The following is a 111,584-nucleotide window of genomic DNA, read 5'->3' as shown; positions in this document are numbered from 1 at the left end:
CTTCAGCGTGCGGACGTTGTGAGCCACGATTTCCGTTAGCGTTTCGTCTGTAATCAGTGTCCAATGATGGCCAACAGATTTGAAAAACTTTGGCAAAAAATCCCGATGAAGGTCCTCGTTGACCCACCTTTCAGCTTTGGTTTCAACGAAAGCTGCTCGACCATCCCGCATTCTGACGAGGAAGTCGGGTGTGTAAGGCTTGGGGCGATAGCGCTTTCCGACAAACTCATCGATAAGATTCTCTTTTTTCGCATAAGACCTTCCCGATAGAAGATCATATGTGCAAGGTTGGGGCCGGAAACTGGCTACACGCGGATCCAACGCCAGCGCAAAAGCAGTCGTGGCCTCCAATGTGCTCTCCAATTGGATGTATCCAGCACATTTCGGAGCACTGACGTAATTTGCTCTCTTTTTTTGCCCCGCTTTTCTTACGATGCGGGATGTTGGGTGTGATTTGGGGTCTTTTTTCATGAATAGATGCCTACAATATTGGCATCTCCAATATCAATACAATATTGGCGCGGCCAATAATGGATAAATTTATGGTGCAACAAGGCAACAGCCTCGAGAGCGTGGCAAAAAGAGAAAACTGGATAGAATTTGGAGGTGCTTTGTCCGACGCCATGGACAACCCGAGCGCTTATGGACTTCGAACATCCAACGAAGTCCTTAAAAACATTTCAGATTTAACCGGAAGAAGACCTCACAGCCTCAAGAACCCGCTCTATGTAAGCAGATGGTTAAAAGATAAACATCCTGAGGTTTACGAAGCCAAACCTGCCTGGCTGGGTATGACGCTGGTTATGTATTTGATGAAAATAGAAGAGTTGGATGCCGCAGAAGCAAAAAAGATAACGCCGAAAGTTTTTGAAGGTCAGATGAAGCAGATCGAGCTCAAGGCTATCTTCGACGACCTTAGAGAAAGAAAAAGCGATCCTTCCATAACGACCGGAAGTATAGAGCTTTCCGCGCCTCAAAGAGCACAACGATTTAACGACTTTGTTGACGACTACCTTAAGCGCTTTGGGGCTGAATTCTTTGAATCGGACAGCGTATCTGTCCAGCCCGGAAGAATTATCGATCCTATAAGCCCGGACCTTGTTGTGAACCTGAGTTCTGGAGAGCGTATTGCAGTAGAAGTAAAATCTTACCGAAACCGGGTAGACCGGCATCAGTTCATAACAACACTTGGGTATTTGGCATTAATTCAAAAACTTGTGCCCGAAATTCTCATGATTGTGCCCGAAGGAAGCGCATATGACTTGCGAAAGATGTCCGATCTGCGCGACAAACTCTCCTTAAAGGGTATTCGCTTTGCGACATTGCCCGAAAAGAGGGCGGAGCGCGTCGGCGATCTAGTGATTGAAGACTAACCGACGACGCAGAATACTTCGCCAGAGAGGACGGCTTTTGAGATTTTGGAAACATGAACACAATATTGCCAATTGGTGCAGCTAAATCGCTCTCAGTGGTGGTCAGCTGGCTCATCAATCCTTTCAAAAGAAATCCTGCACAAAAAAAGCGAGATGGCAGTCGCAACACAACTGTCGAGAACTGCAACGGGCAAGAATGTAAGGCAAGTACGTGAAACTGGAAGAAGTAAGACCAAACAGCAGAATCAGCGGAATTGAAGTCGGAAAGCCCGTCGAAGTAGTTTCTGTGGAATGGATCGGTGACCAAGCTATTAATGTCGTTTTCCGCTCAACGAGTGGCCAAGTTTCTGAAAGTACTTTCTTTCGGGATGATGAACACCGTTTGGAAGTTGTGGACCGAGGTCAGAATTGGTCGTTCGATGCCGACGGTGCCATGCTCCGTCTTGTTACAGAGGCAAATAGAATAAGACTGGCACACTTCTTCGATCCATACCTGGCCATTCACACAAGCCTCGTCGATCCGCTTCCACACCAGATTTCGGCGGTCTACGGAGAGATGCTACCCCGACAGCCGCTAAGGTTCCTGCTTGCGGACGATCCAGGTGCCGGCAAGACTATCATGGCTGGTCTTTTGGTTAAGGAACTGATTGCTCGTAGTGATTTGGAGCGTTGCCTTATCGTGGCTCCCGGCAGCCTCGTCGAGCAGTGGCAAGACGAGCTTGGTGACAAATTTGACCTCGAGTTTGATATTCTCACTCGGGACATGATTGAAAGTTCCCGTTCGGGCAATCCGTTCAACGATTGCAACAGGATGATTGCTCGTTTGGATGTTTTGGCTCGAAATGAAGATCTTCAGGAAAAGCTCCAATCATCAACGGAGTGGGATCTGATCATCGCGGACGAAGCCCACAGGATGTCTGCAACATTTTTCGGAAACGAAGCCAAATTCACAAAGCGCTACCAACTGGGCCAGAAGTTGGGTCAGGTTTGTCGGCATTTCCTTTTGATGTCCGCCACGCCGCACAACGGCAAGGAAAAAGATTTCCAGCTTTTCATGGCATTGTTAGACGGAGATCGGTTTGAAGGCCGATTTCGCGACGGCGTCCATGTAGCAGACGTTGAAGACATGATGCGGCGTCTAACAAAAGAGGAGTTGCTGCGCTTTGATGGTCGCCCGCTCTTCCCCGAAAGGCGCGCGTATACCGCCAAATACGACCTTTCACCTCAAGAAGCAGAACTTTACGCGGTCGTGACCGAATACGTCCGAAATGAAATGAACAGGGTCCAGCGTTTTGCCGAAGATGACGGGCGCAAGCGGAACAATGTTGGATTTGCTCTACAGATCCTTCAGCGACGTCTCGCCTCCAGCCCAGCTGCAATCTATCAATCCCTAAAGCGACGCAGAGAGCGGCTCGAAAGCGATTTGGCTGAGGCGAGACTAGTCGTCAGAGGCAAGTCGGCGTCATTTAATGTCCCAAACGTCAGTGACGAAATGCTCAGAAATCTCGAAGAATATGAACAGGAGGAGGTCGACGAACTTGAAGAGCTCATTTCTACGGGCGCGACAACGGCGGAGACAGTAGAGCAGCTTGAGTTGGAAGTCGAAACCTTAAAGAAATTGGAAAACATGGCCTTGGTTGTGCTCCGCTCTGGCCAAGACACAAAGTGGCAGCAGTTGGATCGCATACTCGATGACGATCTAATGGTGGATACCGATGGACATCGCCGAAAGCTGATCATCTTTACTGAACCCAAAGACACGCTCGAGTACCTGAGGCAGAAGGTGACCGCACGATTAGGTCGTCCGGAAGCAGTGGAGGTGATACACGGCGGCGTAACAAGAGAAGAGCGCCGCAAGGTTGTTGAGCGCTTCATGCAAGACCGAGATTTGTTAGTTCTGATCGCAAATGACGCCGCTGGAGAAGGCGTTAACCTTCAACGCGGGCACCTTATGGTGAACTACGATCTGCCTTGGAATCCGAACAAGATCGAACAGCGCTTTGGGCGGATTCATCGTATCGGACAAACAGAAGTTTGCCATCTTTGGAACCTAGTAGCCAATGACACACGTGAGGGCGAAGTCTATGCACGCCTACTCGAAAAGCTCGAAGCGGCTCGAGAAGCTCTGGGTGGGCGCGTGTATGACGTTCTGGGAGAGCTCTTTGAAGAGAGAGCCTTGAAGGATTTGCTATTCGAAGCGATTCAATATGGAGAGCAGGACGAAGTCAAAGCACGCCTATTTGAGGCTGTTGACGGAGCCGTTGATCAAAGCCATTTGCTGCATCTGCTTCAGCAGCGACAACTTACTAACGACACTATGCCGGAAGCTCGTGTCCAGGAGCTTCGCCTCCAGATGGAACTTGCAGAAGCGCAACGACTTCAACCACACCACGTTCAGAGCTTTTTTATTGAGTCCTTCCGTCAACTTGGGGGGCAAATAAAGAGCCGTGAAGAAGGTCGCTGGGAGATATCTCATGTTCCATTGGCGGTCAGAGAACGGGATCGCCAGATTGGAATTGGCGCGCCATTGCAAAAGAAGTACGAACGGATCTGCTTTGAGAAAGGCAAAATCAATCAGCAACCTGTTGCTGCTTTCGTGTATCCCGGGCATCCGTTGCTCGAGGCGGTGATCAGCCTTGTTCGTGAGCAGAACGAACATTTGATGAAACAAGGCGCCGTGCTCATCGATGATACGGACGATAGCACGGAGGTGTCGGCACTATTTCTGCTGGAACACAGCGTACAAGACGGTCGCACGACCAGCACGGGAAACCCGAACCTTCTGTCCCAACGGCTCCAGTTTGCTTCAATTGGCAAAGAAGGCGAGATCACAAACGCCGGGGTTGCTCCGCACCTGAATCTCCGAGCCGCTAAGCCAGAAGAAATCGAACTGGTAAAGGACTCACTGAGCGCTGACTGGCTGAGACATGATCTTGAAAAAAGGGTTGTTCAGTTCGCAACAATAGAAATGGCGCAAAACCACCTGGCTGAAGTGCGTGAGCGCCGGGTTCCCGAGATCGATAAAGTCGAACACGAAGTTAAAGCCCGGCTGAAAAAAGAGATCAACTACTGGGATTCGCGAGCTTTCGAACTTCAGGAAGAAGAAAAGGCCGGCAAAAAGACTCGTCTTAATTGGAAAAATGCTCAACGGCGAGCCGAGGACCTCGCGGAACGTCTCAATCGTCGTCTGCAAGTTATTGAGCAAGAGAGATTTGTCTCTTCTCAACCGCCAAGGGTCAGGGGTGGAATGATCATCGTACCCAGAGGCTTGTTGTCTGAACGAAGCCAAGGTGACGCGGCAACGGCAAAACCAACAGGCTTCTCTGAAGATCCTGTTGCCCGCCGACAAATCGAACTCAAAGCTATGGAAGCTGTGATGTCGGCGGAAATCGCTCTAGGCAATGAGCCGCAGGATGTGTCTGCCCAAAAGGTTGGCTACGATATTGCGTCCTACGATCCAAAAACTGATCACATGCGATTCATTGAAGTTAAGGGCCGCATAGACAGCGCGGACACAGTAATGATAACGCGACAGGAGCTTATAACTTCGCTAAACGAGCCAGACAAATTCATACTCGCACTTGTTCAAGTTGGGGATGGTTTCGTTCACGAACCACGATACGTACATGGCGCGCTTGATACACGTGAGCCGCCTTTTGAGCAAAATGCGATTCAATTCAATATCAAGCGGCTTCTTGAAAAGGCGGTAAAACCCGAGGCCGTATCATGAGGTATGCGGAGAAGAGCTTTGAGGTCCGTTTCTGCGCGGCTCTCACAGCTGCGGTTATGCCTTTGAACCGGAACCCGAAATGGTTCGGCCTCACTCAAGCGCAGGAACGCCAGGCAGGTATCGATACGATCCTCGGCATTGGTGGGACGCTTGTAATTTTTCAGTTCAAGGCCAAGCAAAGCAACAAGATCAAGATTGATCGAGAGCAATACCAAAAGCTGCGAAATGTGGAGAATACTTACCCCAATAGTACTTTCTATGTGTTCCCGGAAGCTGGCGACATCTTTGCAGCCGGAGCGGAAAACTGTTTGTTCGAACACGCCTTTTGTTGTCCGCCTTCTCGGTTTGATGCAGCGTTTCCGAATTCCGAAAATTCTGCTGCCTTCACTCTAGACGTAGGATCCAGTTACCTCGCCAAGAAAAGACCGGCGCAAACACTACACATAAAATCGGCCTGCGAGCGACTGGGATGTTTTTGCCCTTCTTCAGCGCATGACATCATGGCAGCCCACACTGGGCGAGGCGGATCGCTGATTCAATTTCTAACGCAAGGATGGCAGGATGGGACCGCCGATGTGGTGCCACCGCCTTTCACAGATAACAGTCCCGGTATACCGATAGGGCAAACACCGGACGAGCGGGCAGATTCGGGCAACCCAATCAGAAGTGCGGAAGCATTCGAACGGCTTTTGGGTGAAGATGCGTTTAAAGACTTGAACCGAGGTCTATACGGCCTGTTCTTCTCAAACTGACTTCGAGGACTTGAAATGAACTACAAAAAGAAACTTATCGAAGTCGCAATCCCGCTGGAAGCGATCAACGCGGCGTCAGCGCGGGAGAAGTCGATCCGGCACGGACACCCTTCGACGCTTCATCTGTGGTGGGCACGGCGGCCATTGGCAGCGTGTCGGGCGGTGCTGTTTGCACAACTAGTGGACGATCCTTCGAGCCATCCGGACAAGTTCCCCACTGAGGAGGCTGTGGAGGCGGAACGCAAGCGGCTGTTTCAAATCATTGAAGACTTGGTGAAGTGGGAGAACTCGACCAATGAGGAGGTGTTGGAACGCGCGCGGGTCGAGATCCGCGCCAGCTGCGGGGGCGAACTGCCTCCGGTCTATGACCCATTCTCGGGTGGCGGGTCTATACCGCTTGAGGCGCAGCGGCTAGGTATGCCCGCCTATGGCTCCGACCTGAACCCTGTGGCGGTGATGATCGGCAAGGCGATGATTGAGATTCCGCCAATGTTCAAGGACATGGAGCCCGTCCATCCAGGGGAACCCGAAGCAGGTCATGGTGGCTATCGCAATGCGCAAGGACTCGCTGAGGACATTTTGTTTTATGCTAAAGTGTTGCGAGAACGCGCATCGGAAAAGATCGGTCACCTCTACCCCAAGGTGGATTTAGAAGACCGTGATGGTGGTGGCGAAGAAACCGTTTTGGCATGGATCTGGGCTAGAACTGTTCCAAGCCCAAATCCTGCTTTAGGCGGCGTCCAAGTTCCTTTGGTGTCCAGCTATTGGCTTTGCAAGAAACCGAAAAAGAAGGTTTGGGTCGAACCTCATGTCGAAGGACCAACAGTTCGGTTTGAGGTAGTGACCGGAACTCCGAGGGATGAAGAGAAAATCGGAAAAGGAAACAAGGTTGGACGCGGAGCGAATTTCACTTGCCCTGTGACAGGTGACGCTATCACTGCTGATTATGTAAAAGCAGAAGGCATGGCGGGGCGCATGGGGTGGCAGCTTCTCGCAATCGTGGCGGAAGGAAAAGGCGGAAGGCGGTATGTTTCGCCAAACGAGAAGCATGAAACTGTTGCTTTCTCTGAAGAACCCGATTGGCGGCCCGAAGCACCAATGTCGCAACATCCGCAGTATATGAGTGTGACAAACTATGGTCCCACAAATTGGTCGGATTTGTTCACTGACAGACAAACCGTTGCGCTCAACACGTTCATAGACCTAATCCCCAGCGTAATCTCGGACATTGATGCAAGTGATGAATACAAGAAAGCTATTGCAACTTACTTGTCACTAGGAGTGGGACGTTTGGCAAATCGGCAGTCAACTAGCACGTTTTGGCACACGCAAGGAGAAAAAGTAGAACAAGTTTTTGCAATGCAGGCTCTTCCCATGCGCTGGGACACAGCCGAGGGCAATCCATTTTCGCAATCGTCCGGCAACTTCGTGGGTCAAGTAGAGTATTTGGCCAAGGCAGTTGCGAATTTGCCGGCAACGCAGAACGGTAGTCGTGAGCTCCAAAAAAACGCGCAAACTGTAGACTTTTCAGATTGTGTTGTGTCAACTGATCCACCCTATTACGACAATGTTCCATACGCTGATCTTTCAGATTTCTTTTATGTTTGGTTGAGAAAATCAATGAAAGCGCTCTATCCGGAAATTTTCGGTACGATGTTGGTCCCGAAGGCGGAGGAACTAGTGGCCGATCATCAGCGTCACAGCGGAAAAGAGCCAGCAGATCAGTTCTTTCTAAGAGGTATGACCGAGGTCATGCACAATATGGCTAGCCAAGGGCGGCAGGATATTCCAGCCACGATTTACTATGCGTTCCGACAGGGGGAAGTTGACGATGGAGGTATGGCCTCAAAAGGCTGGGCTACCTTCTTACAAGCGGTAATTAGCGCAGGATACCAAATTGGCGCAACCTGGCCTGTAAGAACCGAATTGGTTGGCAACCTCAAAAAAAATAGGAACGCTTTAGCGACGTCAGTCGTGCTTTCTTGTCGACCAAGGTCTGCAAATGCTCACACGGTTTCTCGATCCGAGTTCATCAGAATACTCAGAAAGGAACTTCAGGCCGCAATGTCAGACTTGCAAAGAGCGAATATTGCGCCCGTGGATGTTCCTCAATCTGCAATCGGTCCAGGGATTGGCGTCTTTAGCCGATATCGGAAAGTACTGGAAAGTGATGACTCCGCAATGTCTGTTTGGAGGGCTTTACAAGTCATCAATGAAACACTCGATGAACTCTTGTCGGAGCAGGAAGGCGACTTCGACCCAGACACTAGGTTCGCGATTACATGGTTCACTCAACATGGTTACAATACCGGTCCTTTTGGAGATGCCGATAACCTGGCTCGGGCGCGTGGAATTTCCGTCGATAACGTCAAGCACGCTGGAATTGTTGAAAGTTCCGCGGGCAATGTTCGAATACTGAAGCGGGAAGAGATAGAACCGGATTGGGATCCCGCCACTGACGATCATCCAACGATCTGGGAAGGCTGTCAGCACCTGATCCGGGTCATGGAAAGTGATGGTGAATACGCTGCTGCGGTTCTTCTGAAGAGGATTGGCAGCGACAAGGCCGAGGCGGTCAAAGATCTTGCCTATTACCTCTATGACGTCTGTTCGAACAAGCGACAAGATGCCAAGGAAGCCACCCATTACAATGCCTTGATTTCAGGCTGGACCGAGCTCACACGTCTGGCCGCCACGATCCACGATACCGATATGAATCGCCAATCGGCGATGGACCTCTGAGGACGAGCACATGGCAAAAAGCAATCGCCAGTATGTATTCGAAGGCATGGAGCACATGCAGAAAGGGCTTCAACCCTATGTCATGCGTTCTTTGGAAGCCGGAATGGGTAAGGGGTGGCCTCAGGAAGTGATCGCCAAGTTCCCGCACTGGCGGCCCCAGGGAAACGGAAAGTTCAGCCTCGACACCCAAAAGCTGCTCCAAATCATGGATCGTTGCTGGAACGAGGCGTTCCGTTCGACATTGGACAAGGGACACCGTTCGATTGTTATCGAACTGACCGATGTGCGAAACAAACTCGCGCATGATGAGAAATTCTCCTACGACGACACGGAACGTGCGCTGGACAATATGCGCAGGCTTCTAGAAGCCGTGAGCGCCGGTGAGTCTGCGTCTGAAATCAGCAAGATGCGCGACAGCATCCTGCGGACAAAATTTACAGAGATGGCGCGCTCCGAAGAGCGCAAACAGTCGAATGCGACAGCGATCTCAACCGAAACGGTCGCGGGCTTGCTACCCTGGCGCGAGGTCGTGGAGCCGCATCAGGATGTTGCGACCGGTGAGTTCCAACAGGCCGAGTTTGCGGCTGATCTGGCCAAAGTGCATAATGGCAGCGCTCCTCCTGAGTATCGCGACCCAAAGGAGTTCTTTGGGCGGACTTATCTAACGGACGGTTTGAGCACCTTGATCAAAGGAGCAGCCAAGCGTCTTTCCGGCAAAGGGGGCGATCCTGTCGTCGAGCTGCAAACCAACTTCGGCGGCGGCAAAACGCACTCAATGCTGGCTTTGTATCACATGGCCGGCGAAACACCCGCTCAGGACCTTCCTGGCTTGGATCAGCTTTTGTCCAAGGATGGTCTAAGCGTTCCAGAGAAAATCAGCAGGGCTGTTCTCGTCGGGACCTCACGTGGTCCACATGACGTCGTCAAACTCGATAATGGTCAAGAGATCCGTACGACCTGGGGAGAGCTGGCTTGGCAATTAGGCGGGAAGCATGCGTTCGACTTGGTTGCTGATCAAGACGCGAGCGGGATTGCTCCTGGTTCTGAGAAGCTGGAAGAAATTTTCAGGATGTGCGCGCCGAGCTTGATCCTTATTGATGAGTGGGTCGCCTATTTGCGACAAATCTACAAAATCGAGGGCCTTCCATCTGGCACTTTCGACGCAAACTTGTCATTCGTCCAAGCTCTGACAGAAGCAGTTAAAGCATCGCCAAACACACTTTTGGTTGCGTCGCTTCCGGCCTCGCAAATCGAAGTTGGCGGGGAAGGTGGTCAGGAAGCTCTGACCCGACTTAAGCAAACATTCAGTCGTGTCGAAAGCTCATGGCGCCCAGCTTCGCAAGAGGAGAGCTACGAGATCGTCCGCCGAAGACTATTCAAAGAAATACCAGGGGACAAATATCGGCACAGGGACAACACGCTGAAGCAGTTTGCCAAACTCTATCGGGAAAACCCGAATGAGTTCCCCCAAGGCTGTGCGGACGAAGACTACCGACGCAAGTTGGAGAAAGCGTACCCAATTCACCCCGATCTTTTTGATCACTTGTACACGGCATGGGGGACGCTTGAGAAGTTCCAAAGAACCCGCGGTGTACTTCGGTTGATGGCTCAAGTCATCCATGAGCTTTGGATGTCCGACGACAGATCGGTAATGATAATGTCGGGCAGCGTGGCCATTGGGTCTGCCCGAGTGGAGCCCGAACTGCTGCACTATCTTGATGTGTCGTGGCAGTCGATAATCGCTGGTGACATCGATGGTGTTAATTCAACGCCATACAAAATCGATCAAGCTGCTCCTAACTTAAACCGATATTCGGCTACACGCAGGGTGGCGCGTACGGTGTTCATGGGCACTGCACCACTCAGTGGGCAAGAAAATCAGGGAATAGACGACAAGCACATCAATCTGGGTGTTGTTCAGCCAGGAGAGAGGGTCGCAATTTTCGGTGATGCTCTCCGCCGTCTGACGAACCAAGCAAAGTTCATGCATAGTGATCTAGGCAGGCATTGGTATTCCATGTCCGCAAGTTTGAACAGGGTCGCTGCGGACAGAGCCGGGCAGTTCGAGGACGCCTTGATCGACGTCGAAATTGACAAAGCGCTGGCGTCATACATCAACGGTATCGCCGACAGAGGGCACTTTGACGCCGTACAAGTGGCACCAGATGGATCTGGTTCCGTACCGGACGAAGTAGGAGGTGTTCGCGCTGTCGTATTAGGCGTAAAACACCCGCACAATGGGCGAGATACTTCAGATGCTATGGTCGAAATCAAGGACGTGCTCCTTCAGAAGGGCACAACGCCTCGGGTTTATCGAAATACGCTCGTTTTCATTACAGCAGAATACCGTCAGCTGGAAAATTTGAAGGACGCGTTTCGTACATCACTTGCTTGGGACGGAATCGTTCGCGATGCAGAAACCGGCCGTCTAAACCTAAGAACTAGTGACATTGCTTTGGCCAAAGAAAAAGCAAGAGAAGCCAGCGATACGGCCAAAACCCGATTGAAGGACACTTGGTGCTATCTTGTCTACCCGTATCAAGAGTCTGCGCCAGCTGACGTTGAATTCGCTTCCACAAAAGTGGCAGCTCAGGATGGTGTGCTTTCTAGGGCCAGTAAAAAGCTGGTTAGTGACGAAGCGCTGCTGCCCGAGATTGGTCCAGAGCGGCTGAACAGAGAGCTGGAGAAGAGCATTTGGCATGAAAATGATCACCTAAAGCTTAAGGACCTTTGGGAATACTCAAACCGGTATATCTACTTGCCGCGTTTGAAAGGTCGAGAAACACTGACAAAAGCTGTGCAAGCGGCGATTGGAGCTATTGTTCCAGGTCCTTTCGCATACGCAGAAAGATTGGATGAATCGAGCGGAAGCTATGTTGGTCTTTCTATCGAGGGTGCGTCTTCAACGGTCGTTAGTATCGATCAGGATTCTGCCATAGTCAGGCCCAAGGTAGCGGAAGCAAATCGTCCGCAGCCACAACCTCTTGGCCCTGTTGTAACTGATCCAGAAACTGGAACCCAACCAGATGACCCAGTCCAGCCTAGGCCAATTTCCCCTATAGACCCAGTGAACGGTTCAAAGAGCGATCCAACGCGGTTCGTGGGAACGGTGATGCTATCTGCCGAACGGCCCGCCCGCGACATGCATCAAGTCGTAGAAGGGATTGTTGAACAGCTAACAACTCTCCAGGGGGCTGAGGTAACATTAAAACTAGAGATTGACGCTGAAGTTGAGACTGGGCTGGATCGCGCAAAGGTTCGAACGCTTTTAGAAAATGCGAATACGTTAGGTTTCATTGACAAAAAGATTGAATAACAAAAGAGAAGCCTAGCCGAAATATGTGCGGCTAGGCGCCAAACGCTTACCGATGGTTGCCTCATTGGGTCGCTAAAGCAATAGCGCGCCTTTGACACACTATCCTTAATCAACTTTAAATGGAAATCGCCCAGATATTTCTCAAAATGCAGGAAAGCATGCAGGCTTATGGGGAAATCCTGCAAACTTATGCGGCGCGTGTAGGTTTGTGCGCGTCCCTACACCTACAATCTCCTAAAAATCCAAATTCTCGACGCTCAATGCGTTTTGCTGAATGAACTCCCGTCGCGGCTCAACAACGTCGCCCATCAGCTTGGTGAACAGATCGTCGGCCTCGACCATGTCGTCCACCCGCACCTGCAGCAGGGTGCGCGCATCGGGGTCCAGCGTGGTTTCCCACAGCTGATCGGGATTCATCTCGCCCAGACCCTTGTAGCGCTGCAACGACAGACCCTTTTCGCCCTCGTCCAGAATGGCGCGCAGCAGGTCCAGCGGGCCGTGGATAACCTGAGATCGGTCGCGACGGATCAGTGTTGCGGGGGTGTTGTAGACCTCTTGCAGGCTTTGGGTGAAACTGCCGGTCTTGCGCGCTTCGCCCGAGCGCAGCATGGGGCCATCCAGCGTGCGCACCTCTTCGACGCCGCGCAGGATGCGGGCGAGACGGATGCCGTGATCCTGAGTGATCCGACCCTGCCAGCCGCGTTCGTATTCCAGCGCGATCAGGTCGAGACGGGTGGCGACCTTGTCGGCCACGCCTTGCAGGTCGGCATCGACCGCGCCGGGCACGAAAGCCCCGGCAACGGCGGCCTGTTCCAGAATGTGGCGTGGGTAATGCGTCGGGAAGGCGTCCAGCACGCGCTTTAGCTGACGCGCTTCGTCGACCACGCGGGTCAGGTCCTGCCCGATGATTTCCTCGCCCGAGCCCAGTTTCAGCACCGCGCCCTCGACGCCTTGGTTGATCAGATAATCATCCAGCGCGGCCTGATCCTTCAGGTAAACCTCTGATTTGCCACGGGAAACTTTATACAGCGGCGGTTGGGCGATATAGAGATAGCCGCCCTCGATCAGTTCCGGCATCTGCCGGTAGAAGAAGGTCAGCAGCAGGGTGCGAATGTGTGCGCCATCCACATCGGCGTCAGTCATGATGACGATCTTGTGGTAACGCAGTTTTTCGATGTTGAACTCATCGCGGCCAATGCCGGTGCCCAGCGCCATCACCAGATTGCCGATTTCCTGAGACGACAGCATCCGGTCGAACCGCGCCCGTTCCACGTTCAGAATCTTCCCGCGCAGGGGCAGAACCGCCTGAGTCAGTCGGTCGCGGCCGGTCTGGGCGGAACCACCGGCCGAGTCCCCCTCGACCAGAAAGACTTCGGTCTTGGATGGGTCCTTCTCGGAACAATCCTTCAGCTTGCCGGCCAGATAGTTCACATCCATAGCCGTCTTGCGGCGGGTCAGTTCACGGGCCTTGCGGGCAGCCTCACGAGCCAGCGCGGCCTCGATGATCTTGCCGACAATTGCCTTGGCCTCGTTCGGGTTTTCCTCGAACCACTCGGCCAGTTTTTCATTCATCAGCCCTTCGACCGCCGGGCGGACTTCGGAACTGACCAGCTTATCCTTGGTCTGTGATGAGAACTTGGGATCGGGCACCTTGACCGACAGCACGCAGGTCAGACCTTCGCGCGCGTCATCGCCGGTGAAGCTGACCTTTTCCTTCTTTGCAATGCCGCTGGATTGCGCATAGTTGTTGATCGTCCGGGTCAGCGCGCCGCGGAATCCGGCCACATGGGTGCCGCCATCGCGCTGCGGGATGTTGTTGGTGAAGGGCAGCACCGTCTCGTGATAGCTGTCATTCCACCACATGGCGATTTCCACGCCGATATCGTCGCGCTCGCCCTTGATATAGATGGGCTCGGGCATCGCCGGGGTTTTCGACCGGTCGAGGTATTTGACGAATTCCTTGACGCCGCCTTCGTAAAACAGCTCGGTCTCCAGCCGTTCCGCAGGGCGCTCGTCGATCAGGATGATGCGGACGCCCGAATTCAGGAAGGCCAGTTCGCGCAGTCGTTTTTCCAACGTTTCGAACGAGTATTCGAGGTTCGAAAACGTGTCGGTCGAGGCCAGAAACCGTACCTCGGTCCCGGTCCGGTCGCCGCATTCGCCTACGACTTTCAGATGTTCTGCCGTTTCACCGCCCTCAAAGCGCGCGACATGTTCCTTGCCCGCGCGCCAGATGCGCAGCTCCAGCCAATTCGACAGGGCGTTCACCACCGAAACGCCCACACCGTGCAGACCGCCCGATACCTTGTACGAGTTGCTGTCGAACTTCCCGCCCGCATGCAGCTGGGTCATGATGACCTCGGCCGCCGAAACGCCCTCTTCGGGGTGGATATCGACCGGAATTCCACGCCCGTTGTCACTGACCGAAACGCTGGAATCGGCGTGGATTTTCACCGTCACATGGTCGGCGTGACCGGCCAGAGCCTCGTCAATCCCGTTGTCGACAACTTCATACACCATATGGTGCAGGCCCGAGCCATCGTCGGTGTCCCCGATATACATGCCGGGGCGTTTGCGAACCGCCTCCAACCCTTTGAGAACTTTGATGGAATCTGCGCCGTATTCTTGTGGGGCCTGTGCGTCTTCGGACATTCAGTCAGTACCTATATTATTTTGGTAATTTATACGTTTTCTGGTGGGGAATGTCACGTGGTACCCCAATATTTTGTGGTTGTTTCGGAGGAAAATCCGCGCGTCACAAACGGTCGATATCCGCCGCGATATCCGCCGCAATCGCCTGCGCATCCACATCGCTGCGTTCCGCCGACAAGCGCAGGCCCAGCAGGTCCGACTGATACCGCGCAGCAAGGCGCTCCGGGTCGTGATCCGCACCAATTTCGCCTGCCTTCTGCGCCCTGCGGAACAGGTCTGCAAAACACGCTTTCATCTGCCCCAGAGAGGCACTGGCCTTTGCCGCCAGCGCATGATCTTTGGCCTGAAGTTCGGCATAGGTCTTGGCCAGCATGCAGGCCCGCGTTGGCGAGGTTGTATCCTCGATCACCCGGCGCGGCTGGATCTGCAGCGCGGCCTTCGGCCCCAACTCATCCGCCAGCGCCGTCAAGCGCGCCACCCCGTCCTGCGCATAGCGCTCAAGCGCCAGCGCATAGAGCGCATCTTTCGATCCAAACGCCGCATAGAAGCTGCCGGGCTTCAGCTTTAACTCCCTTTCCAGATCTTTCAGCGACGTCCCTGCCCAGCCATGACGCCAGAACAGATCTCGGGCCTGCGCGATCAGCGCGTCTCGGTCATAGGTAGGTTTGCGGGGCATTGTTGACACCAATTCTTGAACGCTCGCTCAAATATATACTTGAGTGATCACTCAAAAAACCCTAGATACGACCTGTTACCCAAAAAATCAGGAGTTCCGACATGGCCAACTTCCCCTCTCACGACCTGACCACCGCCCCCGAAGGCTCAAAACCGCTGCTGGAAAAGTCGCAGGCCGCCTTTGGCCGCCTGCCTGGCCTGCACAAGGTGATGGCAGAAAGCCCTCAGCATCTGGAAGGTTATCAGGTTCTGCACCACCTGTTTCTGCAGACCGATTTCGACAATGACGAAAAAACCGTTGTCTGGCAGACCATCAACGTGGAAAACGAATGCCACTATTGTGTGCCCGCCCATACCGGCATTGCCAAGATGATGAAGGTCTCGGACGACATCACCGAAGCGCTGCGCAACGAAACCCCGCTGCCGTCGGCAAAGCTTGAAGCATTGCGGACCTTCACCCTGCAGATGATGGAAACCCGCGGCAACGTCACCGACGAACAGATGCAGGCCTTCTTCGATGCCGGCTATTCGCACCGCGCGGTGCTGGATGTGGTCTTGGGCCTGGCACAGAAAACCATGTCGAACTACGTCAATCACATGGCCAAAACTCCGGTTGATGAGGTGATGCGCGGCTTCCTGTGGGAACGCAAAGTCGGCGAACCCGCCTAAGCGGTCACGACCGAGCCCGCGTCGCCTTCGGTGACAACCAGCGTCTGCGCCCGGTCACCCAGTTCCGCAAACAGCTCAGGCCCGGTGCCCGTCATCCAGGCCTGAGCGCTCAGCGCGCAGATCTCGTCAAACAACGCCGCGCGCCGCCCGGCATCCAGATGCGCGGCGACCTCATCCAGCAACACGATCGGAGGTGCCCCCACCATCCCGGCCAGCGCCCGCGCGTTGGACAGGATCAGCGAAACCAGCAGCGCCTTCTGCTCGCCGGTCGAACAATCCTTGGCAGGCACGCCCTTTGCGGCAAACACACCATACAAATCCGACCGATGCGGCCCGACCAAAGTGCGCCCCGCCGCCAGATCGCGAAACCGGCTTTCGTTCAGCGCCTCGCGCAAATCCTCCGGCGTCGCTGGCATCGCGCCTTCGGTCTGTATCAGTTCCAACTCCGCCGATGGAAACGCGGTCTCGGCCTGTTCCTGCGCCGCTCGCAGGTGATCCAGTGCGGCCAACCGCGCCGCGTGTATCCGGTGCCCTGTCTCGGCCATCTGCCCTTCCAGGGCGGCATACCAATGGGCATCCCGAATCTGTTCTTTCAGCAGCCGATTGCGTTCGCGCATGGCCTTTTCATAGGTCAGAGAGGCCTCGGCGTGCGAGGGATCGAAACTCAGCACGATCCGGTCCAGAAACCGCCGCCGCCCTTCCGCGCCTTCGATCCACAGCCGGTCCATCGATGGCATCAGCCAAACCACCCGCGCCAGCTTGCCCAGATCAATCTGGCTGGCGGCCTTGTCGTCAATGCGCACCTGACGCGCTGCGCCACCTTCGGACCAGGTCTCGATCTCGTATTGCTGCCCCTGCGCCTGCAACAGCCCGGACAGCTTCCATCCCAGCGCCTCGGGGCGTCGCGTCATCTCGGCCGCACTTGCCCGCCGCATCCCGCGCCCCGGCGAAAACAAAGACACCGCTTCCAGAATATTGGTCTTACCCGCCCCGTTCGGCCCATGAATCGCCACCGGCCGCCCATCTAAAGATAACCGCGCCAGCTTGTGAGACCGAAAATGCGAGACCGTAAGCTCGGTCAGGGCCAATCCCATGACCCCTCCCTTCATCTTTTCAAAAATACTCCCGCCGGAGGCATCGCGCGCCAGCGCGATCAGACGCGCATCGGCATGACAACGTAAACCGCGCTCTGGTCATTGCCCTCACGCATCAGCGTCGGATCACCGGCCGAGTTGAACATGAACACCGCGTTCTCACGATCTACCTGAGATGCAATCTCCAGCAGATATTTGGCGTTGAACCCGATCTCCAGCCGCTCATCGCCATAGGCTACGGCCAGCTCTTCCTCAGCCGCGCCGCTGTCCGGAGCATTCACCGACAGCACCAGCTTGTCGCCGTCCAGTTGCAGTTTCACCGCGCGCGAGCGTTCCGAAGAAACCGTCGCCACCCGATCCACCGCCTGCGCAAACTCGGCGGCGTCCACTTCCAGCTTGCGGGTGTTGCCCTGCGGAATGACTCGGGTGTAGTCGGGGAAGGTGCCGTCAATCACTTTCGAGGTCAGGGTGATATCGGGCGTGGCAAAACGTACCTTGGTTTCGCTGACCGATACAGCGATGTCCATCTCGTCGTCGTCCAGCAGCTTGCGCAGCTCACCTACGGTCTTGCGTGGCACGATGACGCCGGGCATATCCGCCGCACCCTCGGGGCAATCGGCGTCGATGCGCGCCAGACGGTGACCATCGGTGGCCACGCAGCGCAGCACCTTGCCGCCTTCGGGGCCGTCGGTGACATGCATATAGACGCCGTTCAGATAGTACCGCGTCTCTTCTGTCGAGATGGCGAATTTCGATTTGTCGAACAACCGCCGCAATAGCGCCGCCGAGGCGGTGAAGTTGGACGCGTATTCCGAGGACGCCATGACCGGGAAGTCTTCTTTTGGCAGCGTCGCCAGCGAGAAATTCGACCGCCCTGCCTCAACCGTCAGACGCCCTGCGGCGCTGTCTGCGGTCAGGGTCACCAGCGCCCCGTCGGGCAGTTTGCGCACGATCTCATGCAGCGTGGTGGCGGCCACCGTGGTTGCGCCGGCCTTTTCGACCTGCGCGGGGGCCTTATCGACCACTTCGATATCCAGATCGGTGGCGCGGAACTGAACCTGATCGCCTTCGGCCTCGATCAGTACATTGGCCAGGATCGGGATGGTATTGCGACGCTCCACCACGGATTGGGCCTGCGAAACGGCCTTGAGAAGGGTGCCGCGTTCGATGCTGATCTTCATACCCTCAATTCCTCTGACTTGCGTGCAACATGGGCGGGACTGGCACGTTAGCGTCTCAGCCCTGAGGCACAAGGATTTTTTATGGATTTCTGGGTCGGAATACCCACAGCGTCAAGGGGCGCGTGCCCGCAAGACGTCAGTTCGGGGCCGACCGTGGATTATGGCGCACAAGAAAACGCCCCGGGCGTGAGTATCCGGGGCGTTTTCTGGAAAGTGGCGCGGATCAGGCTTCGAGCGACCGGCGCAGCATCTCGACATCTTCGGCGATCTGCCCATCGGTTGTCTTCAGCTCTTCGATGCGTTTGACGCCATGCATGACCGTGGTGTGATCGCGCCCGCCAAAGCGGCGGCCGATTTCCGGCAGCGAGCGGCTGGTCAGTTGCTTGCACAGGTACATCGCCACCTGACGCGGGCGGGCATAGGACCGCAGGCGTTTGGGGCCGATGATGTCGGACATGCGGATGTTGTAATATTCGGACACCTTGCGCTGGATCTCTTCGACGGTGATCTTGCGCTCGGACGCGCGCAGCACGTCGGCCAGACAATCCTGCGTCAGCTCCATGTCGATTTCGCGCCCGACCAGCGACGCGAAGGCGAACAGCCGGGTCAGCGCCCCCTCAAGCACCCGCACATTGGTCGAGATACGATGGGCAAGGAATTCCAGCACCCCATCCGAGATGGTCAGATCGGGATAGGTGCTGCTGTATTGCTGCACCTTGTTCTGCAGGATGCCCAGACGCAATTCGTAATCGGTGGGATGCAGGTCGACGACCAGCCCGCATTGCAGGCGCGATTTCACGCGATCCTCAAGGTCCTTGATCTCACCCGGGGCACGGTCGGCCGAAATGATGATCTGCTTGTTCTGATCCACCAGCGCGTTGAACGTGTGAAAGAACTCTTCCTGCGTCGAATCCTTGCCGGCGATAAACTGCACGTCATCGACCATCAGCACATCGACCGAACGGAACAGATGTTTGAAATCCATCATCCGGCGTTCGCGCAGGGCCTGGACAAAGCGGTACATGAACTGTTCGGCAGACAGGTAGAGCACGTTCAGTTCGGGGTGTTTGGTCTTCAGCTCCCACGCGATGGCGTGCATCAGGTGGGTCTTACCCAGCCCAACGCCGCCATACAGAACCAGCGGGTTGAAGGTGACGGGGCCACCTTCGGACACCCGGCGCGCAGCGGCATGGGCCAGTTCGTTGGGTTTGCCGACAACGAAACTGTCAAAGGTAAAGCGCGCATCCAGCGGCGCGGCCTGCAGCGCCTCAAGCGCATCATTTGACGTATCGACCATGGCGGGGCGCGGGGCGGTCTCGGGCTGAGGCGCCTCGGTCTGCGCCGGGCGCGCCGGAGAATTGGCCGCAGTGCGGAAGGCCAGACGCTGCACGGACTCGCCCGCGGTGTTCAGCTCATACAGAATGAGGTCGGCGAAATTCTGGCTGACGTAATTGCCCATGAAATTGGTCGGTGCCGAAAAAACCGCCACACCGTCCTGCAGCTCTTCAAACTTCAGAGGCTCGATCCAGGTGGTGAAGTTGTTCTTACCAACAACCTTCATCAACTTGTTTCGCAGCTGTCCCCACTTCTCTTGTGTCATTCGGCGCCTCACGCATCCCATCTTTATTGGCCTTCCGGCCTTATTGATATGTCCCGGAAAACCGGTCTTATTGCGCTCACACACACGGGTACCCTGCACCAAACCGCATGGTTTGGCGGGTAAAGTTGAACATCAGCGTAAACCAATACGCATCATCCCCAAAAAGGGAGCACACCCTGTGCCCGGGATGTGCATGACATTCCAATTTTTCGACAGGGCTAGGATAGCCGGGAAACCCGATATCCAGAGCAGATCGTCCACCCGGCCGCAGCCGGTTTTCGAACATTCGTCCCGAAACCTTCCCGATGCCCGTCGGTCAGATCAATGGAACAGCCTGTCCCCCCAAGCGAGTGAATCGCTGATACAGTGGTAACAACAGGCGATAGGGGCGGGCAACGAAACTCTGATATTGACTCGCGGTTCACGCCGAAAGAATCTCTCGGTTTCGTGAAGGCGCGGCTTTCCGGCAACAATGAAAAAGGCGCCGCAATGAGCGGCGCCTTTTTTGCAGATCAACGCTTGACGCGTTTTCCCACAGAATCAGCCCAGCGCTTTGACGCGTGCCGACAGGCGCGACATCTTGCGCGATGCGGTGTTCTTGTGGAAGACGCCTTTGGTGACGCCACGCATCAGCTCGGGCTGAGCGGCGCGCAGGGCTGCGGTAGCCGCGTCCTTGTCACCGGATGCGATCGCTTCTTCAACTTTGCGCAGATAGGTGCGGATGCGCGAACGGCGTGCTTTGTTTACGGCGAAACGCTTTTCGTTCTGACGGGCGCGCTTCTTTGCCTGGGGCGAATTTGCCATGTGTCTCTGACCTTCGTGTTCGGTACGGTTATCTTTAGGTTGCGCGCCACGGAATTATCCGCACCGGATCAGAAATCACGAGTGTGAGTCGGGCCAGGCGGGCCGCACGCGCATGTATAGCGGCGCTTACTATCCAAGTTGTCGGGGTTTGCCAAGCCGATTCTTGCGCCACGCATGGCAGCCATGAAAAAGGCGGGCCGCGCCCGCCTGATCCCGAAACCGCAAAGGGATTTACTTATCGCGGAACTGGGCCGCGCGTTTTTCAAGGAAGGCGGCCATGCCCTCTTTCTGATCTTCTGTTGCAAACATCGAATGGAACACCCGGCGCTCAAACAGCATGCCTTCGCTCAACGGCATCTCATAGCTGCGGTTGACCGCTTCTTTGGCCGCCAGCGCGGTGATCTGAGATTTCTCGGCGATCTTCTGCGCCGCCCCGGTGGCCTCTTCGATCAGCTTCTTGGCCGGAACCACCCGGCTGACCAGCCCGGCCCGCTCGGCCTCTTCCGCGTCCATGAAGCGGCCTGTCAGGTTCATGTCCATCGACTTGGACTTGCCGACAAAGCGCGTCAGACGCTGGCTGCCACCAAGGCCTGCGATGACACCCAGATTGATCTCGGGCTGGCCGAATTTGGCTGTATCCGCCGCGATGATGAAATCGCACAGCATCGCCAGTTCACACCCGCCGCCCAGCGCGTAACCGGCAACGGCGGCGATAATCGGTTTGCGGATGGCCGAGACACGATCATTGGCGTCGGCAAACAGGTTGACGTTGAATACATCAACGAAGCTCATCTCGGACATTTCCTTGATGTCCGCTCCGGCGGCGAAGGCCTTCTCCGATCCGGTGATTACGATGCAGCGCACCTTGTCATTGCCATCCGCGTCTTCAAGCGCCTCGCACAGCTCGCTCAGCAGCTGGGTGTTCAGCGCGTTCATCGCGTCAGGGCGGTTGAGCTTGATAAGGGCGACGTGGTCTTCGATTTCGACGATGATCGTCTCAAAAGCCATGAGGTCTGAGCTTTCGGTTGTTCCGTTCAGGTACGATTCCTTACCACGCGATTTCGCTGGATCAAGTCATCTTTGGCATTGCGCGCAATAGAAGGATGAGCGACCGGACTGGGTGATTCTGCGAATTGGCGCACCGCATCCATCGGTGCGACAGGGTTCGTTTTCGCGCCCGTAGACATCAAAGCTGTGCTGAAAATATCCAAGTTCTCCATCGGCTTGGCGGAAATCGCGAAGCGATGATCCACCCGCTTCGATAGCGTCCCGCAGCACCTGACGGATGATCGGAACCAGCGCCGCAACCCGGGGTGCAGAAATCTGTCCGGCTTTGCGACGTGGCGACACTCGGCCGCGATAAAGCGCCTCACAAACATAGATATTGCCCAATCCGGCAACGATTCCCTGATCCAGAAGCGCCGATTTGACCGGGCTGTTCTTGCCCTTGAACGCGTCGATCAGGTGCTGTTCGTGGAAATCATTGCCCAAAGGTTCCGGCCCCAGCACCGACAGCAGCTTGTGCTGCTCTGCCGTCGCCGTGGACAGCAGATCCATCGCCCCGAACCGGCGCGGGTCGTTGAAGGTAATGCGCGCGCCATTGGCCATGTGAAACACCACATGATCATGTTTTTGCGCCATCGGATGTTCATGCGCATACTGCCCCAGCGGGTCACCCGACACCGTCATCCGCCCCGACATGCCCAGATGAATCAACAGCGTCTCACCGCTGCTGAGATCGGCGAGGATGTATTTCGACCGCCGACGCATCCGCTCCACCCGTTGGCCCGTCAGACGCTCGGCCATCCGGTCGGGGAAGGGCCAGCGCAGATCGGGGCGGTTCACATCGGCCTTTTCGATCACCACGCCCTCCATCGCAGGGCTCAGGCCGCGTCTTACTGTCTCGACCTCGGGCAATTCAGGCATTACATGGCTCCTATTCCAAAGGGCCGCATTGTGCCCGCCTCTTATCGCCCTATAACAGAGGCGAAATTCGACGAACGGCAAGGCAAATGTCCGACACCAACGACAAGACCACTCATTTCGGGTTCGAAACCGTGCGCGAGGCCGACAAGGCCGGGCGCGTGCAGGGCGTGTTCAACTCGGTCGCCTCGAAATACGATGTGATGAACGACGTGATGTCGATGGGCATCCACCGGGTCTGGAAAGACGCGATGATGGACTGGCTGGCCCCGCGCCCCGGTCAGCGGCTGCTGGATGTGGCGGGCGGCACCGGCGATATCTCGTTCCGCTTCCTGAAACGCGCAGGCCACGGCCATGCCACCGTTCTGGACCTGACCGAACCGATGCTGATCGAAGGCCGCCAGCGCGCCGAGGCCGATCAGATGTCCGACAGCCTGAACTGGGTGGTGGGCGACGCGATGTCCCTGCCCTTCGAGGACAACACCTTCGACGTCTACACCATCTCGTTCGGCATCCGGAACGTCACCCGTCCACAAGAGGCACTGAACGAGGCGTTCCGCGTACTGAAGCCCGGTGGTCGCCTGATGGTGCTGGAATTCAGCCAGTTGCCCAATGACGGGTTGCAAAAGCTCTATGATCTTTACAGTTTCAACGTCATCCCGCGCATGGGCAAGCTGATCGCCAATGATTACGACAGCTACCAGTATCTGGTCGAATCGATCCGCAAGTTCCCCGATCAGGAGACCTTCCTGGGCATGGTCCGTGCCGCCGGATTCGAAAACGCCAAATACCGCAACCTGAGCATGGGCATTGCCGCGCTGCATTCCGGCTGGAAGATCTAGATGCGCGGTCCCCATAACATCATCCGCCTGATCCGCACGGGCGCCACGCTGGAGCGTACGGGCGCCATGAATGTGGTGCTGGACGCGTTCGAAGCGCCGCGCGCCATTCGCATTCTGGCCCATACGCTGGGCAAGCCGTTCCAATGGCTGGGCTACAAGGGCGATCCCGACATGCCGCCTGCCACGCGGGCGCTGACCGCGCTGGGTCCGGCTTACATCAAGTTCGGTCAGGTGCTTTCGACCCGCCCTGACGTGGTCGGCAACGAACTGGCCGAGCAGCTGCGCGTGCTGCAGGACAAGCTGCCGCCATTCTCGAAGGCCGAAGCGATGGCCGAGGTGGAAAAGGAACTGGGCCAGCCCGTCGCCGAGATGTTCAGCGATTTCAGCGAGCCCATCGCCGCCGCATCCATCGCGCAGGTCCACAAGGCCAAACTGGTCAGCACCGGTGAAGATGTCGCCGTCAAGGTGCTGCGCCCCAACATCGAACGCGCCTTCCGCAAGGATGTGGATGCCTTCTATTTCGCCGCCCGCATCGTGCAGCTGTTCGCCCCCGGAGCGCGCCGCTTGCGCCCGATGGAGGTGATCGAGCATTTCGACGGCGTGGTGCGCGGTGAGCTTGACCTGCGTCTGGAAAGCGCCGCCGCCTCGGAATACGCCGCCAACACCAAGGACGACGCCGGATTCTGGCTGCCGCCCGTCGTGTGGTCTCTGTCCGCGCGCCGGGTGATGACGCTCAGCTGGGCGGATGGCATCCCGCTGGGCGACAATGACGCGCTGGACGCCGCCGGTCACAACCGCCGCGATCTGGCCGAGCGCGTCCTGCGTATGTTCCTGTTGCACGCCTTGCGCGACGGCTATTTCCACGCAGACATGCATCAGGGCAATCTGAAGGTCGCCGCCAACGGCGATATCATCGCCTATGATTACGGCATCATGGGCCATATCGACGAGTACACCCGCCGGGTATATGCCGAGATACTGTTCGGTTTCATCCGTCGCGACTACAAACGCGTGGCCGAGGTGCATTTCGAAGCGGGCTATGTTCCGGCCAATCAGGACGTCGACGAATTCGCCCGCGCCCTGCGCGCTGTGGGCGAACCGATTTTCGGCATGGACGCCACCCATATCTCGATGGGCCGGTTGCTGAGCTACCTGTTCGAGGTCACCGAACGGTTCGGCATGGAAACCCGGACCGAGCTGATCCTGCTGCAGCGCACCATGGTGGTGGTCGAAGGCGTCGCCCGCTCACTCGACGATCACATGAACATCTGGGAGGTCGCCCGCCCGGTGGTCGAGGACTACATCAAACAATCCATTGGTCCCCGCGCCGCCCTGCGCGATTTCGGCAAAACTGCCCTGGTGCTGGCCCGGTTCGGCCCCCGCCTGCCGGGACTGGTGGAAAATGCCCTGATTGCCCAGACCCAAAAAGACGACCCAAAGACCCCGGGCTTCATCGCAAATCTATTGCCGGCAGCGATCGGCGCGGCCGCAGGCATAGCCGCGACACTGGTGATCTTCGCGCTCAGCTAGACCAACCCGCCCGCTTCATCTGGCTAAAATATCCTCGGGGGGGAATCGCGCCAACGGCGCGATGGGGGGCAGACAGCCCCCCGCCCGACCTCCAATCAGAGCCGCTCGATGGCGATGGCAATCCCCTGACCGCCGCCGATGCACATGGTGATCAGACCTTTCGATCCGCCGACACGCTCCAACTCATACAGCGCCTTGAGTGTGATAATAGCCCCGGTGGCACCCACCGGATGGCCCAGCGCAATCGCGCCGCCATTCGGGTTCACCTTTGCAGCGTCCAGACCCAATTCCTGATTGACGGCCAAAGCCTGCGCTGCAAACGCCTCATTGCTTTCGATCACGTCGAAATCATCCGCCGACAGGCCGGTCTTCTTGAACAGGTTCTGCACCGCCGGGACAGGGCCGATGCCCATCACCTCGGGCCGCACTCCCGCATGGGCATAGCCGATCACGCGCGCCTTGGGTTTCAAACCCGCTTTCGCTGCCGCATCCGCCGTGGCCAGCACCATCGCCGCCGCGCCGTCATTGATGCCCGAGGCATTGCCCGCCGTCACCCGCCCATCCTTCTGGAACACCGGGCGCAATCCGGCCAATGCCTCGGCGGTTGTCGCCTTGGGGTGTTCATCGACCTTGAAGTCAACCATGTCGCGCTTGACCTTGACCTGCACCGGCGCGATTTGGCTGTCGAAATGCCCGGCCTCAATCGCCGCCGCCGCACGGGTCTGACTGGTCAGCGCAAATTCATCCATCTGTTCGCGGCTGATCTGATGTTCATCCGCCACATTCTCGGCGGTCACACCCATATGCCCGGTGCCGAACGGGCAGTTCAGCGCGCCCAGCATCATGTCCAGCGATTTGACATCCCCCATCTTCGCCCCCCAACGCGCCTGCGGCACGACATAGGGGCTGCGTGACATGCTCTCGGCGCCGCCCGCCAGCGCAAACTCGGCATCACCAAGCATCAGCGCTTGCACCGCCGACACAATCGCCTGCGCCCCCGACCCGCACAACCGGTTCACATTCATCGCCGGTGTCCCGTTCGGAATACCCGCCTGCATCGCGGCAACCCGCGACAAGTACATGTCGCGCGGTTCTGTGTTGATCACATGACCAAAGACAACATGTCCGATCTGCGCGCCCTCAACACCCGACCGCTCCAGCGCCGCTTCGGTTGCAACCGTCGCCAGATCAATCGGCGCGGTCGAGGCCAGAGCGCCGCCAAAGGTCCCGATGGCCGTGCGCGCACCGTCCAGAATTACAATGTCCGTCATGTTCTCTCCTCCAAATCCCGCGCGCATTATGCACTTGCAGCATGATCTTCATATTAGACTCACTGTCACGCCCGGAATTGACATTACGTTGCGCAACGCGCATGAGATTCCGTCATGACGGAAAATACAGACGATATCCTGACACGCCTGCCCGCCCGCCTGAAAGAGGCGCGCCGCGCCAAGGGTCTGTCGCTTGAGGCGGTCGCCAATCTCAGCGGCGTGTCCCGGTCCATGGTCAGCCAGATCGAGCGTGGCGAAAGCAGCCCCACAATCTCGACCCTGTGGAACCTGACGCGCGCCCTGCAGGTGGATTTCGCCGGCCTGCTGGAAGACGCCAAAACCACCGACCAGATCGAAGTGTTGCGTCAGGCCGAAGTGCCCAGCATCGACAACATGGGTGAGAAATGCCGGATTCGCATCCTGTCCCCCCCGGAAGAGGCGGGCGGGCACGAGGTCTATGACATTCAGTTTCAGGCCGATGGGAGCCTGAACAGCCAGCCTCATGCAAGGGGCGCGCGCGAGCAACTGACGGTGCTGGAAGGCGCGGTTCGTGTCACCTCGGGCACGGCGGTCAGCGATCTGAAACAGGGGGACACCGCCCGGTATGCCGCCGATATCGCCCATTCGATAAGTGCCAAAGGCCCGGCCCGGGTTTTCCTGATCGTAAAAAACGCCTGAACGGATGAATTTCCACCTTCACGGATTTTTTTCCTGCATACTGTAATTCCCCTATTTGGGAATTCTATCCGCTATGTTAGACGTGCGACTCAGTTGAACGGAGGTCGCCATGGCTGATGCATTCCTGTCCCATATCACGGACACACTCGCGCAGATCGAAGCCGAAGGGCTGTATAAACGCGAACGCATGATCACCTCGCCTCAGGGCGGTGAGATTACGGTGGGCGGCAAGCAGGTGATCAATCTGTGCGCCAACAATTATCTGGGTCTGGCCGATCACCCCGCGCTGATCGAGGCCGCCAAGGGCGCGATGGAACCCAAGGGGTTCGGCATGGCCTCGGTCCGGTTCATCTGCGGCACACAGGACATTCACCGCGAGCTGGAGCAACGGCTGGCAAAGTTTCTGAACAAGGACGACGCCATTCTGTTCGCCGCCTGTTTCGATGCGAACGGGGGGCTGTTCGAGCCCTTGTTAGGGCCTGAGGACGCCATCATCTCGGACAGTCTGAACCATGCCTCGATTATCGACGGGGTGCGGCTGTGCAAGGCGAAACGCTATCGCTACATGAACAACGACATGAACGACCTCGAAGCGTGGCTGAAGCAGGCGCGCGAGGATGGGGCGCGGCATATCATGATCGCCACGGACGGCGTGTTCTCGATGGACGGCTATCTGGCCAACCTGCCGAAGATTCGAGAGCTGGCCGATAAATACGATGCCATCGTCATGGTCGATGACTGCCACGCCACCGGCTTCATGGGGCCGAGCGGCGCAGGCACACCGGACCATTTCGGCGTCGATGTGGACATTCTGACAGGAACCTTGGGCAAGGCACTTGGGGGGGCAATCGGCGGTTACATCGCCGGGCCGCAGCCAGTGATCGACCTGCTGCGGCAGCGGGCGCGGCCCTATCTGTTCTCGAACTCGCTGCCGCCCTCCATCGTCGCCGCCGGTCTGGAAGCGATCCGTCTGGTCGAAGACGGCGACATGCTGCGCGCGCAATTGTTCGGCAACGCCAAATACTGGCGGGCGGGGCTGGAAAAGCTGGGCTTCGACCTGCTGCCCGGCGAACACCCGATCATTCCGGTGATGCTGGGTGAAGCAACGCTGGCGCAAGAAATGGCAGCGAAGCTGTTTGACGAGGGCGTCTATGTCTCGGGCTTCTTCTTCCCCGTGGTTCCGCGCGGGCAGGCCCGGATCAGAACGCAAATGAATGCGGCTCTGACCAAAGATGAATTGGACCGCGCGCTGGCCGCCTTTGGCAAGGTCGGCAGAGAGCTGGGGATCATCGCATGATCCTGCCCTCGGTGATCGACGCCATCGGCGACACGCCTTTGGTTGAGCTGTCGCGCCTGTGCGCGCAGTTGGAACTGGACGGCCGCATTGTGGCCAAGCTGGACTATCTGCTGCCGGGGTTCTCGAAAAAGGACCGCGCCGACGGCACGCTGACACCGGGGCAGACGGTGGTCGAGCTGACATCGGGCAATATGGGCACAGGGCTGGCGATTGTCTGCGGCATCCTTGGGCATCCGTTTGTCGCTGTGATGAGCGCGGGAAACTCGGTCGAACGCGCGCGCATGATGCGGGCATTGGGGGCCGAAGTTGTCATTGTCCCTCAGGCCGAGGGCAGCAAACCCGGTGAGGTCTCGGGCGCCGATCTTGAGCTGGTCGATATCGAGGCCCGACGTCTCACAGCAGAACGCGGGGCTTATCGCGCCGATCAGTTCGGGCATTCGGGTAACCCCACGGCGCATGAAACCGGGACCGGGCCGGAAATCTGGGCCCAGTCCGATGGCACCGTAACGGCGTTTTGCGACTTTGCCGGTTCCGGCGGCACATTGGCCGGGGCCGCCGCGTTTCTGAACCGCCACGATGTGCGGTGTTACGCCGTTGAACCGATGGGCGCGCGCGCACTAGCCGGAGAGACAGTATCGAACCCGGATCACCCGATTCAAGGCGGCGGTTATGCCATGGATGATCTGGTTCACCTGAATGGCACCCTGCTGGCCGGACATCTGACGGTTTCCAGCGAGGCCGCGCGCGATTGCGCCCGGCTTCTGGCCCGGACCGGGGGCATTTTCGCCGGCTATTCTGCGGGTGCCAATCTTGCCGCAGCGATCGATCTGCTGAACGGCCCCGAAAAGGGCGGCTGCATCGCCATCGTCATGTGCGACAGCGGCCTGAAATACCTATCCACCGATCTGTGGGAGTGAGCCTGATGCGACTCAACACAATGAAAGCGCTGGAAAAATCAAAACCTCAGGAGGGGTTGTGGATGGTACAGGCCCCGGTGCCTGAAATCGGCCCGGACGAGGTTCTGATCCGCATCAACAAGACCGGCATCTGCGGCACCGACATTCATATCTGGAACTGGGATGACTGGGCCGCCGCCACGGTGCCTTACCCGATGATCACCGGCCACGAATTCGCCGGGGAAATCGTTGAAATCGGGCGCAACGTGACGGGGCTTGAGATCGGTCAGCGCTGCTCGGGCGAGGGGCATCTGATCACCACCGACAGCCGCCAGAGCCGCGCGGGCAAGTTTCATCTGGACCCCGGCACGCGCGGGATCGGTGTGAACGAACAGGGCGCGTTTGCACAATACCTGAAACTGCCCGCCTTCAACGTTGTCCCCCTACCCGACGATGTGCCCGACGAGATCGGCGCCATCCTCGACCCGCTGGGCAATGCGGTGCATACGGCTCTGAGTTTCGATCTGCTGGGCGAGGATGTGCTGATCACCGGCGCGGGTCCCATCGGCATCATGGCCGCCGCCGTCGCCCGACATGCCGGTGCCCGGCATGTGGTGATCACCGATATCAATCCCGACCGCCTGAAACTGGCCGAACATGTGGTGCCGACGGTGCGCACCGTCGATGTGTCCGGCGAGGACCTGCAGGATGTCATTTCCGAACTGGGCATGACCCAGGGCTTTGATGTGGGCCTTGAAATGTCGGGCTCGCAAGCGGCGCTGGACCAGATGTTCGAGGCGCTGGTGATGGGCGGCAAGATCGCCCTGCTGGGAATTCCGCCGGGCAAATCTCCGGTCGACTGGTCGCGCATCGTGTTCAAGGCTATCACCATCAAGGGCGTCTATGGGCGCGAGATGTTCGAGACCTGGTACAAGATGATCGCCATGTTGCAGAACGGGCTGGACGTCAGTCGCGTGATCACCCACCACTTTGCCGTTGACGATTTCGCGCAAGGATTCGCGGCGATGAAGTCCGGGCAATCCGGCAAGGTGGTGTTGGACTGGACCTGACGCCTTGGCAAAGGCCTGCCTCAGAGCCTAAACAGGATCTGAAACAGGTGTTTGGAGAGGCACATGGGCGACAAGGACAAACGGTTTCTGGAACGCGGGATCGAAGAGACTCTGGTCACCGATTTCGCGCAGACCCATCGCAAGAGCTATGGCGATTTCCTGCAGCTCAAGACCCTGTTAAACCTGCAGAAGACCTTTCAGGACCCCGCGCAGCCGGACGAGATGCTGTTCATCATCATCCATCAGGTCAGCGAGCTGTGGCTGAAACTGATGCATCACCAACTGGTCGAGGTGCGCCGCTTTCTGCAGAAGGACGATTTCGGCCCCGCGATGAAGAACCTCGACCGGGTAAAGGCGATTCAACGGCAGTTGATCGCGGCTTGGGAAACGCTGCTGACCATGACGCCTGCCGATTACATGACCTTCCGTCAGGCCTTGGGCAATTCCTCGGGATTTCAGAGCTATGGCTACCGGCAGATCGAGTTCATTCTGGGCAACAAGGACGCCTCGACCCTGAAGGTGCATGAACATGACGCGGAAGTGATGGAGATGCTGAACGCAGCCCTGACCAAACCCTCGCTTTACGATGAAGTGCTGCACATGCTGGCCCGGCAGGGGTTTGACGTGCCGCAGGACCTGCTGGACCGGGATTTTGCCCTTCCCTATTCCGGCGATCCGCGCATCGTCAAAATCTGGGTCGAAGTGTTCCGCAACACCGACAAATACTGGGACCTCTATGCGCTGGCCGAAAAGCTGATGGATGTGGAAAGCCTGTTCCAACGCTGGCGTTTCGACCATGCCACGGCGGTGGAACGGGTGATCGGGATGCAGCCCGGCACGGGCGGGTCCAGCGGTGTGGCGTTTCTGCGCAAGGCGCTGGAATTACGGTTCTTCCATGACCTCTATGATGTGCGGACCGAGCTGATGTATGCGGGGGACTGATGCTGTATCGCGGTTTTTCACAGGCTGAACTGGAACAGGAATACGCGCCGAGTTCGATGATCGGCGGCGATCTGACGCCGTATCTGACCAGCTATGCGGCACTCAGCGCGCAGGCGCGAGCCGAGCTGGAGGTTCACGAGAACCTTGCCTATGGTGACAGCCCGGCGCAGGTTCTGGATTTCTTCCCGGCTGCTGGTGCGGATGCACCTTTGCATATCTTCATCCATGGCGGGTACTGGCAGGCGCTCAGCCAGCGCGAGTCTGCCCTGATGGCGCCGGTGCTGCACGAAAACGGGCAGGCCTTTGCGACTTTGAACTATACGCTCGCTCCCGGCGCGCGGATGGGGCAGATGGTCGAGGAATGCCGCAACGCTCTGCTGTGGCTTGCGTCACAATCCCGGGTGCTGGGCTTTGACCCATCGAATATCATTCTATCCGGCCACAGCGCGGGCGCGCATCTGGCGGCGATGGTGATGGCGACCTCTTCCAATACGTTTGCACAGGCAGGTCTGCGGGTGCGCAATGTCATTCTGATCAGCGGGGTGTACGATCTTGAGCCGATCAGCCTGACCCCGGTGAATGATCCCCTGCAACTGACCAAGGTGGAAATTCATGACATTTCCCCCTGCCTCAACCTGCCCGCACCGGGGCCGCGTTACAGGGTGACGGTGGCGGAGCGGGATACGCCCGAGTTCATCCGTCAGAGCCGGGATTATGCGGAATTGCTGCGCAAAGCGGGACATTCGGTCAGTTTCGATTTGCAGCGGGGCAAACACCATTTCGACATCATCATGCCTTCGGGCACGTTCTTGTCGTCCCGCAGCGAGTGACCCCAAACTGAAAACAGCGGTCCGAGGGGCCGCTGTTTTAGTATTCGATTTTTTCCGAACTTAGTCGAGCGTCCGGGTGACTTCCTCGCGCTCGAAAATCTCGATCACGTCACCTGCGCGGATATCGTCGTAGTTCTCGAACGCCATACCGCATTCCTGACCCGACTGAACCTCGGCCACTTCGTCCTTGAAGCGCTTCAGTGTCTTCAGCGTGCCTTCGTGGATCACCACGTTGTCGCGCAGCAGGCGGACGCCTGCGGACCGGCGCGCCACGCCTTCGGTGACCAGACAGCCGGCAACCTTGCCAACACCGGTAACCTTGAAGACTTCGCGGATCTCGGCATAGCCGATGAACTTCTCGCGGATCTCGGCGCTCAGCAAGCCCGATGCGGCCGCTTTCACATCATCCACCAGGTCATAGATCACCGAGTAATAACGGATCTCCACGCCCTTCTGGTTCGCAGTATTCCGGGCCGAGGCGTTGGCACGGACGTTAAAGCCCATGACCGGCGCGCCCGAGGCTTCGGCCAGACCGACATCCGTTTCGGTGATCGCACCAACACCCGAATGCAGCACGCGCACGCGCACTTCGTCGTTGCCGATCTTTTCCATCGCCTGAACGATGGCCTCGGCAGAACCCTGTACGTCGGCTTTGACGAGGATCGGCAACTCGGCCACGTTCTCGTCTTCCTTGGCCTTCTGCATCAGTTGCTCAAGGGTGGTCGCGGCACCGGCGGCGGCGCGTTTGTCCTTGGCGGCCTGCTCACGATAGGCGGCGATTTCACGGGCCTGCGCTTCAGTCTCGGTCACGTTCAGAACGTCGCCCGCTTCGGGCGTACCGTTGAGACCCAGAACCTCAACCGGAACCGAGGGACCGGCTTCCTTGACGCGGTCGCCCTTGTCGTTGATCAGCGCACGGACCTTACCGTATTGCTCACCCACAACGAAGATATCGCCCTGACGCAGCGTGCCGTTCTGAACCAGAACGGTGGCCACGGGGCCGCGGCCCACGTCCAGCTGCGCCTCGATCACGGCACCCTGGGCGGCGCGGTCGGGGTTGGCTTTCAGTTCCAGAATCTCGGCCTGCAGCGCGATGGCTTCCAGCAATTCGTCCAGACCCTGACCGGTGATGGCGGACACTTCGACGTCCTGAACCTCACCCGACATCTTCTCGACAATGACTTCGTGCTGCAGCAGATCGGTGCGCACCTTGTCGGGGTTGGCACCGGGCTTGTCGACCTTGTTGATCGCCACGATCATCGGCACTTCAGCGGCTTTGGCGTGGTTGATCGCCTCGACGGTCTGCGGCATCACCGCATCGTCGGCGGCCACAACCAGCACAACGATATCCGTGACCTGAGCCCCACGCGAACGCATCGAAGTAAAGGCCGCGTGACCCGGCGTATCCAGGAAGGTCAGCGTGGTGCCGCCATCGGTTTTCACCTGATAGGCGCCGATATGCTGGGTGATGCCACCGGCCTCACCGGCCACAACGCGCGCGTCGCGGATCGCATCCAGCAACGAGGTCTTGCCGTGGTCGACGTGACCCATGATGGTGATGACCGGAGGACGCGGCTGCAGATCGTCATCGCTGTCTTCGACCTCTTTGATGACGTCTTCAACATCCGAGTCGGACACGCGAGTGACCTTGTGGCCAAACTCTTCGATGATCAGTTCCGCGGTGTCGGCGTCGATGGTCTGGTTCTGCGTGACCATCATGCCCATCTGCATCAGCGATTTGACAACGTCAGCCACACGCTCGGCCATACGGTTGGCCAGTTCCGAGACCATGATCGCCTCAGGCAGCTGTACGTCACGGATCACCTTCTCCCGCTCGACCGGGCCGCCCATGGCTTTCTGACGCGCGCGCTCCTGCTTGCGCTTCATCGCCGCCATCGAGCGTTGACGGTTGCCTTCGCCACCAGTGGCCTGACCCAATGTCAGCTTGCCCGAACGGCGGTTGTCATCGCGGCCTTTGCCACGGCCACGCTGTTCGCGTTCACGTTCCTGCTTGCGCGGGGCGGCTGCGGGGGCCGGTTTGCTGGCCGGGCTGCGTGCGGGTTTGGGTTCTTCCGCGGGTGCCGCAGCAGCGCGCTTGGCGGCTTCTTCCGCCTCTTTGCGCTTGCGCTCTTCCTCTTCGGCCTTGGCACGTGCCTTTTCTTCTGCTTCGCGTTGTTCGCGTTCCTTGGCTTCCTGTTCGGCCCGGCGGCGTGCGCGTTCTTCTTCGCGCGCCTTTTCCTGTGCCTCGCGGGCGGCGGCCTCTTCGGCCTCACGCGCCTTGGCGGCCTGCAACGCTTTCATGCGACGCGCCATTTCCGCATCGGAAATGCCCGCCGGACGACGCGAAGGATCACCCGAAGGTGCCGCACCACCACTTGGTTTGGTCGCGCCCGGCTTGGGTACGACCACGCGTTTGCGTTTGGTCTCCACCACGACATTCTTGGTACGTCCGTGGCTGAAACTCTGTTTCACATTTCCGGGGCGTGCCCCGCCACGAAGACCCAATGTCTTTTTGCCGTCACTATCGCTCATAAAGCTTCTTACCCTTCCGCGCGGCCCTTGCCGCCGTCATCCGTTTCGCGCAAGCCACGCAGGCGCTGCGCTTCCTCTACAACACGTTTGGCGAGTCCGCCAGAGGCCAAGGCCGCATGAATCACGGTTTGGCGCCCAAATGCCTGCCCAAGTTCGTCCGCAGTCAGCCAGCCGATGTATTTGCCGAAATGCGGCGTGCTGAGTTTCGACTTGCCGCGCCCCGATCCGTCCGAGGCCTGAATCAGCACCTGAGCCTCTTCCCGGTCCAGCCAGGACTTGACCTTTTCGTACCCGGCGACCGCATCGCCGGACTTGCGCGCCAGGCTGATCAACTCGATCACCCGTCGCGCCACCTGTTTTTCGACCTCATCGGTCAGGTCCTTCGGTGCACTCACCTGCGCCTTGAACCCGCGCGAGAACAGTTTCTTGCCTACGGCCTTGTCCAAAGCGGCGCGATCCGCCGCCACATAGACCCCGCGCCCTGGCAATTTTGATGCGACATCCGGAAAAACCTGACCGCCCGGGCCGGTCACAAAGCGGATCAAGCCATATTTAGGCTGTACCTCGCCTGTGGCAATGCACTTGCGTTCAGGTCCGCCAGACCGATCCTTATGGACGCCACCGCGACCCATGTCAGCCACCCGAGGCCCTGAGATCAGGCCTCGGCCTCCTCTTCCGCTACATCGCCGTCTTCTTCGGCCTGTTCCAATTCAGCCGGATCAACCCAACCCAGCATGATGCGGGCCGTCATGACCAGATCCTGCGCCTCTTCGAGGGTTACGCCAAAGGGCTCGAGCACACCGTCATCCTTGATGCGCTCTCCATCGACTGTGGTCCAGCCACCGGCCAGTTCCCAGTCGGCACAGGTTGCGAAGTCTTCCAGCGTCTTCACATCGTCCTTGGCCAGCGCCTCTACCATCTGGGGTGTCAGGCCTTCGAATTCAATAAGGCTGTCCTCGGCACCCAGCGCACGCGCCGCATCCAGCGCGGCCTTGGCCTGCGCTTCCAGGAAGTCGCGGGCACGGGCCTGCAATTCCTGCGCGGTGCCTTCGTCGACGCCGTCGATCACCAGCAGTTCGTCGATTTCCACATAGGCGACTTCTTCCAGGTTGGTGAACCCTTCCGACACCAGCAGTTGCGCAAAGAATTCGTCCAGATCGAGGCTGTCCATGAACAGCTTGGTACGCGCTTCGAATTCCTTCTGACGGCGCGCCGATTCTTCGGCTTCGGTCATGATGTCGATGTCCAGACCGGTCAGCTGGCTGGCCAGACGCACGTTCTGACCGCGGCGGCCAATGGCAAGGCTCAGCTGCTCTTCGGGTACAACCACTTCGATTTTGCCGGCTTCTTCGTCCAGAACCACCTTGGAAACCTCGGCGGGCTGCAGCGCGTTCACCAGGAAGGTCGGCTGATCTTCGTTCCACGGGATGATGTCGATCTTTTCGCCCTGCAACTCGTTCACAACGGCCTGCACGCGGCTGCCGCGCATACCAACACAGGCGCCGACAGGATCGATGGACCCATCGTACGAGATCACAGCAATCTTGGCGCGCGAGCCGGGGTCACGAGCCACGGCCTTGACCTCGATGATACCGTCATAGATTTCCGGCACTTCCATCTTGAACAGCTCGGCCATGAATTCCGGCGCGGTGCGCGACAGGAAGATCTGGTGGCCACGAACCTCGCGGCGGACCTCTTTGATATAGGCACGCACGCGGTCATTTGGGCGATAGCTTTCACGGCCGATCTTGTCGTTGCGGCGTAGAACGGCTTCAGCCCCGCCCAGATCGACGATGACATTGCCAAACTCTTCGCGCTTGACGGCACCGTTGATGATGGTGCCTGCACGATCCTTGAATTCTTCGTACTGACGATCCCGTTCTGCTTCGCGGACCTTCTGCAGAATCACCTGCTTGGCGGACTGAGCAGCGATACGGCCCATTTCCACGGGCGGCACTTCTTCAACAAAGACGTCGCCGACCTCAGGGTTTTCCATATACTGTCTGGCTTGTTCGACGGTGAACTCGGCCTGATAGTTTTCCAGCTCTTCATCCTCGACCACGGTGCGCACGCGGGTGAAGGTCGCCTTGCCGGTCTTACGGTCGATGGAGACACGAATGTCCATCTCGGCGCCGTAACGGCTCTTGGCGGCACGGGCGAGCGATTCCTCCATCGCTTCGACAACCAGACCGGGGTCGATCATCTTTTCGCGGGCCACGGCCTCGGCGGTCTGCAGCAGCTCCAGCTGGTTGGCTGAGGTGATTGCCATCAGTTCGTCTCCTCTTCGGACCCTTCGGTCTCAATCTCGTCGAAAGCGTTTTCGTTCAGGGCACCGGCGTCCTTGCGCTGGCGCAGCATTTCCTTGATCAGGTCATCGGTCAGGACCAGCTTGGCATCGCTCAGCCAGTCGAATTGCAGACCGATGGTGATCGTCTCATCCCCCTCGGGGATGTTGATCAGAACCTCATCCCCTTCGATCCCGGCCAGCTCACCCTTAAAGCGGCGGCGGCCGTCTATCAGCTCCCCGGTCTCGATCTTGGCCTCATATCCTTCGAAGGTCTCGAAATCCTTGAGACGGGTCAGTGGCCGGTCGATGCCCGGGCTGGACACTTCCAGCGTATAGGCGTCGAGGATCGGGTCCTCGACATCCAGTGTGGCGCTGACCGCGTTGGAAATCTCGGCACAATCATCCACCTCGATACCGCCATCGGGCTTGTCGGCCATGATCTGCAGCGTGGTCTGCTTGCCACTCATCAGGCGGACGCGGACCAGCTCATACCCCAGATCCTCGATCACGGGGGTGATGATCTCGGCCAGTCGCCGGTCGATGGCTGCTTTGGCTATCAGGTCGTTTGTCATCAGGTTCTCTACCCTTCAATCGGGCATAAAAAAACGGGCGCGCGGCCCGTCGAATTTTCCGATGGAGCCTTGGACCGGAAGTCCAACGCGCCGCTGTTGCAACTGCATATACGCAGGGTTTCCCGAGTCTGCAACCCCCGGCGCACATCGTGATCGGATTTACGCCAACCACCACCGTTCGGCAATGCGCCCATCATCCAACGCGGCCCTGCTGATCTGGCGCGGCATACCGACATGCGCGGCCACCGCCAGCGCCATTTCGGCCTGTGACGGATGATACCGCAGGCCGCGCTGCGCGATCAGGTCCTCGCCAGCTGGCAGAGTGGCAACGTCCACAAAACCATCGCGCAATGCTTCGGCCCGTACTCTGGCGTCCGGGATCACGATGATCTCAATCGCGTCGGCCCAGCCTGCTGTGTCGCTCTTGTAGTGATCCGGTATACGGTGCGCCAGGAAATGGCGTTCATCCTCGGCCCGTTCGACCCGGTAGCATCCGGTGCCGTTGGCCTGCGCCAGAGGCGTCACACTTTCGCCGTCGCGGGTGATAACAAAACGGGTCTCCGCCAGCAGGAATGGCAGGCCCGGGTTGCCCTCGGCCAGTTGCAGCCGCACACGGCGAGAGGCGACAGCCTCGACCTGCCCAATCTCACCAAGAACGGCCAGAACATCATTCACGTCCAGTTCAGTGCCATCGTGAAACACGACTTGGTCGCGCAGATCAAAGCTCCAGACGCGCGCTTCGGCGTCGGTCTGCCAACCGGTCGCCAACTCTCCGCGCAGCGTGCCGTCGGGCGCGATCTCGGTCAGGGTGTCGAAGACCGCCCCGCGCGCCACCTGTTCAAGGCTATTGTCGCGCGGCACCGCCAGCCGCAGCGTACCACCCTGTTTCGGCGTATCGGCCAAAGACGCCCCCGTCGCCGCCAGCAACGCGGCTGCGGCACCCGAGGCAAATAATGCACGGCGATCGATTCGGGTCATGCCATCCCCTCCGCCACGCGATCCATGATCCGAACCAGTTCCGCGCTGATGCCCGGTTCTGACAGGGCGTGACCGGCTTGCCGCACCATCTTGAGCTCGGCATTGGGCCAGCGTTTCGACAGGTTCCACGCGGCCTGCGGTGGGCAGATCATGTCATAGCGTCCCTGCACGATATGTCCGGGGATATGCGCGATCCGATCCATCTGATCCAGAATCTGACCATCTTTCTCAAGAAACGCCTTGTTGACGAAATAGTGGTTTTCCAGCCGCGCAAAGGTCCGCGCATACTCACCCGGGCTTTCGCCCACCGACCCGTTGGTGTGGATCGAGGCCAGCGCGTTTTCCCAATGCGACCAGGCGCGGGCATACAGAATCTCGGTCGCCCGGTCGCCCGAAAACAGGCGTTTGTTATAGGCGGCGATGGCATCTTTCACCTCATGCTCGGGCAAGAGCGAGGTGAACTTGGCCCATTGCTCGGGCCAGAACTTGCCCGCGCCGCCGCCATAGAACCAGTCCAGTTCGGCCTCGGTGGCCAGAAAAACACCGCGCAGCACCAAACGGTTGACCCGCTCGGGATGCGCCTGGGCATAAACCAGCGCCAGCGTCGCGCCCCAGCTGCCGCCAAAGACGATCCAGTCTTCGATATCGAACAGTTTACGCAGACGCTCGATATCCGCCACCAGATGCCAGGTCGTGTTGTTCTCGACCGAGGCGGCGGGACGCGACCGTCCGCACCCGCGCTGGTCAAACAGAATCACCCGATACGCCTGCGGGTCGAAATACCGCCGCATCGCAGGGCTGCAGCCGCCGCCTGGCCCGCCATGCAGGATCACCACCGGAATTCCATCGGGATTACCGCATTGTTCCACATAAATGCGATGCCCATCGCCCATATCGACCACGCGCTGATCGAAAGGATCGATCGGCGGGTACAGATATTGAACTGCGCGCTTTTGGTCCGGGTACTTATCCATTACGGCCCTATATAGTCCTTAAGCGTAAAAGAGCACACGGAGACAGGAATGCAAGCGCATCCGAACACGGTCGACCCGTCCGAGATCGCAAAATTCGAGGCGATGGCCGCAGAATGGTGGGACCCGCATGGGAAATTCAAACCTCTGCACATGCTGAATTCGTGCCGTCTGGATTATATCACACAGCAGATCGCGGGGGAGTTTGACCGCGACCTGAAGCTGGTGAATCCCTTCGAGGGCCTGCGCCTGCTGGATATCGGCTGTGGCGGAGGTTTGCTGAGCGAGCCCATGGCGCGCCTTGGGGCCGAGGTCGTGGGCGCCGACGCCGCCGGGGGGAACTTGCCCGTCGCCCGCGTCCATGCCGAGCAATCGGGGCTACAAATCGACTACCGCCACACCACTGCCGAGGACATGGCTGCCGCAGGCGAACAGTTCGACGTGGTGCTGAACATGGAAGTGGTCGAACACGTCGCCGATCCGTTGGGTTTCCTGAACGCATCGCAGCACTTGCTGAAACCGGGCGGGTTGCTGATCTGCTCGACCATCAACCGCAATCCGAAATCCTATGCGATGGCCATTTTCGGAGCCGAGGTCGTCATGCGCTGGCTGCCACGCGGCACGCATGAGTGGAACAAGTTCATCACGCCCGATGAGCTGTTCGACCTGCTGCGCCAGGCCGGGCTGGATCCGGTGGACAGCAAGGGGTTCGTCTTCAACCCGATCCTGTGGAGCTGGTCGATCTCGGACCGGGATTTGAGCGTGAATTATGTGACGGCGAGCGTGAAGCCGGGGTAGGATGGGTTTTTAACCCATCTTGCAAACGTTTTCGATCTTGAGCGACGGGTTAGAAACCCATCCTACGCTTGCTGAGGACAAAACAGACGCAATGGGTGCAAGCACCAACCCTACAATTTCTCATAGCTCCAAACGGGTGAGTCCAAAAGCAGGGCCAAAACCAGCAGCTGTTAGTTCGCTGCCAAGTGCGTCACTAAGGAAAAAATACATGAACATATGGGGATCAATCCAGACTGCTTGACCATTTACCTTTCTGGTATCTGGCACAAGGCAATCAGCAAGTGAGGCATCTGGCTTAGGCTTAAACACCTCGCGCCCAGGCCACACAGGTACAACATCGCTCTTTGCTATATCGATAGCATGAACTTGATTCTGGAAAATTAGAGCATACGCGACATAATCAAGCGGGGCTTCTGCATCATAACCAAAAAGTTGCGTTTTTTGTAGACGTGCCTGGCCCAAATCATGGTGCCCAAAAATCTCCGCAACATCCGCACGTAACATTGGGTGCCCCGCACTGAACACCGGAAGTATAGTGCTCGGTGGTGCCTCACTTAGGTTCCAATAGAGTTCATTCGGCACCGCTTCTGGGTCGACATGCTCGCCACGGGCATTCTTCTTATCTCCATCACTATGTTTCTTAGCAATTTCGACATCTTCGTCGCGAAACTTGATCGAAGTGATCTTGTTTCGCATTGGTGCAGTCACAAAACCAATGCTGAGCTCATGTCTTTGGTAAACATCGCTGACCCAGATTGCGCCACTCGGTTTTGCAGTCTTCAGATGAGATCGATTTTGTTGATCTTCGTTAGCGGATACCGCCGAAGAGGTTGGCAAAGTCACGTTCTCTGAAAGCCCACTGAATTTCCGTCGCTTCCTAATCCAACGCATGACCTTCCTATTCCCCCTCCAACTGCAACCGCAAATCCCGCAGCACGGGCAACGTGCTACGGACCCGCTCCAGCCCAAGTTCTCCGACCACGCGGTTGATCAGCGGCGCAATCGACGAAATCGCCTGATCTCGCGCGCGGCGGCCGGCGGGGCTGATGGCGACCATCTTGCGGCGGGCGTCGTCCCAGTCGGGGCGGATGTGGATGTACCCGGCCCATTCCAGCTTCGCCAATGTGTTGGTCATCGCCCCGCGCGTCACGTGGAAGGTGCTGGCCAGTTGCGCCGGGCTGCGTTCATCGCCGACAAACACCAGATGGTTCAGCACCGAGAAATGCGAGATTTCCATGCCCTTGGGCAGCACCCGGCTCAGCCGGTTGCGCAATAGCTGATCGGCGGTCAGGATCTCGCTGAACAGCGCGACCGCAAGGGCGTTGGTGTCGTCTACCATGGTCCGTTCTGGGTCAGGGCCCGTCGAAAGGCCGCACGTGAGTCAAGGAGGGCACGCGGCGGCGCGCCTCTGTCACAGAACTATCATCCAAATCGAAAAAGTGAATGCCCGGATCGGTGCCTGCGTCGATCAGCACCTCTCCCCACGGGGCGACAACCATGCTGTGGCCATAGGTGTATCGGGTCTTGCCGCGCGTTTTCGGGTGCTCGCCCGTTTGCGCCGGTGCCAGTACCCAGCAGCCGGTCTCGATCGCCCGTGCGCGCAACAGCGATTGCCAATGCGCAGCACCGGTGACCGGCGAAAACGCCGCCGGGACGGTCAGTATTCGCGCCCCAGCCTGCGCCAGCGCCGCGTAGAGATGCGGAAAGCGGATGTCATAGCAGATGGTCAGGCCGACCTTGCCGAAATCGGTCTCGGCAATCACGGCTTTCCCGCCGGGACGGTAGTTTTTCGATTCGCGGAAGGTCTCGGTGTCGGTCACCTGCACGTCGAACATATGAATCTTGTCATACCGCGCCACGATCTGCCCCCGCGGGTCGATCATGAAACATCGGTTGGCAAAACGCCCGTCCGCGTCATGGGTCTTGATCGCCAGCGAGCCGATCAGCAGCCAGACGCCCAGTTCGGCGGCCTGCGCGCGCAGACCGGCCAGTGTGATGTCATCCTCTTCGTGCTGCAGAACCTCACGCTGCCGCGTGGTGCTGGTCGAGACGCAGTTGGTCACTTCGGGCGTCAGGATAAAACGCGCGCCTTCGGCAGCAGCCTCGGCCATCATGGCGCGCACCGAGTCCAGATTTTGCGCCGGGTCATCCGACGCGGTGATCTGCAGCAGTGCGGTTTTCATCAGGCCGCCAACAGGCGATCCAACTTGCCCTGCCGTTCCAGCTCGTAAAGATCGTCACAGCCGCCCACGTGCTGCGTACCGATAAAGATTTGCGGTACCGTGCGCTTGCCGCCCGCGCGCTTGATCATCTCGGGTTTGCGTTTGGGGTGCATCAGAACGTCCACCTCCTTGAACTCGACGCCCTTCTGTTTCAGCAGCCGTTTGGCCGCGTGGCAAAAGCCGCACAGCGGCGAGGTGTAGATTTCTACCGGCTTCATATTCAGTTCCCTTTGGGTTTCGCGCAATCTTGGGCGAATTAGGCATCCTTGGCAACGCGCGCCAGAGCCAACACGAAAATATGATTTGCCCCTGCGGCTTGACACACACGGGTACAGGCCGAAAGGGTCGCGCCCGAGGTCATGACATCATCGACAAGCAGAACGTCCCGTCCCTGCAAATGCTGCACCCGCCGTGGATGGACCGAGATTGCATCCCTAAGGATACCCGTCCGTTCTTGTGCAGTTTGGCCGTCCAGCACCGGCGTGCGCCGGGTGCGCTGCAGAAGATCGGGCACGCAATTCAGACCGACCTGGCGCCCCAAATGCTGCGCCAGCACGGCCGACTGGTTATAGCGTCGCTTCAGAAGACGCGTCCAATGCAGCGGCACCGGTGCGATCAGCATATCGGGTCGCAGCAACTCGCGCCCCGCCAGTGCCATCCAGCGCGCCGCCGGGCGCGCCAGTTCGGGGCGGTCGCCATGTTTCAGCGCCAAAATCAGTGACCGCGCCTTGCCTTGATACAACAACGCCGCGCGCCCGGCTTGCCACGGTGGCGGTCGTTTCAGGCAGTCGTCACATTCGATCCGAAACCCATCGCGATCACCAATGACCGGCACACCGCAACTGTCGCAGACCGTACCGCCGATGAAGGGCGTGTCACGCCAACAGGGACCGCACAGGCCGAAATCGGCGTCCGTCAGCTCTCCACAGCCCATGCAACGCGGCGGATAGATCAGTTCGATAGCGGTTTGAATCCGCTGCGCCATGCGATAATTGCGAGCTATGAAACTGCCCGAGTCCACTGCACCCTCGTTGTTTGACCGCGCCGCTATCCGGCTGCATCGCGCCCGCGCGCAGGAAGACGCGCTGTTCCTGCACCACGCTGCAGTTGATGAGGTGCAGGATCGGCTCTCCATGGTTAACAAAGCCTTTACGAAGCCAGCGATCGTGAGCCCGTTTCCACATCTATGGTCAGATGTTCTGCCAGATGCGGTAGTCGTTGAGGATGAAGACCTGTTACCCCTGCAGCCCGGCGCGCATGATCTGGTGATTCACGCCATGGCGCTGCATTGCGCCAATGATCCGGTCGGGCAGTTGATCCAATGCCATCGCGCAGTACAGCCCGATGGGTTGCTGCTGGTGGTCTGCCTGGGCGGAGAAACCCTGCATGAATTACGCGCAGCCCTTGGGCAGGCCGAGATTGAGGTGACCGGCGGCCTCAGCCCGCGAATCGCACCCATGGGTGAGCTGCGCGATCTGGGGGCGCTGCTGCAGCGGGCCGGGCTGGCCTTGCCGGTGGCGGATGCCGTGCCACTGACGGCGGAATACCGCGATATCTGGCACCTGATGCGAGACCTGAGGGGTATGGGCGAGGCGAACGCGCTCAGCGGGCGGCTGAAACGCCCGACGCAACGCACGGTTTTCGAGGCCGCACAGCGGATCTATGCGGACCACTTCTCGACGCCCTCGGGCCGTCTGGCTGCCACGTTCGAACTGGTGTGCCTGACCGGCTGGTCCCCCGATGCCAGCCAACCCAAACCGCTGCGCCCGGGATCGGCGCAAATGCGTCTGGCAGATGCGTTGAAGACGGAAGAGGGCAAACTGCCCGATTGACGACCGGGCAATTCCCTTTATCTCAGGCCGGAACACGAAAACTCAGGAAGCTTCAAATGTTTGATGCCACTCGCCCCACCCACGCACCGGCTGACCACCCCAAGGTCAAGATGGGACGCGTTGGTGTCCTGCTGGCCAATCTGGGTACACCGGATGATTACACCTATTGGCCGATGCGTCGCTATCTGAACGAATTCCTTTCGGACAAGCGAGTGATCGACTATCCGGCGTGGAAATGGCAGCCGATCCTGCAAGGGATCATCCTGACCAAGCGGCCCTTCAGCTCGGGCGAGGCTTACAAGTCTATCTGGAACCACGACAAGGGCGAAAGCCCGCTGATGACGATCACCAAGGACCAGACCGCCAAGCTGCGCGCGGCGATGCAGGACAGGTACGGCGATCAGGTGATGGTCGATTTCTGCATGCGGTATGGCAACCCCTCGACCAAATCCAAGGTCCGGCAAATGGTTGCCGAAGGCTGCGATCGGATCCTGTTCTTCCCGCTTTATCCCCAATATGCAGGGGCCACGACGGCCACCGCCAATGACCAGTTTTTCCGCGCGCTGATGCAGGAAGCCTGGCAACCGGCCAGCCGCACGGTACCTGCCTATTTCGACGAACCGGCCTATATCGATGCGCTGGCCGGGTCGGTCGAGCGCGCCTATGCGGCAATGGAAACCAAACCCGACATTCTGGTCTGTTCCTACCACGGCATGCCGGAACGCTATCTGCAGCAGGGCGATCCCTATCACTGCCAATGCGTCAAAACCTCAAGACTGCTGAAAGAGCGGCTGGGCTGGTCGGATGATCAACTGGTCTCGACCTTCCAGTCCCGCTTTGGGCCTGAGGAGTGGCTGAAGCCCTATACCGTCGATCACGTGGCCGATCTGGCCCGTCAGGGCAAAAAGAACATCGCCGTCATCGCACCAGCGTTTTCCGCCGATTGCATCGAAACGCTGGAAGAGATCAACGAAGAGATCAAGGAAAGCTTTGAAGAGGCTGGTGGCGAATCATTCACCTATATCCCCTGCCTCAACGATGAGGACGCGCATATCGCGGCATTGGGCAAAGTGATCGAGGACAATCTGCGCGGCTGGCTGGAGTGACCGGCGTCTGAAATTCAGGCACAAAAAAAGGCGGTGGAAAGCTCCACCGCCTTTTCTTCAGATAATGCTCGTCGAATTAGCTTGCGGCAACAGCTGCAGCAACAACAACCAGCAGGATCAGCGGCAGGATGATGCCCTGCGACGAACCTTGGGTTTCTTCGACAACAACAGGTGCTTCAACAACCGGCTCTTCCAGGTTGCCAGCATATGCGGTCGAAGCAGCAGCAGTCAGAGCAGCAGCGAGAACGAGTTTCTTCATATTAACCTCCAGAATTTGCGCGATTCCCAATAGCGAAACCACGCATCTAAGACTTACCTCGTAGTTTTTTCTAATCAGCTATACCAGCGGAATGCAATTGCAACTTACGCCGCAAGCGGGTTCGTGCGCGAAAATGTCGTCAAATTAGCAACACTTGCGTGCCAACCTTGGCCATTGAGAACAACTCGGCGATGTCTTCGTTGAACAGACCGATGCAGCCGTTGGACGACCGACGCCCGATTTTGCGCGTATCATGGGTGCCGTGGATGCGATAATACTTCCAGCTCAGATACAAAGCGTGCGTTCCCAATGGGTTATCGGGGCCCGGCGGGATATAATCCGGCCATTCCGGGTTGCGCTTTTTCATCGACGGCGTCGGCGACCAGCTTGGCCCTTCGACCTTCCGGATGACGCTGGTGCGCCCACGGCGGGTCAATTCTTCGGTCAGCGGCACCGAAGACGGGTAGAGTTTGTACACTGTTTGATCATCTGACCAATAATGCAGCGCCCGCGACACCGTATCGACCAAAATGGCGCCGTTTCTCGTATTCGAGAAATAAGGCTGCCAATCCAGCGCCCGGAATCCCGAGACGTTGCGGCGCACCGGTACTTCGGGTTCAGGCGCGGGGCGCAGCGGGTCGCCGGGTATGTATTGGGCCAGTGCAGGCGAGGCGAGGCTGGCAGTTGCGCCTGCCAAAAATCCGCGACGTGTCGCGGTAATTAAGGGCTTCTTGACCATGTCGAGCGGTCCTTTGCTAATAGAACATGCAAATTCCGGTGCATTTTATGGCCAGAATGCTTCAGTCGCAAATCAAACCGGCAGATTCACGCAAACAATGACCATTGTAGGTTTGCCCCCGACCCTCAAGCGCGATATTTGCGTTGAAACACAGAATTCAGGCTGATCATGACACGTATTCTTTCTCTTCTGGCAATTTGTCTCGTCGCGCTGGCGGCATGTACCGATTCGGGAACCTCGGCAATCGGGGCCGATGGCCGACCGCTGCCCTCGGTCTACAAGATCCGTGGCAACCCGGAAAAGTTGCAGTTCCGCATGTTGGATTCGGTCAATGCGCTGCGGCAGGCCTCGGGGCTGCGGAGCGTTCAGCTGAACGCGCAGTTGAACGCGGCAGCGGCAACACATTCCAAGGACATGGCGCGCCAGAACCGCCCCTGGCATTTCGGATCGGACGGGTCCTCGCCCATCGACCGGGCCGCGCGGGTCGGATATCTTGGCACGTTCCTGGGCGAAGCGATCTCGGAAACCTATGAGACGGAAACCGAAACGCTGGCCGCATGGATGCAGGAACCGGGATCGCGCGCAGTCATCATGGACCCCAAAGCAACGCAGATGGGGTTTTCCTGGCACCAGGAGGGCGGCGGCAAAATCTGGTGGACGCTGGAAATGGGAGCCGGCGGCTGAACAACCTTCCAGAGACGACAAAGCCCCCGATCTACGGGGGCTTTTTTATGTCCGGTCAGCCCTTTATGCGGCCTGCATTGACTGAGCTTCCGTCAATATCGCATAGAGTTTGACCGGATCGGGATTGGCCCGCAGCTTGGCGCAGACGGTCTGTTCGCGCAGCGTGCGCGAGACCAGTGCAAGTGCTTTCAGGTGTTCCACACCCGCCTCTTCCGGCGCAAACAGCGAAAACGCCAGATCAACCGGCTGACGGTCGACCGAGCCGAAATCGATGGGTTTTTCCAACATCACGAAGACACCTGAAACTGTCTCCAGCTCGGACAGGCGCGCATGTGGCAACGCCACGCCATGGCCCACGCCTGTCGGACCCAGGCTTTCGCGTTCAAGAAGGTTGTCGACGACGGTCTGCGCGTCCAACCCAAGGGTCGCAGCCGCAACATCGCCGATTTCCTGAAACAACCGCTTCTTGCTGGACGCGGCTGACAGCACACGTACGGCTTCGGGCTTCAGAATGCTCGAAAGCTCCATGATTTTGCTCCCAGACCATGCCCCCGGAACCGGGGGCAGGCCAATTGTTCTTGCCTGTTACGGATCGATCCATCCGATATTGCCGTCATCGCGCCGATAAACGACATTCAATCCGTCCTTGTTCTCATTCCGGAACACCAGAACCGGCGCCCCGGCGAGTTCCATCTGCATCACGGCTTCCCCAACACTCAGCGATGGGATCTTGGTCTCCATCTCAGCCACAATCATAGGCTGCAGCGATTCGGGTTCGTCAGCCGTATCCGACTCGTCAGAGGCGAGGATATAAGAGGACGCACCAAAGAGTTCAACCGGCTCGGACCGATCCTTGTGATGGTCTTTCAACCGGCGCTTGTAGCGGCGCAGCTGTGTTTCCATCTTGTCGCAGCAACCTTCGAATGCTGCATAAATTTCGGTCGCATGTGCCTTCGCCTGAGCGGTCAGACCCGTCGACAAATGCACGGTGGTTTCGCATACATATTCATGCGCCGAACGGGAAAAGACGACGTTGGCGTCCGTAGGCCGCTGGGCATATTTGCCCACGACCTCGCCCAGTTCGGTCTGCACGTGTGTCTGCAGGGCCGCACCGATGTCGATCTGTTTTCCGCTGATTTGGTAACGCATGTGATCTCCTTCACAATTCACACCCATTCTGACGCCGCGATGCGCGGCTGACCTGTTTTTATCGGGTGGGGGGTCGCGGCAGAGTCTGCGGTTGCCGCTGATCCAGCCCTTCCAAGAAGGGGCATCGCGATCCAGACTGGAACCGAGGACTTGCCATGCCCCAATTGAGGCAAGAGACGGCGGAAGAGTCAATCAAAACAGGTGTGTATATACCAGATTTCCGGCATGCGCTCGGTGCAATCCCGCGCAAGCTCATGAAATACGGAAGTTTTCTCCCAGATAAACCCGGCGCACGTTTTCGTTTTCCACCACTTCGTCGGGCGATCCGGACATCAGAACCTGACCGTCATGCAGGATATAGGCGCGATCCACAATTTCGAGCGTTTCACGCACGTTATGGTCGGTGATCAGAACGCCGATGCCGCGCTTTTTCAGGTCTGCCACCAAAAGGCGGATATCGCCCACACTGATCGGATCAACCCCAGCAAAGGGTTCGTCCAGCAACAGATATTTCGGGTCCGCAGCCAGACAGCGCGCGATTTCAACCCGGCGCCGTTCACCGCCGGACAAGGCCAGAGCAGGAGCACGGCGCAGGTGTTCGATCGAAAAATCCGACAACAGCTCTTCCAGCCGTTCCTTGCGGCGATGGGCATGTTTGACGGTGATATCCAGCACGGCGGCGATGTTGTCTTCAACGCTCATGCCGCGAAAAATCGACATTTCCTGCGGCAGATAACCGATCCCCAGTCGCGCGCGGCGATACATCGGCAGGGTGGTCACGTTCTGGCCGTCAATCGTCACACTGCCTGCTTCGGGAAAGACAAGCCCGGCTACCGAATAGAAGGTCGTGGTCTTGCCCGAGCCGTTCGGCCCCAACAGCGCCACCACCTCGGACCGGTCCAGAGTCATCGAGACATCCCGGATCACCGTCTTCTTGCGGTAAGATTTGCGCAGCTTCTCGATCTTCAGACCGGAGGCGCCTTCAGCGACAGACAGGTTCGGGCGGTTCATCAATTCTGACCCTGCTGCAGGATGGTCTTGACCCGTCCCGTCATCGTTGCCGTGCCCGAGGTCAGATTTGCAATCATCTGATCGCCGCTGATGATGCTGGGGCCCTGCGTCAGCAGCACATTGCCCTTCATCTCGATCACACCGGTATCGATTGTGTATTCGGCCCAGTCACCCTCGGCCGCATCCGGCGGGCTGACCAGAACCACGTTTTCGGTGGCCTCCATCCGTTCGATGGCCGAGCGTTCCTGATTGTAGATCACCAGCACCCGTTCGGCGGTCAGGCGCATTTCGCCTTGGATGACGATCACATTGCCCAGAAACTCGGCCGAACCGTCTTCCTGATTCACGTTCAGCGTTTCCGAGGTCACCTCGACCGGCAGAGAGGGATCGGCTTTGACAGCACCAAACGCGACTTGCGCTTCTTGCGCCGAAACAGGCAGGGCTCCTACGATCAGAGCAAAACACACAAAGGCGACACGAAAATCAAACACGGGTTATCTTTCAGCTTTTTGCGGCTCGTATATCAGCTTCACGCCATCTGTAAAAAGAATATGGACTGGGCCGTCCGTTTTTTCCGTTCCAAAAGTCATTCCCCCGGCTGTAAAGTCACCAATCGGACCGGTGCCGTCAATCTGACCCGGGCTATCACCACGTATTTCTTCCAGCGATGTGTTCAAGAGGTCGGTGGTGACCTGAATGCCATCGGCGGTGGTGATGATCACATTGCCCGAGAAAGTGGCGGTACCCTTGTCGGGCCGGATCATACCGGTGTTGGATTCCAGCGTGATCTCGCCCCCGTTGCTCAGAGCGAACCTGCCCTGCACTTCGGCGGCAGTGGGGTTGTCACCCTCGCCAACCTGACTGGCGCGCCGCGCTTCGACGCGAATTTCTTCACCTTTGCGAGTGACCCCTTTGTAATCCGGTCGGGTGATGACCTGATCGGTCAGACGCTCGTCAATCTCCTGACCGCTGAACGGGACCGAGATACTGGTGTCGATGCTGCGGGACAGAAGGAACACAGTGGACAGCAGCAAGATGGCAGCCAGAGGCAACACCACCTTGAGAAACTGCACCCATCGGGAATGACGGTCCACCGGCGGCCCCCTTAACCCAGACCGACGCGCAGGCAGTCGTGGATGTGCAGCAGGCCCTGGGCCGCGCCCCCGGCTTCGGGATCCACCACAAAAAGCGAGGTAATCTTGCGATCATTCATGATGGAAACCGCTTCTTCTGCCATGGCATTCGGTGCGATGGTCAGTGGGTTTTCGGTCATCACCTCTTCGGTGCTTTTGTCCAGTAATCCATCCATGTTCCGACGCAGGTCGCCATCTGTCACGATGCCCAGCAGACGGCCCGCCTCATCGGTGACGCCAACAACACCAAAGCTTTTCTGGCTCATGACCAGCAACGCTTCGCTCATCGGGGTGCCTGCGGTGACCAACGGCAGATCTTCGTGCATCAGATCACGCACGGTGGACAGTTGCGCCCCCAGCTTGCCGCCAGGATGATAGGCGCGGAAATCCTCGGGCTTGAAATCGCGGTATTTCATCAGCGCAATCGCCAGCGCATCGCCCATCGCCAGTGTCAGCGTGGTCGAGATCGAGGGCACCATGCCAAAACCGCAGGCCTCGCCCATCGACGGGATCAGCAGATGCACGTCGGCCTGCTTCATCAGCGTGCTTTCCGGCTTGCTGGACAGTCCGATCAGCGGAATGCCGAAGCGGCGCGTAAAGGCCAGCAGGTTGGCCAGTTCCGGTGCTTCGCCCGAGTTCGAGATCGCCAGAACCACATCGCCTTTCGACACCATGCCCAGATCACCATGGCTGGCCTCGGCCGGGTGGACGAAATAGGCGGGCGTGCCAGTGCTGGCCAATGTGGCCGCGATCTTGTGACCGATATGGCCCGACTTGCCGATACCGCTGATGATAATGCGGCCTGTGGCCTGCAGGATCAGTTGTACCGCTTCGGCAAAGTCTTCGTTCAGGCTGTCGGCCAGCACGTCCAGCGCGCGGGCTTCGTCGGTGACAACCTGTCGGGCGGTTCTCAGGAATGCTTCGGTATCGGTCATGAGTGCGCAAAGATATCCGTTTCGGGCCAACCGGCGAGGTCAAGCTTCGCACGCATCGGCAGGAAATCAAAACAGGCCTGCGCCATCTCGGTGCGGCCTTCGCGGGCCAGACGCCCGTTCAGCGCGTCGCGCAGGCGGTGCAGATAGAGGACGTCCGATGCCGCATACTCCAGCTGCGCCTCGGTCAGGGTCTCGGCGCCCCAATCGCTCATCTGCTGCTGTTTCGAGATATCGACGCCGATCAGTTCCTGACACAGGTTTTTAAGCCCGTGCCGGTCAGTATAGGTGCGCACCAGACGGCTGGCGATCTTGGTGCAATAGACTGGTGCCGCCAGCGCGCCAAAGCTGTGATACATCGCGGCGATATCGAAGCGGCCAAAGTGGAACAGCTTCAGAACATTCGGATTTTCCAGCATCGCGCACAGATTCGGAGCCTGCGTCTGACCCTTTTCGACCTGCACGATATGGCTGTTGCCGTCCCCGCCGGACATCTGGATCACACACAGGCGATCCCGATGCGGGTTCAGCCCCATGGTTTCACAGTCAATGGCCACAACCGGGCCCAGATCCAGCCCGTCCGGCAGGTCATTTTTATACAAGTGGTTCGCCACGGAGATGTCCTTTGTGCGCTTTCCACCCCGAAATAGGAGGTTTCGCATCCAAACTCAACGTCATCACGTGCGGGTTGCTCTTGCAACTCTGCCAAGCCTCATATATCCCCTAGGGGAGGATAAGGATAAAACATGACGACTCGCACCCATCAATCGCATCCGCAGATCGCTGCGCGCCTCAAACGCGCGCATGGGCATTTGGCCAAAGTTATCGAGATGCTTGAAGGGCAAGCCCCCTGCACAGATATCGCTCAGCAGCTTTTTGCCGTGGAAAGAGCCATCACCAACGCCAAGCGCGCGTTGATTCACGACCATGTCGACCACTGTCTCTCGAACAACGCCGACGGCCAGAGCGCCGAAGACTTCAAAACCATCACAAAGTATCTCTGACCCATGCTAAGCGTCCTGAAAAACCGCACCTATCGACATCTTCTGGCCGCGCAGGTCGTCGCGCTGACCGGAACCGGGCTGGCCACCGTGGCACTGGGCCTGCTGGCCTTTGATCTGGCCGGAGAGGCCGCCGGGATGGTGCTGGGCACCGCGCTGACCATCAAGATGGTGGCCTATGTCACCATCGCGCCTCTGGCCGCCGCCTTTGCCGAGCGGCTGGATCGTCGGCGGATGTTGGTGGCTCTGGATCTGGTCCGCGCCGTAGTCGCGCTCTGCCTGCCGTTCGTGACCGAGATCTGGCAGGTCTATGTGCTGATTTTCGTGCTGCAATCGGCCTCTGCCGGGTTTACGCCGACCTTTCAGGCCACCATCCCGGATGTTCTGACCGACGAACAGGACTATACCAAGGCCTTGTCGCTATCGCGGCTTGCCTATGATCTTGAAAGCTTGCTGAGCCCGATGCTGGCCGCGGTCCTGTTGCTGCTGGTCAGCTTCGATACCCTGTTTCTGGGCACTGGCATTGGGTTCGCCGCCTCGGCGGTGCTGGTGGTTTCCGTTGCGTTGCCCTCGCCCAAACCGACAGCGCGACGTGGCATTTATGACCGGACCACACGCGGGATTCGCATCTATCTGAAAACCCCACGCCTGCATGGCCTGCTGGCACTGAGTTGGAGCGCCGCGGCGCTGAGCGCGATGGTGATCGTTAACACTGTGGTGATCGTGCGCGCCGATCTGGGCCTGTCTGAAAGCGCGGTCGCCATTGCCCTGGCGGGATTTGGCGGTGGATCGATGCTGGCGGCCTTCGCATTGCCCCGATTGCTAGAACGTCTGCCAGACCGTACCGTAATGCTCTGTGGCGCAGCGCTGGCAACGGGTTCCATGGCCATCGCCGCGGTGCTGTCTGCAACCGTACCCATGACGCTGGGGCTGCTGACCGTGATCTGGGCGATGGTGGGCTTTGGTTATTCCGCCACTTTGACCCCATCGGGCCGTCTTTTGACCCGCTCTGCTCATCCTGAAGACCGCCCCGCCCTGTTTGCAGCGCAATTCACCCTGTCGCACGCTTGCTGGCTGGTCCTCTACCCGCTGGCCGGCTGGTTGATGACCCAGTTCGGAGCGACGGTCGTCTTGGCGGTAATGGCGTCCGCAGCGGTTCTGGGCCTGGCGCTGGCGATCAGACTCTGGCCACGCGACAGCCGCGCAGCGGTCGAACACAGCCACCCCGACCTGCCGGCAGATCACCCGCATCTCGCCGGGTCCGGCCCGCACGCCCACCCCATCGTGATCGACGAGCTGCACCCTCACATCCCGCGCCAGTCTTGAGCCTGCAACGCAAACTGCCGTAAACCGGGACACGCCCAAAAGATGTCCGGAGCCCGCATGGATCAACTTGACCGCCGCATCATCGCCGCCCTGCAACATAACGCACGCGCGTCGACCACCCATATCGCGGCAACGCTGGGCGTCGCCCGGACCACGGTGCATGAACGCATCAACCGGATGGAAGAGCGCGGTATTATCGCGGGCTATTCTGTCGTCCTGCGCGAAACCGAGGATACGCCCCGGGTTCAGGTCGTTGTCCTGCTGGAAGTACAGCAAAAGGAAACCACGCGGATCATAAAACGGCTTGAGGCCTATCCCGAGGTCAAACTTTGCCTGTCGATCAACGGTGAGTTTGACCTGCTTCTGTCCGCCGAAGCGCCCCGGATCGAGGACCTTGATATCCTGGTGGATGAACTGGCCCGAATCCCGGGCGTGTTGCGCACAAATACCAGCGTGGTTTTTGGGCGCAGAATCGACCGCAGCTGAGGCGCGCTAACCCTCTGTAAACCGAAGGCGGACTAGCTTGGCCCGGATTGATCAGAATCCCGGACCGGCAGAATGCCCTATCGTGAAATCCTGTTAGCGCTGAGCCTGGCGCTTATCGCCCCGGCAAAACCCGGCCTCGCCGCGCCGGGGGTTGAGACGGCGGCCCTTTGCGATCAGGCCGCTCAACGGGCCGCTCGCGCCGAAGGTGTGCCGCTGGCGGTGCTCCGGGCCATCGCGCGGGTCGAGACCGGTCGCACTGTCGACGGTGCGCTGCACCCCTGGCCCTGGACCGTCAACCGCGAGGGGCAGGGATATTGGTTCGCCTCGGCGACCGAGGCCAAATCCTATGTGTTCAACATCTTCAAATCCGGTGTCCGCAGCTTTGATGTCGGCTGTTTCCAGATCAATTACCGCTGGCATGGCAAGGCCTTCCGCTCGATCGAGGCGATGTTCGACCCGGACGAGAACGCCACCTACGCCGCCCGGTTCCTGAACCAATTATACGCCGAGCTTGGCTCATGGCCCGCCGCCGCCGGAGCTTATCATTCGCGCACCGAACAACTTGCTGCTGCCTATTCCAGCCGCTTTCAGGCAGTTCTGGCCCGGATGGAGGATCCGCTTGTGGACAGCGATCCCTTCACCACCTCGGCGTCGCCGTTGATCCCCGGGTCCCCGAAACCTGCCGCGCGCACCGCGCTGGGCTCGTTGGTCCCACAATCCGCCGCCGTCACCGCATTCATCCCGTTCAACTAAGAGGTCCCCGTGCCCAGGATCGACATCCGCACCCTGTTTTCTCCGACCGTCCTGCTGGCACTGGCGCTGATGACGGTCATCGTGATGATGATCCTGCCGATGCCCGCATGGGTGTTGGATGTGGGCCTTGCCGCGTCCTTCGCACTGGCGATCCTGATCTTCACCCTGACCCTATTCATCGAGCGGCCGCTGGATTTCTCGTCTTTCCCGACCATCCTTCTGGCCTCGCTGATGTTGCGCCTGTCGCTGAACGTGTCGTCAACCAAGCTGATCATTGGTCAGGGGCATACCGGCACGAATGCGGCGGGTGATGTGATCGAGGGGTTTGCCCAGTTCGTCATGAGCGGCAGTATCTTTCTGGGCCTCGTGGTGTTCGGCGTTCTGCTGATCGTCAACTTCATGGTCATCACGAAAGGCGCCGCCCGCATGGCCGAAGTCGGCGCGCGTTTTGCGCTGGACGGGATGCCCGGCAAACAGCTGGCCATTGACAGCGACATGTCCGCCGGGGCCATCGACCACCAGCAGGCAAAGGAACGGCGCGAGCGCGAACAGCAGGAGACGACGTTCTTCGGCTCGCTCGACGGGGCGTCGAAATTCGTCAAAGGCGATGCGGTTGCCGGTCTGCTGATCACCTTGCTGAACCTGGTGATGGGCCTGGTGATGGGTGTGATCGTGCACGGGATGCCGGTCTCCTCCGCGTTTGAAACCTATGCGATCCTGACCGTCGGCGACGGGCTGGTGTCGCAGATTCCGGCGGTGATCATCTCAATCGCTTCGGCCTTGCTGCTGGCACGCGGCGGCACGCAGGGCGCCACCGACAGCGCGATTTTCTCGCAACTCGGTCGGCATCCGGCGGCATTGGCGACCGTTGCGGTTCTGATGGTGTTGTTCGCGCTGGTGCCCGGTTTGCCGTTCCTGCCCTTCATTCTCGGCGCGGCCGCGTTGGGCTATGCCGCCTATGCCGGTCTGAAGAAACGAAAGGCCGTAGAGACCCGGACCGAAGTCGCCACGACCGAGGCGGACACCCCCGTCTCACAAGCCATCGGCGATGTGCTTGACCTGGACGACGTACATCTGGAATTCGCCCCCGATCTGGTCAGCATGGTGCTGAACCCCGGCACCGGCCTTGATGCGCGGATCGCCAATATGCGGACCTATGTCGCCTCAAGCTTTGGCCTGATCCTACCCGAGATCCGCCTGACCGACCGCGCCGATCTTCCGACCGGAACCTACGTGATCAAAGTACAAGGGGTCGAACAGGCCCGTGGCGTTCTGAATTCTGAACTTGTGCTGGCGCTGGTGCAGGACGGGCACGACTTTCTGCCCGATGGCTCAGATGTGACCGAGCCGGTCTATGGTGCCCCTGCGCGCTGGATTCTGCCCAAGGATCAGGAGGCGGCGGCCATGAACGGCGCCACCATCGTCACCCCGCCCGAGATTCTGGCGACCCATCTGCTTGAAATCATCAAACAGAATTTCTCGCGCCTGCTGACGCTTAAATCGCTGCGCCGCCTGCTGACCGAAATGACCCGCCTCAGCGATCCGGTACGGGCCGAGGCCAACCGCAAGCTGCTGGACGAGCTGATCCCCGACAAGGTGCCGATCGACACGCTGCACGCGGTGCTGCGCCTGCTGCTGGAAGAAAGGGTCTCGATCCGCAACATGGCGCTGATACTGGAAAGCGTGGCCGAGGCGCGGCTGACCACCACCCAGCCCGAAGGGATTTGCGAACTGGTCCGCCAGCGGCTGGGCTTTCAACTGGTGGCCGACATGAAACGCGAAGACGGCTCGATCCCGCTGATTCAACTGGCCCCGGAATGGGAGGACACCTTTGCCAGCTATCAGATCGACGCGCCCAATGCTGGTCTGGACGTGGCACTGCCGCCGAACCTGTTCAACAAGCTTGCGGACGGGGTGCATGACAGCGTCGCCAGATCCGCCGACCACGGGCTGTTCCCGGCGGTGGTGACCTCGACCCGGCGGCGGCGATTGCTGCGCACCATCATGCATGCGCGGGGCATCGCCAATCCGGTTCTGTCCTTCGAGGAAATCGGGCTCGAGGCGCGGCCCGCGCTGGTCGGAACGGTGACCGCGTGATCGCCCTGCCACCCGAGCTGCTGCCGCATCTGGGTCAGAATCTGTGGCATCTCTTCGTTGTTTTCCTGCGCATCTCGACCATCGTCTCTCTGCTGCCTGCCTTTGGTGAGCGCAGCATCCCGACGCGGGTCAAGCTGGGGCTCGCCGTCGCCTTTTCGCTGATCGTTGCCCCTGCAATTCCGGCCATTGACACAACACCAGGCTTTGGGCGCATGGTCGCTCTGTCCGGAACAGAGATTGCAACCGGACTGGCGCTGGGGATCGGGTTGCGTCTGTTTGTGCTGGCCTTGCAAACCGCTGGCTCTATCGCGGCGCAAGCCACTTCGCTGTCGCAGATATTGGGCGGAGCGGCCGTCGAGCCGGTGCCCGCGATGGGCTATCTTCTGACGCTGGCCGGGCTGGCCCTGGCAGCCTTGCTGGGCCTGCATATCCGGGCCGCTCAATTCATGATCCATAGCTATTCATTGTTTCCGATAGGCAGCTTGCCGCTTGCCCCGGGCCTGGCGCGCTGGGGTGTCGCGCAGATATCGCGCAGCTTCGGGCTCGCCTTTGCCCTGGCGATGCCCTTCGTCATCGCCTCGCTCATCTATAACCTCGCGCTGGGGGTCATCAACCGCGCCATGCCCCAGCTGATGGTCGCTTTCGTCGGTGCCCCCGCGATCACGTACGCAGGACTGTTTCTGCTGTTCGCAGGCGCGCCGCTGATCCTGTCCGTCTGGTCAGACGCCCTGTTTGCTTTTCTTGGCGATCCCCTCGGAGGACCCAGATGAGCGCACAGGACGATGACAGCGACAAGTCATTTGAAGCCACCCCCCAAAAGCTGGAAAAGGCGCGCAAGAAGGGTGAGGTAGCCAAGTCCAACGATCTGTCGGCGGTGGCCGCCTATGCTGGATTGCTGATCGCGCTCGTGTTGGCGGGGCAATACACGGCGCAGCATCTCGGGACTTTGTTTGTAGTTCTGATTGATCAATCTGATCGCCTGTCCGGGTTGCTGACAACGGGCCCCGCCAGCGCAGCGGTGACCGGCATCCTGCGGGCCACACTCGTACCGGTGGCTGCTTTGTTCGTGATACCCGCCGCGGCAGTGATCCTCGGCCTGATTGCGCAGCGTGCCCTGGTCTTTGCGCCTGAGAAGCTGAAACCCAAACCTTCGCGTATTTCGCTGGTCTCCAATGCGAAAAACAAATTTGGACGCGGCGGTCTGTTTGAATTTGCCAAGAGCTTCGTGAAGCTGCTGATATACGGCACCTGTCTGGCCCTGTTTCTTTACGCCAACCTGCCCGAGATTCTATCGGCCAGCGCAATACCCGCACGCGCGTCTGTTGTGCTGATGATGAACCTGCTGTTCCGCTTCATGTTCATCGTCATAACAATTGCTCTGGCCATCGGCGCCATCGACTTCCTCTGGCAACATGCCGAGCATCTGCGCAAGAACCGGATGTCGCGCAAGGAAATCCAGGATGAGACAAAGGATGCCGAGGGCGATCCGCATGTCAAACAGCAGCGCCGCCAACGCGCACAAGATATCGCCACCAATCAAATGATGGCCGACGTCCCCAAGGCCGACGTGGTGATCGTCAATCCGACGCATTACGCGGTCGCGCTGCAATGGTCGCGCGCCAGCGGATCGGCACCGGTCTGTGTCGCCAAGGGGGTGGACGAGGTCGCCGCCACCATCCGAACCACAGCGGGTGAGGCCGGTGTGCCCATACATTCAGACCCGCCAACCGCGCGAGCACTTCATGCAACAGTCGAAATCGGCCAGGAGATCAGCGAAGAGTATTATCGCTCGGTCGCGGCGGCCATCCGCTTTGCCGAAGCCATGCGCAAGCGCGCCAAGGGGCAGGTCACGTGATGCGCAGACGGGTATCAGACATTATGACCGTGACCGATGCAGTCTATCAGCGCGAACATCAGAAACTGCGCCCGCTCTTGCAGCAGGAGGCACGGATTTTGAAGCAACTGGCACTTCTGGATAGCCAGTTGAGCGAGGTGAAGACAGACAGCACAGCAACCGAAGGATATCGGGTGACCGGCGCCGATCTGTTGTGGCACAGCTGGGAATCCGCCACGCGAAGGCAGCTGAATACGGACCTGGCGCGCCTGAGATCCCAGAAGCTCTCGGCGATGGAGAACCTGCGCCGGGCCTTTGGGCGCAAACAGGCCATTGCGGAGGTGTCGCAGCGCCTAAAACAAGCTAGGCGCCGCAGACCAATCGAATAGGCTGGGTTCAGGTGTCCTGCCGGCTGACACTCATGATCAGCACTTTCGAGACATCCTCGCCCAGGTCTTTCTGCGCGACCTCAAGAAGCGCGTTACGCAACACCTCAAGGTTATCCGATCGCGTGAACGCCCCATCGAACCCGCCACTATTGGCATGGTCGAACAGCACCTGCAGAAACCTGTCCCGCAGCTTCGGCTCAATCTCATAGAAAAAATCCTCGATCCCCGGTCGCACTTCCAGGCTGAGGGACATCGTGACCAGGGCCGAAATCTCATCCTCCGCCACAACTGGAACCACGAACTGCTTGGTAAGCTTCAGGTATTCCTGTGATTTCTCACCATCTTTCTTTTTAGTGCCGGATTCATACGACCCGGCCTTTTCCTGTTCAGGCTTTGGCTTGGCTGCTGCGCCTTCAGCCTGATCCTTGGCTTTCCCCTCAGGGGCCAGAATGATCCCGGCCCCAACGCCTGCAGCCAGACCCACCGCCAGGCAAATGATTGGCAATAGTTTTCCCATCATGCACCCATCTTAGAACGGCAATACGGTATCGAGGATCTGCTGACCGTATCGCGGTTGCTGCACATCCGTGATCTGGCCGCGACCGCCATAAGACACACGTGCCGACGCAATCTTGTCATAGGTGATTTCGTTCTGGCGCGAGATATCCTCGGGCCGGACATATCCGGCGACCAACAGCTCTCGGAGTTCGAAATTCACCCGCAGTTCCTGCGAACCGCTGATCGACAGCACACCGTTGGGCAACACATCGACAACCGTGGCCGCCACGCGAAGGGTCAGTTTCTCTTTGCGTTTGACCGAGCCCTTGCCTTTGCTGTTCGACACTGAATCGATCGACACCGCCTCATCCAACGAGGCCCCGACCGGCAACCGTTCAGCCGCACGTTGCGGCAACCCGAAAAGGCCGGGGACCGACAGACTTTCAGATCCCGTACGAGAGCGGTTGGTGTCGTTCGATATCTCGGCCTTTTCATCCAGTTCGATCACGACGGTCAGAATGTCACCCTTTTTCATCGCACGCTGATCCCCAAGCAAGGAGTGCTGCCCACCGCTCCACAGCGAGGCACGGTCGACGGAGCGCTGCGGCTGGCTGTACAGCGGCAGGCCGGGCCACAGCATCGCCACATGTTCGGGCGATTCCGTATTGGGCGTCAGGCTGGGCGGTTTGCCCAGATGGTCCAGCCGACCACAGGCCGCGACGCCCAACACCGTGAAAAGCAGCAGTTTCGATAGGTTTGACATCACTTGACCTCGATTTGACCATCGGGGCGGATCACGCCCGTTACCGTTGTGCGCGACGAAAGATTCATCACCCGAATACGCTCGCCCGCCGCGCCGCGTCCCAATGCGCGGCCCTCGGCGGTGATCGAAAGCGTGACGTTGCCGAATACCAGCGTCACCAGATCGTTCCGGTCCACGATCGCGGGCGGGCCGATATCCGACGGGCGGATCGGCCTGCCCGGATAAAGCGCCACCCGTGCCTCTTGCCCGATCAGATCGGACAGCTGCGTTACGGCACCAGCCGCATTCGTCGGTTTGAGTTCAATATCCGCGGCGGAGATCACCTCTTTCGCGCGGATCGTTCTGGTTGGCACAACGATCTCGGCGAAAGCGGCGCAGGGGATCAGCGCGAGAAGGAAAACAAAAACGCGCATCACCGCACCTGCGTTGTGGCGCCCATCATCTGGTCCACCGCCGAGATGACCTTGGCGTTCATCTCATATCCGCGCTGCGCCTCGATCAGTTCCGTCACCTCGCGCACCGCATCGACCGAGCTGTCCTCAAGATAGCCTTGCCGCAGAGTGCCCAGACCAGTCTCGCCGGGTGTTCCGACTACCGGTGCGCCCGAGGCTTCGGTTTCCTTGAACAGATTGCTGCCTACCGCCTCCAGCCCCTTTGCATTCGAGAAACTCGCCAGGGTGAACTCACCCAGCAGTTGGCCTTCGGCCGTGTCATCGAAATAGGCATAAACCTCGCCCGCGGCGTTGATCGAGATCGACCTGGCGTCGTCGGGGATGGTGATCTCGGGGGCGACGGCGAAGCCGTCCGAGGTGACGATCAGCCCCTCGGCAGACCGTTTCAGACTGCCGTCCCGCGTAAAGGCGGACTGACCGTTGGGCAGCGTCACCTCGAGATAGCCGCGCCCTTCAATCGCCACATCCAGATCGCTGCCGGTTGCAGACAACCCGCCCTGCTCAAGTTGCACGGTCACCGCAGCGGGGCGCACGCCCAGCCCCAGTTGAATGCCTGTCGGCAGAACCGTTCCGTCCGAGGCATTCACGGCGCCCGCCCGCGCCATCTGCTGGTAGTGCAGATCGGCGAACTCGGCCCGGCGCGCATTATATCCCGTGGTGTTCATGTTTGCGAGGTTGTTCGAGATGGTCTCGACCCGCATCTGCTGTGCCGTCATGCCCGTCGCGGCGATTTTCAAGGCCCGCATGTCAGTTTCTCCTGTTCAGATCAGCGCATCAGCGCCTTGAGGGCGCCACGCACCCGTTCGTCCTCGGCATCCATAAAGCTCTGGCCCAGTTCATAGGCACGCTGGATCTCGATCATTCGCGTGACCTGTCCGATAGCATTCACGTTCGAGCCTTCAAGGAACCGGTGCAGCACAACCGGCTCATCCACCGGGTCGACCTGTCCACCGGGTCGGAAATGAGTGCTGCCCTCGCGCACCAGGTTTTCGGGATCGGCAACCGAATAGACACCGATCTGCCCTAAAAGCTGGCCATCAACGCTGAGTGTGCCATCGCTGCCGACATCAATCGTGGCGGCATCGGGCGGGACAAAGACCGGGGCACCATTGCTGTCCAGAACCCGGTGGCCATCCATTGTGACCAGATCGCCGTCGACGCTTGGCGAAAAGCTTCCGGCGCGGGTCAGGCGGTTGCCCGCAGGCGTCTCGATCATGAAAAATCCATCGCCTTCGATGGCAAAGTCAAACGATCCGCCGGTTTCAGTCAGCACACCCTGCTGCAATGAGGTATTTCGCACCTGCGCCCGACTGAGCGACATCGAAGGGCCGCCCGGCATGTCGCGAACGAACTCCGAAAACACCAGCCCCTGCTGGCGATAGCCAGTGGTGTTGGCGTTGGCGATATTGTTGGCCACCAGCCGCATTTCGTTCATCAATCCCGACTGGCGGGACAGGGTGACATAGGCCGTGTCCATCAGCGACCTCCTGCAACAAGGGGGATCAGCGTCCCGGTGAAAAAAGTGACAAGGGTCTGGGTCATGAAGCCCATCGAGATCCAGAACACGATGACGATGGCGATCAGCTTGGGCACGAAGGTCAGCGTCATTTCCTGCACCGAGGTCAGCGCCTGAAACAGACCTACGGTGAGACCCGAGATCAGCGCTGCCGCGAGGATCGGGACCGAGGTGATTACCGCGACCCACAGCGCCTGGCGCACGATGTCATAGAACAACCCTTCGCTCAGCATCGTGTCAGACCGGCATCCGCAGGATTTCCTGATAGGCCTCGACCACCTTATTGCGGACGATCACCGCGGTTTCCACCGCCAGTTCTGTCTGTGCCAGCGCCTGCACCAGCGCGTGAGGATCGGCTTGCCCCACCATCGAGGATTGCGCCACCTGCTCGCTGTTTTTCAGCGTTGCCGCAAAATCCCGAAAGGTGGATTGCAGCCCTTTCCCGGCACCTTGATGATAAGGGTCGACCTGCGTGGCCGGGCGGGCGCCGGCATAGTTCTGCGCAGCGGTAAGAGATCGGATATCCATTCTGGCTTTCCTTTATTTACGGAGTAAATCCATCAAGCTCGACGACATCTGCCGGGTCTGATCGAACATTTTCAAATTGGCTTCGTAGCTGCGCTGTGCCTCGCGCGCGTCGGCGATTTCGATCATCAGATCGACATTCGAGCCGCGATAATGCCCGGTTTCATCCGCCATCGGATGGCCCGGATCATAGATGCGGGCCAGATCGCGGCGATCCAACTTGACCCGGCCCGCCTGCACCATCTGCTGGCCGCCCTTGTCGACCGTCTCAAAGGGAATCGTCTTGCGCCGGTATCCGGGCGTATCGGCGTTCGAGATATTCTCGGACACATGCCGCAGCCGCGCGGCCTGCGCCCTGAGCGCACTGGCAGACGCCGTGAGAGAATGGGAAAAATCGCTCATACCCCAGCCCCTATGCCCGACCCAGTGAGGTGCGCAGAATGCCGATCGAAGAGCGATAGATCGCCAGCGCCCGCTCATGCTGACGTTTGACGTCAACCGCCTTCAGCATCTCTTCTTCCAACGAAACACCGTTACCATTGGGGTCGCCAGACGGGTCGGCCACATATTCCGCCCAAGGCTGACCGCCCGTAGCGCCATGCAGATGGCCCGCGCGAGTGGCGGTCATCGCCACCTCACCGCCGGTCTTTTCAAAAGCTGTTTTGAAGGCTTCGATATCGCGGGGCTGATAGCCGGGCGTATCCGCATTCGCCATGTTGCGCGCGATGACCGCCTGCCGTTGTCCGGCATGGGTTGCCATTGCGTACGCTGTCTTAAAGACGTTCAGGTCATTGAACATCGGGGCTTCTCCCTCGATCTATTTCAATCAAGGCTTAACCCCGATTCCTTTAGAAACCGTTTTCGAGAAACCAATTTGGAGGGCCCGCGATGGCTGATCTCGATCCAGCACGTCTGAAAACCGTTTTCGACAGGATATCGGCGCACCGTCATATGGGGCGCGTCACCGGCGTTGCGCGCGGTGTGATCGAAATCGAAGGTCTGGCCGGGCAGGCCCGAATCGGCGATCACCTGACACTCCGCCGCAGCACTGGCCCTGATCTGCCCGGAGAAGTGCTGCATGTCGAAACTGATCTGATCCACATGATGCCCGGTTCAGCGCCCGATGGCGTGTGTCTGGGGGATCAGGTGATACTGGAACCGATGCCGGTATTTGCCCCGGGGCGGCATTGGCTGGGCCGGGTGATCGACCCGTTCGGGCACCCTCTGGACGGCAAGCCGCTGCTGCCGGGGGTCGAGGAACGCGATCTGATGCAGCCCCCGCCCGCCGCCGTCGCACGCAAACCGCTGGGACAGCAGATGGAGACCGGGCTGGCCATGCTCAATACGCTTCTGCCCATTGTGCAGGGCCAGCGTGTGGGGCTGTTTGCGGGTTCGGGCGTCGGCAAATCAACCCTGCTGGCCACGCTCGCCCGGTCCATGCAGGCCGATGCGGTGGTGGTCGCGCTGATCGGCGAACGCGGGCGCGAGGTGAATGAGTTCGTCGAAACCGCGCTGGGTGCGGAAGGGATGAAACGGTCGGTCGTGGTGGCGGCCACATCGGATCAGTCCGCCCTGGCCCGCAGGCGCTGCGCCTGGTCGGCGATGTCAGTGGCCGAATCCCTGCGGGACGAAGGGCTCAATGTCCTGTTCCTGGCCGATTCGGTGACACGTTTCGCTGAAGCGCATCGCGAGATTGCCGTCGCCATGGGCGAAGCCGCGTCGCTGCGTGGATTCCCGCCCTCGGTCACTCCGCTGATCGCCAATCTGTGCGAACGCGCCGGACCCGGCACCGCCGAACAGGGCGACATCACCGCCGTATTCAGCGTGCTGGTTGCAGGTTCAGACATGGATGAGCCCGTAGCCGACATCCTGCGCGGCGTGCTCGACGGACATATCGTGCTGAGCCGCGAGATTGCCAAGCGTGGCCGCTTTCCCGCCATCGATCTCAGCCGCTCGGTGTCGCGCAGCCTGCCCGGTGCCGCAAGCGCCGAGGAAAATCAGTTGATTGCGGAAACCCGAAAACTTGTCGGCAGCTATGAGCAATCAGAGGTCATGATCAAGGCCGGGCTCTACTCCGAAGGCTCTGACCCGCTTCTGGATCAGGCCGTGCGGGTGCATGAGGACCTTGATGCGTTCTTCGGAAAAGCCGAAACCGACAGCGTTGCCAACAGTTTCAACCGCCTGCAACTGATCCTGCGCCGGGCCGGAGCCAACCTGCCACGCTAGGGATTTCGAGACAGTTTTATGTGTTAAGCCCGCCTTAAGACCTGCCCTGCTACCCCGGTAATCGGGTGATATAAAGGTGGTGGAGATGGGTGCGCAAACCAATGCGGCGCCAATCATCATCAAGAAGAAACGCGTTTCGGGTGGCGATGGCCATCACGGTGGCGCGTGGAAGGTCGCGTATGCGGACTTCGTGACGGCCATGATGGCCTTCTTCATGTTGATGTGGCTGCTGAATGCAACGACCGAAAAACAGCGCAAAGGGCTGGCAGATTACTTCTCGCCGACGATTCCGGTCAATCCGGTTTCAGGCGGCGGCGATGGCGCGTTTGGCGGTGACAACATGTTCTCGGAAAAGACCTTGGTCATGGATGGCTCGGGCGCCAGCAATCGCAACCCGACCGAGGCAAAACAGGCGCGCGGTTCGACCGGTGTCGATGCCCAAGGCGGCGGCAAGGGCGCGTTCGAGGATTTCTCATCACTCGAAGCGCAGCTTTTGGGCCGAAGCGGGGAAAGCCTGGTTTCGGACAAGATGCTAAAGCACATCGTGACCCGCGTCACCGACGAGGGGCTGGTGGTGGAACTGTTCGCGACCGAAGAACAGCCTCTGTTCGAATCAGGCACCGACAAGCCGACGCAGATGATGCGGGCTCTGGCGCTGTTGGTTGCACGCTCATCGGATCTGGTCACCAACGCCATCGCGGTTGAGGGGCATGTGCGGTCTTCGCCCATCGTGCTGGCGGACAACCCGGTCTGGGATCTGTCGACCGCGCGCGCACAAATCACGCGCCAACTGCTTCAGGACAAGGGTGTCAGGCCATTGCGTCTGGATCGGGTGACGGGCCATGCCGACCGGCACCTGACGGTCAAAAACCCGATGGCGCTGCGCAATAACCGGATCGAAATCATCTTTCTGCGCTCTCCCTGACGCGGAAAGGATAGGGCGCATTTTAGCTGTTAGCGCGCTGTTAAGAGCCGGTGCGGTACGTGTTGCATCAAGGACCGATGCAATAAAAGGGCGTGCCGATGACCATTTCCTCTTCGCTGAATGCCGGTGTGGCGGCGTTGAAGGCCAATGCCAATAGGCTGGCCACGATCTCCGACAACATCGCCAACTCTTCGACCTTTGGCTACAAGCGGGTTGAGACCGACTTTCACTCGATGGTCACCTCGGGTCAGGGTGGCAGCTATTCTGCCGGCGGCGTTCGCACCACCAGCCAGCGCATGATCGATCAGGGCGGGGCGCTGGTGACCACCAACAACTCCACCGACCTTGCCGTTCGTGGACGGGGCATGCTGCCGGTGCGGCCAAGCTCTCAGATCGGCGCAAGCTCGAACGAGATGTTGCTGACCACGACCGGATCGTTCCGCACCAACGAAGAAGGGTATCTGGTCACCGAATCCGGCCTTGTCCTGCTGGGGTGGCGTGCAAATCCGGACGGCTCGATCCCCAGCGTGCCGCGGGACACACCGGCCGCGCTGGAACCCATACAGTTGAGCGTCAATCAACTGTCCGGTGCACCGACGACCGCAATGAATCTGCGGATGAACCTGCCCGCCACCGCGACCGATGCGGGGGCTCCGGGCGACACACAGCCTCTGTCGGTCGAATATTTTGACAATCTGGGTAAATCCGAAAGCGTGGATATCGAATTGGTGCCCACCGTCCCGGCAACCGGATCCAGCAATGAATGGACCATGACGATGCGCGATTCGGCATCGGGCGGCGCTGTGATCGGGGAATACACTCTGACCTTCACCGACAGCCGGACCGCAGGGGGAACTCTGGCCAGTGTCACGGCGGTGTCCGGCGGCGCCTACGACCCCGCAACGGGCAGCGTTGTCGTCAACGTGGCGGGCGGTCCGATGGAGGTCAATATCGGCCAGATCGGTGATGCGGACGGAATCACTCAATTGTCGGATACGTTTGCGCCGGTGTCCATCACACGCGATGGCTCGGCTGTGGGAACAATGACCAGCGTTCAGGTCGATGAGAGCGGATATGTCTACGCGTTCTACGACACTGGCATAAGCCGCCGCATGTTCCAGATTCCATTGGCTGACGTGCCGAACCCGAATGGTCTTACCGCATTGGACAGTCAGACCTATGCACCGTCGCGCGAAAGCGGAACTTTCTTCCTGTGGAACGCCGGCGAAGGCCCAACGGGTGATCTTGTGTCCTTCGCACGCGAGGAATCGACCACCGATGTCGCAACCGAGCTGACTTCGATGATCAAAACCCAGCGGGCGTATTCCTCAAGCGCGAAGGTCATTCAGACGGTGGATGAGATGCTGCAGGAAACCACCAATATCAAACGCTGATCCGGTGATTAGCCAAGCAAAGGGAATGGCCTGATGAGTATGTCCACAGCACTGAACAACGCCATCGGCGGGCTCGGCGCAGCAAGTCGCGGCGCAGCGGTGGTCTCGGGAAATATCGCGAACGCCTTGACCCCCGGCTATGCCCGCAGGTCGCTTGAGCTGGCCACCAGCGCAATCTCGGGCAATGGGGTGCGCGTGGCTGGGATCACACGGCATCAGGATCCGGTACTGTTGGCCAATCGCCGCGCCACGGACGCGGACCTTGCCGCCAACAAGGCGTTATCCGCTTTCCACTCCGGTTTCGAAAATCTTGTGGGCACTGCTGACGATGCAACGTCGATCGCGGCCCGGCTGACAGGATTTGAGAACAGCCTCACCACTGCGGCCAGCCTTCCCGGTTCGGCCCAGCGACTGGATCAGGTCGCACAATCCGCGCGCGATTTGGCCACCAAGCTGAATCAGGCGTCCGAAGGTGTGCGGAACATGCGGTCGGACGCGGACCGGACAATCGGGAAACAGGTCGATACCCTGAATCAGGCGCTGCGGGATATCGAACAACTGAACGCGCGCATTCCGTCGATTCGGAACTCGGGCGGCGACATCAACGCACTTCTGGACCAGCGTCAGATTCTGATCGATCAGGTGAACGAACTGGTTCCCGTGAATGCCATCGCGCGTGATAATGATCAGGTGTCGCTCTATTCCGATGGTGGTCTGATCCTGCTGGAAGGGCGTGCCGCCGAATTCTCGTTTTCCACAATGGGTGAGACCATGCCGCATATGACACTCGACAACGGGTTGCTGTCGGGGCTGGAATTCAATGGTCAGCCCGTGCGCCTTGCCGGTGATTACGCGCAAATTCGTGGCGGTGCGCTACAGGCTCAGTTCGAAATTCGCGATACACTTGCGGTCGAGGCACAGGCTGATCTTGATACGGTCGCGCGTGATCTGATCGAACGGTTTGAAACAGCAGGCCTTGACCCGACTATGGCCGCGACCGACCCGGGCCTGTTCACGGACGAAGGCAACCGCTTTGACCCAACCGCGCAAACGGGTCTGGCCTCACGAATATCACTCAACACAGTTGTCGATCCCCTAGAGGGTGGCGACAGCTGGAGGTTGCGCGCAGGCCTCGGCGCCACCACGCCCGGCGCAGCTGGAGAGGCGCGCCAGTTGCAGGCCTTCGGTGCCATTCTGACCGAGGCACAGCCTGTAGCCGGGGCAAGTTTCGGCACCGGTGACATGCGTGCCGCTGAACTCGCCGAAGCACTTCTTACAAAGGCCGGTGCAAATGCCCATGCCGCAGACACGCGCACCACTTTTGCGGCAAACGCGCAGCAAGAGATGCAACAGTTGGTGGCCGAACAGGGCGTCGACAGCGATACCGAGTTGCAGAACCTGATGCAGATCGAGCAGGCCTATGCCGCCAATGCCCGCATCGTGGCAGTCGTTGATGAACTGATGAACACATTGCTGAGGCTCTGAACATGACCCTGACTTCTATCGGTGACCTTGCCCGAGGATTGACCCTTCGAACCCGCAGCACCGAGATCAAATCGCAGATCGAAACGCTGTCCTACGAAATGTCCTCGGGCAAAGTGCAGGACATTTCGGGCCGTCTGGCCGGTGATTATTCTCATCTGCTGGATCTGGAGCGCAACATCGAACGGCTTGATGCTTTTTCGGTCGCCACAGCCGAGGCGCGCCTGTTCACCGATTCAATGCAATTAAGCCTGACGACATTCAGCGAGTCGGTGGCCGAGGTCTCATCGTCCCTGCTGTCCTTTGGAACATCCAATCAGACGGTGACCCATGAACAGGCATCCGCGCAGGCGCGCAATGAACTGGATACGATGATTTCGGCATTGAACGGACGGGCGGGTGGGCGCAGCCTGTTTTCCGGCACCGCGACGGATGCCGCACCGCTGTTGTCGGCCGACGCATTGCTGGGCGCGTTGCAGGCGGAACTGACCGGCCTGGTGACCGCGACGGATATCAAACAGGCCGCCGAGGATTGGTTCAATGATCCCGCCGGATTTGATGCCGCGATCTATCAGGGCAACGCCACGCCACTGTCGCCGATACAAATCTCGGATTCAGAGCGGATCGACCTGCCGATCACCGCAACCGACCCCACTTTGAAAGCTGCCATGCGCGATGTTGCTCTGGCTGCACTGGCCTCGGACGATGCGTTGAACTGGACACCCGAACTGCATACGTCGATGTTCACTCAACTAGGGGTCGAGCTTGCGAACACGCAAAATGCCACAGTCAATCTGCGCGCCAAAGTGGGGGCCGCCGAAGCGCGGATCGAGCAGGCTGAAACGCGCAACGCCGCCGCCAAAATCAGTACTCAGAGCGCACGGAACGAATTGATCTCGGCTGATCCTTACGAGACTGCGGCGCGGTTGCAAACCGTGCAATTTCAACTGGAAAGCCTCTATTCCGTTACGGTTCGCAACGCCAATCTGTCACTGGTGAATTTCCTGAGATGAAGATACTTGTATTCCTTCTTCTGCTGCTGCCCGGCCTTGCCACTGCCGGGGCGATCCGCCTCAAGGATCTGGTGAATTTTGACGGCGTACGCGGCAACGATCTGGTGGGCTATGGCCTGGTTGTCGGGTTGAACGGCTCCGGTGATGGCCTGCGCAATTCGCCTTTTACCGAAGAGATCATGTCGAACATCCTCGAACGGCTTGGCGTCAACGTGAACGGTGAGGACTTTCGCCCCAAGAACGTGGCCGCCGTGCTGGTCACGGCCAGCCTGCCTCCGTTCGCGCGTGTCGGGGGGCAGATTGATGTCACGGTCTCTGCGATCGGAGATTCCAAGAGCCTTCTGGGCGGAACGCTGGTAATGACCCCGCTCAACGCAGCGGATGGCCAGATTTATGCGGTGGCGCAGGGCACGGTTCTGGCCGGCGGCGCAGTTGCCGAGGGCGAAGCGGCCACCGTCACGCGCGGTGTGCCGACATCGGGCGTGATCCCCTCGGGCGCCCGGATTGAGCGCGAGATTGATTTTGAACTCTCCGATCTGACTCAGCTCCGGTTGGCGTTGCGGGAACCGGATTTTACCACCGCCGGTCGCATCGAAGCGGCGATCAATGCGGAGTTCAACCGAACCGTCGCGATCATGCGGGATTCCGGCACGGTTGAACTCAGCGTTGCGGCGACGCAGGCAATCTCAACCGCGCATGCGATTGGCCGGATCGAAAACATTCTGGTCGAACCCGAAGGCAAAGCGCGCGTTGTTGTCGACCAGCGATCCGGCACCATTGTCATGGGTCAGGATGTCAGGATATCTCGGGTGGCCGTCTCACAAGGTAACCTGACGCTGACCGTCGAAGAGGCGCCGCTTGCCGTACAACCCAACCCGTTCGCGCGGGGTGAAACGGTGGTGGTCCCGCGCACTTTCGCCGGAATCGAAGAGGAAGAAGGCACCGGTCTAGCCGAAATACCCGAGGCAACGACGCTGTCAGAAGTTGTCGCGGGCCTGAACGCGCTGGGGGTATCGCCGCGTGACATGATCGACATTTTGAAAACGATCAAAGCGGCAGGGGCGCTTCATGCAGAGTTTATCGTCCGGTAAGCGGCGGCCTCAAATGGGCCGCGCTCACCGCCTCAGACTTATTTGGATTTCCAGCTATCCAACCACCGGCGAAAGCCCTGGCGCTTTTCATCAATGGCATCACCTGCGGCATACAGGCCGTCTTCCATGTTTTCCAGAACCGGATCGATCCGTTTTTGCCGGAAGCGGCGCCACCGGACCCAGAGCGCCCAGACAATGGCGGCGAACAGGGTCAGGAAGATGATGTTGAACCACGGGATGATGCGCACATCCGGCCCCTCGACAGGTCGAAGCAGGATGGCATTGGGGAAAATCGACATGAATTCATTACGCCATCCATAATGGGTGACGACGACCCACTCGGGGTTGTCTTTGGTCGATTTGGCATCATTGGCTTCGGTATAGAGGTTCGCGGTGTCGAACTTGAAGTAGGGTGGCCAGCCCCAGCCGGTATCCTCGTTGCGGTACACGATGGGTTTGCCATTGGCGCGCACGGCCTGGATGAATTGAACGTCCCGGTTCGACAGGCTGGTCGACTGATCCTCGGGTTCGGACCAGAAAATCCGGGTCCAGTCGGTCAGGTCCTGACGTTCTTCATAGGTGTTCACGATCCGCACGATATCGTGTTGCGGCAGCGAATATTGCAGGATGGTTCCCAGCGTGATCCAGAAAATCAGAATGAACGCCCATTTCAGATAGGCCATGCCATATCCCTCACATGTAATTCACAATATAGATCAGCGCGCCGATTGCGATCCATGGCACAATATAGACGCCCAGTATCAATTTTCGCCGGAACGAATTGTCATAGACGTGCAGGCCACGCGCGACAAATGCCGCCTTGTCACCGGTTTTGCCCTTCTCGTCCCACCAGCTTTCCAGCTTTCGCCGCCGGACGCCGCGCGAATACAAAGACAGCGCGACATAGGCAACCGTCTGCAGGACCAGCAGGATCAAAACAAGGCGTAACGCTCCGAACATCTCAACCCTTCCTGACCGAGCCCCACGGCCCGACCCGTTTGATCAGGTCATCCGTGATATCGTCGTCGCCACTCATATCCGGCTCATGCCCGAACAAGGCGGCGCGCGCACCGGCCTTGTCCACCTGATACTCGCGCGCAAGAAAGTCGGCAACATAGGCCTTTTTGCTTTCGGGCCATCTGGCGTAGGTCGCGTAGAACAATTCCTTGTGGCAGATGAACATCTGGCGCGGGTCCAGCGGTGCCAGTTCGGCCAGCAGCATGTTCACCAGATCGCGATGCGGTGTATTGGCGGCGCGCAGCGTATAGAAATAGGCCGGGTGGTCCGAGGATATACGCGGCCAGGGCCCGCCATCGGTCGCCCAGCGCATCAGTTGCGCCAATCCATGATAGGCCTCGGGCAGATGATCCGCATGGTTACGCGCCAGCCGTCGCATATCGCTGCGATCCAGCCCGGTCAGATCGACATCGGCGTCTGCTGCGGCATCGATGGTCAGAAAGTCCATTTTCTGTTGCAGGATCGCAGCAGCATCCACACCGCGCGCCTTTACGATCGGTTCGACCAGATCGTTGTAGTCGAGAAACTTGGCAATCTGGTTTCGTTGAGATTGGCCAAAGATGTATTTGATCGGCAAGCCGTCAGGCTTTTCGCCCATGCAGATCGCAGCTGGGTGATCCATATCCGGGAACAGGTAGAGCCCGCCGAAATGCGCCGTCCAGAAATTGCGCTGTTCGAACGCGGTGTGGCGCAGGCGGACGGGGTTGCGAGTGACGTCGCCGGTTTCCCTGGCCGTCTCGATCATCCGGGCGATCAGCACATCATCGAACCAGGCATCCTCGGCGGTTTTGAACCGCTCAACCATGCCCGCCAGTTGCTCTGCCTTGCGCAGGGTACCGCCTGCGGTGTCGGCTTCGATCTCGATCTTGCGCAGGTTCAGCAGGTCGCGGGGGGTGGTGAGTTTGATGACCGAGTTCACCAGCTCTCCGGCCACCGCATCGGTGGCGGTCAGGGCAAACAGCTGCGCCTCGTTCATTTCGATGAACTCGCGCAGGATATCGCGCGAGGTCGAGAATTTGACGTTCAGCAGAGGCGCGCGTTTCTGCTCGGTCGTCAGAAGGATGAACTGCCGGTTGACCCCGTTGGGGTTGAGGTAGAGTTCATCCTCCAACTCAATCCCCACCTCGGGCGAATAGCCCGAGATATCCACATGGAAATCCGTCAGCGCCGTGGTCTTACCCGCCAGATGCTGCAGCGCGCGGTTATACCGCTCGACCAGAGCCGGGCTGGAGATGTGGACGAGGTTGCCAAACATCAGGCCTTTTTCGATGAGGCGGATCATAACTGCGACACGTCAAGTTTAGTTTTCAGGAACATCTCCATATTTGATACTACTGAGCGAAGATCGCTCTGAAAGAGATCTGCAGTCCTAGTGGGTTCAATAACTATGCCATCATATTCTTCAAAAGCAGCCGCCGCTATCTCATGATCCTCAGCATTGTTGGAGGGATCATCTAGGCGCATATACCATTCCAACCCCATAAGTAGCTTTGTATGCAATTCGAATAGCTTGCTGGATTCCTCTTCTGATGGCCAACCCCAGATCGCTCTTGCCTCCAAAGAAATAGCTTCGAACTCAACTTTAATTTTTCTGGCGACATCGGTTTTTTGAACGATGTGTTCGGCTAGCTCTTGGAAATGGCCATCTTCATCCAATGACACGCCACTTTTCTCTCGCAGAACGTCCGGTATCTCTATTTGAGGAACTAGAGTTGGGCTGAGCGTTCTAAATCTCAACTCGTTAATTGCGGATTGGTATCCAATTACGGACACCAAGAAGCGCCGTGCTAATTCGTTGTCACGTTCCCAGCGTTTTTGTGCTTTCCAAGACCTCAAACCTGCGAAACCAATGCCAGCGCCAAGCAAGCTGGCAATGGTCAACGCGGCATTTCTTACTAGATCGCTCCATTCTAAAGGCGTCACCCCTTTCCCTCCAAATACCGCCGCTTGGCCTCTTCCATCCGGCCCATCTCGCGCACCGCGTTTTCGATGGCGACCTCGTCGCTCTTGTCGGCATAGCGGAATTCGCTGTCGGCGTAGCGGTTGATTTCCTGCATCACCATCTCAACCGTGATCGGCTGGCGCAGGTCCTCGATCATGGCCTTTTTGGTGTCGTAGTCGCGGAACAGGAACAGGTCGGGGTTCTCCATCCACTCGTCGGGCAGTTCGAAATCCATCGCGCGAACTTTGACCGCGTCGGTGATGTTCTTGATCGCGCGACCAGTGAAGCGCTCATCCGCTGCTTGGATCGCTTTGAGGTAGGTGCCCAGCTTGGCGATGGTGTCCATCTGGCCGATATCGCCCGAGACCCGGTCATAGACCTGCAAAAGCGCGTCCTCATGCGGGCGGGAATGGCTTTCGAAGCTGGCGGCGACGGCTTTCTTGATCTCCTGCGCGGCATAGGCCTCGTGTTCGCCCAAGGGTATGTCGTGGTTGCGGCCCATCAGCAGGTGCAGGATGTCGATGTAATCCTCACGCGTTTGCGGCCCGTCCACCAGGAACCGCGCGCCCGCCCGCTGGCGCAGGGCGTCGTCCACATTCTCGGGGTAGTTCGAGAACATGCCAAAGGTGCAGTTGCCGCGCACGACGGTGTTGGCGCCCGCAAAGCTCTCCATCAGCACGGCGGTGATTTCCAGTTGCCCGGCTGATGACTGCCGGTCGCCGCGTTTGCCCGCAAGTTGATCGATGTCGTCGATGGTGCCGAAACCGATAACCGAGGGGTCGATGATCGTGTTGATAAACGCCTTGGCGTTCTGGCCCGATTTGCCCTGATAGCTGTCGATATTGTCGGTGCTCAGGTTCTGATAGCGGAACGGATAGCCAGCGTTCTGGCAATAGTCGTTGATCAGCCCGGCCATCATCTGGATCAGGGTGGTCTTGCCGGTACCCGGTTTGCCGTCGCCCATGAAGGTGAAGATGAACCCGCCAAGCTCGGCAAACGGGTTCAGGCGGCGGTCAAAGTCATAGGCCATGACCATCTTGGCCAGCTTCATCGCCTGATACTTGGCGATATGGTTGCCGACCACTTCGTTCGGTTTTTTGAATGTCATGGTCAGGGTTGTGGATTTCGCCTTGGAGGCCGGTTCAAACCCTCGAATGGTCAGATCATCGGCTTCGATATGCCAGGCGGCGTTCTGGAACGGGGCCAGGTGGCCTGCGGATTGGGCGCGCAGAGCGGCCTTTTCCATCAACTGTTCGGCATAGGCGCTGGCAGCCGCGATAAGGTGGGCATCGTCAGGGGCGTGTTTGGCCAGCATCTGGTCCAGTTCCCACAGCGCGCCGTGCAGGGCAAGCTGGCCATTGTCGGTCAGAACCTCTTCGATCTCGCCGAGATCAACGGTGGTTTCGCCCAGATGCGAGGACAAGAGGTAAGCCAGTGCATTGCCGAACACGTGCGACGTGATCAGAGCCTCAGCCGTCAGCAGTTCCGAGAATTCGGTCTTGCGTGCGGCGGGCAGGTCCCCCGCCAGATTGGCCCGCTTCAGATCAGCCAGCGGGGTTTGTTCCGCATAGGCATCAGCCACGGCCAGAGCGATTGCAATCGCGCGCCGGATCGCCTGCTGCACAGTCGCCTGCGGAGGAGAGACCAGCGTATCGCCATCATCAGACGCCTCAATCCGCTCGACCAGATGCACCCCGTCGGCGCGCACGGTGCGCCGCGTCACCAACCCCGGTGTGGTGGACCGAAATCGCCGTCCGGTCGACACGCCCGGAGATCGCTCAACTGCGGCCTCGGCCGGTTTTGCGATCCGCGGCGCATGTTCGAACCCGTTCAGCAAAGCGGTCGCTGCCGGATAGTGCTTTCGAATATCCGCCTCGCGCAATTCCATCTGATCCGACGTCAAAGACATTTGCTCAACCCTGCTTCTTCTCGTTCAAAATACGGTCGCCGAAGGCGAAAAACTCAATAGCGCAACACCTGCCCCGCCTTGCTGACCACGAACTTGCGTACATCGGCGAAACCCGGCGGGTTGCGCTCGGCCAGCACTTGAAACGGACGTTGGGGCAGGATGATCGAGCGCTGCGTGTGCGTCGCCCCGGTCTCGGCCCCCTGCCCGCCGAACGGGTCCAGCGCAAAGACCTCGCGCTCAACGGTCGAGAACCAACCGGCACGCTCTTCGATGACCTCTTCGCTTTGCAACTCCTCGGTGGTCCAGGCCAGTGCCCAGTCCTGACCTTCGGGTGCCCGCGCATCCTCCAGCACCTGCCGCAGGGGGCCGGACTGCTCGGTATAGGCCGAGGAATACATCGGCCCCACATGAATGCGGCGCAGGTGTTTGGGGTGCAGGTCGTCGAAATCCTGATCGAAGCCCTTGGCAATGGTCACCAGTTTCAAACCGCCAAGCGACTGCGCCATCAGATGCGCCTGCACTTCTGGCCAGCGACGCTGATCCTTGGGCAGGGCGATTTTGCCACTGTCCTCAAGCTGCATAAGATAGATAACCGGCAGGTTGATCTGGCTGTCATAGACCGCCCAGTGGATCATGAACTTGCGCCGTTCGCCCTCATTCCCGATCCAGTGGCATTCGGGATCGTTGCGGGCCCAGAACAGCTGACCTTTCAGCAATTCCTCGTAATAGAGCCTTTGGGACAGCGCGAATTGCAGTTTGGTGGGAATTTCCTGATCGCCAATGATCGTCCGCACCATGTCGGTTTTCAGGTCGTCTGCCGAAGGCATATTCGCCAGATGCACTTGCGCCTGCTGCGCGTCATTGGCCATGGTCAGCAACTCAGCCGCCACCGGAAACCCGCTGTCGCGCTTGTCCATGGCGAGGCTGCCAAAGAACCGCCCTGTGTCGCGCCCGACCAACAGGTACTTCATGCTAAGCGCGCGGAAGGTGTAGAGCAGCCCTGAGAGATAGCGCGACACGATCCGCACCTCTTGCTTGCTGATCGCGCCCTCAGCCTCCATCGTCGCGGCCACGCGCAGGAGGTGGACAGTGATCACCTCGAACTTGCGGAAATAGCGGCGCGAGGCGAAGGTGTCGGTCAAGCCGACATGGTCTTGAGTGGGGTCAGTCATTTAATCTGTCGACCAATAAGTTTGTCGATGAAAGAAAGATAAACGTCGAATACCAACCAAACCATGCCCCAAATTGCCATCATTGCCGAAACTCCAAAAAGGCCGAGAGCTAGGGTCGTTGGGGCCATGAACAACATCATTCTCAAATCGGGACCAAGGTATACAGGAAGCAACTGAGCCAGATTTCCGAACAGGATGAGAAGCCCACCGAAGAGCGCGACGCACAGTGCGGCACCAAGCATCTTTAGCGGCGCTCTGGCTAAACTCTCACCCACCATACAAGTTCTTATCATGCTTCTCGACAATCGAGGCGAACCGGCGGGCAAAGCGTTCATCCGCCTTCGCCTTTTTCTCCAGCACGTCGCGGGCAAAGACCATGTGATCCTCATGCGCCTCAAGCATGTCGGCCATTTTCTGGTTGGTCGCGGTGCCGATGGCGGCCATGGCGGTTTGCGCCTCCTGGTCGGTCTGCACGCCGATCTCGTTGATGCGGTGGGCGACGTCCTGCTGCTGTGCGGTTTTCAGCGATTTGGTCAGAGCGTCATACAGCACCACGCGCTGTTGGGTGTCTGTCTGCAGCTTGTTGATCAGCACCATCTGCGTCGCCGCCTGGTTCTGCAGGGAATCGACCCAAGTTTTGCCCTTTTCGATGTAACGCTCCAGCGTTTGCGACTTGGCCAGCTTGACCTGCTCTTCCTGAACCTTGGCGTTGTACTGCTTATTCAGCTCGGCCAATTCAGTCTCTAACTGGGTCCGCGCGGCGGCGTCCTGTTCGACGCTGATCTTGTTTTCCAGCGTGATGATCGTCGGGTCCATGCCCTGAATCTCGGCGCGCAGAGCCTCCAGTTCGGCCACCGTGGCTTCGCGGTCGTCCAAAGTGCCACTCAGGTTATCTTCGACCTTCACACGCTGTTCTTCCAGCACCGACAACTGCCCCTCCAGCAGCTTCACGATCACGTCGGATTTGGCGATCAGGTCCTGCAGCTTGTCGTCGATATTGGCTGTGCGCATCCGCTCCTGCCGCATCGACTCGGATTTGGCTTTGGCGAAGATGCCCACAAACGACTCCCACCCGGTTTTCGAACGCATCTCGTCGAAATCCTTGGAAAACGCATTGGTGACGTCGTCCAGCCCCATGATCAGCTCGGCAATGTTCGCGTTCATCACTTCGGTATGGGCGTGCACGTCTTCGAGCGTGGCGTTTTCAATGTCGATATCCGCCTCCGCCGTGCCGATCTTGGCTCGGGCGGCCTCGATCCGTGACGTCAGCCCTTCGATTTGCGACTGACTTTCGCGCACTTTGGTCTGCGTTTCCTGAATCAAAGCTTCGAATTGATGGTTCGACATCTGTCCTATTCCTTTTTTTCTTATCTACCCAACAAGATAGGGAATGTTACGCCAGTTTACATCCCCCTGAGCACCAAAATCCTGCGAAGTTTCGCAAACTCAGGCGTGAAAAGATAGGCAGGACAACCCTGCGATGTACAGAAAGCTTTGTGCGCGTTCCCGGTGCAACGCATCAGGATCACTGACGGCGGCCAAGGCAGGAAACCCCCACAAAAAAACATCGCCCCGCGTCTGGAGGAACGCGAGGCGAGAGTTGCGACACTCTGGGAGGAACGTAGAGTGCCGCAGGGTTTTCAGAGCCGTTAGTTGACGGCTTTTGCGTCAACCACATCCTTTTCAATGGCCTTGGCCGAAGTAATCTCGATCCGGCGCGGTTTCAGGGCCTCGGGCACCTCGCGCTTGAGGTCGATGTTCAGCATACCATCCTCATGGCTGGCGCCGGTGACACGGACATGGTCGGCCAGCGCAAAGCGGCGCTCGAACGCGCGGGTGGCGATGCCACGGTGCAGATAGCTGCGGCCTTTGTCTTCGGCGGCTTTCTTGCCCGAGACGACCAGGGAATTCTCTTTCACCTCGACCGACAGATCGGTCTCGGAAAAACCGGCGACGGCCACCGAAATGCGATAGGTGTCGGCCTCGGTCTTTTCGATGTTGTAAGGTGGATAGCTGGGCTGGGCCACGTCATTGGTCAATACGCGGTCCATCATGTCTGCAACGCGGTCAAAACCGATGGTTGCGCGGTGCAGCGGTGCAAAATCAAATGTACGCATGTGTCATATCCTCTTCACTGAGCGATTTGCGAATCTGCCCTCCGTTTCGGACGGGCGCTGGTTTGCGACGGGCCCCTGTTCAGGCGACCCGATACATTTCAGATGGGAAGAGGATTGGCGGGGTTCAAGACCCGCCTGCGCTGATAAACTTCGCGCCCGAGCTCGATTTGTCAGACCCGGGCTGCAGCCTGCGGATCGTCGCGGTGGGACGTGGGGCATCGCGGCGCATCAGGGCCTTGAGCTCCGAGACCACGCCCGCAAGCTCCATCCCGTATCCGATCTTGCGGCGGCCGTCAGAAGCGCCCGCAGACACAACCGACAGAATCTGCCAGCGCGGCCCGTTCTTGGCCAGAATGGCGGAACCGGATGATCCGAAGGTGATATCACAATCGAAACTGATCAGACCCTGTCCCCGCTGCAGAATCTGGCACGAGCGCTGTCGCGTGATCGCCTCGGCCCGACCGCGCCCGTAGGAGGCGACACTGATCTCACCGCCGTTCGCGCCGCCGCTATACAAGGCAAACGGGTCGGCGATGGCATAAGGGATAGGCTCTTCCAGCCGCATCAGAGCCACATCAACGCGGATGCGCGGGATGGACACCGGAGCGTTGGCAACAAAATCCGGATGGGCCGCGATCTGGATCACCTTGCGCTCGGCCAGCGCTTCGCCATCGCTCAGTCCCGCCCGGAAAGTCACTTCGCCAGGGGCATAGGGTTTGCCTGTTGACTTGTCCAACGCGCAATGGGCCGCCGTCAGCACCATGTCCTTTGCGATCAGGGTACCGGTGCAAAAGCCGCTCTTGCCGATATCCAGCCGACCCACCGCCTCCCAGCCATACAGATCATCCCGGTCGGTCAGACGGCGCTTGCCACTGTTCTGCGCCTGCGCGGCCGTGAAAAGAAAGGAAAAAATCAATGCAAGAACAACAAAGGATCGGGTCATGGTTTCAGAAATTTCGCTCCCAGATTTTTTGAGCCGTTGACGGCTGACGCGTTCAGGCCGCGCCCTTGCGACAGTTCCGCCTGAAGCAGCTCCAGCGATTGTTCCAAAGCGGTGCCCAGCGCCACGCGTTTGCCATCCATCTCGGCCTTCGCCGCCACCACCGAAACGATGCGCGGACGATCCCCTTCAAACGAGAATATCGGCGCGCCGGACGCTCCGAAATCGACATCACAGGACATCACCAGAATGCCGGCTTGCCGCGCCATGACCGAACAAATCTCTTGTAACGACGGTGCCTCGGCCCGGTCATGGGCATATGACACCACACCCACATCCTCGCCATACGAGGGGCGTTGCCCCGTCTCAAACGGGATCACGGCGGTGTTCCGGATTGGCTGCCGCAGTTCGATCAGGGCAATGTCATGGCGCACCCGGGTCACGGAAGATCCGCCGTCATATTCATAATCGGGATGCACGACGGTGCGCTGCGCGGCCCGATAGGCAAGGGCGTGGCCCAGTCGCCAACCGGCCAGAAACTCGATCTTCGCCGGATCAATCGGTTGCTTCGTCACCTTGTCGAACAGGCAATGCGCCGCGGTCAGCACCAATGTGGGGGAAATCAACGCCCCGGTGCAAAACCCGGTTCCATCAATATCCAGACGCCCAACTGCCATCCAAGCCCGCCCGGCATGCGAGGTCTCAAGGCGTTCCAGCCCGGTATCCTGCGCCTGCGTGGCCAAGGGAAGCAGGCTGAGTGCAAGGGCCGTGATCCAGTTGCGCACGTGGGTCTCCGGTCATTGGGTCCGGCCCCGAGTCCTACGCGCGAGGTGCGGCAAAATTAGGGCAGTTTCAGCCCGGCGAGGATCTGCTGATCTTTAGACGCGATGTTGATCCGTTGGGATCAGCGCAGAACTGGTATCTCCGGCTGTCCTGAGTTCATGGCGCGCGGACGCGGCCCACCGGTCGCCCAGTCCAAGAGCTCAACCGTATGCACCACAGGTGTCTCGGTACCGGAACCGATCTGCATCATGCAGCCGATATTCCCTGCCGCGATCACATCCGGTTTCTTCGCCTCAAGCGTGCGTATCTTGCGCTGTTTCAGTTGCGTCGAAATCTCGGGCTGCATCAGGTTATATGTCCCGGCACTGCCACAGCACAAATGGCTGTCAACAGGCTCTAACACAGTAAATCCGGCTCGTTTCAGCAGTTCTTTTGGATGCGATTTGATCTGCTGGCCATGCTGAAGCGAACATGCCGCATGATAGGCGACCACCAGATCTCTGCCTGCCGACTGCGGCAGGTCGAGCTGTACCAACACCTCGCTGATATCCACCGCGATCTCTGAGACACGAGCGGCGTCCTGTGCCAGCGGGTCGTTGCGGAACATGTGGCCATAGTCTTTCACCGTCGTACCACACCCGGATGTGTTGATGACGATCGCGTCCAGCCCGCCCGCATCCATCTCATGCACCCAGGCGCGAATGTTGGCGGCGGCGGCGCGGTGGCTTTCGGTGGTCTTTCCCATGTGATGGGTCAACGCACCGCAGCAACCTGCCCCATCGGCCACCACCACCTCACAGCCCAACCGGGTCAGCAACCGAATCGTGGCGTCATTGATATCGGTGTTCAGCGCCTTCTGCGCACAGCCGGTCATCAGCGCCACCCGCTTTTTCCGTGGGCCCTCTGGTGCAAAACTCTGCGGATCATCGTTGCGACTGACCGGAGGGATATGTTTCGGCGCCATCTCCAGCATCGCCCGCAACCGCGCGTCGGGCATCAGAAACCTGAGTGGACGGCCCAGTCTGGCCCCGATCAGGGCCCAGCGAAACCGCATCGGATAAGGCAGAATACGCGCCAGCACCCAGCGCAGCATCCGATCTGTCAGCGGACGCTTATAATTCGCTTCGATATATTCCCGGGCGTGATCAACCAGATGCATGTAATGCACCCCCGATGGGCAGGTGGTCATACAGGCCAGACAAGACAGGCACCGGTCGATATGCTTGACCGTTTTCTCATCCGGAACACGCGCATTCTCTAGCATGTCCTTGATCAGATAAATCCGCCCACGCGGACTATCCAATTCATCCCCCAACACCTGATAAGTCGGACAGGTTGCCGTGCAGAACCCGCAGTGCACGCAGCTGCGCAGGATCTCGTTTGATCGCTGGATTGCCGGATCCTGCAACTGCTTTTCGGTAAAAGTCGTCTGCATTGCCTACCCCACCAGCCCCGGATTGAACACGCCGCGTGGATCAAATCTAGCCCGAATTCCCTTTGTTAGAGCCGCAATAACTGCATCTTCTGGCTGGAACCGCCCCAGTCTTTCAAACGTCCCATGATCTGCGCGCACCAGCGTTGCATGGCCCGAAAACGCGCCCAGCCGTTCTCTCAGATCGGTATCACTCGGTACGCGCACCCAGATCAGCCCGCCGCCCCAATCGAACAGCAACTGATCGGCTCCGATCCGGGCCGCAATCTCTGGCGCATCACCGGGCTTGATGGACAAACGCCAGACATCCCCCGCTTTGCCGTGAAACACCTGAACATCGCGAATGGCACGCCATATCGACACCGGATCAGCCTCTTCCGACACGGGTCCGAAATGGCCCAGCTCCGATGCCAGTCTTTCGGCCCGATAAGCGACCGAATCCGTAAAACCTTCGACCCTAATCAAGGCTTTTCCAGCATCCGGATCATAAGCAGCACCCGTTACCTCGAACGGAGACCTCAACGCAGCCGAGAGCACCCGCACCCCGGCTTCAGCATCCGGAACCGAGATCGACAAGGCCGCCACCCGATCCGGCTTGGGCAGCACTTTCAGAGAGAGCTCGGTCAACACCCCCAAAGTGCCCCAGGAACCGGCCATCAACTTTACCAGATCATAGCCGGTGACGTTCTTCATCACCCGACCACCATTCCTGACCACCTGCCCAAGCCCGTCGACATAGCGCACACCAAGCAGAAAATCCCGGCACGCCCCCGCCTGGATGCGCCGGGGACCTGAGACATTCGCCGCCACAACGCCGCCAATGGTCGGCGTGCCTTCGACGCCCAGCAACCCGCGATGATCCATCGGCTCGAAGGCCAGCTGCTGCCCTTCGGCATCCAAAGCCGCCTCAACCTCGGCCAAAGGCGTCCCCGCCTGGGCGACAAGGGTCAGGGCACCAGGTTCATACAGGGTTATGCCCCTCAGACCGGCAGTACTCAGCACAGGTGCCGCCCCGGTCACCCCACGCGTTCCACCGCCCACAATTCGCACCGGGCCGCTCAGCCCTGCCACCATCTCAGCCAGATCGGCCTCTGTCTCAGGTTTCATGCTCTTCATCTTTTCAAAAATACTCCGGGGGTGTCGCGTTTTACGCGACGGGGGCAGAGCCCCCTATTCCGCCGCTATCCGCCGTCCCTCGGACGTGTCCAAAGGAAAAACCTTCGCCGGGTTCAGCAACCACACGGGGTCGAACACATCCTTTACCGCCATCTGCGCCTCAAGATCGATCCGGGTATATTGATGGTGCATCAAATCACGCTTTTCGATCCCCACCCCGTGTTCCCCCGTCAGACATCCGCCCTCATCAACGCAGAGCTTCAGTATCTCGGCCCCGAAGGCCTCGCATTTCTCAAGATCACCGGGTATGTTGGCGTCGAACAAAATCAGCGGGTGCATGTTCCCATCACCCGCATGAAAAACGTTGCCAACGGGCAGACCAAACTGCTCGCTCAATTCACCGATCCGGCGCAGAACCGCAGGCAGGGAAGAAACCGGGATGGTCCCGTCCAGACACATATAATCGTTCATCTGCCCCATGGCGCCGAAAGCCGATTTCCGTCCCAGCCAGATTTTTGCGCTTTCCTCGGCAGACTGGCTTTCACGCAGCTCGACCGGGTTGTGACGCCTGGCGATCTCGATAATCTTCGACAGCTGAAAATCTATCTCGGCTTCCGAGCCTTCAACCTCGACAATCAACAGCGCTTCGCAGTCGGGATATCCGGCATGGGCAAAGTTCTCGCAGGCCTGAATGCACAACCGATCCATGAATTCGATAGCCACCGGTAAAATGCCCGATTTGATAATGTCAGAGACACATTGACCGGCCACCGCGTTGTCATCGAACCCCATCAACACGGGTCGCGCGCCTTCGGGTTTGCGCAGGATGCGCAGGGTCGCTTCGGTCACGACACCCAACTGCCCTTCGGACCCGCAGATCACACCCAACAGATCAAGCCCACCCGCATCCAGATGTGCACCGCCGATCTCGACCACGCGGCCATCCATCATCACCATGGTCACGCCCAGCAGGTTGTTTGTGGTCACCCCGTATTTCAGACAATGCGCGCCGCCGGAATTCATTGCGATATTGCCCGCAATCGCGCAGGCGAGCTGCGAGGACGGATCGGGGGCATAGAAGAAATCCTCTTCCTCAACCGCGCCGGTGACGCTTAGATTGGTACGTCCGGTCTGCACCCTGATGAAGCGGTTGTCATAGTCCGTCTCCAGCACCTCATTCATGCGTGCAACGCCAAGGATCACGCAATCCGCCGTCGGCAAGGCTCCGCCCGCCAGCGAGGTGCCCGCACCGCGCGGCACCACCGGGACGCCTTCATCATGACAGATGCGCAGAATGTCCGAGACCTCCTGCGTTGAAGACGGCAACACGGCCAGCATGGGCGGGCACCTATAGGCGGTCAGCGCGTCGCATTCATAGGCGCGCGTTTCGACCTCATCGTGAATGATTGCATCGGGGGGCAGGACCTGTCGCAACCGTGCCAGCACCGTGGTTTTGCGGGCAAGCACATCCGGATTTGGCTGGGGCATTTCCATGGCTGATCCTCCGTTTGGTAAAATATTATTACCAATTTTACGTGCTGGCAAGTATCATCCCCAAACGGACTGTTGCGCCCGAGCCTGCCACACATAGACTTGATACCAATGACAGCCGCCACACCGTACATTCAGGCCATGCGATATGTGATTCTCAGCGCCCTTCTGGCCAGCCCCGCCCTTGCCGACCCGTCGATGATCGAACAGGTCCGCGCCACCCCAGGCGGAGACAGCTGGCGTTTCGACGTCACCATCCGGCACCCCGACACAGGATGGGATCACTATGCCGATGGCTGGCGCGTGCTGGATATGGACGGCAACGAGCTGGGGATGCGCGTATTGCACCACCCGCATGAAACTGAGCAGCCGTTCACACGATCACTCTCGGGCGTTTCCATCCCCGATGGCACGACGCAGGTGCAGATACAGGCACGCTGCAATGTCGATGGCTGGGGCGAAGAGACCACGATTGTCCCGCTGAACTGACGTTCAGAACACGCCCAACTGCATCCCCGCGCCCAGCGCCGCGCCGATCTCGCGGCACTGGTTCAGTTGATCTTGCGGGATGGTCTTTTCGGCCAGAATAGCCTCGGGCGTTTGCGCACGGGTATTGACGATCAATGGTAGCTGAACCTCTTTCAGCCGCCAGCCGGTGGCGATGCGGGCAATCTGACAGGCGGCATTCTGGCCATCGGACCCGGCGCAGATCATCTGCGCATAGGGGCGGCCTTCGATCCGGCCCAGCACCGGATAATAACTGCGGTCGAAAAACTCTTTCATCAGACCCGAAATCGCCGCCAGATTCTCGGGCGCGCAGAAGATGTAGCCATCCGCCTTCAGCAGATCTTCAGGCCCGGCCTGGTCCGCGAATTTCAGAACAACCTCCGCCTCGTCCCGCGCCGCGTCCGCAGCGGCCTCAGCCATTTGCCGGGCACCGCCGGTGCGCGAGTGATAGACGATCAGAAGCTGCGCCATGTCAGACCCGGTGATAAGGGCCGCCAGACAGGATGGTTGCGGCCCGGTATAACTGTTCCGCCAGCATCACACGAACCAGCATGTGCGGCCAGACCATTGCGCCAAATGAAAGCGAAAAGTCAGCCTCGGCGCGCAGATCAGCGTCTATTCCGTCCGCACCGCCAATGATCAGTGCCAGATCCTGCCGCCCGGCATCGCGCCAATTGCCCAGCTTCTGCGCGAAATCCGGCGAAGACATCACCCGCCCCCGTTCATCCAAAGTGCAGATCACCGCGCCCTTGGGCAGCGCCTTGCGCAGCAGCGCGGCCTCGGCCCCCATGCCGGCGTTTTTCTTGTCCTCAACCTCGATCACCCGCGCGGGACCAAGGCCCAGGCTACGGCCGGTCCGGTCAAACCGGGTCAGGTAATCGTCAAGCAGGGATTTCTCCGGTCCGGCACGCAATCGCCCGACCGCAACTATGCTGATACGCACATCTCTCTCGCCTCCGGCCCCTCAATACGGGCCGGGATGGCGCCTCAGTTCGCCGAGGCGCTGCCGCCCTGAGGCAGCCACATCTTTTCCAGCTGATAGAATTCACGCACTTCGGGGCGGAAGATATGGACGATCACGTCGCCCGTATCGATCAGCACCCAGTCGCCGGCATCCTTGCCTTCGACCTTCGAGGTGAAACCGAATTCCTGCTTGATGCGATCCGTCAGCTTTTCCGCCATGGCCGAGACCTGACGGGTCGACCGACCCGAGGCAATCACCATGTGATCCGCAACAGAAGACTTACCTTGCAGGTTGATCTGCACGACGTCTTCGGCCTTGTCATCGGAAAGTGAGGAAAGGATACGCTCAAGCAGCTTGTCGCTGATTGACTGAGAGTGGGCCATTACACCGGCCCCATCATCGGCGGGCAAACCCGCCTGTGTATGTAGAGACAGGACATAGTCCTCCTTTGCTGCGCGCCGCCAGACCCCGGCGCTGGGGTACTAGTAAGGTAACAAGGGGAATGCAACATTTCAATGAACGGGCTGTTTCAGGTAGTGACACAAGCTCACTCTTTGGCGAGCTGTTGCGCGTCTGCGTCGTCCGGCAGCAGGCGCACCTCGCGCTGCGGGAAGGGCAATTGGATGCCTTCGGCCTGAAATGCGTCCCATAACGCGAGATAGACATTACCCCGGATATTGGTCAGCCCCTTGGTCGGATCGCTGATCCAGAACCGCAACACATAATCCACGCTGCTGTCGCCAAAACCGGTGATGTGGCAGACGGGTTCATGTGACCCACCGCTCAGCACCCGGCCAACAGTTTTCACGGCCCGGATCGCCGTGGCGCGCACCTTGTGCGGGTCGTCGCCATAGCTGGTGCCGAACTCCAGATCCAGCCGCACGAATTTGTCGGAATGCGACCAGTTCACCACCTGATTGGTGATCAGGTCTTCGTTCGGGATCAAATATTCCCGCCCGTCCCGCGTCACCACCGAGACATAGCGCGCGCCCAGCGCGTTGATCCAGCCGAAGGTGTCGCCCAGCGAGATCACATCGCCCGGTTTGATCGACCGATCCATCAGGATGATGATGCCCGAGATCAGGTTCGACACCACTTTTTGCAGCCCGAACCCGATCCCCACACCGATCGCACCGGACAGCAGCGCAATGCCGGTCAGATCGAACCCAAGCGTGCGGATCGCAGCCATGAAGACAGCTCCATAGAGCAGCACCTGAATGCCCTTGGCCAGCAGCACCTGCATCGAGGGCGTGATGTCGTCATTGCTTTTCAACCCGCGTTCGGCCGCGCGGGTGCCGACGCGGGCCAGCGTCAGCAGCACTCCGATCAGCAGGACAGCCTTGATGATCCCCAGTGCCGAGATGTGCAGATCACCGATGGAAATCGCCACCCCGTCCAGAAACCCGGCCACGTCATCGGTCAGAGCCAGGGCAATCAGCGTTGCATAGACCCACATCGACCACTTGAAGATCTGCCGCAGCGTCCGGTTGCGCACCAGCCGTGACACCAGCGCGATCGCCAGCCATGCGGCGGCAAGGGTGGCGAACACTCCGATAATGTAACTGCGCGAAGGCCATGTGAGGTGCTGCATCAGCAGATACAGGCCCCAGGACAGCAGCACGAAATAGACCAGGGTCAGGCGGCGCATCAGCTGGATCAGTGTCCGCAACCGCCATTTCGGCCAGCCGCTGCGCGCCCGGGCCCATGCCTCCCATCGGGATTGCGTCAGCAGCCGCAGCAGATAGGCCAGCACCCACAGAACCACGATGATGACCAGCTGGTACTGTCGCCAGCCCGGGGTCACAATCAGCTCGATCAGATTTTCAAACTGCGACGAAAACGCCGCCGTCATATTGGCATAAAGCTCGGAAAGCGTTTCCGGCAGCAGGTCCTGGTTCATGACTGCCAGCTTGGCCATCTGCGCGCATCGATGCAAGACCGCGCCTATTGAACCTTGATTGACGCGAAAGCCCGATATATCTGGAGCACATGAGACTCACCGTAGCCCAAATCCAGAATCTGGAAGACCGCGCGCGCCTGCGCGAACGGTTCTTTGGGGCGGCCCGCACGGTTCTGGCGCGCCTATCCGTCGCCTGAGCCAACTCGCCAGCTATTTCTCATCTACATACGGGGAGAGGACATATGTCCCCCAAAACACTCTATGACAAGATCTGGGATGCCCATGTCGCGCACGAAGCCGATGATGGCACCTGCCTTTTGTATATCGACCGCCATCTGGTGCACGAAGTGACCAGCCCGCAGGCGTTCGAAGGTCTGCGCATGGCGGGCCGCAAGGTGCGCGCGCCGGAAAAGACCATCGCCGTGCCGGACCACAACGTCCCCACCACGCCGGACCGCGTAAACGGGATCGAAAACCCGGAATCGCGCATTCAGGTTGAGGCGCTGGACAAAAACGCCAAGGATTTCGGCATTCACTACTATCCGGTGCATGACGTCCGTCAGGGCATCGTCCACATCGTCGGCCCGGAACAGGGCTGGACCCTGCCCGGCATGACCGTTGTCTGCGGCGACAGCCACACCGCCACCCACGGCGCGTTTGGTGCCTTGGCCCACGGCATTGGTACGTCTGAGGTTGAACACGTTCTGGCCACGCAGACCCTGATCCAGAAGAAATCCAAGAACATGAAGGTGGAAATCACCGGCAAATTGCAGCCGGGCGTGACCGCCAAGGATATCACTCTGGCCGTGATCGGTGAGACCGGCACCGCCGGCGGCACCGGCTATGTCATCGAATATTGCGGCGAAGCGATCCGCGATCTGTCGATGGAAGGCCGCATGACCGTCTGCAACATGGCGATCGAAGGCGGCGCCCGTGCGGGTCTGATCGCGCCCGACGAGACCACCTTTGAATATGTCAAAGGCCGTCCGCACGCCCCGAAAGGCGCGCAATGGGAAGCGGCGATGGACTGGTGGAAAACGCTCTACACCGACGAAGGTGCGCATTACGACAAGGTCATCACCCTGCGCGGCGAAGACATCGCACCGGTCGTCACCTGGGGCACCAGCCCCGAGGACGTGCTGCCGATCACCGCAACCGTTCCGCACCCCGAAGATTTCGAAGGCGGCAAGGTCGATGCGGCCCGCCGTTCCATCGAATACATGGGTCTGGAAGCTGGTCAGAAACTGAGTGACGTGGAGATCGACACCGTCTTTATCGGGTCCTGCACCAACGGTCGTATCGAAGACCTGCGCGCCGCGGCCGAGATCCTGAAAGGCAAGAAGATCAAGGACGGGATGCGCGCCATGGTCGTGCCCGGCTCGGGTCTGGTCCGTGCGCAGGCCGAAGAAGAAGGTCTGGCGGATATCTTCAAAGAGGCCGGTTTCGAATGGCGTCTGGCAGGATGTTCGATGTGTCTGGCGATGAACCCGGATCAATTGCAACCGGGCGAGCGCTGTGCCGCGACCTCGAACCGCAACTTTGAAGGCCGTCAGGGACGTGGCGGGCGCACCCATCTGCTGAGCCCCGCGATGGCTGCCGCTGCGGCAATCACGGGACGGCTGACAGACGTTCGCGAACTGATGTAAGGTGCCCTCATATCTAGATATTTGAGGGATTGAAAACATGAGTGACTGGATCAAATGGCTTTTGCTGGGGCTTCTGTCCATAGCGTTCGGCATCTTTGTGCTGGGCGCGCCAGCAGTGGCGTCAATTGCCGTGACCGTCGTGACAGGCGTGTTGCTGCTGATCTCGGGTGCGTTGCAAGTCGTCGGCGGGTTTACCGTTGAAGGCCTCGGCAACAAGATTCTGTCACTCATCATGGGTGCGGTGATGCTGTTCCTGGGCTGGTCCTTTCTGGATCACCCGCTGCAGGGCACGCTGACGCTGGCTACCGTGATGCTGATCCTGTTCATGGCCGGCGGCATTGCCCGGGTCATCCTGTCGTTCCAGATGAAGGGCACACAGTATTTCTGGGCGACGCTGATCTCGGGGATTATGTCGATCGTTCTGGCGATCCTGATCTGGCGCTTTGCGGCCACGGACCCTGCCGTGCTGCTTCAGTTGCTGGGCATTCTGCTGGGCATCGAGATGCTGTTCAACGGGCTTGGATTGGTCTTCATGGCGTTCTTCGTCAAGAACGCACCCAAAGACGAAACAAAAGAGGCTTAATCGCGGGGCATGGGCGCGGCCCTCTCCCGCAGGAGTGTAGACATGGAAAAGTTCGAAAAAGTCCACGGGGTGGCCGCCCCGATGCCGCTGATCAATATCGACACGGATATGATCATTCCCAAAGTGCACCTGAAAACGATCAAACGGTCTGGCCTTGGTGTCGTGCTGTTTGACGAGATGCGCTATCACGATGACGGGCAGGAGAATGAAGAATTCGTCCTGAACAGACCCGCCTATCGCCAGACCGAGATTCTGGTGGCCGGCGACAATTTCGGCTGCGGCTCGTCGCGCGAACACGCACCATGGGCGATCAAGGATTTCGGCATCAAGGTTGTGATCTCGACCAGCTTTGCCGACATCTTCTTCAACAACTGTTTCAAGAACGGCATCCTGCCCATCGTGGTCGAAGAAGAACATCACGCCATCCTGATGGATGACGCGCATAAAGGTGAAAACGCCCGCATGACCGTGCATCTGGAGGATCAGAAGATCACTACTTCAGATGGTGTCGAGATCGCGTTCGACATCGATCCGCACCGCAAACACTGCCTGCTGAACGGTCTGGACGATATCGGCCTGACGATGGAAAAAGACCACCACATCGACAAATTCGAGGACCACGCAAGCCAGGCACGCCCCTGGGTGTGATTCTGTGGATACTCAACCTGACGGGGTCGCAAGAGCGGCCCCGTTCGCATTCTTGGGGTTGCAAATCCTGAAACTACCACATGTAGGTCTCATCTTGAGATACACGTCGGATTTGCGTCAAAAATGATGCAATCCCGCACCAGTTGCGCCATCATTTTGCCCGAAATTGCGTGTTTTCTGCACATCGGCTTGAGCGAAATACCGCTTATCGTCAATCTTTGCGATAACGAGGTAACCGTCATCAAACGAACGGTGAGCACAAGTTGGAAGTGAAGCCGACTTCAGATCGGCCACTCTGGTTTGAAAAAAGGGTTCGGATTGTGATTGCACGCACAACAGGAGCGGCGATACGTGGGATATTGGTAGCACTGATGGTGCTCACCCCCGCGTTGTATCTGCCAGCTTCTACGACAAATGGGACAGAGATTGTCGTATTTCTCGCCATTCTGGCGTTCCTGTTGACGTTTTCCGAATACAATTCCGCCTTTCCCAGTTTTATCGAATTCCGTGATGCGCCACCGGTAAACCGTTTGCGGTTTGTGGGCTTGGTCTCGATGGTCACGTTCCTGACGATGATCTGCAAGAACGTCTATGCGCCGTCTCAGACCACCAGCCTGTTCTATTCGACCGGCCTGATGGTCGCGAATGTGGCGGATTTTCCTTATTCGCCGGTACGCCTTGTCGTTCTGATGCTGCCCGGCAATGCCAGCCAGCCGTTGATCGAACTTGTGCGCATTTCCGCCAGCATCGCCTATGTCGCCGCTTTGGTGACGATTGGCAGTTTTGTTTATGCGGTCAAACTGCGGGGCTGGCCCACCGGTAACGGCGCGTTCAATGTCTGGACCAACCTGCCGCTGTTCGATCCGACCAAGGGCGGAGATGTCGTCACCCGCCTTCAGCGCGACGGGCGGCTGAACATCACCATCGGAGCGCTGTTGCCGTTCCTGATCCCGGCGTTGATCAAATTTCTGGCCACCTTTGCAACGCCGATTGCGCTCAGCAATCCCCAGACCCTGATTTGGACGCTCTGCGCTTGGGCTTTCCTGCCCGCAAGCATGATCATGCGCGGCATCGCGACACTGCGAATCGCCGGGCTGATCGTTGAAAAACGCCGTGCCTATTCCACATCCGAGGCCACGCAGATCGCATGATCCGCGCCCTTTTGGTGCTGCTTCTGCTGCCCTTTGCGGCGCAGGCAGAGACATTGCGCGTCGCCACCTATAACGCAGACCTCAGCCGCGATGGGCCGGGCCTTTTGCTGCGTGATATCCGACGTGGCGATCCGCAGGTTGATGCGGTGATCGCTGTGCTGACGGCAACGCGACCTGACATTGTGGCGTTGCAAGGGGTCGACTGGGATCTGGAAAGGCTCGCTCTGTCTGCGTTTCAGCAGGCGCTGAGCGATGCGGGGCTGGACCTCGACCACAGCTTTTCAGCACAACCCAACTCCGGGGTCGAAACTACAGTCGATCTGGATGGAGATGGCAAAACGGGCGGGCCGGGCGATGCACAGGGCTGGGGCCGGTTCACGGGTCAGAGCGGTCTGGCCGTGTTGTCACGCTATCCCATCGCGACGGATCAGGTTCAATCTTACACCTCCCTGCTGTGGCGCGACCTTCCGGGCGCAACCCTGCCCAGCGCCGAAGGCGCGCCATATCCTTCCAAGGAAGCGCAGGCCATTCAACGTCTTTCTAACACCGCACATTGGATCGTTCCGATCGACTCCCCGAAGGGTCGTCTTGACCTGATGACTTTTCACGCCAACCCACCGGTCTTTGACGGCCCGGAAGACCGCAACGGACTGCGCAACAGGGACGAGATTCGATTCTGGTCACTGTTGATGGACAGGGAATTGGGGCCTGCCCCGGCCAACCGGTTCGTCATTGCAGGAGATGCAAATCTCGACCCGGATCGCAGCGAAGGGCACAGGCAGGCCATCCAGAACTTACTTGCGCACCCGCGGCTGCAGGATCCAATACCCACGGATGCAGAAGGATCTGCGGCGACGGTTCACTGGAAAGGCGTGGGCGAGATGCGGGTCGATTACGTACTGCCCTCGGCGGACTGGCAGGTTCAGGATGCGGGCGTGTACTGGCCGCCGGCTCCGGAACGGACTATTGCGGAGACGGCCAGCCGCCATCGACTGGTTTGGGTCGATCTGCTGGACGAATAACTGCCCCACGATCCACAGAGGTAGCTACGTCCGAAGGGGCGCGCCATCCGCATCTGTGATTCGCTGAAAGGCCTTTTCTGGAATGGCGGTTTGCAACGCTGCGCCTAGGTCGGTCTGTGCAAATCCCGGCAACAAAGCTTCAAAACACGCACTGTCCAGACGATGTGGCGTGTTCCACAAATACCGCATCTCAAGCAGGTGCGGTGCCAGCCGCCAGACCGGGCGAGCCAGTTGCAACGGCCACCACGCCATCTGCCGCAACTCAAGCTCTCGCCCGGTGACCTGCGACAGCGCCTGTACCAGATCATTGCCCGTCAGCGTGTACCCGGCGAACGGAATGTCACTGTATCGCGGTAGTTCCGCGCGCTTCTCGGCCAGGGCTACGGCGGCACGCGTCAGGTCAGGCAGATAGGCCCAGGCGTGCGGAACATCCGGATCGCCGGGATAGACGAAACGATCACGGTGCAGGTGCCTGATCATCACCTGATCAAACCAATTCCCCGACGCAGTGGTGTCGATGAAATCTCCCGCTCGCAGCAGGATCACTTGCGCCGATGAGGCCCGGTAGGCGGCCTCCATCTCGACCCGAATGCGCCCCAGCGGATTGCGGGCCAGATGCGGCGTCTCAGCCGACCAAGGGCCGGGCGTGCCCGGGCCGAAGACATAAACATTACCCGGCACGATCACCGTCGCCCCGCTGTTTTCCGCTGCTGCAATCACCTTGCGGTGCAACACCGGCACCGTGCGCGCCCAGTCCGGATAGGCCGGGTTCCAGGCGTTCACAATGACGTCCGCGTCACGCGCCGCAGTCTCCAGATTGTCCGAGGCGCGGTTGAAACGGCGCACCGCCCAGCCCGCATCGGAAAACGCAGCTGCCGCGTTGCGGCCAAATCGCCCCGAGACCCCAAGGATAAGTGCTGTCTGTTGCATCTGTCCCTCCTGTTGGCCTCAATTTATTCATTCGCACGCATTGATGAATTGCCAATAAACACAGATGATGTATTCATTTTTGAATGGCAAATTCCTTGCAACTTTCCGACTGGTCCCTGATCCAAAGTTTTCTGGCGGTGGTCGAAACCGGGTCTCTTTCTGCTGCCGCGCGGCGGTTGGGGCGCAGTCAACCGACGCTCGGGCGGCAGGTACACGCGCTTGAGGAAGAGCTTGGCGTGCCGCTATTCGACCGTCATGCGCGTGGATTGACGCTCAGCGAGGTAGGGCAGCAGGTGCTGCCGATGGCGCAGCAGATGTACAGCGCGGTCAACGCGCTTGGGCTGACCGCCGCCGGGCAGGCGCAGCAGCTTGAGGGGTCGGTCAGGATTACCGCCTCGGTCTTTGTGTCTCATCATCTGCTGCCGCCGATTTTGGCCACGATCCGTCAGGCAGAGCCCGCAATTCAGCTTGAACTGGTTGCATCGGACGCCAGTGAGAACCTGCTGTTTCGCGAGGCCGACATCGCCGTGCGCATGTACCGCCCCGAACAGGTCGACATCGTGGCCAAACATATCGGAGAGGTCCCGCTGTGTTTCTGCGCCGCCCGATCCTATCTGGACCGAGCCGGCCGCCCGACCAGCCCGGCGGAGTTGATGCAGCACGATCTGGTGGGGTTTGACAGCAACCCGGACATCATCACCGCCATGCGCAACAAGGGCTGGCCTGCCAGCCGTGACAGCTTTGCCACCCGCTGCGACAACCAGACCGCCTATTGGGAGCTGATCCGCGCGGGCTGCGGTGTCGGATTCAGCCAGCTCAGTATCGCGCAGGGCGACCCGGATGTTGAAGTGCTGGATATTGAAGCCGAGATACCGGTGCTGCCGGTCTGGCTGGCGGCCCCGCAGGCCATGCGCCAGACCCCGCGCATCCGCAGGGTCTGGGATATGCTGGCTGACGATTTGAAAGCCAGACTATGAGACCCGCTACAGCGCGCCCGTGTAGGTCCCGCGCGCGGGGTAGTCATTGGCGAGGGTGAATTTCAAACCGCCGACAATGTCCGACATAGCGGGCCGCGCAAAGGGCGTGGTCTGCTGCCACACGTAGTACACTGTCTGATCGGGTTTAATGTAGAAATGCCCCGGCTCGGCGAACAGTGCGGGCTCGGCGCTACCTTCCCGCGCCACCGAAATATTCAGCCCCCAGCTGTCGCGCGCATCGGCCATGGGCAGGCCATAACCCACGCGCAGATTCGAGACCCCGGCTTTCTCGACCGCTTCAGCGGCACGGTCGCCGGTATCCGTGGTGATCATGATCACCTCAACCCCCAGTTCGGCGAAATCATCCAGCGCGGCTTCGACCTCGCTCATCTGGCGTATACAGATCGGGCAATGCAGGCCACGATACTGAATCACCAGCGTTCCGTTTTCACCCGTGTCGCGCTCAAGATCAAAGCTGCCATGGGCCACGGTTTCGATTTTCAGTGATGGGGCCGGGTTTCCGGGTGTCAGCATGTCTTTTCCTTAGATTTAGGCGGGATCGTCTCATTGACCCGATGCGCCGCAAACGCTAGGGCCTGTGCGACAAAACGCAAGGAGACTGTCGATGTCCAACCCCTCGCTCCTCATCCTGCCCGGAGACGGAATTGGCCCGGAAGTTATGGCCGAAGTGCGCAAAATCATCGATTGGTTCGGCACCAATCGCGGCCTTCACTTTGACGTGAGCGAGGATCTGGTGGGCGGTGCGGCCTATGATGCCCACGGCAAGCCCCTGTCGGACGAGACCATGGCCAAGGCGCAAGAGGTCGATGCGGTTCTGCTGGGTGCGGTTGGCGGCCCGAAATACGACGATCTGGATTTCAGCCTCAAGCCCGAGCGCGGGCTGCTGCGTCTGCGCAAGGAAATGGACCTGTATTCCAACCTGCGCCCCGCGCAGTGCTTTGACGCGCTTGCCGATTTCTCGTCGCTGAAAAAGGACATCGTTGCCGGTCTGGACATCATGATCGTGCGCGAGCTGACCTCGGGCGTCTATTTCGGCGAACCGCGCGGCATCTTCGAGGAAGGCAATGAACGCGTCGGCATCAACACCCAGCGTTATACCGAATCCGAGATCGAACGCGCCGCGCGCTCGGCCTTTGAACTGGCGATGCGCCGGAACAAGAAGCTGTGCTCGATGGAGAAGGCGAACGTGATGGAATCGGGCATCCTGTGGCGCGAAGTTGTCGAGCGGGTGGCCAAGGACTATCCCGAGGTTGAGCTGTCGCACATGTATGCCGACAACGGTGCGATGCAGCTGGTGCGTGCACCCAAGCAATTCGATGTGATCCTGACCGACAACCTGTTCGGCGACATTCTGTCGGACTGTGCCGCGATGCTGACCGGTTCGCTGGGGATGCTGCCGTCTGCCTCTTTGGGTGCACCGATGGCCAATGGCCGCCCCAAGGCGATGTACGAACCCGTCCATGGCTCGGCCCCCGATATCACGGGCCAGGGTAAGGCTAACCCGATTGCCTGTATCCTCAGCTTCGCCATGGCGCTGCGCTACAGCTTTGATCAGGGTGCCGAGGCAGATCGTCTGGAAGCGGCGATCGAGAAGGTTCTGGCCGATGGTGTCCGCACCGGTGATCTGCTGGCCGACGAAGGTGTGCAGCCGGTGTCGACCTCGGAAATGGGCGACGCGATTGTCGCCGCGCTGGACGCCAGCGTCTGAGACAAAAAAAGGCGGTGCCGGGTGCACCGCCTTTTCTTTGATCCCTCAGTTCCCGAAGATGTTGTTCAGCAGGTTGTTGATCGCATTTTCAAAGTTGTTGTTTTTGCGGCGCTGCTTTCTGGGCCGTTCCGTTCGCACCGGCGGATCGGGTGCCAGCATCGGCAACGGGGTGGGCGTCATCCCTTCGGTCACGCGCGCCATGGTTTCCTGCCAGATTTCCGCAGGCAACCCGCCTCCGGTGACGCCAGACAGGGGGGTGTTGTCGTCATACCCCATCCAGACACCGGTCACATAATCCGCCGTGAATCCGATGAACCACGCATCCCGTGCAGCCTGAGTCGTTCCGGTCTTGCCCGCCACCTGCCAGCCCGGCAGTTGCGCACGCGCACCGGTGCCTTCCGACACCACACGCTCCATCATCCAGGTCAACTGTTTCGCGGCCTTGTCGTTGATCACCCGTTCGCCAATGCCGGTGGTTGTCACCATCACAGGCTCGGTTTCGCCCAACAGCTTCAGCTCTGTCAGGCCATACGGTTCCACCGACGAGCCACCATTTAGAATACCCGCATAAGCGCCGGTCATCTCGATCAGCGTGCTTTCCGACGCGCCCAGCGCCAGTGCCGGACCCTGCGCCAGATCGCTGGTGATGCCAAAACCGCTGGCCACGGTGCGGACGTTTTCCAGCCCCGAAATCTCGGCCACCTTCACGGCGGGGATGTTCAGCGAGTTCTTCAGCGCATCCGCCAACGTCACCCGGCCATAGAACTTGTTGGTGTAGTTTTTGGGGCACCACCGGCCCGAACCGGGGATGTCCACGCAATAGGGTTCGTCCATCACCGTATCCAGTGGTGAATACCCAAGCTCCAGCGCGGTGGCGTAGACGAAGGGTTTGAATGACGATCCGGTCTGCCGCAATGCCTGCGTGGCCCGGTTGAACGCCCCTGACACACGGGTCTTGCGCCCGCCGACCATGGCGCGCACCGCCCCGTCTGCAGACATCACCACAATGGCGGCCTGTGCCTTTGATCCTTCGCGCACCTTTTCCTGAAAGATGAACTGCAGGGCCTCTTCCGCCGATTTCTGCAACCGTTGATCCAACGTCGTGCGGATCACCACATCCTCGGTGGTGTTGCGGGTAAAGAACTCTGGCCCGCTGGCCATGACCCAATCGGCAAAATACCCACCCGCGCGCGCCGCAGCAGCCTCGGACAGCTCGGCCGGACGGCTACGCGCTTCGCTGGCCTGCGCCTGGCTCAGATAGCCCTGATCTTCCATAAGACCGACCACCAGCCGCGCCCGATCCTGCGAACGTTGCAAATTGTTGGTGGGCGCATAGCGTGTCGGAGCGACCAGAAGTCCGGCCAGCATCGCCGCCTCGGACGGGCTGACCTCGGCCGCCGAAATACCGAAATACCGCTGGCTGGCCGCTTCGAACCCGCGTGCACCTGCACCCAGGAATGCGCGGTTCAGATAGATGGTCAGGATCTCGTCCTTGGAGTATTTCACCTCCATCGCGATGGCATAGACGGCCTCTTTGGCCTTGCGCCACAGCGACCCCTGTCGACAATCTGCCTCATAGGCGGCCTCGGACTCCCACGCGGTTGGATCAAAGGGCACGCCCAGACATAGCAGTTTCGCCGTCTGCTGCGTGATGGTCGAGCCGCCATGACCCGACAGCGGCCCACGCCCTTCGCTGAGGTTGATGCGCACGGCGCTGGCGACACCACGCGGGCTGACGCCGAAATGACGATAGAACCGTTTATCCTCGGTCGCGATCACCGCGTTCCTGAGATGGGGCGAAACCGTATCCGCCGTGATCACCCCACCGAATTGATCCCCGCGCCAGGCAAAGACCTTTCCGTCGCGATCCAGCAGGGTCACCGATCCCTTCGCCCGCCCATCCAGCAGGGCATCGACCTCGGGTAATGAACTGTAGACGACGCCAACCGCCAGCGCCAGAAGCAGGCCCGCAATTGCGCCCACGCGCCAGGTGATTCCCCAGAACAGGCGCCAGATCCAGCGGAACAGGCGGCGGAAAATGCCTCCTCCCTTGCCACCGGAACTGCGACGCGTCTTCTTGCGTGCCGTCCTGCGCGTCGCCGTCTTGCGCGCGGTTGATTTCTTGCCCGCCGGCTTCGCAGCCCGCTTGGTTGCCGAGGGCTTGCGGCCCTTGGACGGGTATCTCTTATCCGCGACCAATGTCGGTTTGCGGCGCTTGGACTCAGTCATGCTCAAACTCTGCCCGTTTATGCTTTTGCGGCACCATACCCCGGCTGCACGGCCATGTAGAGGTGTGAAATTCCGGTATTTCCCCTCTCAAGCCTGCCCATAATTTCACCAAACGCCGTGAATTGTGCAAAAAATGTGCAATATTTCCAGTTTTCCCCACCCATTCACCCTCGGAAAGCGTTCCCTAAAGCCTCAGGTCGCGCATTTTTCTGCAGGTGCGAAATACCGGCCCGTCCGGGAAATCAGAGGGGAAAGACGTGAAACTGATCATTGCAACAATCAAGCCGTTCAAGCTTGAGGAGGTGCGCGAGGCACTGACCGAGGCCGGCGTGCGCGGCATGATGGTGACCGAGATCAAAGGCTTCGGCTCGCAATCGGGACACACGGAAATTTATCGTGGGGCCGAATATGCGGTGAACTTCGTGCCCAAGATCAAGCTTGAGATCGTGGTGCCCGCCACGATGGTCGACCAGATCGTCGAGACCATCACCAAGACCGCCAAAACCGGCAAGATCGGCGACGGCAAGATTTTCGTCCTGGATGTCGAGCAGGCCCTGCGCGTGCGGACCGGGGAAACGAACGAAGAGGCGCTCTGAGCGCGGCCATTCATACTTATTCGAGGAAGTCACATGAACCTGATGAAATCTCTCATCCCTGCCGCCGCGCTTGCTGCGCTGCCGCAGATGGGTCTGGCGCAAGAAGTCGCCGCTGGCGGCGAGGCCGCGCAGCACACCCAGTATATCTTTACCACCCTCCTGTTCCTGATGGCGGGGTTTCTGGTCTTCTTCATGGCGGCAGGCTTTGCCATGCTCGAGGGCGGGCTGGTGCGTTCCAAGAACGTGGCCATGCAAATGATCAAGAACGTGGCGCTGTTTTCCTTTGCCGCGATCATGTACTGGCTGATCGGCTTCAACCTGATGTATCCCGGCGATGGCTGGACGATCACCGGGTGGCTGGGTCCGTTCTTCTCGACCACCACTCTTGATCCGGTTGGTGTGGCACCTGCGGACGCAGCGCTGGATTATGCCTCGGTCGGATCGGATTTCTTCTTCCAGCTGGTCTTTGTCGCAGCAACCGCATCGATCGTGTCCGGTGCCGTGGCCGAGCGGATCAAGCTTTGGCCCTTCCTGATCTTCGTCATCGTCCTGACCGGTATCATGTACCCGATCTCGGGCTCGTGGCAGTGGGGCGGCGGCTGGCTGTCCGAGGCCGGTTTCTCGGACTTTGCGGGTTCGACCATCGTGCACTCGGTCGGCGGCTGGGCAGCTCTGGCGGGGGCCCTCATCCTTGGGCCGCGCATCGGCAAGTACAAAGACGGCAAGGTGCATCCGATGCCCGGTTCGAACTTGGCGCTGGCGACCTTGGGGACGTTCATCCTGTGGCTGGGCTGGTTCGGCTTCAACGGCGGCTCGCAATTGGCGATGGGTACCGTGGGCGATGTCTCGGACGTGTCGCGCATCTTTGCCAACACCAACATGGCCGCAGCCTCCGGTGCCATCGCTGCCCTGATCCTGACCCAGCTTCTATACAAAAAGCCGGACCTGACCATGGTGCTGAACGGCGCACTGGCCGGCCTGGTTTCGATCACCGCAGAACCGCTGGCCCCGACCCTGTTCGGAGCCCTTTGGATCGGTGCTGTGGGCGGCATCATCGTGGTCTTTGCGGTGCCGATGCTGGACAAGTTCAAGATCGACGACGTGGTCGGTGCAATCCCGGTCCATCTGTTCGCCGGTATCTGGGGCACCATTGCGGTGATCTTCTATGGCGAGGCAAGTTTGATCACGCAGCTGACCGGTATCATCGCTTACGGTGTGTTCACCTTTGTCGGCGCGCTGATCCTGTGGACCATCCTGAAATCCACCGTCGGAATCCGCGTCAGCGAAGAGGATGAGATCAACGGTCTGGACATGGCAGAGCTGGGCATGGAAGCCTATCCCGAGTTCTCGAAGGGTTAAGTCCCTTTTATCCGCAAACAAAAAACCCGGGCGGTCGCGCCCGGGTTTTCTTTTTCTGCAAGTTGGCTCAAACGCCCACGTCAACAATCGCCTGCGCCAGAATCGGCACCGTCGTCGCGTTCAGACCGGCGATGTTCAGGCGGCTGTCGCCGACCATGTAGATGCCGTGATCGTTGCGCAGTTTCTCGACCAGTTCCGGTGCCGCGCCAAGGCGCGAGAACATGCCGCGATGCTGGGCGATGAAGCCGAAGCGGTCAGAGCCACTGAGGCGTTGCAGCTCGTCGGCCAATTGCTGGCGCAGGCCCAGCATGGACCGGCGGACCTCTTCCAACTCGGCGGACCAGTCGGCGCGCAGCGCGTCATCGGTCAGGATCGTGGTCACCACCCGCGCGCCGTGATCGGGCGGGAAGGAATAGTTCTGGCGGTTCAGGAACGCCAGTGTACCTTGGTTCAAGGCCGTCTGCCCCGCATCCGCACTGATCGCCATCAGCAACCCGGTGCGTTCACGATAAACGCCGAAATTCTTCGAGCAGGACGCCGCAATCAGGCACTCCTTGATCGAAGACGCCACCAGCCGCGCGCCCTGCGCATCTTCCTCCAGACCGTCGCCAAAGCCCTGATAGGCAATGTCGATCATCGCCACGAGGCCGCGCGCGTTGATCAGGTCAACAACCTCCTGCCATTGCACCATGTTCAGGTTGGCACCGGTCGGGTTGTGACAGCAACCGTGCAGCAGCACCACGTCGCCCGCATTGGCGGTTTTCAGGTCCGCGATCATACCGTCAAAATCGACGCCGCGAGTCTCGCTGTCGAAATAACGGTACTGCACCGTCTCCATCCCCAGATAGTTCAGGATCGACAGGTGGTTCGGCCAGGTCGGGTTCGACACGAACACACGGGCCGAGGGGTTGGCCATGCGGATCATCTCGAACGCCTGCCGACAGGCACCTGTGCCGCCCGGCGTTGCCACGGCGGCGATGTTGCCGCGTTCAACCGAGGTGCCGAGAATCAGACCGATCATCGCATCCGCAAAGGCCGGATCACCGGCCAGCCCGGTATAAGCCTTGCTCTGCTGCTCTTCCCAGATGCGCTGCTCGGCAGCCTTAACGGCGCGCATGACGGGCGTCACACCTTCGGCGTTCTTGTAGACGCCAACGCCCAGATCGATCTTCTGATCGCGCGGGTCGTCTTTATACATCTGCATCAGCGCCAGAATTTTGTCGGCAGGCTGCGGTTTGAGGTTCTCGAACATCAGTTCTCTCCGGTTGCGACGGGCAGGGTCGGGAAGGCACCCCATTCAGCCCAGGAGCCGTCATAAAGCGAGTGGTCTTTCTTGCCCATGCGCTCAAGCGCAAGGCTGAGGATGGCAGCTGTCACGCCCGACCCGCACGAGGTTATAGCGGGCTTCGACAGATCGACACCGGCGGCCTCGAATATGGCGCGGCATTCTTCGGGTGATTTCATGGTGCCGTTCCTGTTCAGCAACTGACCAAAAGGCACGTTGCGCGAGCCCGGAATGTGACCCGAACGAAGACCTTCGCGCGGCTCGGCCTCGGCCCCGGCGAACCGGGGGGCGGAACGGGCGTCGATGATTTCGTGATCGGCCAGTTTGGCGGCAGCCGACACCTGCGTGACATCGCGCACCAGATGGTTCTGCACACGCACCGTCATGTGACGGTCGCGGATGACGGGGGGCAGGTCCTCGACCTCGTGGCCCTCGGCCTGCCATTTCGGCAAGCCGCCATCCAGAACGGCGATGTTTTCCTGCCCCATCAGCCGGAACAGCCACCAGACACGCGCTGCCGACATCAGCCCGGCGCCGTCATAGACCACCACCTGATGGCCGTCGCCCACGCCCATCGCCCGCAGGCGCGACATGAATTTCTCGACCGGGGGGGCCATATGCGGCAGGTCCGAGCGGTGGTCAGATATCTCATCGATATCGAAGAACCGCGCACCGGGGATGTGACCTGCGTCATATTCGGCCCTGGCATCACGGTTCTGCGCGGGCAGATACCACGACCCGTCCAGAATCCGCAGATCCGGGTCCTTGATATGCGCGGCCAGCCAGTCAGTGGATACGAGGGTTTTTGGATCGTCCTGCATCAAAGCCTCCCCTAAGCGAGCTTGGATTTTCCCTATACCCGGCAGCATAGGGGTTCAAGGCTGGATAGCGCTAGCGCCCCTGAACGAAAGGATTTACCGGGCCCTGCGCAGGCGGAAATACTGGATAATGCCGATCAGGCTGATCACTATCCAGAACCCTTCGATCAGCACCGAGGCCAGATTGAAATTGTGCATCAGGGAATAGGCGATCAGCACCGAACCCAGAAGGTTGATCACCGGAAAGGCCAGATCGTCGGAATTCATCATCCGCATCTGGGTGGCGAAATAGGCGGCAACCACCACCAGAGCGCCCATAGATCCGATGGCATCTGCGATGGTCAGTGTGTTGAAAAATGCGGTCATGAGGGGGCCTTGCCGTTCAGGGAAAATTCGGTGTGCGTCGCATAGTGATGCATGTTCAGGAACGCCGCCCCCTGCGCTCCGGCGCGATAGCCATGTGGCAGATCTGCGGCAAAGCGCAACCCCTGCCCGGCCTGCAAAGGCACCCAGTCTTCGCTTCGCAGAATTTCAAGTGTGCCGCTGAGGACAAACACCTCTTCGGTCACTCCTGCGGCATGGGCGGGGGATTCGTGGCTCTGGTTCGGGTTCAGGTTGACATGAAAGGTCTCGGCCCCCAGCGCGGGATCGAAGGGAAAGACGATCTTGACCTCGATACTGCCGGGGAACGTGACCGTCTGGAATACGGCCCGGTCATCCGCGCCGCTGTTGATCAATGCGCTAAGCGGCAGTTGGAACCCTTTGGCGATCTTCCACAGGGTGGCGATGGTCGGGCTGGATTCGCCCCGCTCAATCTGGCCCAGCATCGCCTTGCTGACACCCGTCAACTCGGCGACTTTCGACAGGCTCAGCCCGGATGCGGCCCGTACGTCCCGAAGCTTCAGAGTTATGTTGTCCGCGTCCATGCCTGCGCCCTGCAAATTGTCTTGTACGTTATAACGCACATATGCTACGTGCGCTATAACGTACGAACCCCAAGACATGCAACCCGAGGCAATAGGGAAACAGCATCATGCCATTGTACCGATCCAGAACCTCAACCCATGGCCGCAACATGGCCGGTGCCCGCGGCCTGTGGCGCGCCACCGGTATGGGTGACGATGATTTCGGCAAGCCGATCATCGCTATCGTCAACTCGTTCACCCAGTTCGTGCCCGGTCACGTCCACCTGAAGGATCTTGGCCAGATGGTCGCGCTCGAGGTCGAAGCCGCGGGTGGCGTTGCGAAAGAGTTCAATACCATCGCGGTGGATGACGGCATCGCCATGGGCCATGACGGGATGCTGTATTCGCTGCCTTCGCGCGAGGTGATCGCGGATTCGGTGGAATACATGGTCAACGCCCATTGCGCCGACGCGATGGTCTGTATCTCGAACTGCGACAAGATCACTCCGGGTATGCTGATGGCCGCGATGCGCCTGAACATCCCCGCTATCTTCGTCTCGGGTGGTCCGATGGAAGCGGGCAAGATCGATATCGCCGATCTGGACGCCAAGAAGATCGACCTTGTGGATGCGATGGTTGCCGCAGCCGATGACAAGTTCACCGACGAACAGGTGCAGCATATCGAAGAAAACGCCTGCCCCACCTGCGGGTCCTGCTCGGGCATGTTCACCGCCAACTCGATGAACTGTCTGGCCGAGGCACTGGGTCTGGCGCTGCCGGGCAACGGCTCGACCTTGGCGACACATGCGGACCGCAAAGAGCTGTTCCTTGAGGCCGGGCGTCGCATCGTCGAGATCACCAAACGCCACTACGATCTGGACGAAAAAGGCTTCCTGCCGCGCGAGATCGCCACGTTCGACGCGTTCGAGAACGCCATGTCGCTGGACATCGCCATGGGCGGATCGACCAACACGGTTCTTCACCTGCTGGCCATCGCGCATGAGGGCGAGGTTGATTTCACCATGTCCGACATGGATCGCCTCAGCCGTCGCGTGCCTTGCCTGTGCAAGGTCGCGCCCAATACAGAGAATGTACATATGGAAGACGTCCACCGCGCCGGTGGCATCTTCTCGATCCTGGGCGAGCTCAGCCGCGCTGGCCTGCTGCACGAGGGCTGCAGTACCGTGCATTCCGGCACCATGGGAGAAGCGATTGCCAACTGGGACATCAAGGTTGCCAACAACCCCAAGGCGCAGGAACTGTTCAAGGCAGCGCCGGGCGGTGTGCGTACCACACAAGCGTTCAGCCAGTCGAACCGATTCAAGGAACTGGATACCGACCGCGAAGGCGGCGTGATCCGGTCGAAGGAACACGCGTTCAGTCAGGATGGCGGTCTGGCGGTGCTGTTCGGAAACATCGCCCGCGACGGCTGTATCGTGAAAACGGCGGGTGTGGATGCAAATATCCTGCAATTTACCGGCTCGGCCTATGTCTGCGAAAGCCAGGATCAGGCGGTCAGCGACATCCTGACCGGCAAGGTAAAAGAGGGCGACGTGGTGGTGATCCGCTATGAGGGTCCGCGCGGCGGACCGGGGATGCAGGAGATGCTGTACCCGACCTCGTATCTGAAATCCAAAGGTCTGGGCAAAGCCTGCGCATTGCTGACCGATGGGCGCTTCTCGGGCGGTACGTCCGGTCTGTCGATCGGCCATGTCTCACCCGAAGCGGCCGAGGGTGGCGAGATCGGGCTGGTGCGGAACGGCGACAGGATCGAGATCGACATCCCCAACCGCTCGATCCATCTGGCGGTGTCCGACGAAGAACTGGCTGCCCGACGCGAAGCGCAGGACGAAAAGGGCTGGGAGCCCGCTGCGCCGCGCAAACGCAAGGTTTCAACCGCCCTGAAAGCTTATGCCAAACTGGCGACCAGCGCCGCCAAGGGCGCCGTGCGTCAGGTCTGAGACTCATGCGGGCGAGGTACTCCCGCGCCCGCTGCGGATCAGTCACCCAGTTTGGCGTGAATCTCATCCAGATCGATTTCGCCAATCGGCATCTTGTTTGCGGGGTTTTCGAAATCATACTTGAACAGTTCAAAGTCCTGCTTGTAGATCTCATAAACCAGATGCATCGACAGATCGTCGAAGTAATCCTCGACCGGATGTGCGCGTTTGGGGCCATGGCCTTCGGATTCGTTAAAGCGCGGAATTTCGGATAGGGTCACAGGATGGGCGGTTTCGAGGTGATCCAGAACGCCCTGCATCCCATCGTTAAACTTCTCGGTCCAGAAAACCCGATCATAGCGACCGCCATTTGCGATCAGGGTCGAGACATGGCCGGACATGGCCGACCAGTGGATATCCGGGTCCATCGGGCGCCGCCAGCGGATCGTATCGCGCGCGAACAAAAGAAAGCGGCGGAAACTGGCGATCTGGTCGAACTCACCCTTGCCGTCCTCGCCACCCACTTCGATGCCGTAATTGTAAACCAGCGTCGGTACCAGATTGCCGCGATAGCGTTTGCCATTGCGCTGTATGCCGCAGATCTTGTCAAAAAACGAACTCAGGATGCGTGTGTAAGGATTGCGCACACAGGTGAACGTATAGGACTCGTGTGATCGCACGTTCCGGGAAATCGGATCCTGGCTGGCACCGAAGGCCCATTTGTGCATTCCGTCCTTGGCGTCATGGATGTCACCATCGAAGAACCGGCCATGATCCGAGTAATACATGATCTGCCCAATGGTCGAACAGGCGCATTTCGGCACCACCCGGTACACCATGCTCTGGCTTTCGGTCATCCATGTTCCGGGAAAACCCATCTGCTGCGCCTCCTTGGCCGGATATCGGAGTGATACCCGGACGTCTTGGCTCAAAGAACCAAAAATATTCTGTTTATTCAATCGCTCATCCTCAGTATCACGGTCGCGAACGGTAGAAACGGGGAATAGCGAAAAGCTGATGGCAAAGATTGCCTATATCTTGCTGTGTCACAAAGACCCTGACGCGATCATTGATCAGGCCGGGCAGTTGACGGCGGCGGGGGATTGCATGGCGATCCATTTCGACGCCCGCGCCAGCGAGGCAGCCTATACGCGCATCCGCGACGCGTTGAAGGACAACCCGAACGTCACCTTTGCCCGCAAACGGATAAAGTGCGGCTGGGGAGAATGGTCGCTGGTTCAGGCCACGCTGAATGCGCTGCAGGCCGCCGTAGAATCCTTTCCGCGGGCCACGCATTTTTACATGCTTTCGGGCGATTGCATGGCGATCAAGACAGCGGAATACGCGCATCGCTTTCTCGATGAACGCGACATGGATTTCATCGAAAGCCACGATTTCTTTGAAAGCGACTGGATCAAGACCGGTATGAAAGAGGACCGGCTTATCTATCGCCACTATTTCAACGAACGCACGCAAGCGCGCCTGTTCTACAGCTCTTATGAAACCCAAAAACGATTTGGCCTGACGCGGGATATCCCCGCTGACCTGCAGATCATGATCGGAAGTCAGTGGTGGTGTCTGCGAAGACGCACGGTCGAGATGATTCTGGATTTTCTGCGCCAACGCCGTGATGTGATCCGGTTTTTCTCGACCACCTGGATACCGGACGAGACCTTCTTTCAGACCCTGGTCCGCCACCTGATCCCCAGGCAGGAGATCGATAACCGCACACTGACATTCCTGATGTTTTCCGACTACGGCATGCCAGTGACTTTCTACAACGATCACTACGACATGCTGCTGGGGCAGGATTACCTGTTCGCGCGCAAGATCAGCCCCGAAGCGCATGAATTGAAACAGCGGCTGGGGCAGCTTTATGCCAGCGAAGGGGTCTCATTCGATATCTCGGGCGAAGGGCGCAACCTCTATCACTTTCTGACGAGCCGCGGACGGGTCGGGCGGCGCTTTGCGCAGCGGTTTTGGGAGGCCGGGAATACTCTGGGCCCAAACCGCGAGGTGTGTCTGATCGTGTGCAAGAAATGGCACGTGGCCAAACGGCTGGTCGATCAGATCGCGTCCGAAACCGATACACCGTGCATCGAATACATCTTCGACGAACAGGACACGCCGCTGCCTGACCTCGGCGGCATCGAAACAACGTTGAAGAAACGCACACGCCACCGGCGGGCCGTTCTGCGCATGCTGTTCGACCATTTCGGGGACAGCAGACTGGTGCTGTGCCTTGATCCTGCCAATCTGGATGTCATTCAGGATTTCTGCGCCGATCAGGCCATCACGCGCATTCTGGAAATCGAGTGCGACTATTCCGACGACTATCTGAAAGGCCACGCCCATCGTGTTGGACTGGCCGGGCAGAACAACTCGGACGCCGCCATCGCGCGGCTGCTGCCAGCCTTGCGCAACGCGTTGGCCTATGAATCCGAGTTGATCCGGGGCACCCGGCATGACGGCCTGTTCCATCTGCGCGAGGCCGCAGACCGTGCGGCAAACGAAGTTGCGATCAGCAAATTTCTGGACCTCGCGCCTGATCAGGCCCGTGCTGTGATGCGACTGGAATATCTGTTCGCGGACTAAGCCCGGCGACGTACCGAACGCCGCCGGATTTGAACTCAGATATCGAACTTGACGCCCTGCGCCAGCGGTAATTCGGCGGAATAGTTCACCGTGTTGGTCTGACGCCGCATATAGGACTTCCACGCGTCCGAGCCGCTCTCACGCCCGCCGCCGGTTTCCTTTTCACCGCCAAACGCCCCGCCGATCTCGGCCCCAGACGGGCCGATATTGACATTGGCAATGCCGCAATCCGATCCGGCTGCGGTCAGGAATTGTTCGGCCTCACGCATATTCAGTGTGAACACACAGGACGACAGGCCCTGCGGCACGTCGTTCTGGAGATCGATCGCCTCGGCAAATTCGTCGTAGCCCATGACATAGAGGATCGGCGCAAAGGTTTCCGTCTTCACCGTCTTGGTCTGACCCGGCATCTCGACAATAGCGGGTTCCATATAGACGCCACCCGGCACACCCTCGGTCACGCGATTGCCACCGAACACCACGCCGCCTTCGGCCTCGGCGGCTTCAAGGGCTGATGTCATCGCTTTGCCCGATGCCTCATCCACCAACGGGCCGATCAATGTGCCCTCGGTCAGTGGGTTGCCGATGGGCAGACCTGCATAGGCTTTCTTCAGGCGCGCAACCAACTCTTCGCGGATCGAATTATGTACGATCAATCGGCGCAGCGTGGTGCAGCGCTGACCAGCCGTACCAACAGCCGAGAACACAATTGCACGTACCGCCATTTCCAGATCGGCCGAAGGACCAACGATCATCGCGTTGTTGCCGCCCAGTTCAAGAATGCACTTGCCGAAGCGTTGCGCCACGATCGGTGCAACCGCGCGACCCATCCGGGTAGACCCGGTGGCTGAAATCACCGGCACATCCTCGCTGGCAACCAGAGCCTCACCCAGTGCGGCTCCACCGATCAGAGTCTGCAACAGACCCTCGGGCGCATCGCCGAACCGGGCCAGCGCCCGCTCGAATATCTTCTGGCAGGCCATCGCTGTCAGTGGCGTTTTTTCGGACGGTTTCCAGATCACCGGATCACCGCAGACCAACGCCAGAGCCGCGTTCCACGACCAAACCGCCACGGGGAAGTTGAAGGCCGAGATCACACCAACCGGACCCGCCGGGTGCCATGTCTCCATCATCCGATGGCCGGGGCGTTCCGATGCAATGGTCAGACCATAAAGCTGGCGCGACAGGCCCACGGCAAAGTCGCAGATATCGATCATCTCCTGCACTTCGCCCAGACCTTCCGAGGTGATCTTGCCGGCCTCCCAACTGACCAGCGCGCCCAAATCATCTTTGGCGGCACGCAGTTCCTCGCCCAGCAGGCGGATCAACTCACCCCGGTGCGGTGCAGGCACCACGCGCCACGCTTTGAACGCCGCTTTTGCGCGGGCAAAGATGGCGTCCATCTCTGACGCCGGTGTCTCATGAACGTCGGCCAACAGGCTGCCGTCTATCGGAGAGGTCACACGCAACGTGCCACCGGTCAGCTCTGCCGCCGTCAGATCCAGTTTCGCAAGTGTCGCTTCTGCAGTCATCACAACGTCTTTCATATCTCAGGCTGCCTTGTTCTGTTCAGTGACATCACCGGCGCGATAGAGCCGGCCAAATTCGGTGTTCAGGAAGTCGGCAAGCTTCACTTGCTCTTGCCCGACAAAACCTTTCGCAGGCAAAACGCCAGCCCGCATCAGATCGACGACGCCCAACACACCTGCGGCAGTCGTGACCTGAATCGCGCTCCAGACCTGTCCATCGATTGTGCGGGAGAAGGATTTGTTGATCAGGGATTTCTCACGCAGCGTCCCATCAACCATACCCCTCACGGTACAATAGACCAGCACCACATCCTGATCGGTGCGCGGCAGGGCGGTCTCAAAGATTTCCTTCAATAGATCGCGACGGCGCTCAAGCCCCAGATCGTTCAGAAGCAGGCGCAGAATGTCCCGATGCCCGGGATACCGGATCGAACGATAGGACACCGCGCGCGCCTTGCCCTCCAACGTCTCCGGCAAAGTGCCCAGCCCGCCGGAGGTGTTGAAACACTCGTATTCGACCCCATCATGGCCGATCAGTTCATAATCCTCGAGCGGTGCAGTCTTCGTACGTTCCCCGTTCACGATCGCATCGCACGGATTACAGTATTCGTTGATCAGCCCGTCCGTCGACCAGGTGAGATTGTATTTCAGCGCATTTGTCGGATAGAGCGGCAGAGCCCCCACCCGCATGTGCAGGCTGTCAATCTCATCAAACTCAGCCGCCAGCGCCGCGCCTGCGATGCCCACGAAGCCGGGGGCCAATCCACATTGTGGCATGAACGCCGTCTCACTGTCCTGCGCCAGTTCGCGCACGGCATTTGTTGCCGCCACATCTTCGGTCAGGTCAAAGTAGTGCGCACCGACGATTTTGGCAGCGCCCGCAATAGCCGGTGTAAGAAAAAACGGGGCGGCCGAGATGATGGCATCAAATCCTGAAAGACCATGCTCAAGCGCCTTTTGATCAGTCGCATCAATCTGCCTTGTGGGAATGCCAAACGACTTGAAAGCCGCCAATGCAGTCAGATCGTGATCCGCTACCGTCACCGAATAATGAGCCGAGGATTTCAGCAAGGCCGCGATCATCTGACCGATCTTCCCCGCTCCGACTACGCAAACATTCCAACCCAAAACACGCCTCCATACTTTGTTTCTTCCGAGTATGAGGCCCAGTTTGTTCGGTATGCAGGGTATATCTTGACGAAAAGCGCGTGAAGGTCGTCATTATTACGATATTTTAGTCATATTGATGAAAGTTTATTTTCGTGTCCCTGCAGATCGTAGAGCTCTTTATACTATGACTCTGCTGCGCCTTGCTTAATCCAGAACATCTGCTTTGACAGAGAAGGCTGGCGCGGCGTGTCTGCGCGCAAGCGTCTTTTATCGGAGCGCGGTGATGCTAACGAAAGTTCGTTAAAGATTGGTTGCGGGAGCAGGATTTGAACCTGCGACCTTCAGGTTATGAGCCTGACGAGCTACCGGGCTGCTCCATCCCGCGACACTTTGCGTTGG

113 protein-coding genes and 1 tRNA gene (1 of these 114 running past the window's edge) are annotated in these 111,584 nt (G+C 59.1%); 45 read left to right on the top strand and 69 right to left on the bottom strand.

Annotated elements, in window-relative coordinates:
* Positions 1–471: the 5' portion of a TnsA endonuclease N-terminal domain-containing protein gene (locus ACR0K9_RS17125; RefSeq protein ID WP_170541136.1), read on the bottom strand. It extends 240 nt beyond the left edge of the window; the window shows 471 of its 711 coding nt (coding positions 1–471); it begins with the start codon at positions 469–471; its stop codon lies off the left edge, out of view.
* A gap of 59 nt (positions 472–530) precedes the next feature.
* Here ACR0K9_RS17125 and ACR0K9_RS17120 point away from each other — a divergent pair, with 59 nt between their 5' ends.
* From ACR0K9_RS17120 to ACR0K9_RS17100, 5 genes are all read left to right on the top strand, one after another.
* Positions 531–1,373 carry a hypothetical protein gene (locus tag ACR0K9_RS17120; RefSeq protein WP_480824999.1) on the top strand — a complete coding sequence of 281 codons (843 nt, stop codon included), beginning with the start codon at positions 531–533 and terminating at the stop codon, positions 1,371–1,373.
* A gap of 211 nt (positions 1,374–1,584) precedes the next feature.
* Complete coding sequence (locus ACR0K9_RS17115) at positions 1,585–5,103, top strand: helicase-related protein (RefSeq protein WP_480824997.1); 3,519 nt, start codon at positions 1,585–1,587, stop codon at positions 5,101–5,103.
* A complete protein-coding gene (locus ACR0K9_RS17110; RefSeq protein ID WP_480824995.1) occupies positions 5,100–5,855 on the top strand; it encodes a hypothetical protein in 756 nt (251 codons plus the stop codon). Before ACR0K9_RS17115 ends, ACR0K9_RS17110 begins: the two co-directional genes overlap by 4 nt.
* Positions 5,856–5,870: 15 nt before the next feature.
* A complete protein-coding gene (locus ACR0K9_RS17105; RefSeq protein WP_480824993.1) occupies positions 5,871–8,597 on the top strand; it encodes a DUF1156 domain-containing protein in 2,727 nt (908 codons plus the stop codon).
* A 10-nt stretch (positions 8,598–8,607) separates the two neighbouring features.
* Positions 8,608–11,913 (top strand): Swt1 family HEPN domain-containing protein, encoded by a 3,306-nt coding sequence (locus tag ACR0K9_RS17100; RefSeq protein ID WP_480824991.1) that lies wholly within the window; start codon positions 8,608–8,610, stop codon positions 11,911–11,913.
* Between the two features lie 234 nt (positions 11,914–12,147).
* Here ACR0K9_RS17100 and gyrB read toward each other — a convergent pair whose 3' ends face one another.
* Positions 12,148–14,565 carry a DNA topoisomerase (ATP-hydrolyzing) subunit B gene (gyrB, locus tag ACR0K9_RS17095; RefSeq protein WP_480535297.1) on the bottom strand — a complete coding sequence of 806 codons (2,418 nt, stop codon included), beginning with the start codon at positions 14,563–14,565 and terminating at the stop codon, positions 12,148–12,150.
* Positions 14,566–14,668: 103 nt separating this feature from the next.
* Positions 14,669–15,241: a TetR/AcrR family transcriptional regulator gene (locus tag ACR0K9_RS17090; RefSeq protein WP_480824989.1), complete on the bottom strand. Its 573-nt coding sequence runs from the start codon at positions 15,239–15,241 to the stop codon at positions 14,669–14,671.
* Between the two features lie 101 nt (positions 15,242–15,342).
* Here ACR0K9_RS17090 and ACR0K9_RS17085 point away from each other — a divergent pair, with 101 nt between their 5' ends.
* Positions 15,343–15,909, top strand: coding sequence for a carboxymuconolactone decarboxylase family protein (locus ACR0K9_RS17085; protein ID WP_480824987.1), 567 nt, complete (start codon positions 15,343–15,345; stop codon positions 15,907–15,909).
* Here ACR0K9_RS17085 and recF read toward each other — a convergent pair.
* From recF to mutM, 6 genes are all read right to left on the bottom strand, one after another.
* Positions 15,906–17,003, bottom strand: a complete 1,098-nt coding sequence (gene recF / locus ACR0K9_RS17080) for a DNA replication/repair protein RecF (RefSeq protein WP_480824985.1) — start codon at positions 17,001–17,003, stop codon at positions 15,906–15,908. The two genes, ACR0K9_RS17085 and recF, sit on opposite strands and share 4 nt — an antisense overlap.
* A 59-nt stretch (positions 17,004–17,062) precedes the next feature.
* Positions 17,063–18,184, bottom strand: coding sequence for a DNA polymerase III subunit beta (gene dnaN, locus ACR0K9_RS17075; protein WP_480535301.1), 1,122 nt, complete (start codon positions 18,182–18,184; stop codon positions 17,063–17,065).
* A gap of 223 nt (positions 18,185–18,407) precedes the next feature.
* On the bottom strand, positions 18,408–19,784 hold the full coding sequence (gene dnaA / locus ACR0K9_RS17070; protein ID WP_480824983.1) for a chromosomal replication initiator protein DnaA: 1,377 nt from the start codon (positions 19,782–19,784) through the stop codon (positions 18,408–18,410).
* Positions 19,785–20,324: 540 nt separating this feature from the next.
* Complete coding sequence (gene rpsT / locus ACR0K9_RS17065) at positions 20,325–20,588, bottom strand: 30S ribosomal protein S20 (protein WP_142638226.1); 264 nt, start codon at positions 20,586–20,588, stop codon at positions 20,325–20,327.
* Positions 20,589–20,819: 231 nt separating this feature from the next.
* Entirely contained in the window at positions 20,820–21,596 is a 777-nt protein-coding gene (locus ACR0K9_RS17060) for an enoyl-CoA hydratase (RefSeq protein ID WP_480535303.1), read from the bottom strand.
* A gap of 66 nt (positions 21,597–21,662) precedes the next feature.
* The gene (gene mutM / locus ACR0K9_RS17055) at positions 21,663–22,514 is read right to left on the bottom strand and encodes a bifunctional DNA-formamidopyrimidine glycosylase/DNA-(apurinic or apyrimidinic site) lyase (protein ID WP_480824981.1); all 852 of its coding nucleotides are present in this window, start codon (positions 22,512–22,514) and stop codon (positions 21,663–21,665) included.
* 86 nt (positions 22,515–22,600) lie between these two features.
* Between mutM and ubiE the strand changes: the two genes are divergently transcribed.
* Positions 22,601–23,353, top strand: coding sequence for a bifunctional demethylmenaquinone methyltransferase/2-methoxy-6-polyprenyl-1,4-benzoquinol methylase UbiE (gene ubiE / locus ACR0K9_RS17050; RefSeq protein ID WP_480824979.1), 753 nt, complete (start codon positions 22,601–22,603; stop codon positions 23,351–23,353).
* Positions 23,354–24,883, top strand: coding sequence for a 2-polyprenylphenol 6-hydroxylase (ubiB, locus tag ACR0K9_RS17045; RefSeq protein WP_480824977.1), 1,530 nt, complete (start codon positions 23,354–23,356; stop codon positions 24,881–24,883).
* Between the two features lie 95 nt (positions 24,884–24,978).
* Here ubiB and ACR0K9_RS17040 read toward each other — a convergent pair whose 3' ends face one another.
* The gene (locus ACR0K9_RS17040) at positions 24,979–26,154 is read right to left on the bottom strand and encodes an acetyl-CoA C-acyltransferase family protein (RefSeq protein ID WP_480824975.1); all 1,176 of its coding nucleotides are present in this window, start codon (positions 26,152–26,154) and stop codon (positions 24,979–24,981) included.
* A 114-nt stretch (positions 26,155–26,268) separates the two neighbouring features.
* Between ACR0K9_RS17040 and ACR0K9_RS17035 the strand changes: the two genes are divergently transcribed.
* The 6 genes from ACR0K9_RS17035 to ACR0K9_RS17010 all read left to right on the top strand — a co-directional run bounded on the left by ACR0K9_RS17035 (position 26,269) and on the right by ACR0K9_RS17010 (position 31,867).
* Complete coding sequence (locus tag ACR0K9_RS17035) at positions 26,269–26,832, top strand: helix-turn-helix domain-containing protein (protein WP_480824973.1); 564 nt, start codon at positions 26,269–26,271, stop codon at positions 26,830–26,832.
* Between the two features lie 109 nt (positions 26,833–26,941).
* Complete coding sequence (locus ACR0K9_RS17030; RefSeq protein ID WP_480824971.1) at positions 26,942–28,129, top strand: glycine C-acetyltransferase; 1,188 nt, start codon at positions 26,942–26,944, stop codon at positions 28,127–28,129.
* Positions 28,126–29,046, top strand: coding sequence for a PLP-dependent cysteine synthase family protein (locus ACR0K9_RS17025; protein ID WP_480824969.1), 921 nt, complete (start codon positions 28,126–28,128; stop codon positions 29,044–29,046). Before ACR0K9_RS17030 ends, ACR0K9_RS17025 begins: the two co-directional genes overlap by 4 nt.
* Positions 29,047–29,066: 20 nt before the next feature.
* Positions 29,067–30,095, top strand: coding sequence for an L-threonine 3-dehydrogenase (gene tdh, locus ACR0K9_RS17020; protein WP_480825013.1), 1,029 nt, complete (start codon positions 29,067–29,069; stop codon positions 30,093–30,095).
* A 63-nt stretch (positions 30,096–30,158) separates the two neighbouring features.
* Entirely contained in the window at positions 30,159–31,037 is an 879-nt protein-coding gene (locus ACR0K9_RS17015) for a tryptophan 2,3-dioxygenase (RefSeq protein WP_480824967.1), read from the top strand.
* Positions 31,037–31,867: an alpha/beta hydrolase gene (locus ACR0K9_RS17010; RefSeq protein ID WP_480824965.1), complete on the top strand. Its 831-nt coding sequence runs from the start codon at positions 31,037–31,039 to the stop codon at positions 31,865–31,867. The genes ACR0K9_RS17015 and ACR0K9_RS17010 overlap by 1 nt, the downstream gene beginning before the upstream one ends.
* 60 nt (positions 31,868–31,927) lie before the next feature.
* Here ACR0K9_RS17010 and infB read toward each other — a convergent pair whose 3' ends face one another.
* The 6 genes from infB to pip form a co-directional block, all read right to left on the bottom strand.
* Positions 31,928–34,399 carry a translation initiation factor IF-2 gene (gene infB, locus ACR0K9_RS17005; RefSeq protein WP_480824963.1) on the bottom strand — a complete coding sequence of 824 codons (2,472 nt, stop codon included), beginning with the start codon at positions 34,397–34,399 and terminating at the stop codon, positions 31,928–31,930.
* Between the two features lie 8 nt (positions 34,400–34,407).
* On the bottom strand, positions 34,408–35,031 hold the full coding sequence (locus ACR0K9_RS17000; RefSeq protein ID WP_480824961.1) for an RNA-binding protein: 624 nt from the start codon (positions 35,029–35,031) through the stop codon (positions 34,408–34,410).
* Between the two features lie 23 nt (positions 35,032–35,054).
* Complete coding sequence (gene nusA / locus ACR0K9_RS16995; RefSeq protein WP_480824959.1) at positions 35,055–36,668, bottom strand: transcription termination factor NusA; 1,614 nt, start codon at positions 36,666–36,668, stop codon at positions 35,055–35,057.
* Positions 36,668–37,258, bottom strand: coding sequence for a ribosome maturation factor RimP (gene rimP / locus ACR0K9_RS16990; protein ID WP_480824957.1), 591 nt, complete (start codon positions 37,256–37,258; stop codon positions 36,668–36,670). Before rimP ends, nusA begins: the two co-directional genes overlap by 1 nt.
* 159 nt (positions 37,259–37,417) lie before the next feature.
* On the bottom strand, positions 37,418–38,236 hold the full coding sequence (locus tag ACR0K9_RS16985; protein ID WP_480824955.1) for an ABC transporter substrate-binding protein: 819 nt from the start codon (positions 38,234–38,236) through the stop codon (positions 37,418–37,420).
* A complete protein-coding gene (gene pip, locus ACR0K9_RS16980; RefSeq protein WP_480824953.1) occupies positions 38,233–39,210 on the bottom strand; it encodes a prolyl aminopeptidase in 978 nt (325 codons plus the stop codon). The genes ACR0K9_RS16985 and pip overlap by 4 nt, the downstream gene beginning before the upstream one ends.
* 48 nt (positions 39,211–39,258) lie before the next feature.
* Here pip and ubiG point away from each other — a divergent pair, with 48 nt between their 5' ends.
* Positions 39,259–40,005 (top strand): bifunctional 2-polyprenyl-6-hydroxyphenol methylase/3-demethylubiquinol 3-O-methyltransferase UbiG, encoded by a 747-nt coding sequence (gene ubiG / locus ACR0K9_RS16975; RefSeq protein WP_480824951.1) that lies wholly within the window; start codon positions 39,259–39,261, stop codon positions 40,003–40,005.
* 120 nt (positions 40,006–40,125) lie between these two features.
* Here ubiG and ACR0K9_RS16970 read toward each other — a convergent pair whose 3' ends face one another.
* The 5 genes from ACR0K9_RS16970 to ACR0K9_RS16950 are packed head-to-tail and all read right to left on the bottom strand — an operon-like array spanning position 40,126 to position 43,212.
* On the bottom strand, positions 40,126–40,896 hold the full coding sequence (locus tag ACR0K9_RS16970; RefSeq protein WP_480824949.1) for a hypothetical protein: 771 nt from the start codon (positions 40,894–40,896) through the stop codon (positions 40,126–40,128).
* Positions 40,897–40,903: 7 nt separating this feature from the next.
* Positions 40,904–41,344 carry a MarR family winged helix-turn-helix transcriptional regulator gene (locus ACR0K9_RS16965; protein ID WP_480824947.1) on the bottom strand — a complete coding sequence of 147 codons (441 nt, stop codon included), beginning with the start codon at positions 41,342–41,344 and terminating at the stop codon, positions 40,904–40,906.
* A 13-nt stretch (positions 41,345–41,357) separates the two neighbouring features.
* Positions 41,358–42,188, bottom strand: coding sequence for a carbon-nitrogen hydrolase family protein (locus ACR0K9_RS16960; protein WP_480824945.1), 831 nt, complete (start codon positions 42,186–42,188; stop codon positions 41,358–41,360).
* Positions 42,188–42,445, bottom strand: coding sequence for a glutaredoxin 3 (gene grxC / locus ACR0K9_RS16955; RefSeq protein ID WP_171181132.1), 258 nt, complete (start codon positions 42,443–42,445; stop codon positions 42,188–42,190). Before grxC ends, ACR0K9_RS16960 begins: the two co-directional genes overlap by 1 nt.
* 38 nt (positions 42,446–42,483) lie before the next feature.
* Complete coding sequence (locus ACR0K9_RS16950; protein WP_480824943.1) at positions 42,484–43,212, bottom strand: double zinc ribbon domain-containing protein; 729 nt, start codon at positions 43,210–43,212, stop codon at positions 42,484–42,486.
* Between the two features lie 16 nt (positions 43,213–43,228).
* Between ACR0K9_RS16950 and ACR0K9_RS16945 the strand changes: the two genes are divergently transcribed.
* Entirely contained in the window at positions 43,229–44,059 is an 831-nt protein-coding gene (locus tag ACR0K9_RS16945; RefSeq protein ID WP_480824941.1) for a class I SAM-dependent methyltransferase, read from the top strand.
* Positions 44,060–44,115: 56 nt separating this feature from the next.
* A complete protein-coding gene (gene hemH / locus ACR0K9_RS16940) occupies positions 44,116–45,165 on the top strand; it encodes a ferrochelatase (RefSeq protein ID WP_480824939.1) in 1,050 nt (349 codons plus the stop codon).
* Between the two features lie 76 nt (positions 45,166–45,241).
* Here hemH and ACR0K9_RS16935 read toward each other — a convergent pair whose 3' ends face one another.
* Together ACR0K9_RS16935 and ACR0K9_RS16930 are read right to left on the bottom strand one after the other, a co-directional pair.
* Positions 45,242–45,424, bottom strand: a complete 183-nt coding sequence (locus tag ACR0K9_RS16935) for a hypothetical protein (protein WP_010442520.1) — start codon at positions 45,422–45,424, stop codon at positions 45,242–45,244.
* A 139-nt stretch (positions 45,425–45,563) separates the two neighbouring features.
* Positions 45,564–46,163, bottom strand: a complete 600-nt coding sequence (locus tag ACR0K9_RS16930; RefSeq protein ID WP_480824937.1) for a L,D-transpeptidase — start codon at positions 46,161–46,163, stop codon at positions 45,564–45,566.
* A gap of 168 nt (positions 46,164–46,331) precedes the next feature.
* On the opposite strand from ACR0K9_RS16930, the gene dalA reads away from it, so the two are divergent.
* The gene (dalA, locus tag ACR0K9_RS16925) at positions 46,332–46,847 is read left to right on the top strand and encodes a divisome-associated lipoprotein DalA (RefSeq protein ID WP_480824935.1); all 516 of its coding nucleotides are present in this window, start codon (positions 46,332–46,334) and stop codon (positions 46,845–46,847) included.
* Positions 46,848–46,910: 63 nt separating this feature from the next.
* Here the strand turns inward: dalA and ACR0K9_RS16920 are convergent, their stop codons facing one another.
* From ACR0K9_RS16920 to ACR0K9_RS16890, 7 genes are all read right to left on the bottom strand, one after another.
* Complete coding sequence (locus tag ACR0K9_RS16920) at positions 46,911–47,375, bottom strand: PTS sugar transporter subunit IIA (RefSeq protein WP_480824933.1); 465 nt, start codon at positions 47,373–47,375, stop codon at positions 46,911–46,913.
* 57 nt (positions 47,376–47,432) lie between these two features.
* Entirely contained in the window at positions 47,433–47,996 is a 564-nt protein-coding gene (gene hpf, locus ACR0K9_RS16915; RefSeq protein WP_480535340.1) for a ribosome hibernation-promoting factor, HPF/YfiA family, read from the bottom strand.
* A 252-nt stretch (positions 47,997–48,248) separates the two neighbouring features.
* The gene (gene lptB / locus ACR0K9_RS16910) at positions 48,249–49,007 is read right to left on the bottom strand and encodes an LPS export ABC transporter ATP-binding protein (RefSeq protein WP_480824931.1); all 759 of its coding nucleotides are present in this window, start codon (positions 49,005–49,007) and stop codon (positions 48,249–48,251) included.
* A complete protein-coding gene (locus ACR0K9_RS16905) occupies positions 49,007–49,498 on the bottom strand; it encodes an LptA/OstA family protein (RefSeq protein WP_480535344.1) in 492 nt (163 codons plus the stop codon). The genes lptB and ACR0K9_RS16905 overlap by 1 nt, the downstream gene beginning before the upstream one ends.
* 3 nt (positions 49,499–49,501) lie before the next feature.
* Entirely contained in the window at positions 49,502–50,101 is a 600-nt protein-coding gene (gene lptC, locus ACR0K9_RS16900) for an LPS export ABC transporter periplasmic protein LptC (protein WP_480824929.1), read from the bottom strand.
* A gap of 11 nt (positions 50,102–50,112) precedes the next feature.
* On the bottom strand, positions 50,113–51,075 hold the full coding sequence (locus ACR0K9_RS16895; RefSeq protein ID WP_480824927.1) for a KpsF/GutQ family sugar-phosphate isomerase: 963 nt from the start codon (positions 51,073–51,075) through the stop codon (positions 50,113–50,115).
* Positions 51,072–51,686 carry a ribonuclease D gene (locus tag ACR0K9_RS16890; RefSeq protein ID WP_480824925.1) on the bottom strand — a complete coding sequence of 205 codons (615 nt, stop codon included), beginning with the start codon at positions 51,684–51,686 and terminating at the stop codon, positions 51,072–51,074. The genes ACR0K9_RS16895 and ACR0K9_RS16890 overlap by 4 nt, the downstream gene beginning before the upstream one ends.
* Before the next feature lie 132 nt (positions 51,687–51,818).
* Here ACR0K9_RS16890 and ACR0K9_RS16885 point away from each other — a divergent pair, with 132 nt between their 5' ends.
* From ACR0K9_RS16885 to ACR0K9_RS16850, 8 genes are all read left to right on the top strand, one after another.
* Entirely contained in the window at positions 51,819–52,076 is a 258-nt protein-coding gene (locus ACR0K9_RS16885; protein ID WP_480824923.1) for a metal-sensing transcriptional repressor, read from the top strand.
* Between the two features lie 3 nt (positions 52,077–52,079).
* Complete coding sequence (locus ACR0K9_RS16880) at positions 52,080–53,399, top strand: MFS transporter (RefSeq protein WP_480824921.1); 1,320 nt, start codon at positions 52,080–52,082, stop codon at positions 53,397–53,399.
* A 57-nt stretch (positions 53,400–53,456) separates the two neighbouring features.
* The gene (locus ACR0K9_RS16875; protein ID WP_480824919.1) at positions 53,457–53,885 is read left to right on the top strand and encodes an Lrp/AsnC family transcriptional regulator; all 429 of its coding nucleotides are present in this window, start codon (positions 53,457–53,459) and stop codon (positions 53,883–53,885) included.
* A gap of 72 nt (positions 53,886–53,957) precedes the next feature.
* Positions 53,958–54,638 carry a lytic transglycosylase domain-containing protein gene (locus tag ACR0K9_RS16870; protein ID WP_480824917.1) on the top strand — a complete coding sequence of 227 codons (681 nt, stop codon included), beginning with the start codon at positions 53,958–53,960 and terminating at the stop codon, positions 54,636–54,638.
* Between the two features lie 69 nt (positions 54,639–54,707).
* Positions 54,708–56,735: a flagellar biosynthesis protein FlhA gene (gene flhA / locus ACR0K9_RS16865; RefSeq protein WP_480825011.1), complete on the top strand. Its 2,028-nt coding sequence runs from the start codon at positions 54,708–54,710 to the stop codon at positions 56,733–56,735.
* Positions 56,732–57,505 carry a flagellar biosynthetic protein FliR gene (locus ACR0K9_RS16860; RefSeq protein WP_480824915.1) on the top strand — a complete coding sequence of 258 codons (774 nt, stop codon included), beginning with the start codon at positions 56,732–56,734 and terminating at the stop codon, positions 57,503–57,505. Before flhA ends, ACR0K9_RS16860 begins: the two co-directional genes overlap by 4 nt.
* Entirely contained in the window at positions 57,502–58,590 is a 1,089-nt protein-coding gene (gene flhB, locus ACR0K9_RS16855; protein WP_480824914.1) for a flagellar type III secretion system protein FlhB, read from the top strand. The genes ACR0K9_RS16860 and flhB overlap by 4 nt, the downstream gene beginning before the upstream one ends.
* Positions 58,591–58,613: 23 nt before the next feature.
* Positions 58,614–58,958: a hypothetical protein gene (locus ACR0K9_RS16850; protein ID WP_480824913.1), complete on the top strand. Its 345-nt coding sequence runs from the start codon at positions 58,614–58,616 to the stop codon at positions 58,956–58,958.
* A gap of 7 nt (positions 58,959–58,965) precedes the next feature.
* Here ACR0K9_RS16850 and ACR0K9_RS16845 read toward each other — a convergent pair whose 3' ends face one another.
* The 9 genes from ACR0K9_RS16845 to ACR0K9_RS16805 are packed head-to-tail and all read right to left on the bottom strand — an operon-like array spanning position 58,966 to position 63,511.
* A complete protein-coding gene (locus ACR0K9_RS16845; RefSeq protein WP_480535365.1) occupies positions 58,966–59,478 on the bottom strand; it encodes a flagellar basal body-associated FliL family protein in 513 nt (170 codons plus the stop codon).
* Positions 59,479–59,487: 9 nt separating this feature from the next.
* Entirely contained in the window at positions 59,488–60,219 is a 732-nt protein-coding gene (gene flgH / locus ACR0K9_RS16840) for a flagellar basal body L-ring protein FlgH (protein ID WP_480824911.1), read from the bottom strand.
* Entirely contained in the window at positions 60,219–60,632 is a 414-nt protein-coding gene (flgA, locus tag ACR0K9_RS16835) for a flagellar basal body P-ring formation chaperone FlgA (protein WP_480824909.1), read from the bottom strand. The genes flgH and flgA overlap by 1 nt, the downstream gene beginning before the upstream one ends.
* Complete coding sequence (gene flgG / locus ACR0K9_RS16830) at positions 60,632–61,417, bottom strand: flagellar basal-body rod protein FlgG (RefSeq protein ID WP_480824907.1); 786 nt, start codon at positions 61,415–61,417, stop codon at positions 60,632–60,634. Before flgG ends, flgA begins: the two co-directional genes overlap by 1 nt.
* A 20-nt stretch (positions 61,418–61,437) precedes the next feature.
* Positions 61,438–62,148: a flagellar hook-basal body complex protein gene (locus ACR0K9_RS16825; RefSeq protein WP_480824905.1), complete on the bottom strand. Its 711-nt coding sequence runs from the start codon at positions 62,146–62,148 to the stop codon at positions 61,438–61,440.
* Positions 62,148–62,420 carry a flagellar biosynthetic protein FliQ gene (locus ACR0K9_RS16820; protein WP_480824903.1) on the bottom strand — a complete coding sequence of 91 codons (273 nt, stop codon included), beginning with the start codon at positions 62,418–62,420 and terminating at the stop codon, positions 62,148–62,150. Before ACR0K9_RS16820 ends, ACR0K9_RS16825 begins: the two co-directional genes overlap by 1 nt.
* 4 nt (positions 62,421–62,424) lie before the next feature.
* The gene (fliE, locus tag ACR0K9_RS16815; RefSeq protein ID WP_480824901.1) at positions 62,425–62,715 is read right to left on the bottom strand and encodes a flagellar hook-basal body complex protein FliE; all 291 of its coding nucleotides are present in this window, start codon (positions 62,713–62,715) and stop codon (positions 62,425–62,427) included.
* Positions 62,716–62,727: 12 nt separating this feature from the next.
* Entirely contained in the window at positions 62,728–63,114 is a 387-nt protein-coding gene (gene flgC, locus ACR0K9_RS16810) for a flagellar basal body rod protein FlgC (RefSeq protein WP_480824899.1), read from the bottom strand.
* A gap of 10 nt (positions 63,115–63,124) precedes the next feature.
* A complete protein-coding gene (locus ACR0K9_RS16805; protein ID WP_480824897.1) occupies positions 63,125–63,511 on the bottom strand; it encodes a FlgB family protein in 387 nt (128 codons plus the stop codon).
* Between the two features lie 89 nt (positions 63,512–63,600).
* Between ACR0K9_RS16805 and ACR0K9_RS16800 the strand changes: the two genes are divergently transcribed.
* From ACR0K9_RS16800 to ACR0K9_RS16775, 6 genes are all read left to right on the top strand, one after another.
* Positions 63,601–64,938: a FliI/YscN family ATPase gene (locus ACR0K9_RS16800; protein WP_480824895.1), complete on the top strand. Its 1,338-nt coding sequence runs from the start codon at positions 63,601–63,603 to the stop codon at positions 64,936–64,938.
* A gap of 85 nt (positions 64,939–65,023) precedes the next feature.
* Entirely contained in the window at positions 65,024–65,863 is an 840-nt protein-coding gene (locus ACR0K9_RS16795) for a flagellar motor protein MotB (protein ID WP_480535377.1), read from the top strand.
* Between the two features lie 98 nt (positions 65,864–65,961).
* Positions 65,962–67,257, top strand: a complete 1,296-nt coding sequence (locus ACR0K9_RS16790) for a flagellar hook protein FlgE (protein ID WP_480824893.1) — start codon at positions 65,962–65,964, stop codon at positions 67,255–67,257.
* 33 nt (positions 67,258–67,290) lie between these two features.
* Positions 67,291–68,742 (top strand): flagellar hook-associated protein FlgK, encoded by a 1,452-nt coding sequence (flgK, locus tag ACR0K9_RS16785; RefSeq protein WP_480824891.1) that lies wholly within the window; start codon positions 67,291–67,293, stop codon positions 68,740–68,742.
* A 2-nt stretch (positions 68,743–68,744) separates the two neighbouring features.
* Positions 68,745–69,752 (top strand): flagellin, encoded by a 1,008-nt coding sequence (locus tag ACR0K9_RS16780; protein ID WP_480824889.1) that lies wholly within the window; start codon positions 68,745–68,747, stop codon positions 69,750–69,752.
* Complete coding sequence (locus ACR0K9_RS16775) at positions 69,749–70,843, top strand: flagellar basal body P-ring protein FlgI (RefSeq protein WP_480824887.1); 1,095 nt, start codon at positions 69,749–69,751, stop codon at positions 70,841–70,843. The genes ACR0K9_RS16780 and ACR0K9_RS16775 overlap by 4 nt, the downstream gene beginning before the upstream one ends.
* Positions 70,844–70,881: 38 nt before the next feature.
* Here the strand turns inward: ACR0K9_RS16775 and ACR0K9_RS16770 are convergent, their stop codons facing one another.
* From ACR0K9_RS16770 to ACR0K9_RS16705, 14 genes are all read right to left on the bottom strand, one after another.
* Entirely contained in the window at positions 70,882–71,526 is a 645-nt protein-coding gene (locus ACR0K9_RS16770) for a DUF1523 family protein (RefSeq protein WP_480824885.1), read from the bottom strand.
* Positions 71,527–71,536: 10 nt separating this feature from the next.
* On the bottom strand, positions 71,537–71,803 hold the full coding sequence (locus ACR0K9_RS16765) for a hypothetical protein (RefSeq protein ID WP_480535386.1): 267 nt from the start codon (positions 71,801–71,803) through the stop codon (positions 71,537–71,539).
* 1 nt (position 71,804) lies between these two features.
* Positions 71,805–73,142: a DUF6638 family protein gene (locus ACR0K9_RS16760; protein ID WP_480824883.1), complete on the bottom strand. Its 1,338-nt coding sequence runs from the start codon at positions 73,140–73,142 to the stop codon at positions 71,805–71,807.
* On the bottom strand, positions 73,139–73,741 hold the full coding sequence (locus tag ACR0K9_RS16755; RefSeq protein WP_480824881.1) for a hypothetical protein: 603 nt from the start codon (positions 73,739–73,741) through the stop codon (positions 73,139–73,141). The genes ACR0K9_RS16760 and ACR0K9_RS16755 overlap by 4 nt, the downstream gene beginning before the upstream one ends.
* 38 nt (positions 73,742–73,779) lie before the next feature.
* Positions 73,780–75,711, bottom strand: a complete 1,932-nt coding sequence (locus ACR0K9_RS16750; protein WP_480824879.1) for an AAA family ATPase — start codon at positions 75,709–75,711, stop codon at positions 73,780–73,782.
* Positions 75,712–75,764: 53 nt separating this feature from the next.
* A complete protein-coding gene (locus ACR0K9_RS16745) occupies positions 75,765–76,883 on the bottom strand; it encodes a hypothetical protein (protein WP_480824877.1) in 1,119 nt (372 codons plus the stop codon).
* Positions 76,880–77,161 carry a hypothetical protein gene (locus ACR0K9_RS16740; protein WP_480824875.1) on the bottom strand — a complete coding sequence of 94 codons (282 nt, stop codon included), beginning with the start codon at positions 77,159–77,161 and terminating at the stop codon, positions 76,880–76,882. Before ACR0K9_RS16740 ends, ACR0K9_RS16745 begins: the two co-directional genes overlap by 4 nt.
* Positions 77,151–78,230, bottom strand: coding sequence for a hypothetical protein (locus tag ACR0K9_RS16735; protein ID WP_480824873.1), 1,080 nt, complete (start codon positions 78,228–78,230; stop codon positions 77,151–77,153). The genes ACR0K9_RS16740 and ACR0K9_RS16735 overlap by 11 nt, the downstream gene beginning before the upstream one ends.
* Before the next feature lie 302 nt (positions 78,231–78,532).
* Positions 78,533–79,000 carry an Hsp20 family protein gene (locus ACR0K9_RS16730; protein ID WP_480824871.1) on the bottom strand — a complete coding sequence of 156 codons (468 nt, stop codon included), beginning with the start codon at positions 78,998–79,000 and terminating at the stop codon, positions 78,533–78,535.
* Between the two features lie 124 nt (positions 79,001–79,124).
* Entirely contained in the window at positions 79,125–79,943 is an 819-nt protein-coding gene (locus ACR0K9_RS16725) for a trypsin-like serine peptidase (RefSeq protein ID WP_480824869.1), read from the bottom strand.
* A complete protein-coding gene (locus tag ACR0K9_RS16720) occupies positions 79,940–80,725 on the bottom strand; it encodes a trypsin-like serine peptidase (protein ID WP_480824867.1) in 786 nt (261 codons plus the stop codon). The genes ACR0K9_RS16725 and ACR0K9_RS16720 overlap by 4 nt, the downstream gene beginning before the upstream one ends.
* 119 nt (positions 80,726–80,844) lie before the next feature.
* Complete coding sequence (glcF, locus tag ACR0K9_RS16715; RefSeq protein ID WP_480824865.1) at positions 80,845–82,158, bottom strand: glycolate oxidase subunit GlcF; 1,314 nt, start codon at positions 82,156–82,158, stop codon at positions 80,845–80,847.
* A 3-nt stretch (positions 82,159–82,161) separates the two neighbouring features.
* Positions 82,162–83,262 (bottom strand): FAD-binding protein, encoded by a 1,101-nt coding sequence (locus tag ACR0K9_RS16710; protein ID WP_480824863.1) that lies wholly within the window; start codon positions 83,260–83,262, stop codon positions 82,162–82,164.
* Between the two features lie 63 nt (positions 83,263–83,325).
* Entirely contained in the window at positions 83,326–84,765 is a 1,440-nt protein-coding gene (locus ACR0K9_RS16705; RefSeq protein WP_480824861.1) for an FAD-linked oxidase C-terminal domain-containing protein, read from the bottom strand.
* Between the two features lie 138 nt (positions 84,766–84,903).
* On the opposite strand from ACR0K9_RS16705, the gene ACR0K9_RS16700 reads away from it, so the two are divergent.
* Positions 84,904–85,251, top strand: coding sequence for a hypothetical protein (locus ACR0K9_RS16700; protein ID WP_480825009.1), 348 nt, complete (start codon positions 84,904–84,906; stop codon positions 85,249–85,251).
* A gap of 3 nt (positions 85,252–85,254) precedes the next feature.
* Here ACR0K9_RS16700 and ACR0K9_RS16695 read toward each other — a convergent pair whose 3' ends face one another.
* The 4 genes from ACR0K9_RS16695 to ACR0K9_RS16680 all read right to left on the bottom strand — a co-directional run bounded on the left by ACR0K9_RS16695 (position 85,255) and on the right by ACR0K9_RS16680 (position 88,151).
* Positions 85,255–85,740: a flavodoxin family protein gene (locus tag ACR0K9_RS16695; protein WP_480824859.1), complete on the bottom strand. Its 486-nt coding sequence runs from the start codon at positions 85,738–85,740 to the stop codon at positions 85,255–85,257.
* A gap of 1 nt (position 85,741) precedes the next feature.
* A complete protein-coding gene (gene rlmH / locus ACR0K9_RS16690) occupies positions 85,742–86,212 on the bottom strand; it encodes a 23S rRNA (pseudouridine(1915)-N(3))-methyltransferase RlmH (RefSeq protein ID WP_480824857.1) in 471 nt (156 codons plus the stop codon).
* A 44-nt stretch (positions 86,213–86,256) separates the two neighbouring features.
* Positions 86,257–86,616, bottom strand: a complete 360-nt coding sequence (rsfS, locus tag ACR0K9_RS16685; protein ID WP_058276550.1) for a ribosome silencing factor — start codon at positions 86,614–86,616, stop codon at positions 86,257–86,259.
* Positions 86,617–86,780: 164 nt separating this feature from the next.
* The gene (locus tag ACR0K9_RS16680; RefSeq protein ID WP_480824855.1) at positions 86,781–88,151 is read right to left on the bottom strand and encodes a mechanosensitive ion channel family protein; all 1,371 of its coding nucleotides are present in this window, start codon (positions 88,149–88,151) and stop codon (positions 86,781–86,783) included.
* Between the two features lie 71 nt (positions 88,152–88,222).
* Between ACR0K9_RS16680 and ACR0K9_RS16675 the strand changes: the two genes are divergently transcribed.
* The 4 genes from ACR0K9_RS16675 to leuD are packed head-to-tail and all read left to right on the top strand — an operon-like array spanning position 88,223 to position 91,010.
* Positions 88,223–88,330, top strand: a complete 108-nt coding sequence (locus tag ACR0K9_RS16675) for an isopropylmalate isomerase (RefSeq protein WP_480824853.1) — start codon at positions 88,223–88,225, stop codon at positions 88,328–88,330.
* Positions 88,331–88,375: 45 nt separating this feature from the next.
* A complete protein-coding gene (leuC, locus tag ACR0K9_RS16670) occupies positions 88,376–89,779 on the top strand; it encodes a 3-isopropylmalate dehydratase large subunit (RefSeq protein WP_480824851.1) in 1,404 nt (467 codons plus the stop codon).
* A gap of 37 nt (positions 89,780–89,816) precedes the next feature.
* Complete coding sequence (locus ACR0K9_RS16665; RefSeq protein ID WP_480824849.1) at positions 89,817–90,362, top strand: HdeD family acid-resistance protein; 546 nt, start codon at positions 89,817–89,819, stop codon at positions 90,360–90,362.
* A gap of 42 nt (positions 90,363–90,404) precedes the next feature.
* Positions 90,405–91,010: a 3-isopropylmalate dehydratase small subunit gene (leuD, locus tag ACR0K9_RS16660; RefSeq protein WP_480824847.1), complete on the top strand. Its 606-nt coding sequence runs from the start codon at positions 90,405–90,407 to the stop codon at positions 91,008–91,010.
* A gap of 117 nt (positions 91,011–91,127) precedes the next feature.
* Here leuD and ACR0K9_RS16655 read toward each other — a convergent pair whose 3' ends face one another.
* Entirely contained in the window at positions 91,128–91,304 is a 177-nt protein-coding gene (locus ACR0K9_RS16655; RefSeq protein WP_480567075.1) for a hypothetical protein, read from the bottom strand.
* A gap of 77 nt (positions 91,305–91,381) precedes the next feature.
* Between ACR0K9_RS16655 and ACR0K9_RS16650 the strand changes: the two genes are divergently transcribed.
* Both ACR0K9_RS16650 and ACR0K9_RS16645 read left to right on the top strand, forming a co-directional pair.
* Complete coding sequence (locus ACR0K9_RS16650; RefSeq protein ID WP_480824845.1) at positions 91,382–92,161, top strand: hypothetical protein; 780 nt, start codon at positions 91,382–91,384, stop codon at positions 92,159–92,161.
* Entirely contained in the window at positions 92,158–93,183 is a 1,026-nt protein-coding gene (locus ACR0K9_RS16645) for an endonuclease/exonuclease/phosphatase family protein (RefSeq protein ID WP_480824843.1), read from the top strand. The genes ACR0K9_RS16650 and ACR0K9_RS16645 overlap by 4 nt, the downstream gene beginning before the upstream one ends.
* Before the next feature lie 24 nt (positions 93,184–93,207).
* Here the strand turns inward: ACR0K9_RS16645 and ACR0K9_RS16640 are convergent, their stop codons facing one another.
* Positions 93,208–94,113 carry a Rossmann-fold NAD(P)-binding domain-containing protein gene (locus ACR0K9_RS16640; RefSeq protein ID WP_480824841.1) on the bottom strand — a complete coding sequence of 302 codons (906 nt, stop codon included), beginning with the start codon at positions 94,111–94,113 and terminating at the stop codon, positions 93,208–93,210.
* Between the two features lie 83 nt (positions 94,114–94,196).
* Here ACR0K9_RS16640 and ACR0K9_RS16635 point away from each other — a divergent pair, with 83 nt between their 5' ends.
* Positions 94,197–95,090 (top strand): LysR family transcriptional regulator, encoded by an 894-nt coding sequence (locus tag ACR0K9_RS16635; protein WP_480824839.1) that lies wholly within the window; start codon positions 94,197–94,199, stop codon positions 95,088–95,090.
* Positions 95,091–95,096: 6 nt separating this feature from the next.
* Here ACR0K9_RS16635 and ACR0K9_RS16630 read toward each other — a convergent pair whose 3' ends face one another.
* Positions 95,097–95,624, bottom strand: coding sequence for a redoxin domain-containing protein (locus tag ACR0K9_RS16630; protein WP_480824837.1), 528 nt, complete (start codon positions 95,622–95,624; stop codon positions 95,097–95,099).
* A gap of 91 nt (positions 95,625–95,715) precedes the next feature.
* Between ACR0K9_RS16630 and leuB the strand changes: the two genes are divergently transcribed.
* Complete coding sequence (gene leuB / locus ACR0K9_RS16625) at positions 95,716–96,819, top strand: 3-isopropylmalate dehydrogenase (RefSeq protein WP_480535424.1); 1,104 nt, start codon at positions 95,716–95,718, stop codon at positions 96,817–96,819.
* Positions 96,820–96,864: 45 nt separating this feature from the next.
* On the opposite strand, the gene ACR0K9_RS16620 is transcribed toward leuB, so the two are convergent.
* Complete coding sequence (locus ACR0K9_RS16620) at positions 96,865–99,048, bottom strand: transglycosylase domain-containing protein (RefSeq protein WP_480824835.1); 2,184 nt, start codon at positions 99,046–99,048, stop codon at positions 96,865–96,867.
* Positions 99,049–99,305: 257 nt separating this feature from the next.
* Here ACR0K9_RS16620 and ACR0K9_RS16615 point away from each other — a divergent pair, with 257 nt between their 5' ends.
* Together ACR0K9_RS16615 and ACR0K9_RS16610 are read left to right on the top strand one after the other, a co-directional pair.
* A complete protein-coding gene (locus ACR0K9_RS16615; protein ID WP_480824833.1) occupies positions 99,306–99,644 on the top strand; it encodes a P-II family nitrogen regulator in 339 nt (112 codons plus the stop codon).
* A 33-nt stretch (positions 99,645–99,677) separates the two neighbouring features.
* Positions 99,678–101,003 (top strand): ammonium transporter, encoded by a 1,326-nt coding sequence (locus tag ACR0K9_RS16610; RefSeq protein WP_480824831.1) that lies wholly within the window; start codon positions 99,678–99,680, stop codon positions 101,001–101,003.
* A 67-nt stretch (positions 101,004–101,070) separates the two neighbouring features.
* Here the strand turns inward: ACR0K9_RS16610 and ACR0K9_RS16605 are convergent, their stop codons facing one another.
* The 4 genes from ACR0K9_RS16605 to ACR0K9_RS16590 form a co-directional block, all read right to left on the bottom strand.
* Positions 101,071–102,255, bottom strand: coding sequence for an amino acid aminotransferase (locus ACR0K9_RS16605; protein WP_480824829.1), 1,185 nt, complete (start codon positions 102,253–102,255; stop codon positions 101,071–101,073).
* Positions 102,255–103,109 carry a 3-mercaptopyruvate sulfurtransferase gene (sseA, locus tag ACR0K9_RS16600; protein WP_480824827.1) on the bottom strand — a complete coding sequence of 285 codons (855 nt, stop codon included), beginning with the start codon at positions 103,107–103,109 and terminating at the stop codon, positions 102,255–102,257. The genes ACR0K9_RS16605 and sseA overlap by 1 nt, the downstream gene beginning before the upstream one ends.
* A 93-nt stretch (positions 103,110–103,202) precedes the next feature.
* Positions 103,203–103,472 (bottom strand): CBU_0592 family membrane protein, encoded by a 270-nt coding sequence (locus tag ACR0K9_RS16595; RefSeq protein ID WP_480535431.1) that lies wholly within the window; start codon positions 103,470–103,472, stop codon positions 103,203–103,205.
* The gene (locus ACR0K9_RS16590; RefSeq protein WP_480535433.1) at positions 103,469–104,032 is read right to left on the bottom strand and encodes a helix-turn-helix domain-containing protein; all 564 of its coding nucleotides are present in this window, start codon (positions 104,030–104,032) and stop codon (positions 103,469–103,471) included. The genes ACR0K9_RS16595 and ACR0K9_RS16590 overlap by 4 nt, the downstream gene beginning before the upstream one ends.
* A gap of 107 nt (positions 104,033–104,139) precedes the next feature.
* Here ACR0K9_RS16590 and ilvD point away from each other — a divergent pair, with 107 nt between their 5' ends.
* On the top strand, positions 104,140–105,972 hold the full coding sequence (ilvD, locus tag ACR0K9_RS16585) for a dihydroxy-acid dehydratase (protein WP_480824825.1): 1,833 nt from the start codon (positions 104,140–104,142) through the stop codon (positions 105,970–105,972).
* A 38-nt stretch (positions 105,973–106,010) separates the two neighbouring features.
* Here the strand turns inward: ilvD and ACR0K9_RS16580 are convergent, their stop codons facing one another.
* A complete protein-coding gene (locus tag ACR0K9_RS16580) occupies positions 106,011–106,829 on the bottom strand; it encodes a sulfotransferase family protein (RefSeq protein WP_480824823.1) in 819 nt (272 codons plus the stop codon).
* A 139-nt stretch (positions 106,830–106,968) separates the two neighbouring features.
* On the opposite strand from ACR0K9_RS16580, the gene ACR0K9_RS16575 reads away from it, so the two are divergent.
* Positions 106,969–108,546 carry a DUF5928 domain-containing protein gene (locus ACR0K9_RS16575; protein WP_480824821.1) on the top strand — a complete coding sequence of 526 codons (1,578 nt, stop codon included), beginning with the start codon at positions 106,969–106,971 and terminating at the stop codon, positions 108,544–108,546.
* A gap of 35 nt (positions 108,547–108,581) precedes the next feature.
* Here ACR0K9_RS16575 and amaB read toward each other — a convergent pair whose 3' ends face one another.
* The 3 genes from amaB to ACR0K9_RS16560 form a co-directional block, all read right to left on the bottom strand.
* The gene (amaB, locus tag ACR0K9_RS16570) at positions 108,582–110,078 is read right to left on the bottom strand and encodes an L-piperidine-6-carboxylate dehydrogenase (RefSeq protein WP_480825007.1); all 1,497 of its coding nucleotides are present in this window, start codon (positions 110,076–110,078) and stop codon (positions 108,582–108,584) included.
* Between the two features lie 18 nt (positions 110,079–110,096).
* Entirely contained in the window at positions 110,097–111,203 is a 1,107-nt protein-coding gene (locus tag ACR0K9_RS16565; protein WP_480824819.1) for a saccharopine dehydrogenase family protein, read from the bottom strand.
* Between the two features lie 290 nt (positions 111,204–111,493).
* Positions 111,494–111,570, bottom strand: a tRNA-Met gene (locus ACR0K9_RS16560).
* Positions 111,571–111,584: the final 14 nt, after the last annotated feature.

The organism is Ruegeria sp. L12, assembly GCF_056531745.1.
Note: the sequence above shows the minus strand (reverse complement) of the source record. Positions and strands in the feature narration are given on the sequence as shown.

What these genes read in the sequence shown, in the direction of transcription:
- ACR0K9_RS17120 (WP_480824999.1), top strand. Translation starts at nt 531, where the DNA reads ATGGATAAATTTATGGTGCAACAAGGCAACAGCCTCGAGAGCGTGGCA.
- ACR0K9_RS17110 (WP_480824995.1), top strand. Translation starts at nt 5,100, where the DNA reads ATGAGGTATGCGGAGAAGAGCTTTGAGGTCCGTTTCTGCGCGGCTCTC.
- ACR0K9_RS17105 (WP_480824993.1), top strand. Translation starts at nt 5,871, where the DNA reads ATGAACTACAAAAAGAAACTTATCGAAGTCGCAATCCCGCTGGAAGCG.
- ACR0K9_RS17100 (WP_480824991.1), top strand. Translation starts at nt 8,608, where the DNA reads ATGGCAAAAAGCAATCGCCAGTATGTATTCGAAGGCATGGAGCACATG.
- gyrB (WP_480535297.1), bottom strand. Translation starts at nt 14,565, where the DNA reads ATGTCCGAAGACGCACAGGCCCCACAAGAATACGGCGCAGATTCCATC.
- ACR0K9_RS17090 (WP_480824989.1), bottom strand. Translation starts at nt 15,241, where the DNA reads ATGCCCCGCAAACCTACCTATGACCGAGACGCGCTGATCGCGCAGGCC.
- ACR0K9_RS17085 (WP_480824987.1), top strand. Translation starts at nt 15,343, where the DNA reads ATGGCCAACTTCCCCTCTCACGACCTGACCACCGCCCCCGAAGGCTCA.
- recF (WP_480824985.1), bottom strand. Translation starts at nt 17,003, where the DNA reads ATGGGATTGGCCCTGACCGAGCTTACGGTCTCGCATTTTCGGTCTCAC.
- dnaN (WP_480535301.1), bottom strand. Translation starts at nt 18,184, where the DNA reads ATGAAGATCAGCATCGAACGCGGCACCCTTCTCAAGGCCGTTTCGCAG.
- dnaA (WP_480824983.1), bottom strand. Translation starts at nt 19,784, where the DNA reads ATGACACAAGAGAAGTGGGGACAGCTGCGAAACAAGTTGATGAAGGTT.
- rpsT (WP_142638226.1), bottom strand. Translation starts at nt 20,588, where the DNA reads ATGGCAAATTCGCCCCAGGCAAAGAAGCGCGCCCGTCAGAACGAAAAG.
- ACR0K9_RS17060 (WP_480535303.1), bottom strand. Translation starts at nt 21,596, where the DNA reads ATGGCTTTTGAGACGATCATCGTCGAAATCGAAGACCACGTCGCCCTT.
- mutM (WP_480824981.1), bottom strand. Translation starts at nt 22,514, where the DNA reads ATGCCTGAATTGCCCGAGGTCGAGACAGTAAGACGCGGCCTGAGCCCT.
- ubiE (WP_480824979.1), top strand. Translation starts at nt 22,601, where the DNA reads ATGTCCGACACCAACGACAAGACCACTCATTTCGGGTTCGAAACCGTG.
- ubiB (WP_480824977.1), top strand. Translation starts at nt 23,354, where the DNA reads ATGCGCGGTCCCCATAACATCATCCGCCTGATCCGCACGGGCGCCACG.
- ACR0K9_RS17040 (WP_480824975.1), bottom strand. Translation starts at nt 26,154, where the DNA reads ATGACGGACATTGTAATTCTGGACGGTGCGCGCACGGCCATCGGGACC.
- ACR0K9_RS17035 (WP_480824973.1), top strand. Translation starts at nt 26,269, where the DNA reads ATGACGGAAAATACAGACGATATCCTGACACGCCTGCCCGCCCGCCTG.
- ACR0K9_RS17030 (WP_480824971.1), top strand. Translation starts at nt 26,942, where the DNA reads ATGGCTGATGCATTCCTGTCCCATATCACGGACACACTCGCGCAGATC.
- ACR0K9_RS17025 (WP_480824969.1), top strand. Translation starts at nt 28,126, where the DNA reads ATGATCCTGCCCTCGGTGATCGACGCCATCGGCGACACGCCTTTGGTT.
- tdh (WP_480825013.1), top strand. Translation starts at nt 29,067, where the DNA reads ATGAAAGCGCTGGAAAAATCAAAACCTCAGGAGGGGTTGTGGATGGTA.
- ACR0K9_RS17015 (WP_480824967.1), top strand. Translation starts at nt 30,159, where the DNA reads ATGGGCGACAAGGACAAACGGTTTCTGGAACGCGGGATCGAAGAGACT.
- ACR0K9_RS17010 (WP_480824965.1), top strand. Translation starts at nt 31,037, where the DNA reads ATGCTGTATCGCGGTTTTTCACAGGCTGAACTGGAACAGGAATACGCG.
- infB (WP_480824963.1), bottom strand. Translation starts at nt 34,399, where the DNA reads ATGAGCGATAGTGACGGCAAAAAGACATTGGGTCTTCGTGGCGGGGCA.
- ACR0K9_RS17000 (WP_480824961.1), bottom strand. Translation starts at nt 35,031, where the DNA reads ATGGGTCGCGGTGGCGTCCATAAGGATCGGTCTGGCGGACCTGAACGC.
- nusA (WP_480824959.1), bottom strand. Translation starts at nt 36,668, where the DNA reads ATGGCAATCACCTCAGCCAACCAGCTGGAGCTGCTGCAGACCGCCGAG.
- rimP (WP_480824957.1), bottom strand. Translation starts at nt 37,258, where the DNA reads ATGACAAACGACCTGATAGCCAAAGCAGCCATCGACCGGCGACTGGCC.
- ACR0K9_RS16985 (WP_480824955.1), bottom strand. Translation starts at nt 38,236, where the DNA reads ATGACCCGAATCGATCGCCGTGCATTATTTGCCTCGGGTGCCGCAGCC.
- pip (WP_480824953.1), bottom strand. Translation starts at nt 39,210, where the DNA reads ATGGATAAGTACCCGGACCAAAAGCGCGCAGTTCAATATCTGTACCCG.
- ubiG (WP_480824951.1), top strand. Translation starts at nt 39,259, where the DNA reads ATGCAAGCGCATCCGAACACGGTCGACCCGTCCGAGATCGCAAAATTC.
- ACR0K9_RS16970 (WP_480824949.1), bottom strand. Translation starts at nt 40,896, where the DNA reads ATGCGTTGGATTAGGAAGCGACGGAAATTCAGTGGGCTTTCAGAGAAC.
- ACR0K9_RS16965 (WP_480824947.1), bottom strand. Translation starts at nt 41,344, where the DNA reads ATGGTAGACGACACCAACGCCCTTGCGGTCGCGCTGTTCAGCGAGATC.
- ACR0K9_RS16960 (WP_480824945.1), bottom strand. Translation starts at nt 42,188, where the DNA reads ATGAAAACCGCACTGCTGCAGATCACCGCGTCGGATGACCCGGCGCAA.
- grxC (WP_171181132.1), bottom strand. Translation starts at nt 42,445, where the DNA reads ATGAAGCCGGTAGAAATCTACACCTCGCCGCTGTGCGGCTTTTGCCAC.
- ACR0K9_RS16950 (WP_480824943.1), bottom strand. Translation starts at nt 43,212, where the DNA reads ATGGCGCAGCGGATTCAAACCGCTATCGAACTGATCTATCCGCCGCGT.
- ACR0K9_RS16945 (WP_480824941.1), top strand. Translation starts at nt 43,229, where the DNA reads ATGAAACTGCCCGAGTCCACTGCACCCTCGTTGTTTGACCGCGCCGCT.
- hemH (WP_480824939.1), top strand. Translation starts at nt 44,116, where the DNA reads ATGTTTGATGCCACTCGCCCCACCCACGCACCGGCTGACCACCCCAAG.
- ACR0K9_RS16935 (WP_010442520.1), bottom strand. Translation starts at nt 45,424, where the DNA reads ATGAAGAAACTCGTTCTCGCTGCTGCTCTGACTGCTGCTGCTTCGACC.
- ACR0K9_RS16930 (WP_480824937.1), bottom strand. Translation starts at nt 46,163, where the DNA reads ATGGTCAAGAAGCCCTTAATTACCGCGACACGTCGCGGATTTTTGGCA.
- dalA (WP_480824935.1), top strand. Translation starts at nt 46,332, where the DNA reads ATGACACGTATTCTTTCTCTTCTGGCAATTTGTCTCGTCGCGCTGGCG.
- ACR0K9_RS16920 (WP_480824933.1), bottom strand. Translation starts at nt 47,375, where the DNA reads ATGGAGCTTTCGAGCATTCTGAAGCCCGAAGCCGTACGTGTGCTGTCA.
- hpf (WP_480535340.1), bottom strand. Translation starts at nt 47,996, where the DNA reads ATGCGTTACCAAATCAGCGGAAAACAGATCGACATCGGTGCGGCCCTG.
- lptB (WP_480824931.1), bottom strand. Translation starts at nt 49,007, where the DNA reads ATGAACCGCCCGAACCTGTCTGTCGCTGAAGGCGCCTCCGGTCTGAAG.
- ACR0K9_RS16895 (WP_480824927.1), bottom strand. Translation starts at nt 51,075, where the DNA reads ATGACCGATACCGAAGCATTCCTGAGAACCGCCCGACAGGTTGTCACC.
- ACR0K9_RS16885 (WP_480824923.1), top strand. Translation starts at nt 51,819, where the DNA reads ATGACGACTCGCACCCATCAATCGCATCCGCAGATCGCTGCGCGCCTC.
- ACR0K9_RS16880 (WP_480824921.1), top strand. Translation starts at nt 52,080, where the DNA reads ATGCTAAGCGTCCTGAAAAACCGCACCTATCGACATCTTCTGGCCGCG.
- ACR0K9_RS16875 (WP_480824919.1), top strand. Translation starts at nt 53,457, where the DNA reads ATGGATCAACTTGACCGCCGCATCATCGCCGCCCTGCAACATAACGCA.
- ACR0K9_RS16870 (WP_480824917.1), top strand. Translation starts at nt 53,958, where the DNA reads ATGCCCTATCGTGAAATCCTGTTAGCGCTGAGCCTGGCGCTTATCGCC.
- flhA (WP_480825011.1), top strand. Translation starts at nt 54,708, where the DNA reads ATGACGGTCATCGTGATGATGATCCTGCCGATGCCCGCATGGGTGTTG.
- flhB (WP_480824914.1), top strand. Translation starts at nt 57,502, where the DNA reads ATGAGCGCACAGGACGATGACAGCGACAAGTCATTTGAAGCCACCCCC.
- ACR0K9_RS16850 (WP_480824913.1), top strand. Translation starts at nt 58,614, where the DNA reads ATGACCGTGACCGATGCAGTCTATCAGCGCGAACATCAGAAACTGCGC.
- ACR0K9_RS16845 (WP_480535365.1), bottom strand. Translation starts at nt 59,478, where the DNA reads ATGATGGGAAAACTATTGCCAATCATTTGCCTGGCGGTGGGTCTGGCT.
- flgH (WP_480824911.1), bottom strand. Translation starts at nt 60,219, where the DNA reads ATGTCAAACCTATCGAAACTGCTGCTTTTCACGGTGTTGGGCGTCGCG.
- flgA (WP_480824909.1), bottom strand. Translation starts at nt 60,632, where the DNA reads ATGCGCGTTTTTGTTTTCCTTCTCGCGCTGATCCCCTGCGCCGCTTTC.
- flgG (WP_480824907.1), bottom strand. Translation starts at nt 61,417, where the DNA reads ATGCGGGCCTTGAAAATCGCCGCGACGGGCATGACGGCACAGCAGATG.
- ACR0K9_RS16825 (WP_480824905.1), bottom strand. Translation starts at nt 62,148, where the DNA reads ATGGACACGGCCTATGTCACCCTGTCCCGCCAGTCGGGATTGATGAAC.
- ACR0K9_RS16820 (WP_480824903.1), bottom strand. Translation starts at nt 62,420, where the DNA reads ATGCTGAGCGAAGGGTTGTTCTATGACATCGTGCGCCAGGCGCTGTGG.
- fliE (WP_480824901.1), bottom strand. Translation starts at nt 62,715, where the DNA reads ATGGATATCCGATCTCTTACCGCTGCGCAGAACTATGCCGGCGCCCGC.
- flgC (WP_480824899.1), bottom strand. Translation starts at nt 63,114, where the DNA reads ATGAGCGATTTTTCCCATTCTCTCACGGCGTCTGCCAGTGCGCTCAGG.
- ACR0K9_RS16805 (WP_480824897.1), bottom strand. Translation starts at nt 63,511, where the DNA reads ATGTTCAATGACCTGAACGTCTTTAAGACAGCGTACGCAATGGCAACC.
- ACR0K9_RS16800 (WP_480824895.1), top strand. Translation starts at nt 63,601, where the DNA reads ATGGCTGATCTCGATCCAGCACGTCTGAAAACCGTTTTCGACAGGATA.
- ACR0K9_RS16795 (WP_480535377.1), top strand. Translation starts at nt 65,024, where the DNA reads ATGGGTGCGCAAACCAATGCGGCGCCAATCATCATCAAGAAGAAACGC.
- ACR0K9_RS16790 (WP_480824893.1), top strand. Translation starts at nt 65,962, where the DNA reads ATGACCATTTCCTCTTCGCTGAATGCCGGTGTGGCGGCGTTGAAGGCC.
- flgK (WP_480824891.1), top strand. Translation starts at nt 67,291, where the DNA reads ATGAGTATGTCCACAGCACTGAACAACGCCATCGGCGGGCTCGGCGCA.
- ACR0K9_RS16780 (WP_480824889.1), top strand. Translation starts at nt 68,745, where the DNA reads ATGACCCTGACTTCTATCGGTGACCTTGCCCGAGGATTGACCCTTCGA.
- ACR0K9_RS16775 (WP_480824887.1), top strand. Translation starts at nt 69,749, where the DNA reads ATGAAGATACTTGTATTCCTTCTTCTGCTGCTGCCCGGCCTTGCCACT.
- ACR0K9_RS16770 (WP_480824885.1), bottom strand. Translation starts at nt 71,526, where the DNA reads ATGGCCTATCTGAAATGGGCGTTCATTCTGATTTTCTGGATCACGCTG.
- ACR0K9_RS16765 (WP_480535386.1), bottom strand. Translation starts at nt 71,803, where the DNA reads ATGTTCGGAGCGTTACGCCTTGTTTTGATCCTGCTGGTCCTGCAGACG.
- ACR0K9_RS16760 (WP_480824883.1), bottom strand. Translation starts at nt 73,142, where the DNA reads ATGATCCGCCTCATCGAAAAAGGCCTGATGTTTGGCAACCTCGTCCAC.
- ACR0K9_RS16750 (WP_480824879.1), bottom strand. Translation starts at nt 75,711, where the DNA reads ATGTCTTTGACGTCGGATCAGATGGAATTGCGCGAGGCGGATATTCGA.
- ACR0K9_RS16745 (WP_480824877.1), bottom strand. Translation starts at nt 76,883, where the DNA reads ATGACTGACCCCACTCAAGACCATGTCGGCTTGACCGACACCTTCGCC.
- ACR0K9_RS16740 (WP_480824875.1), bottom strand. Translation starts at nt 77,161, where the DNA reads ATGGTGGGTGAGAGTTTAGCCAGAGCGCCGCTAAAGATGCTTGGTGCC.
- ACR0K9_RS16735 (WP_480824873.1), bottom strand. Translation starts at nt 78,230, where the DNA reads ATGTCGAACCATCAATTCGAAGCTTTGATTCAGGAAACGCAGACCAAA.
- ACR0K9_RS16730 (WP_480824871.1), bottom strand. Translation starts at nt 79,000, where the DNA reads ATGCGTACATTTGATTTTGCACCGCTGCACCGCGCAACCATCGGTTTT.
- ACR0K9_RS16725 (WP_480824869.1), bottom strand. Translation starts at nt 79,943, where the DNA reads ATGACCCGATCCTTTGTTGTTCTTGCATTGATTTTTTCCTTTCTTTTC.
- glcF (WP_480824865.1), bottom strand. Translation starts at nt 82,158, where the DNA reads ATGCAGACGACTTTTACCGAAAAGCAGTTGCAGGATCCGGCAATCCAG.
- ACR0K9_RS16710 (WP_480824863.1), bottom strand. Translation starts at nt 83,262, where the DNA reads ATGAAACCTGAGACAGAGGCCGATCTGGCTGAGATGGTGGCAGGGCTG.
- ACR0K9_RS16705 (WP_480824861.1), bottom strand. Translation starts at nt 84,765, where the DNA reads ATGGAAATGCCCCAGCCAAATCCGGATGTGCTTGCCCGCAAAACCACG.
- ACR0K9_RS16700 (WP_480825009.1), top strand. Translation starts at nt 84,904, where the DNA reads ATGCGATATGTGATTCTCAGCGCCCTTCTGGCCAGCCCCGCCCTTGCC.
- ACR0K9_RS16695 (WP_480824859.1), bottom strand. Translation starts at nt 85,740, where the DNA reads ATGGCGCAGCTTCTGATCGTCTATCACTCGCGCACCGGCGGTGCCCGG.
- rsfS (WP_058276550.1), bottom strand. Translation starts at nt 86,616, where the DNA reads ATGGCCCACTCTCAGTCAATCAGCGACAAGCTGCTTGAGCGTATCCTT.
- ACR0K9_RS16680 (WP_480824855.1), bottom strand. Translation starts at nt 88,151, where the DNA reads ATGGCCAAGCTGGCAGTCATGAACCAGGACCTGCTGCCGGAAACGCTT.
- ACR0K9_RS16675 (WP_480824853.1), top strand. Translation starts at nt 88,223, where the DNA reads ATGAGACTCACCGTAGCCCAAATCCAGAATCTGGAAGACCGCGCGCGC.
- leuC (WP_480824851.1), top strand. Translation starts at nt 88,376, where the DNA reads ATGTCCCCCAAAACACTCTATGACAAGATCTGGGATGCCCATGTCGCG.
- ACR0K9_RS16665 (WP_480824849.1), top strand. Translation starts at nt 89,817, where the DNA reads ATGAGTGACTGGATCAAATGGCTTTTGCTGGGGCTTCTGTCCATAGCG.
- leuD (WP_480824847.1), top strand. Translation starts at nt 90,405, where the DNA reads ATGGAAAAGTTCGAAAAAGTCCACGGGGTGGCCGCCCCGATGCCGCTG.
- ACR0K9_RS16650 (WP_480824845.1), top strand. Translation starts at nt 91,382, where the DNA reads ATGGTGCTCACCCCCGCGTTGTATCTGCCAGCTTCTACGACAAATGGG.
- ACR0K9_RS16645 (WP_480824843.1), top strand. Translation starts at nt 92,158, where the DNA reads ATGATCCGCGCCCTTTTGGTGCTGCTTCTGCTGCCCTTTGCGGCGCAG.
- ACR0K9_RS16640 (WP_480824841.1), bottom strand. Translation starts at nt 94,113, where the DNA reads ATGCAACAGACAGCACTTATCCTTGGGGTCTCGGGGCGATTTGGCCGC.
- ACR0K9_RS16635 (WP_480824839.1), top strand. Translation starts at nt 94,197, where the DNA reads ATGGCAAATTCCTTGCAACTTTCCGACTGGTCCCTGATCCAAAGTTTT.
- ACR0K9_RS16630 (WP_480824837.1), bottom strand. Translation starts at nt 95,624, where the DNA reads ATGCTGACACCCGGAAACCCGGCCCCATCACTGAAAATCGAAACCGTG.
- leuB (WP_480535424.1), top strand. Translation starts at nt 95,716, where the DNA reads ATGTCCAACCCCTCGCTCCTCATCCTGCCCGGAGACGGAATTGGCCCG.
- ACR0K9_RS16620 (WP_480824835.1), bottom strand. Translation starts at nt 99,048, where the DNA reads ATGACTGAGTCCAAGCGCCGCAAACCGACATTGGTCGCGGATAAGAGA.
- ACR0K9_RS16610 (WP_480824831.1), top strand. Translation starts at nt 99,678, where the DNA reads ATGAACCTGATGAAATCTCTCATCCCTGCCGCCGCGCTTGCTGCGCTG.
- ACR0K9_RS16605 (WP_480824829.1), bottom strand. Translation starts at nt 102,255, where the DNA reads ATGTTCGAGAACCTCAAACCGCAGCCTGCCGACAAAATTCTGGCGCTG.
- sseA (WP_480824827.1), bottom strand. Translation starts at nt 103,109, where the DNA reads ATGCAGGACGATCCAAAAACCCTCGTATCCACTGACTGGCTGGCCGCG.
- ACR0K9_RS16595 (WP_480535431.1), bottom strand. Translation starts at nt 103,472, where the DNA reads ATGACCGCATTTTTCAACACACTGACCATCGCAGATGCCATCGGATCT.
- ACR0K9_RS16590 (WP_480535433.1), bottom strand. Translation starts at nt 104,032, where the DNA reads ATGGACGCGGACAACATAACTCTGAAGCTTCGGGACGTACGGGCCGCA.
- ilvD (WP_480824825.1), top strand. Translation starts at nt 104,140, where the DNA reads ATGCCATTGTACCGATCCAGAACCTCAACCCATGGCCGCAACATGGCC.
- ACR0K9_RS16580 (WP_480824823.1), bottom strand. Translation starts at nt 106,829, where the DNA reads ATGGGTTTTCCCGGAACATGGATGACCGAAAGCCAGAGCATGGTGTAC.
- ACR0K9_RS16575 (WP_480824821.1), top strand. Translation starts at nt 106,969, where the DNA reads ATGGCAAAGATTGCCTATATCTTGCTGTGTCACAAAGACCCTGACGCG.
- amaB (WP_480825007.1), bottom strand. Translation starts at nt 110,078, where the DNA reads ATGACTGCAGAAGCGACACTTGCGAAACTGGATCTGACGGCGGCAGAG.